Here is an 81,561-nt window from a genome sequence, read left to right as displayed (position 1 = left end):
TCTTGTTAAACATTTGCAGTTGCCAGACCGCAATGTGTTTTAACAAATCAAAAGGGGTTTTAATAACTGGCCCAAAGCTGAAAGCTTTCCGGAACCCCCAGCCTAGCTGGGGGTTTTCTGTGCACAAAAAAACCGGGGCTATGCCCCGGTTTGTCATTTAGCTGGCAACCGCCATACCGACGGTCATATGCAGCCCGTAGAACACGCCACGACCAATCAACTCGCCGACTAACAGCAGAATAAACGCGACGGAAAGCAGCGGAACTGCAGGCTGGTAGCCTTTCACTTGCGGTACAATCCAGCAGCACAGCGCTAATGCCAGAGCGACAATCCGCCACGCCATCAGCGAGCCGTAATCCGGAACCAGCGCAGACGCCTGTTGAATGGAACTGTGGATCGTCGCCAGTTCAGCCCCCTGCATTACAGACATGATGGCGCTCACGACCAGAGCAAGCACTGAAATAGCCGGCAACAGGCGCATCGCCCAACCGTCCACGCCAGCAATTCTCAGCAACAGATATCCCAGCAGCGGACCGCCCATAAACATCGTCAGGAAGAAGCCCAGCGGCGTCCAGATGCTGTACCAGGTCGGTACGGTATCGATGGTGTTATACACGCGCACCATCATCCAGACAAAAACCACGCCCAGTACCATGGTAACAACTAACCACAGATTGCGTAATACGGGCGACATTTTTTTCAGCGTTGCCAGCAGCCAGCCGATGCCGCCAACGGCAAAGAAGATTGAGCCGCTGGCAATTTCATTACTCAACGCAGAAGACCCTACACGATTGAGTGAGTTAAAGGCGCGCATCGGTGAGCCCAGGTGGAGCATGGAAGCAATAAAGCCAATGCCCATTAATACCCACAGCCCGAACATGCAGGCAATCACGCGCTGCTGCGATTCAGGGCGTAAGTCCCCTTTCATCAACGCCAGCGCCAGAACGATAAAGCCACCAACTACACACTGTCCGAAGACAGTGAAGATCATCAGCGGCCATTCATGCCATCCACTTCCCATCTTACACCTCCTTCGGATTGGCCAGATAACCTGTAGTATCCCCGGTCGGGCGGCTATTGGCGTTAGGTTTGATGACAATACTTGGTTTGGTAAAGTGCGCGCCCGGCAGTGGCGCTACCGCAGCCAAAGTACCGTGTTTTTTGCGCAGCTCTTCAATCGGACCAAAATCCAGCGCACGCAGTGGGCAGGACTCCACGCAGATGGGTTTCTTACCTTCAGCGACGCGCTCATGGCAGCCATCACATTTAGTCATATGCCCTTTTTCAACATTGTACTGCGGCGCGCCGTAAGGACAGGCCATGTGGCAATACCGGCAGCCAATGCAAACATCTTCGTCGACAACGACAAAACCATCTTCACGTTTGTGCATCGCGCCGCTCGGACAAACCTTGGTACAGGCTGGATCTTCACAGTGGTTACACGCAATGGAGAGGTAATAAGCAAAGACGTTCTGATGCCAGACGCCGTTGTCCGCCTGCCAGTCGCCGCCTGCGTATTCATAAATGCGGCGGAAGCTGACTTCCGGGGTTAAATTTTTGAAATCTTTGCAGGCCAGTTCGCAGGTTTTGCAACCGGTGCAACGGCTGGAATCAATAAAAAATCCATACTGGGTTGTCATCGGTTACTCCTTACGCCTTTTCAACCTGAACAAGGTTCGTGTGTGACGGATTCCCCTTTGCGAGAGGAGACGGACGCTGGGTCGTCAGGACGTTAATGCAACCGCCCTGATCCACGCGTTTTGCATCCGGGTCATACCAGGCCCCTTCGCCCAATGCCACCACGCCGGGCATCATACGTGGCGTCACTTTCGCCTCGATATGCACTTCACCACGATCGTTAAAGATACGTACCTTGTCGCCGTTGTTAATACCGCGTCGCTGCGCATCCATCGGGTTGATCCACATTTCCTGGCGGCAGGATGCTTTCAGGACATCGACGTTGCCATAAGTCGAGTGAACGCGAGACTTATAGTGGAAGCCGGTCAGCTGCAAAGGGAATTTCTCCACCAGCGGATCGTTTAAGCTTTCAAAGCCTGGGGTATAAATCGGTAGCGGATCAATTACATCACCTTCCGGCAGTTCCCAGGTTGCCGCGATCTCGGCAAGCTGCTGCGAATAAATTTCGATCTTACCTGACGGCGTGGTTAGCGGATTGGCTTTAGGATCCTCACGGAATGCCTTGTACGCCACATGATGTCCTTGCGGATCGCGCTGTTTAAAGATCCCTTGCTGGCGGAATTCTTCAAATGTAGGCAGTTCAGGAATCGCTTTGCGCGACTGCTCATACAGATGGCGCATCCACTCTTCCTGAGTACGACCTTCTGTAAACTGCTGCTCAACGCCAAGGCGCTTCGCCAGCTCGCTGGTCATCTGGTAGATAGTCTTGCATTCGAAGCGTGGTTTGATCGCCTGATCGGTGAAAATCACATAGGACATGTTCCCGCATGAGGCATCCAGCGCAAAATCCATCTGTTCGGAGGCAGTGCAGTCCGGCAGCAAAATGTCTGCGTATTTCGCCGAGGAAGTCATATGACAGTCGATGACGACGATCATCTCGCACTTCTTCTCGTCCTGGAGGATTTCATGCGTGCGGTTAATATCAGAGTGTTGGTTAATCAGACAGTTACCGGCATAGTTCCAGATCATCTTAATAGGAACATCGAGCTTGTCTTTGCCGCGTACGCCGTCACGCAGGGCCGTCATCTCCGGGCCTCGCTCAATCGCGTCCGTCCACATGAACATCGAGATGCTGGTTTCAACAGGGTTTTCCAGCGTTGGCATACGCTCAAACGGCAAACTGTATGAGCCCTCACGCGCCCCGCTGTTGCCGCCGTTGATCCCAACGTTACCGGTCAGGATAGCGAGCATAGAAATGGCGCGGGTCGCTATTTCACCGTTAGCATGACGCTGCGGCCCCCACCCCTGGCTGATGTATGCCGGTTTAGCGCTACCTATTTCACGCGCCAGTTTGACGATACGTTCAGCGGGAATACCGGTAATCTGCGCCGCCCACTCCGGGGTCTTGGCAATGCCATCCTTACCCTGCCCAAGAATATACGCCTTATAGTGACCGTTCTTCGGTGCGTCGGCCGGTAAGGTTTTCTCGTCGTAACCCACGCAGTATTTGTCGAGGAACGGTTGGTCAACCATGTTTTCGGTGATCAGGACATACGCCAGACCATTGACCAGCGCCGCATCAGTACCAGGACGGATCGGGATCCATTCATCTTCACGCCCCGCACCGGTATCCGTATAACGGGGATCGATAATGATCATGCGGGCATTGGATTTCTGTCGCGCCTGTTCAAGGTAATAGGTTACCCCACCCCCGCTCATACGGGTTTCACCAGGGTTATTACCGAACAGAACCACCAGCTTGCTGTTTTCAATATCGGACGGGCTGTTACCGTCAGCCCAGCCGCCGTAGGTATAGTTCAACCCAGCAGCGATTTGCGCTGAAGAGTAGTCACCGTAGTGATTAAGATAGCCGCCGCAGCAGTTCATCAACCGTGCCACCAGCGTTTTACCCGGCGGCCACGAGCGCGTCATAGTGCCACCCAGCGTACCGGTACCGTAGTTCAGGTAGATAGACTCATTGCCGTAGTCTTTGATAAGACGCTGCATATTGCTGGCAATGATGTCGTAGGCTTCATCCCAACTGATGCGCTCAAATTTTCCTTCGCCACGCTTACCAACGCGTTTCATCGGGTATTTCAGACGATCGGGATTATAGACTCGGCGACGCATGGATCGACCACGCAGACAGGCGCGTACCTGGTGCAGACCGTCATAGTTGTCATCGCCGGTGTTGTCGGTTTCGACATACTTTATTTCACCGTCGACCACATGCATACGCAGCGGGCAGCGGCTGCCGCAGTTCACCGTACACGCGCTCCAGATCACTTTCTCATTAATCGGCGTCGGATTAAGGGCTTCTGCAGCATTTGCAATACGGGTAAATGGCAGGGTAAACGCGCTACTGGCCACCGCCAGTCCGCCTATCGCCGTCGTTTTCACCAAACCGCGGCGAGTAACCTCAGTTGCCAGCACGGCATCGGGAATCTTAGTTTTCATAGTGGCTCACTCTGCTGCTCACAATAAACAAAATACAAAATACAAATATTCGATGTATAGTTTTTTATATAACGTTAATATCGATATACGGGCTGGTAGAAACTGAATTTGCTAAAAGACAGAGAAAAATACTGACTTTCATTCGAAGTCAGTATTACCCCTATAGGAGTAGTCGTTATTGTCCGACGTCAAACGGGCATAAAAAAAGCGCCCTGAGGCGCTTTTTTAGCAGAGAAAGGTAGCTTAGCCGATGAATTCCAGGCCATTCATGTACGGACGTAATACTTCCGGAACCTGAATGCGGCCATCAGCCTGCTGATAGTTTTCCATTACCGCAACCAGCGTACGCCCAACCGCCAGACCGGAACCGTTCAGAGTATGCACTAAACGGGTCTTTTTGTCGGATTTGCTGCGGCAACGCGCCTGCATACGACGAGCCTGGAAATCCCACACGTTGGAGCAAGAGGAGATTTCGCGATAGGTATTCTGCGCCGGGATCCACACTTCCAGATCGTAAGTTTTGCATGCGCCGAAGCCCATGTCGCCAGTGCACAGGATGATTTTGCGATACGGCAGACCCAGCAGTTGCAGGACCTTCTCGGCATGACCGGTCATCTCTTCCAGCGCGTCCATCGAATCTTCCGGGCGAACAATCTGCACCATCTCAACTTTATCGAACTGGTGCATACGGATCAGACCACGCGTGTCACGACCGTAAGAACCTGCTTCAGAACGGAAGCACGGCGTATGCGCAGTCATTTTGATCGGCAGCGCATCTTCATCGATGATTTCGTCGCGCACCAGGTTGGTCAGCGGAACTTCTGCCGTTGGGATCAGCGCATAGTTGCTGCTATCAGCTTCTTCATCCAGCGGACGGGTATGGAACAGATCGCCAGCGAATTTCGGCAGTTGGCCTGTACCGTACAGCGTGTCGTGGTTAACCAGATACGGGACGTAGTTTTCGCTATAGCCATGCTGTTCAGTATGCAGATCCAGCATGAACTGAGACAGCGCACGGTGCATACGCGCAATCTGCCCTTTCATGACCACGAAACGAGAGCCGGTCAGCTTAACCGCAGCGGCGAAATCAAGACCCGTGTGCATTTCACCCAGGGTAACGTGATCGCGCACTTCGAAATCAAACTCACGCGGAGTACCCCAGCGGCTGACTTCGACGTTGTCATTTTCATCTTTACCCACCGGAACATCGTCCGCTGGCAGGTTAGGAATAGTCAGCGCAATGTCGCGGATCTCGGCCTGTAAGGTATCAAGTTCAGCTTTCGCGGCATCCAGCTCTTCGCCCAGTTTGTTCACTTCCAGACGTAAAGACTCGATATCTTCCCCGCGCGCTTTTGCCTGGCCGATGGATTTCGATCGCGAGTTACGCTCTGCCTGCAGGTTTTCAGTTTGTACCTGCAGAACTTTACGACGCTCTTCAAGAGCGCGCAGCTTATCTACATCCAGCTTAAAGCCCCGGCTTGCCAGTTTTTCTGCGACTGCGTCTGGCTCATTACGCAGCAGATTGGGATCGAGCATGCTTATCCTGTGCTTATCGAATTAAAATAGGAGAAAGTGACCACAGCCTGCGGTCACAGGGATACAGAGACAACATTACCGCAACGATAACACTAACGGTAGCGTTTTATAGGGCTATTTTGATCCTGTCCGGCGAGCCAGGCGAGCTTTTCGCCAATCTTGCCTTCAAGACCTCTGTTTGTGGGGCGATAATAGCGCGTTTGTGCCATTTCCTGCGGGAAGTACTCTTCTCCGGCGGCATAGGCATTAGGCTCATCATGGGCATAACGATACTCCTGACCGTAGCCCATCTCTTTCATCAGCTTAGTCGGCGCATTGCGCAGGTGAACCGGCACGTCGTAATCCGGACGTTCGCGGGCATCAGACAGCGCGGCTTTGAAGGCGGTGTAAACCGCATTACTCTTCGGCGCACAGGCCAGATAAACAATCGCCTGAGCAATCGCGCGTTCGCCTTCCGCGGGTCCCACGCGGGTAAAACAGTCCCATGCGGAAATCGCAACCTGCATGGCGCGGGGATCGGCATTGCCGACATCTTCTGAGGCAATCGCCAGACAGCGACGGGCAACGTACAGCGGATCGCCACCAGCGGTAATAATTCGCGCATACCAATAAAGCGCCGCATCTGGGGCGCTTCCACGTACCGACTTGTGTAATGCGGAGATGAGATCGTAAAAACGATCGCCTTTATTATCGAAACGCGCACTACGTTCACCGGCAATTTCGGTGAGCAATTCTGGTTTCAATACGCGCTTGCCGGAATCATCAACTTCGGCCATATCGGCCATCATTTCCAGCGTATTCAGCGCCCGCCGCGCGTCACCATTAACCAGTTCGGCAATAGCCCGACGCGTTTCTGGCGGCAGAACAATATCCTGGCCGCCATAACCACGCGCTTTGTCTGACATCGCCTGGTCCAGCACCTGTTCAATGTCGTCGGAAGTTAACGATTTCAGTAGATAAACGCGTGCACGCGACAACAGCGCCGAGTTGAGCTCAAACGAGGGGTTTTCAGTGGTGGCGCCAATAAACGTAATGGTACCGTCTTCAATATGCGGTAAAAACGCATCCTGTTGGCTTTTATTAAAACGGTGAACTTCGTCCACGAACAGGATCGTGCGTCGACCCGCGTTACGGTTCTGACGCGCACGCTCAATCGCTTCACGAATTTCTTTAACGCCAGACGTAACTGCCGAAATTCGTTCGACATCGGCGTTGGCGTAACGGGCAATAACTTCGGCAAGCGTCGTTTTCCCGGTCCCCGGCGGTCCCCATAAAATCATGGAGTGCAGATGCCCGGCCTCGATAGCGCGCGGCAAGGGTTTGCCAGCAGCCAGCAGGTGCTGCTGGCCGATATACTGCGCTAAATTTTCTGGCCGCATACGCGCGGCCAGCGGCTGAAAAGTATTATCAGAAAAGTCGAGCGACAGATTGCTCACTCACACGCCTCTACTTACGTTGATCGTCAACCGTTACACCTTGCGGCGGGGTAAAGGTGAATTTAGAGGGTTCAATCGCACCATTCTGCTGAGATTTCAGCTGATAGCTGCTGCGCTGATCGTCTTGTTCAACGGCGCTGAACTGGTGGATCGTCCCGTCACGCCCAACATTGATAGTAAACTGCTTAAGGTTACCGCTGCTGGTTTTTGGCGTCAGCACGAAATCATCGCCATTTTGCTTAATATTGTACTGCTGCCAGTCGCTGGCCTGGTTACGCGCAATCAGCATGAACGGCGTGTTGCCCGTGGCGTCTTTCAGCCATGTCGCAGTCGCCTGCTCAACAAACGGGTTAAAGAACCACAGCGTTTTACCATCGGAAACCAGGATGCTCTCGTCAGGCTGCGTCATATGCCAGTTAAACAGATTGGGACGTTTAACCCATAAGTCACCCTGACCTTCCTGCACCGCCGCACCGCTACCGTCCGTGACCTTCTGAGTAAAGCTGGCATGGAAGCTACTGACTTTATCCAGGCGGCTTTTCAGGTCGCTGGCAGCATCTGCCCAGACGCTGCTCACCACAAAGCTCGACAATAATGCACAGGTGATTGCGATTCTTTTCATTGTTATTCCTCAAAATACGTCACTCCCAACGGGGAGATCCCTCTGCTATCCATTTCAGGCCAAAAATCAGCATGAGGAAAGTAGAAAATACTGAATTACTTAACTTTGCAATCATTCGAAGGGCGGTGGAGCCAGCACTTCACGATTACCATTATGCCCTTGCTCGCTGACAATTCCCTGCGCTTCCATCTGTTCGATGATGCGCGCCGCTCGGTTGTAACCGATACGGAACTGACGCTGGACGCCGGAGATTGAGGCTTTGCGTTTCTGGGTAACAAAGTTTACCGCCTGATCGAACAGCGGATCCAACTCTTCGCCACCATCAAAGCCGCCACCGCCGCCTTCGCTTTCGCTGTCAGACGTAATGCCGTCAACGTATTGTGGACGACCGCGCGCTTTCCAGTCCTGAACCACAGCGTGAACTTCTTCATCACGTACAAAGGCGCCGTGTACACGCACTGGGATCGTTGAGTTTGGTGCGGAATACAGCATGTCACCCATACCCAACAGCGATTCCGCGCCGCCCTGGTCAAGGATGGTACGCGAGTCAATTTTACTGGACACAGTAAAGGCGATACGCGTTGGGATGTTCGCTTTAATCAGACCAGTGATAACGTCAACCGACGGTCGCTGGGTCGCCAGCACCAGGTGGATCCCCGCCGCACGCGCTTTTTGCGCCAGACGAGCAATCAGTTCTTCCACCTTTTTACCCACGGTCATCATCAGGTCGGCGAATTCATCCACCAGCACAACGATATACGGCAGTTTTTCCAGCACCGGATGCTGAACATCCATACTGTCGCCCGGCTTCCAGTACGGGTCCGGAATCGGACGCCCCATACGGGCGGCTTCAGCAATTTTTTCGTTATAACCAGCAAGGTTACGCACGCCAAGCGCCGACATCAGCTTGTAGCGACGTTCCATTTCATTGACGCTCCAGCGCAGGGCGTTGGCGGCATCTTTCATGTCGGTCACAACTTCAGTCAGCAAATGCGGAATGCCTTCATAAACCGACAGTTCCAGCATTTTCGGGTCAATCATGATAAAGCGAACGTCTTCCGGCTGCGCCTTGTACAACATGCTGAGGATCATGGCGTTCACCCCAACCGACTTACCGGAACCGGTTGTCCCTGCCACCAGCAGGTGCGGCATTTTCGCCAGATCGGCAACCACGGGTTCGCCCGCAATATCTTTACCCAGTACCACGGTCAGCGGAGATGAGTTATCACGGAATTTGGCGTTATCCAACACTTCGCGCAGATAAACGGTTTGACGTTTTTTGTTGGGTAACTCCAGCCCGACATACGGTTTGCCCGGAATTACCTCGACCACGCGTACCGCTGCGGTCGACAATGAACGCGCCAGATCTCGCGACAGGTTGGAAATACGCGCCGCTTTAACTCCAGGCGCAAGATTAAGCTCAAAGCGGGTAATAACCGGACCAGGTGAGTAGTTCACCACATCGGCTTTAATGCGGAAGTCCGCCAGACGAGCCTCCACCAGACGAGCCATTTGCTCCAGAGCGAAAGTATCTATCGGCTCAACCTCACTCGGCGGCGGCGTGAGCAGATCCAACGATGGCAGCGGCGTACTTGGACGATGCGCCGGACGACTGTCGCCATTACGCATCAGGAGCGGATGGATCAGGCTATCCTGCGGCGGCGCTGTAACAGGCTGCGCCGGCTGCTGATAATGCTGCTGTGGTGCGACTGGCTGCGCTGGCTGCTGGTAATGCTGCTGCGGTGCGACAGGCTGCTGGTACTGCGGTGCAGGCTCCGGCATTACGCCTGGAGTAAATAGCGGCTCATGTGGACCATCATCCACCAGCGTTTTCATTGGCGAGAATTCAAAGTCATCAAGCGAGAACGGATTCGCCCCGGCAGGCTGTTCACCGGAATAGCGCTGCTGCTGGGAAGAGGCAAACTGGCGAGCCAGTTCCGCTTCTGCGGCTGAATCATCATCAGTCTGACTGGCATCATCCTGATACTCGTCGCCATAGCGGTGCTGCTGCGATTGGGCGAACTGACGCGCCAGCTCATCTTGCTGCATTGCGTCAATTTCTTCGTCACTGTACGCATCTGTATCAAGATGCTCTTCGCGCGCCTTCTCTTCAGCCATACGTTGTGACGGCAGTTTTATGCCATACGACGCCAGCTCCCGACGAGTAGGTACGCGCACACGATTCGGACGCGGTAACTGCGGACCAATCCCCTCTTTCACCTGTGGACGCGGTGCACCGCTACCCGCAAGACTAAAGACAGGTGCTGCGGCAGCCGCACTCGCCCCTAAAGCGGCGTTTTTCATCCCGGCGGCCAGCGGCGCAACGGCAGCAACTGACTCAACGGGCGGTATGGATGCTGCCGTCGGCATAGACGGCTTAACACGTTCAGGCTCCTGAGCAGGCTCTGGAATCGGCTGATACCAGGCGGCCAGTTGCTCGCGCTCACGTGCACGTTTCTCTTCAACTTCTTCAAAATAGTAGAGTGGCGGACGAGTCGGTTTAACCTCTTCAACTACCGGCTCAGGTTCCACTACAGGCGGTTGTTCAACCGCAGGCTGCTGGAACGCGGCGTTTTGTTGAAAGGTTGATTCCGGCTGATAAACAGGCTGCTGCACGGGATCCGGCTGATATGCAGGTTCCGGCTGCCAGTTGTGCTCCGCGGTAAATCCCTGCGGCTGCGGACTCTCCTCCACAACCGGCTGCTGCCATGGTTCATACTGCTGCTGCACCGGTGGCTGCGCGTAGTGGGCTGGCTGAGGATAACCCTCAGGCGCTGGCGCAATCACCGCATCACCGGTTTGCGGACCAGGCACGGCTTGCCAGGCTACGGCTGGGGCCGGTTGTTCCATAACGGTATTGGTCACTGGTGATGTTTGCAGCAGCGGATCAACCGGTGCGCTCCAGGCCTGAGCTGCCGTTGTCGCTGCAGCTGCGGCGGCAACTGGCTCTGTCACCGAATGACCATTCAGCAGTGGGTCAAGTTCGTCATATTCAGGCAGCGTCGCACGATTACCGGAGAACAGCACATCGTTAGGATCGGCAACAACGCCACGAGCGCTGTATTCAATTTCGTCTTCATCATCCATGCGTTTGCCGGAAAATAGCGCGGCATCAGTATGACGGCCAAGCGGGTTGGTAAATTTCTCCGCCAGACGCTTACGGCGTGCTAACGCACCGCGCAGAATACGCGCCCGACGCGATTCATGAGGTTTGCCATCAGCGGTGTCGAAAGACTCATCTTCATCTTCATATTCTTCGTCATCGACCCAGGTATCGTCGCGACGGGTACGGTTGCTGGCAAACGTCAGGATATTGAGTAACCAGCCGCCCAGTTTTTCCGCAATGCTCACCCATGACCAGCCGGTAAATAGCGTTAATCCCGCAGCCCAAATGCACAATAGCGTCAGCGTACCGCCGCTACTGTGCAGTAATGGTTGCAACGTGGTGCTGAGCAGGCTGCCGATCACGCCGCCAGAGGCGAAATACCAGATGTCATCGGCATTGATTGCGGCAAGCCCGCAGGAGGTAAGGATCAGCGCCAAAACGCCAATAATACGCAGCGAAACGGCAAAATAATCGACGTATTCGTCGCTGGCCTGGTGTCGCCATGCAAACCAGCAGCCGCCGACAATGATGACGGGAATGGTGTAGGCCATGACGCCAAAAATAAAGAACAGTGTGTCTGCCAGCCATGCTCCGGGTATTCCCCCCAGATTATGGATAGGTTCGTGCCACGCGGTTTGCGACCAACTGGGATCCGAAGGGTTAAAGCTGAGTAAGGCAGCCATCAACCAGACGGCAAAAAGGGCAATAAGGATCAGTAGCGCTTCCAGGAGTCGGCGCCCGCTGCTTAACTTCGTCAATGTGACGTCTTTGTCTTCAGTGTATTCCTGGCTCAAAAACGGCTCTCCAGGTTTCAGGCTTTTCCTGCCCGATGCTAAAACGGACAACAGCACCGGGTTGCCCCGGCACTGTTGCTGTATGGATTAACAGGAGTGTAATCAAACTGCGTCGATTTTGCACCTGTTCCGTGTTAGCGCGTCTTAATTACCAGACGATTGCTCTGTTTGACTTCTTCCATTACGACATAAGTACGTGTGTCATTCACGCCAGGCAGACGCAGCAGGGTTTCCCCCAACAGCTTACGGTACGCCGACATATCCGGTACGCGTGTTTTCAACAAATAGTCGAAATCACCGGAAACCAAATGACACTCTTGAATTTCTTCAAGTTTTTGTACTGCAGAGTTAAATTGCTCAAACACATCCGGGGCGCCACGATTCAGAGTAATCTCAACAAAAACCAGAAGTGATGCATCCAGATAATGCGGGTTTAACAGCGCTGTATAGCCCTGAATAAAACCCTGTCTTTCCAACCGACGCACACGCTCAAGGCAGGGCGTTGGTGAAAGTCCCACACGTTTAGAAAGCTCGACGTTAGAAATACGCCCATCCTTTTGCAGCTCATTAAGAATGTTACGATCGATACGGTCGAGATCTTTGCCAGGGCGCTTCTTACTATCTACCATTATTATTGTCTCTCTGTATTCCTTCCCTACTCCTGCCTGACTCTACCAACATCACTGTTCAGAGTCGCTACCCATCAAAATAAACCGCAACCCAGAGGGATTTTCGGTTTGTAATGCCTGGGCTTATGGTGAGAAGACCGTTGCCTGTCGGCGGCTATCGACATCACGAATGGCATCTGTCCACACCATGCGTAGATTTCGCTAACACGGTAAACATGGTAACTACATGCATGATTATGCAGCACATACATGACACATTTTTTTTCTTCCTTGACTGTTTTCGCAAAACAGCAGGTGATTGTCAAAGCAAAACATCAATTTTTAGTACAACATGCCAGTTATTCATTCGCAGCGATGGAAAATCGTCATTTTATCACCTTATAACTGACCGATTTTTAGTAGAAATCGTTATAGTATTACGACTTATTCCCCCGCTCATCGGTTTCTGCTATTACACAAATTGTTAACAAAATCGCCATACTCTTTTTTTACGCCTGTAAATTCCCTACAATCCTGCTCATTGCCTGCCAACAACTATGGGGATCTCATGGGCGTAACCAAACACAGTAAACTTCTTATTCTGGGCTCAGGCCCTGCGGGATATACCGCTGCGGTCTACGCTGCACGCGCTAACCTGCAACCGGTACTGATTACCGGTATGGAAAAAGGTGGTCAACTGACCACAACTACAGAAGTGGAAAACTGGCCTGGCGATCCGCACGATCTCACTGGCCCGCTGCTGATGGAGCGTATGCACGAACATGCGACCAAATTTGATACAGAAATCATTTTTGATCACATCAGCAAAGTTGATCTGCAAAAACGCCCTTTCCGTCTGACCGGCGATAGCGGAGAGTACACCTGTGACGCACTGATCATCGCTACCGGCGCTTCAGCACGTTACCTGGGCCTGCCTTCAGAAGAAGCATTCAAAGGCCGCGGCGTTTCCGCCTGCGCAACCTGCGACGGTTTCTTCTACCGTAATCAAAAAGTTGCGGTGATTGGCGGTGGCAACACTGCGGTTGAAGAAGCACTGTATCTGGCGAATATCGCATCTGAAGTGCATTTGATTCACCGTCGCGACAGCTTCCGCGCTGAGAAAATCCTCATCAAGCGTTTAATGGATAAAGTTGAAAACGGCAACATCGTGCTGCACACCCACCGCACGCTGGAAGAAGTAACCGGTGATCAAATGGGCGTAACCGGGCTGCGCCTGCGCGATACGCAAAACACTGACAATGTGGAGTCACTTGACGTTGCCGGATTGTTTGTCGCTATCGGTCACAGCCCGAATACTGCCATTTTCGACGGTCAGCTTGAACTGGAAAACGGCTACATCAAAGTTCAGTCCGGTATTCACGGTAATGCCACACAAACCAGCATTCCGGGGGTCTTCGCAGCCGGTGACGTGATGGATCATATTTATCGCCAGGCGATCACCTCTGCGGGCACAGGCTGTATGGCCGCGCTTGATGCAGAACGTTATCTCGACGGTCTGGCGGACGCTTGCAAATAAGTTTTACAAATCAGTAACAAAAGTAAAAAAGGCGACTATAAGTCGCCTTTATTTTTGCCTCGTTGTAACATTGCCCTGCCCAAAAATTCCAATAACTCACCTGCTAAGCGTGCAATGAATAAAACCCGTCAAAAAGAGCTGACCCGCTGGTTAAAACAGCAAAGTGTAATTTCCCAACGATGGCTGAACATTTCACGCCTGTTGGGGTTCGTGAGTGGTCTGTTAATCGTCGCTCAGGCCTGGCTCATGGCCCGCATTCTGGACCATATGATCATGGCCAATATTCCCCGAGAGGCGCTGCTGCTTCCGTTCATCGTGCTGGTATTGATTTTCATCCTGCGGGCATGGGTCGTCTGGTTACGCGAACGGGTCGGGTTTCACGCAGGGCAACATATTCGCTTTGAAATTCGCCGCCAGGTGCTTGACCGTCTGCAACAGGCAGGTCCGGCCTGGATACAGGGCAAACCGGCCGGGAGCTGGGCCACGCTGATCCTGGAGCAGATTGACGATATGCATGATTACTATGCACGTTATCTGCCGCAAATGGCGCTGGCCGTATGCGTCCCATTATTGATTGTGGCGGCGGTATTCCCGTCAAACTGGGTAGCCGCCCTTATTCTGCTCGGAACAGCCCCGCTGATCCCGTTATTTATGGCAATGGTCGGAATGGGCGCTGCCGATGCTAACCGCCGCAATTTTCAGGCTCTTGCCCGCCTCAGCGGTCATTTCCTCGATCGTCTGCGGGGCATGGAAACGCTAAGAATATTTGGTCGCGGTGAAGCCGAAACGGAAAGCATACGCGCTGCGTCGCAAGATTTCCGCCAGCGCACCATGGAAGTCCTGCGCCTGGCGTTCCTGTCATCCGGTGTTCTTGAGTTCTTTACCTCTCTGTCTATTGCGCTGGTGGCGGTTTACTTCGGTTTTTCCTACCTCGGAGAGCTCGATTTCGGCCACTACGGGACGGGCGTCACGCTGGCGGCAGGCTTCCTCGCGCTCATTCTGGCACCGGAGTTTTTCCAGCCGCTGCGCGATCTGGGCACGTTTTATCACGCCAAAGCGCAAGCCGTTGGTGCAGCTGATAGTCTGAAAACCTTCATGGAAACCCCGCTGGCTCATCCAGAGCGTGGCGACATTGAGCTGGCGACGAAAGACGCCGTTTCAATTGAGGCACACGATCTGATTATCACTTCGCCGGAAGGTAAAGTGCTGGCCGGCCCGCTCAACTTTACCCTGGCAGCCGGTCAACGCGCAGTGCTGGTTGGACGCAGCGGTTCCGGTAAAAGTTCGCTGCTTAATGTCCTGTCCGGTTTCCTCTCTTATCGGGGATCGCTGCGGATTAACGGCTTTGAACTTCGCGACCTGTCACCTGATTCCTGGCGTAAACAACTGTCATGGGTCGGGCAAAATCCGCAGCTTCCTGCCGCCACGTTACGCGAAAACGTTCTGCTGGCTCGCCCCGATGCCAGCGAAGAACAGCTACAAGCCGCACTCGACAGCGCATGGGTCAGCGAGTTTTTACCGCTGCTGCCGCAGGGCGTGGATACGCCAGTAGGCGATCAGGCGGCCCGACTTTCCGTCGGGCAAGCGCAGCGCGTTGCCGTTGCTCGTGCCTTACTCAATCCTTGTCAGTTACTGCTGCTGGACGAACCCGCCGCCAGCCTTGATGCGCACAGCGAACAACGCGTGATGCAGGCGTTGAACGCGGCATCTCGCCGCCAGACCACGCTGATGGTGACGCACCAGTTGGAAGATCTTGCCGACTGGAACGCTATCTGGGTGATGCAGGATGGACAGATCGTTGAACAAGGTACCTGGACCGAACTTAGCTCAGCCAACGGGGCTTTTGCGACATTACTGGCTCATCGTCAGGAGGACATCTAAATGCGCGCTTTGCTACCTTATCTGACGCTGTATAAACGTCACAAATGGATGTTAACGCTGGGGATCGTTCTGGCGATCGTCACGCTGCTGGCAAGTATTGGTTTGCTGACGCTTTCAGGGTGGTTCCTGTCGGCTTCTGCAGTGGTTGGCGTTACCGGAATTTACAGCTTTAACTATATGCTCCCTGCCGCAGGCGTACGCGGCGCAGCGATCACCCGCACCGCGGGGCGTTATTTCGAACGACTGGTCAGCCATGACGCAACGTTCCGTGTGCTGCAGCATTTGCGTATTTATACCTTCAGCAAACTACTGCCGCTCTCTCCTGCGGGCCTGTCCCGTTATGGACAGGGTGAATTACTTAACCGCGTGGTGGCTGATGTCGACACGCTCGATCATCTGTACTTGCGCGTGATCTCCCCGCTGGTGGGGGCTTTTGTCGTCATCATGGTGGTCACGCTGGGGCTAAGCGTTCTCGATTTCACGCTGGCTATCACCCTCGGCGGTATTATGCTGCTGACCTTATTTATTCTGCCCCCACTCTTTTATCAGGCAGGCAAAAGCACCGGACAAAGTCTGACGCATCTGCGTGGGCAATATCGTCAGCAGTTAACCTCCTGGCTACAGGGCCAGGCTGAATTGACCATTTTTGGCGCCAGTGAACGCTACCGCGCTCAAATGGAAGCCACCGAGCTGCAATGGCACGAAGCCCAGAGACGCCAGTCTGAATTAACAGCGTTGTCGCAGGCGGTCATGCTGTTAGTCGGCGCGCTGGCAGTGATTATGATGCTATGGATGGCCTCAGGCGGCGTGGGCGGTAACACCCAGCCAGGCGCACTGATCGCGCTGTTTGTCTTCTGTGCACTAGCCGCGTTCGAAGCGTTAGCGCCTGTCACCGGCGCATTTCAGCATCTCGGCCAGGTTATTGCCTCTGCGCTGCGCATCACCGAACTGACCGAACAGCAGCCAGAAGTGACCTTCCCGGATGCGGGTTCCTCGGTTTCAGAGCAGGTAACCCTTACGCTACGCGATGTATCATTCAGCTATCCAGGACAGGCGCAAAAGGCACTCGATACACTTTCCCTGCAAGCCAACCCCGGTGAACACATTGCGATTCTCGGTCGCACCGGCTGTGGTAAGTCAACGTTATTGCAATTGCTAACCCGCGCATGGGATCCGCAGAGTGGCGAGATCCTGATTAACGAACAGCCGATTGCGACCCTTAGTGAAGCCACGCTGCGCCAGAGTATCAGCGTCGTGCCACAGCGCGTGCATCTGTTCAGCGCTACGCTTCGCGATAACCTGTTACTGGCGGCACCGCACACCGGCGATGACGCATTAGCCGCGATGTTGCGCCGCGTCGGTCTGGACAAACTGCTTGAGGATGATGGACTCAACGCATGGCTGGGCGAAGGCGGTCGTCAGCTTTCTGGCGGCGAGCTCCGTCGTCTGGCTATCGCCCGCGCCTTATTGCACGATGCTCCGCTGATGCTGCTGGATGAACCCACCGAAGGGTTGGATGCCACAACGGAAAGTCAAATGCTTGAATTAATTAGCGATGTCATGCGCAACAAAACCGTATTAATGGTTACACATCGTCTGCGTGGGCTGTCACGTTTTGATCAAATAATAGTAATGGACAACGGACAAATTATTGAGCAAGGTAATCACGCAGATCTGTTAGCCAGGCAGGGGCGTTATTACCAGTTTAAGCAACGTCTGTAAGCTATTATTGAACGATCAAACTCGCGTAGTGGAGTTTCGCTGTCATGCGCCTGGTGCAACTGTCCCGCCATTCCATAGCCTTCCCGTCACCGGAAGGCGCTTTACGCGAGCCTAACGGTTTGTTGGCGCTTGGCGGCGATCTCAGCCCTGCCCGCCTGCTGATGGCCTATCAGCGCGGTATTTTCCCATGGTTTTCACCTGGCGACCCTATCCTTTGGTGGTCGCCCGATCCGCGCGCCATTCTTTGGCCCGAGAAATTTCACCTCAGCCGCAGCATGAAACGCTTTCATAAAATTTCGCCTTATCGCGTGACGCTCAATTACGCGTTTGGTCAGGTGATTGAAGGCTGCGCGAATGACCGGGAAGAAGGCACCTGGATAACGCATGATGTAGTGGATGCTTACCATCGGCTGCACGAACTGGGGCATGCCCACTCAATTGAGGTGTGGCGACAAAATGAATTAGTGGGCGGTATGTATGGCGTGGCGCAAGGTACGCTGTTTTGTGGCGAATCGATGTTCAGCCGTCAGGAAAATGCGTCGAAAACCGCACTGCTTGTTTTTTGCGCTGAATTTATCCGTCAGGGCGGAAAATTAATCGACTGCCAGGTATTAAATAGCCACACAGCCTCGCTGGGCGCCGTCGAAACACCGCGTCGGGAGTACCTTGAGCACCTGAGCAGACTGCGCCAGCAGCGGCTACCGAGCCATTTCTGGATTCCCAGGACGTTATTTTCACCTCAGGAGTGAATGTTTTCGGCACATTTTTTGTCGGGGTGTTATAATTGTCGCGCAGAGTTGGTTTAGCCCATTACCCCGCCGCCGTTAAGGAACAGTTCGCGTCAGGCAACGCCTATCGTTTATCTCCTCGTTCCCTTACACGTTGCGCTTTAAGTGCGGCTTTGCCGTGTGTGGATAGAGTAATGCGCCAAACCCGATTTGCTGTGTTTTAAACGCACAAATCTTTACTTATTAAAAGAACTTCGGCATTATCTTGCCGGTTCAAATTACGGTAGTGATACCCCAGAGGATTAGATGGCCAAAGAAGACAATATTGAAATGCAGGGTACCGTTCTCGATACGTTACCTAATACCATGTTCCGCGTAGAGTTAGAAAACGGTCACGTGGTTACTGCACACATCTCCGGTAAAATGCGTAAAAACTATATCCGCATCCTGACGGGCGACAAAGTGACTGTTGAGCTGACCCCGTACGACCTGAGCAAAGGCCGCATTGTCTTCCGTAGTCGCTGATTGTTTTTAACGCCCGAATGGCGTCCAGATAATAAAAGGTCGGTTTAACCGGCCTTTTTTGTGGGCTAAAGCCTGGTATTTAATCCTCAATCATCCGCGCATATTCTTCCGTTAAGAAATCCACTAATGCGCGCACTGACGGTAATAATCCCCTGCGTGATGGAAAGACTGCGTGGATAATTTCTCGCTTAGGTTCCCAACCGTCGAGCAACGCCACCAACTCACCCGCAGCTAATTGATCTTTTACCATCAACTGTGGAAGTTGAACAACACCTACGCCGGCGACTGCGGCTTCGCGTAACGCCAGCATATCGGTGGTGATCATACGCGGCGTGAAATGCACCTCCGCCCGGGCGCCCTGCGGGCCGAATAACTCCCAACGATGCACATGTTTACCAGAGGCCAGACTCAAACCTGGCCAACGGGTCAGCTCTGCCGGAGAGTGTAGCGCCCCCATCTGCTCAATTAACTGCGGGCTGGCATACAAGCGATGTCCTCTGTCCGCCAGGACGCGCATCACCAGGTCGCTATCCTCAAATGGCCGAGGTCTGACGCGAATCGCCACATCCAGACCTTCTCCAACGACGTCAACACGACGGTTAGTGGCCTCCAGTTGTACTGATACGTCAGGATAACGTGCCATAAAACGGGCAAGCATTGGCCCGATATGCACATGCAGCAATGTGACAGGACAAGTCAGCTTCACAACGCCACGCGGTTCAACCTGTAACGCGGCAATGGCATCCTGCGCCGCCTGCGCCTCTACCAGCATCGCCTTACAGTGTTCGTAAAAGGTTTGCCCGACTTCAGTCACGTTAAATTGCCGGGTGGTTCGCTGAATCAGTCGTACCCCTAGTCTCTCTTCGAGTTGCGCTATTCGTCGGCTCAGTTTTGATTTAGGTTCATCAAGCGCCCGACCCGCCGCCGCGAATCCCCCTTCCTCTACAACATGCACAAACCATGCAAAATCATTGAGATCCGGCCTTGTCATTTCATTGTCCTATTTTTGAGACAGTGAGAGCTATTTTAGCTACTACCCAGCTCGCTGTCATGAATATAAGCTTATTCACATCAAAACAACGCCACTGAGGAGACACATATGAAACAAGTAACAGGCGTCTACACCGCACCTCGCCCACACTGGGTTGGCGATGGATTTCCGGTTCGCTCGATGTTCTCTTACCAGTCTCATGCTGAGCAATTAAGCCCGTTCCTGCTGCTTGATTACGCGGGTCCGCATACGTTCACGCCGGGTAACGAAAAACGCGGCGTAGGTGAACACCCTCACCGCGGTTTTGAGACGGTGACTATCGTTTACAGCGGCGAAGTTGAACACCGTGATTCAACCGGTCGCGGCGGCATTATCGGCCCTGGCGATGTGCAGTGGATGACCGCTGGTGCAGGAATATTACACGAAGAGTTCCACTCCCCGGAATTTACCCGTCAGGGCGGTGAACTGGAAATGGTGCAACTGTGGGTCAATCTGCCGGCAAAAGACAAAATGGCCGTACCGGGTTATCAGGGCATCAGCAGCGATGTTATTCCCACCGTCGCCTTGCCCGATGATGCAGGCAGCGTTCGCGTGATTGCGGGCAGCTATCAGGATACGAAAGGCCCGGCACACACCTTTTCACCGCTGAACGTCTGGGATATGCGCCTGCAACGTAATCATCCGCTGACGTTGTCCCAGTCTGAAGGGTGGAGCACCGCTCTGGTGGTATTAAAAGGGAATATCACCGTAAACGGCACCACGCCTGCCAGCGAAGCACAACTGGTAGTGCTAAGCCAGCAGGGAAAAACGCTACACATTGAAGCCACCAGCGACGCCAGCGTGCTGCTGCTGTCTGGCGAACCGTTGAATGAGCCGATTGTAGGTTACGGTCCGTTTGTGATGAATACGAAACAAGAAATCGCTGAAGCCGTCCGCGATTTTAACTCCGGCCGCTTTGGCCAAATCTGAATCGAAGGAGAAGAATATGTCCAGTCCTGCAAACTTTAATGGTTCACGTCCGGTCATCGATGTGAATGATTCCGTCATGCTGCTTATCGATCATCAGAGTGGGCTGTTCCAGACCGTCGGCGATATGCCAATGCCGGAACTGCGTGCGCGTGCCGCCGCGCTGGCTAAAATCGCAACCCTGGCGAAGATGCCGGTAATTACCACGGCATCGGTACCGCAGGGGCCTAACGGCCCGTTGATCCCAGAGATCCATGCCAATGCGCCACATGCTCAATACGTAGCACGTAAAGGCGAAATCAACGCCTGGGATAACGAAGACTTCGTGAAAGCGGTCAAAGCAACGGGTCGTAAGACGCTGATTATCGCCGGTACGATCACCAGCGTGTGCATGGCTTTCCCGGCCATCAGCGCGGTTGCAGAGGGCTACAAGGTCTTCGCAGTGATCGACGCTTCCGGTACTTACAGCAAAATGGCGCAGGAAATCACCCTGGCACGTGTTGTTCAGGCTGGCGTGATACCGATGGATACCGCCGCCGTCGCTTCTGAAATTCAGGGGACATGGAACCGTGAAGACGCCGCTGAATGGGCGGAAGTGTATACCAAAATCTTCCCGGCTTATCAGTTGCTGATCGAGAGCTATAGCAAGGCCCAGGAAGTCATGACCAACGGCGAAAAACTGGACTCGCAGCGCTAATCATATTCTCCGCGCCTGTCCGGGCGGAGGAATATGTACATTGCGTAACCAAACGAGAGTTAACACGTAAATTCTGCTTGACCGTTTTAGCGCAACTCCCTATAGTAGCGCCCCGTTGCCCCCCAAGCGGTCAGGCAGCAATACAATATGGTGAGGTGTCCGAGTGGCTGAAGGAGCACGCCTGGAAAGTGTGTATACGGCAACGTATCGGGGGTTCGAATCCCCCCCTCACCGCCATATTTGAGAAAGAGCTCGTACGCAAGTACGGGCTTTTTTTTTTCGCATGTTGCATTTGCCTGATAAGCGTAGCGCCATCAGGCATGTCGGTTATTGTCGGCTGAGCAGAGTTAACACTTCGTAATGCGCGGTATGTGGGAACATATCGAAAAGTTGGACGCGTTCAATGCGATACCCAGGCAACTCGCGGATATCCTTTGCCATGGTTTGTGCATTACAGCTGGAGTAAACGATAAAACGCGGCGCCATGCGGGAAAGAAAATCGCACAGAGGCTTCCCAATCCCCCGACGAGGCGGATTCACCAGCACCAGGTCCGGCACTTCTCCCTGCGCGGTAGCAAACTGGGTTGAATCCAGCGCCTGAAAATGCAGATTCTGCAACCCAAGCTCCTGCGCCGACTGTTTCGCACAGGTAATGGCCTCTAGCGCAATTTCAATACCCGTCAGTTTCATCTGCGGCGTGGCGCAGTGCAAACCAAAACCCCCGACGCCGCAAAACAGATCCCACATGTGATTAACCGGAAGCTGACGCACCCAGTCGCGCGCCGTGGCATATAAATGCCCAGCCACCACGGGGTTGGTCTGGAAGAAGCTCTGTGGGCGTATCCACAATGGCACATCGTTAAAGCGTTCAGCCAGCGCCTGTTGTTCCGTCAGGTAGATTTCGCTCTCCCCTTCCATAATCGCCATATGCACAGGTTGAATATTGGCGGTGATCACTTTTAACTGCGGAAGCTGGGCCTGTAACCATGGCAGCGCCGTACGCAGTTGTGCCAGTTTCGCATCGGAGCGCAGAACAAAACGCAGCATCATACCGCCATCAAACCGGCTTTCCGTTAACAGCAGATATTTCAGCTCCCCGCGTTTGCGCGCCACGTTATAGGGCGTCAACCCCGCACGGGCGATAAACGGTTTTAGTGCGGCAAACACCGGCGCAAAAGACTCAGGATAGAGCGGACACTCGCACAAATCCTCCGGCGTACCGTCACGATGCAACATCCCCAGCAGCGGTTTTTCCACGCTGCCGCTGACCACCATTTTGGCTTTATTACGAAAAGCGCTCTCCGGGCCGCTGACCGGCGCGCACCATTCTCCGACCGGATAAGCGGCCAGCAGATTCTGCAGATCGGCTGTTTTGGCGAAGAGTTGATCGGCGACAGGCTGCGTTATCCACTGACAAGAGCGGCAGCGTTCGGCGTCATAAAGTGCGCACTGCATACAAAAACCTAAAAATTAACAGGGGGCGAAGATTATACACGTTATTGCAAGCGGAAGAACCGCCTGCTGGACGCAGGAACAAACAGCAGTAGCAACACCAGCATATCCGGTAATTTTTGCATTACCAGCGTATGCAGGATTTCACGTCTGGACTCTCCCGCAATACTGAACAGTTCCGGATATCCATAGCCCAATGAGGCCGCCCACAGATAGACGCTGGCGATAATCTGGGTCAGTAGATAGACCCAGCGTGCCCAGTTCCGACCTTTAACCAGCGAAAATGCGCAGTAAATTTCGATAAACAGCAGCACCAGGCTACCCAGAAATACCAGCGTCAAATTCCAGGTCTGGACGCTGCGATGAATAAACTCGCTGGTTCCGCGAAACCCGAGCGTATTAAAAATCATCAACAGATCGAGACAGCGGATCATGATAATAGCCAGCGCCGCCACCTGCACTAAAGTAGGGACGTTTAAACGGGCATGTGATGTGGATGATTTCTTAAAAAATCCCAACGCGTCGTCTTCCATGAAAACGGCGCAGCCACCGCAGCTGCGCCGTATAGACAGGTTGGCAGATTTTAGTTTTTTCAGCCGCGTCTTGCACGTTGGATATCGCGAATCCGTTGTTTTTCTGTTCGCGCCATCAGATACCACGCGATAAATCCGATAATTCCTACCACGCCAAGTATCAACGTCGCCAGCGCGTTGATCTCCGGATTGACCCCCATACGTACGCTGGAGAACACCAGCATGGGTAACGTTGTGGCGCCAGGACCAGAGACAAAACTGGCAATGACCAGGTCATCGAGCGACAGCGTAAAGGCCAGTAACCACCCTGAGATCACCGCCGGCATAATCATCGGCAGCGTGATGACGAAAAAGACCTTCAGCGGCGTGGCGCCAAGATCCATCGCCGCTTCCTCAATGGAGTGATCCAGTTCGCGTAAACGCGAGGAAATCACTACCGCCACGTACGCTGTACAGAATGTGACGTGCGCCAGCCAGATGGTCAACATACCGCGATCCGCTGGCCAGCCGATGGCGTGCGCCAAAGCCACAAACAGCAGCAGCAGCGACAAACCGGTAATGACATCCGGCATCACCAGCGGTGCGGTGATCATAAAGGCGAAACCATTTGATCCACGAAAACGACCAAAGCGCACCATCACCACGGCGGCGATGGTACCGAGAATTGCCGCCATCGTCGCAGCGCAGGCGGCAATCGTTAAGCTCATGCTGACGGCGCTTATCATCGCGCTATCGTGGAAAAGCTCACCATACCAACGCGTTGACCACCCCGCCCAGACCGTCACCAGCTTTGAGCTGTTAAACGAGTAGATAACCAACATCAGCATCGGCGCGTACAGGAAGGTAAAACCCAGTACCAGGATAAAAATACGCCACGGTGAGCGAACGACCGGTAAGTTATTCATCCGTGTTCCCCCACGCTTTTTTGCTGATATTTATGGAACCACATGATCGGCACAATCAGTAACAGCAGCATAATAATGGCGACGGCAGAAGCCACCGGCCAGTCACGGTTATTGAAAAACTCCTGCCAAAGCACACGCCCAATCATGATGCTGTCCGGGCCGCCCAGCAGTTCCGGGATCACAAACTCCCCAACCGCCGGGATAAACACCAGCATTGACCCGGCAATAATCCCGCCCTTGGTCAACGGCACGATCACGCTAAAGAAGGTTTTCAACGGTCGGGCGCCTAAATCCAGTGCAGCTTCCACCAGCGAGTAATCAATACGCGTCAGCGCGGTATAAATCGGCAGCACCATAAAGGGCAAATAGGCGTAAACAATACCGATATAGACCGCCAGATTGGTGTGCAGAATCGTCAACGGTTGGTCGATAACGCCCAGCCACATCAGAACGTTGTTCAGGACACCGTTATTTTTCAGGATCCCCATCCAGGCGTATACGCGAATCAAAAATGACGTCCAGGACGGCAGGATCACCAGCAGCAACAGAATATTGCGTGTCGAGGGTTTGCTGTGCGCGACCGCCCATGCCAGCGGATATCCCAATAGCAGGCAACAGACAGTCGAAATCCCCGCTACCTGCAAAGATTGCAGATACGCATCAAAATAGAGCGGATCGTCCGTCAGTTGCAGGAAATTGCCTAAATTGAGGGTGATGGATAACTGATCGTCAGCCCATGAAATGAGGTCGGTATACGGCGGAATAGCCCGCGCCATTTCAGCCAAACTGATTTTGAAGACGATCAGAAACGGCAGCAGAAACAGGAGCATCAGCCACACATACGGCAGCGCGATGACCAGCTTGCGCCCGTGCTTCATTTGCAGCCGCGACATAAACAACGTGAAACGCCCCACGTTATCCACGCGCGCCGGAGGTTCAAGTGTACTCATCTTCGCTCCTTAAACCGTCAACACCACACAGCTGTCCGCATCCCAACATAAACGGACTTCGTCACCCCAGGTGGGTAATCCCTTGCGATAACGATGTTCATTTTGTAGCTGAGCGCTCAGCATCTGGCCGCTTTTCAAACGTACGTGGTACACCGACAAATCCCCCAGATAGGCAATATGCACCACTTCGCCTACCGCGAAGTTATATCCCTCTGGCGGAGGGGCTTCGCAGAGCATGATTTTTTCCGGGCGCAGCGCAACATACACCGGGACGTTATCGACAACGGAAGCGTCTGCGTCCACTTTCAGCGGATGTACCAGTCCTGGAGACTCAATAACCAGACCATCTTCCTGACGTTCTTTCAGCAGCCCCTCAAAGACGTTAACCGAACCGATAAATTCTGCACTGTAACGCGTAGTCGGATGCTCGTAGATCTCTTCAGGCTCGCCGATCTGGACAAATTTTCCACGGTTCATGATCGCAATGCGGCCCGCCATCGTCATGGCTTCTTCCTGATCGTGCGTCACCATAACGCAGGTCACGCCGACACGTTCAAGGATATCCACCACTTCCAGTTGCATGCGGTCACGGAGCTTTTTATCCAGCGCCCCCATCGGCTCATCCAGCAGCAGCAGCTTCGGGCGTTTCGCCAGGCTACGCGCCAACGCCACGCGCTGACGCTGACCGCCAGAAAGCTGATGCGGCTTACGTTTGGCGAACTCCTGCATATGCACGAGTCCCAGCATCTCACTCACCCGGCTGGCGATTTCAGTCTTCGGCAGCTTGTCCTGCTTGAGGCCAAAGGCAATATTCTGCTCTACCGTCATGTGCGGAAACAGTGCATAGGACTGAAACATCATATTAATCGGACGCAGATAAGGCGGGACATGCGCTAAATCGACGCCATCAAGCATAATTTGCCCGGTTGTTGGCTGTTCAAATCCCGCCAGCATCCGCAACAGGGTCGATTTACCGCAGCCGGACGCACCGAGCAGAGCAAATATTTCGCCTTTGTAGATAGTAAGATTGACGTCATCAACGGCGTGCTGACCGTCAAAGGACTTGGTCAGGTTGCGAATTTCAAGCAGCGGGGTCAGCGCCTTGCGGATTTTCGCTTGTGGGCGTGGGGTTGCATCATTCAATTAGGCGCTCTCCGGCATAAAACAAAGAAACGGTGCAAATAACGCACCACAGTGGTGCGTATTGCCGGGTTATATGTGTCCGGGATCAACACTGCCCGGCAGGCGTAAATCCTGCCGGGTCACGTCCCGTACATCGGGTTATTTCCCGCTTTTTACCTTCGTCCAGGCGCGAGTACGTACACGGTCGATCTTCGGATCCTGTACTTTCAGCGTGAACAGCTTGGCGCGGACATCGGCAGGCGGGTAAATGCCCGGGTTGTCGCGAACGTCCTGGCTGACCAGTGCTGTCGCTTCTTTGTTGGCATTGGCATAGAACACGTGGTCAGAAATATGCGCAATTACATCAGGGCGCAGCAGGTAGTTGAGGAACTGATAGGCTTCGTCTTTGTTTTTCGCATCGGCTGGCATCGCGAACACATCAAAGAAGGCCATCGCACCTTCCTTAGGAATTGAGAAGGAAATATTGACGCCATTTTTCGCTTCTTTCGCCCGGTTTGCCGCCTGCCATACATCCCCGGCCCAGCCAATCGCCACGCAGGTATCACCGTTTGCCAGGTCGTTAATGTACTGCGAGGAGTGGAAGTAGCGAATATTCGGGCGCAGTTTCAACAGCAGATCGGTTGCCGGTCCGGTGTAATCATCCGCTTTGGTACTGTTTGGATCTTTACCCAAATAATTCAGCACGGTGGCAAACACTTCTTCGGGCGCGTCGAGGAAAGAGACGCCGCAGCTTTTGAGTTTTTCCAGATTTTCTGGCTTGAGGATCAGATCCCAGCTATTAACCGGCGCATCCGGCCCCAGTACCGCTTTCACTTTATCCACGTTATAGCCAATACCGGTTGTTGCCCACATATACGGCATCGCAAACTTGTTGTCCGGATCGTGTTTACCCACCAGCTTCAGCAATTCAGGATCGAGTTTTTTCCAGCCAGGCAATTTGCTCTTATCCAGCGGTTGGAAGACGCCCGCGGTCAGTTGACGCTCAAGGAAACTGGCGGATGGAACGACAAGGTCAAAGCCGGTACTGCCAGCCATGAGCTTACCTTCCAGCACTTCATTGGAATCAAATACGTCATAAATAACTTTAATTCCGGTCTCTTTTTCAAAATTAGCCACCGTATCTGGGGCAATATAATCAGACCAGTTATAAATATGCAGCGTTTTTTGTTCAGCAGCGAGCGTGCCAGCAGAGATGGCCATCAGAGCACCCGCAACCAGGCCTGGTAACCATCGTTTATTTAAGGCGGTCATAATCTCTTTCCTTCTGAAAGTTCGTTAACAAACGAACAAAAATGTCACACTCTAATGATATGCAAGAAACGTGCATATTCTTTCAAGCGGCACCCATGAAAAGAGAGGCCTCTCCTCACGCCGCTATTGCGCGCTGTTATCCGCCCATGCATTCAATATGCATTGTGGCCACAGGTCAGGCCACAAGGGGCTGTTTGAATGATGACGTTGATAAGCTTCGCAAGAATAACTTTAGCCAGGATTTGTGGATATAGCCCAGATTAAAAAACGTCTTTTATCAATTTTTTATGCATGAATTGTCTATGACATACAGCGGAAGTCGCTGAATGAAGGTGAATAATTCTTTAATGAACGGTTAAATGCAGAATAAAAACAGGCAATACGCAACCGCTTTGGCAGCGGCTGCGCAATATATGTCCAGATTCAGGAAGAATTAATGGAGGAAATGAACTTCGGCGTTGCTGTTTTGCGCATCTTCTTCAGCGTTAAATAACAGCTGATGCGCACCGGCCTCGAGGATCACCATCGATATTTGCTCTTCACTCTGGCGAACAAAATATTCGAACTGCTCAAACGTCACGCCCGGGATAACGGATAAAGACTGGCAGACCACCAGCTTTGGCAGATTATCATCCTGCATATCCAGAAAGGCTTTCACCGTCAGTGAACTGGCGTTAATCGCAGACAGATCAGCGGCCAGCGGCAGTAGTGCAGAAGGTCTGACTTCTGCCATCGCGGAAAACAGAATGACGTTATCGACCAAATCAACTTTTGCATCAAAGATGCCGTCAAAATTCTGCATGTGCGGCAAATGCAGCGCCTGACAGGTATCGCATTCAAAAAAACTCATGCCCAGGTCGTCGAGCCATTGACGCAACGTATCCAGAGTGGGAACGACCAGTGATGTCATAATAATGTGCGACCTCTATTGATGAAAAAAATACCGGCACAGCTTACGCAAAAAGAGCGTGTCATACTACGATCGCAATCGATATTGTGCTTAGCCGCCGATTTTAAGGCAAAATTCAGGCGTAGCGTGACGCTCAATCCACTGGATCATCTTGCCGGCAATGTCTATTCCGGTAGTTTTCTCCACCCCTTCCAGGCCAGGAGAAGCGTTGACCTCCATGACCAGCGGCCCACGTTCAGCACGCAGAATATCAACGCCAGCAACGTCCAGACCCATTGTCTGAGCGGCTTTGAGCGCAATTTCCCTTTCCCGCGGCGTGATATTCGCAATAGTGGCAACCCCACCGCGATGGAGATTAGAACGAAAATCACCTTCTTTGGCCCGGCGCTCAATGGCGGCCACCACCTCGTCACCGACCACGAAACAGCGAATATCTCGCCCTTTCGCTTCTTTGATATATTCCTGAACCAGTATATGGGCATTCAACCCACGAAAGGCATCCACCACGCTTTCTGCGGCCTGCCGCGTTTCCGCCAGTACCACGCCGATCCCCTGCGTACCTTCAACCAGTTTTACCACCAGCGGCGCGCCGCCAACCATGTCAATCATGTCGCTGGTATCGTCCGGAGAGTGAGCAATCCCGGTGATGGGTAAATCGATTCCCTGACGCGCCAGCAACTGCAGCGAACGCAGCTTATCGCGCGCACGCGTAATCGCTACCGACTCATTCAGCGGATAGCTACCCAGCATCTCAAACTGGCGCAACGCCGCAGTACCGTAAAAGGTAATCGCTGAACCAATCCTTGGGATCACTGCATCGAAATGAGGAAGCTGGCGGCCCTTGTAATGAATAGAGGACGCCGCCGGGCTGATGTTCATATAGCAAGAAAGGGGATCGATAATTTCAACCAGGTGACCACGCTGCATCGCCGCTTCACGCAGGCGCTTACAAGAATAGAGCGTTCCGTCCCGGGACAAAATGGCAATTTTCACCCTGCACCTCTCTGAATGACCTGGTAAAAGCTGGCGTATCATACACTGCGTTAAAATCTTTAGCGCGTAGCCCATCCCTGTTTATGCAAATATTCCAGGATAAAGGGACGACTTTCTTTAATGATGGTACGGCGAATATGGTCGCTCCAGGTGTCACGGCGCGTATTGCTCCCGCGGGTCAGATAGTACTGCGCGAGCTGCTCATCATATTGCGACAAAACGTCTTTGTTGAGTGGCTGATACTGATTTTCGTGCACCACAAGCGACGCTGGCAGTCGCGGCTTGATATCCGGGTTATCAGCAGGCCAGCCGAGGCATAGCCCAAACAACGGCAGAACATGTTGCGGAAGCTTCAGCAGTTCAGTGACCGGCTCAATATTATTTCGCAGACCGCCAATAAACACGCCGCCAAGCCCCAAAGACTCTGCCGCCGTCAGCGCATTTTGCGCCATCATCGCGGTATCAACAACGCCCAGTAGCAGCTGTTCCGCCAGCCCGAGTTGCGCGTCAGGGCAAATCTGCAAATGGCGATTAAAGTCAGCGCAAAACACCCAGAACTCGGCAGCCTGCGCCACATGTTTTTGTCCGCCGGATAAAGTAGCCAGTGATTCACGCAGGGCGTTATCCGTTATGCGAACGATGGTTGTGCATTGTAAAAAACTGGAGCTTGAGGTCCCCTGAGCGGCGGCAATAATCGCCTCCCGCTGCGCATCCGAAATGGCATCATCGGTGAAATGGCGAATGGAACGGTGGCTACGAAGTAAATCAATGGTTGGCGTCATCTCTTTTTTCTCTGTCTGAACGTGAAGAATCACCGGGGGTTCGTGACATCAGCTGCGGCGCAACCAGTTGAGCAATACGCCACGTTAATACCACCGCGGCGGGAAGCATCAGCAGCACACCCAGAAATATCATCACCACGCAGGCTAACGGACTGCCAAGCGGTGCGGGTAAAGTGAGGTAATCGTTAAGCGATAGCAGCGCCAGCGATAACAAAACCATCCCGATTATTTCCAGCATCAATACGCTTTTGGGTAATGCACCAATTGCGCGCATAAGCGGCCTCCCGGCGAAATGGCTTTCATTATAAAACGTTCCGGCTTGTCGTGTTTAACAGTTATAGCTTGAGGATATCAAAGCAACAGGCTGAACCTGCTTTTCATCTGTCACAAATCGCGGCATCATAACAAGTATTGCCATCCGGCCTGATAAGTTCGAGGAGAGAGAGATGTTTGCCGTTATTTTTGGTCGTCCAGGGTGCCCGTATTGCGTGCGCGCAAAAGAATTAGCAGAAAAATTAAGCAATGAGCATGACGATTTTAACTTCCGCTACATTGATATCCATGCCGAAGGTATTACGAAAGCCGATCTGGAAAAGACGGTAGGTAAGCCAGTTGAAACCGTTCCGCAGATTTTTGTTGATCAAAAACACATCGGCGGCTGCACGGATTTTGAAGCGTGGGCAAAAGAGAACATGAATCTGTTCGCCTGATCGCCGTTTCTACGCCCTCCGCTGGAGGGCGTCTTCAGTTCTTTTTCCGTCGATGATGCTGATTGAACAAGTTGCTGATAAACAAAAAACACAATGCGCCAAGCGCGCACCAAAACACCGCACTAAACAACCACGCCAGCTCTTGCCACAATGAACGCGTCGGCATAAAAACGAACCGCATCAGTAACAGACAGCACGGCGCCGCCAACATGGCACCAAGAAGGGGTTTGAGCACCTCCCGACGATGGGAGAAAAAGCTTGCTGCAGCACCAGGCAGGATAAAAAACAACAATCCGACCTCAGGATGCCCTGCCGCTCTGAATGCCCCTTTCACGTTCAGCGTTAATGAAAGACACACCACAATAAAGAGCACAAAGCAGCAGACCGCACCCGCCCAACTTTGCTTATGTTTCAATTGTTCCTCCTGACACATTCTCTATCGAACACTCTTTTCGCCCGCAGGCGTCCAGTCAGATAAAGTAACCAGGCATTCCATGCCAAAAACACACTCACACGATTCTTATAGCCGTTGATACGTAATGAGATTAAACTAACCGCATATATTGTTATGCTGCATTATTTGGGGCTGTGTACGAAGCTGTCGCCCCTTAATTTCTGGCAAAAACATTAGCGTAAATTGCCATTTCTTTCAATAGCTTACTAGTAAACAAGAAGTTAGTCTCCGTGAATATAAACGTCGCAGATTTGTTAAATGGGAATTACATCCTGTTATTATTTGTGGTCCTGGCACTGGGCCTGTGTCTGGGTAAATTACGTCTGGGTTCAGTCCAACTCGGTAATTCCATTGGCGTTTTAGTGGTGTCCCTATTATTAGGTCAACAGCACTTTAGTATTAACACCGATGCATTAAATCTCGGCTTTATGCTGTTTATTTTTTGTGTCGGCGTCGAAGCCGGTCCCAACTTTTTTTCGATTTTTTTTCGCGATGGGAAAAATTATCTAATGCTTGCTCTGGTGATGGTCGGCAGCGCCATGCTGATCGCCCTGGGGCTGGGTAAGCTATTTGGCTGGGACATCGGCCTGACGGCAGGTATGCTGGCCGGCTCGATGACCTCAACGCCGGTGCTGGTCGGCGCGGGTGACACCTTGCGCCATTCCGGAATGTCGGGGACATCGCTTTCAACCGCCCTCGATAACCTGAGTCTCGGTTATGCGCTCACCTATTTGATTGGTTTGGTCAGTCTGATTGTTGGCGCGCGCTACCTGCCGAAACTTCAGCATCAGGATCTGCAAACCAGCGCCCAACAAATCGCACGTGAACGAGGTCTGGACACTGATGCCAACCGTAAGGTTTATCTGCCGGTAATTCGTGCCTATCGCGTTGGCCCGGAACTGGTGGCATGGGCCGATGGCAAAAATCTGCGCGAGCTGGGTATCTATCGCCAGACCGGTTGTTACATTGAACGCATCCGTCGCAACGGCATCCTGGCCAACCCGGATGGCGACGCGGTACTGCAAATGGGCGATGAGATAGCCCTGGTGGGTTATCCTGATGCACATGCCCGCCTCGATCCCAGCTTCCGTAATGGTAAAGAGGTGTTCGATCGCGATCTGCTCGATATGCGCATCGTCACTGAAGAGATTGTGGTGAAAAACCACAATGCCGTTGGCCGCCGCCTGGCCCAGTTGAAACTGACCGATCACGGCTGTTTTCTCAACCGCGTGATCCGTAGCCAGATTGAAATGCCTATCGATGATAACGTCGTGCTTAATAAAGGCGACGTGCTGCAGGTCAGTGGGGATGCTCGCCGCGTCAAAACCATTGCCGATCGTATCGGCTTCATTTCCATTCACAGTCAGGTGACCGATCTGCTGGCCTTCTGCGCCTTCTTTATCATCGGTCTGATGATCGGGATGATCACCTTCCAGTTCAGTAATTTCAGCTTCGGCATCGGGAACGCGGCTGGACTGCTATTCGCCGGGATAATGTTGGGCTTCCTGCGTGCCAACCATCCAACGTTTGGCTATATCCCACAGGGGGCGCTGAACATGGTCAAAGAGTTTGGCCTGATGGTATTTATGGCAGGCGTCGGTTTAAGCGCGGGCAGCGGCATTGGCAATGGCCTTGGCGCCGTGGGTGGTCAAATGCTGATTGCCGGCCTGGTTGTCAGCCTGGTGCCGGTTGTCATCTGTTTCTTATTCGGTGCTTACGTATTGCGCATGAACCGCGCCCTGCTTTTTGGCGCCATGATGGGCGCGCGTACCTGCGCTCCGGCAATGGAAATCATCAGCGATACGGCACGCAGCAACATCCCCGCATTAGGCTATGCCGGGACCTACGCAATTGCCAACGTACTGCTGACATTAGCGGGGACACTCATCGTCATTGTCTGGCCTGGGCTTGGTTAGCGCTGAAATTTACTCTTAAACGAAAATTTTTTGCAGGTAAGCAGAACTTTTCTTCAAGACGTCAGTCATAACTATTGCCACTGCTTTTCTTTGATGTCCCCAATTTGTGGAGCCCATCAACCCCGCCGTTTTGGTTCAAGGTTGATGGGTTTTTTGTTGCCTGAATTTTGCGTTCGCTGACTCCCTCCCCCGAAACTCTCTCACATTTGCAGCATGCCGGTTATGACGCATACTTTTAGTCAGAGCTAAAGGTAATAGGTGGTTGCTATGTTACTCGCAGGCAAAGTCGCGGTAATTTTCGGTGGCAGCGGCGCTATAGGCAGTGCAGTTGCGCATGCTATGGCGCGTGAAGGCGCTCATGTGTATCTGGGCGCGCGCAGTCAGGAAAAGCTGGATTGGGCGGCCAGTAGCATTCGAACCGCGGGCGGTGCCGTCGAAACCTTTGTCACCGATGTCCTCGACGAATACGGTACCTCAAAACAAGTTACTCACCTTGCGCAGCAAACCGGTGGAATAGATGTGGTGGTTAACGCAACCGGCTTTATGCATGAACAGGGCAAACGCATCGAGGCATTATCCCTTTCTGAGTTTATGAGCGGTATCACCCCTTTCCTCTCGGCGCAGTTCAATATCGCAAAAGCCGTAACACCACACATGGGCGGCAATCGTGCTGGCGTCATTCTCACCGTTGTTGCGCCCGCGGCCCCGATGGCGATGCCTGGACATCTGGGACACATCGTTGGCTGTGCGGGAACAGAGGCCTTTATTAAAGCGCTTGCCAGCGAACTGGGGCCGGCGAATATTCGGGTCGTCGGCGTGCGCTCGCATGCGATTGTGGATGCCGTTCAGGCCGGTTCCTATACCGGGGAAATTTTTACTGCTAAAGCGCAGTCAATGGGTATTACCGTCGCACAATGGTTAGCTGGTGCGGCGCAAAGTACCATGCTTGGGCGCCTACCTACGCTTGCACAAATCGCTGAGGTAATGACCTTTCTGGCTTCAGACCATGCCGGAGCAATCACCGCAACGGTGGTGAATATAACCGGCGGCGCTACGCACAGCTGACCGTCGCGGGCAACCCCGCAATACGCTCCACCATCAGCAAGATATCTTCTCGCCGCAGTGGTTTTTTGTCCGTGACAAAATGCAGCGTCATCCCTTCAATAAACGCATCCAGCGCCCGCGCCGTAACCGGAGCAAACCACTGCTCCAGCGTTTGTTGGCTGCGTAACATCCAGTTTTGCATCACCGTTTTTAGTGCCGGTTTACGGCTGGCGAAGGCATACAGCTGATACATGAGTTCCATGTTATCGGGTGTCGTGACCTGGGAGCTGTAAATCATATCGGTAATCGCATGGCAAGCCTGCGACGCATCCGCAACGTCGGCAAAAAAAGCCTGATACTGCAGCATCATCCTGTCAGTAAAACGCTCAAACGCCTCCATTAAAAGCTCATCAATTCCCGAAAAGTAATAGGTCATAGAACCCAAGGGCACCTGAGCAATTGTCGCAATCTTCCGATGTGTAACCGCATGAATACCATGGGCTATTACCGCATCCAGAGTCGCCTGAACTATTTTTTCCCGCCGCTGCGGATCGTTCGCACGTCGCACTGCATTACCTCTTCTTGCATTTGTGTACAAATGTACACAACCTTGCTAAGGTTGTCTTCTTTCCTCTTTTCTTCGGCTCGAATTCATGACTGGCATCTCATCACGCAAAGCCTTAAGACGTCGCACCTGGGCACTGTTCACGTTCTTCTTTTTACCAGGATTATTAATGGCCTCCTGGGCAACGCGTACCCCTGCCATCAGAGATATCCTCTCCATCTCAACCGCCGAAATGGGCGCGGTGCTGTTTGGACTCTCAATTGGTTCGATGAGTGGCATTCTTTGTTCGGCCTGGCTGGTGAAACGATTTGGCACGCGTAAAGTGATCCGCACCACCATGTCTTGCGCAGTCCTCGGAATGGCAATCCTCAGCGTGGCGCTCTGGCTGCATTCCGCATGGCTTTTCGCATTTGGTCTGGGCGTGTTCGGCGCTAGCTTTGGCGCAGCAGAAGTTGCCATCAACGTCGAAGGTGCGGCTGTTGAGCGCGAAATGAATAAAACCGTACTGCCGATGATGCACGGTTTTTACAGCCTGGGAACGCTGGCGGGTGCCGGAGTCGGGATGATGCTTACCGCCTTCAGCGTACCGGCGACCGCGCATATCTTGCTGGCGGCGATGGTGGCTATCACCCCTATCTTCATCGCCATCAAAGCCATTCCTGACGGCACGGGTAAAAATGCCGCTGACGGGTCTCACTCCGGCGAAAAAGGACTGCCTTTTTATCGCGATATTCAGTTATTGCTGATTGGCGTCGTGGTGCTCGCAATGGCATTTGCTGAAGGTTCCGCCAACGACTGGCTTCCGCTGCTGATGGTGGACGGACATGGATTTAGCCCGACATCAGGCTCGCTGATTTATGCCGGATTTACGCTGGGTATGACCGTTGGACGATTTACTGGCGGCTGGTTCATCGACCGCTACAGCCGCGTCGCGGTAGTACGCGCCAGTGCGCTAATGGGTGCTCTTGGGATTAGCCTGATTATTTTTGTCGACAGCACTTGGGTGGCGGGTGTTTCCGTTATTCTGTGGGGACTCGGCGCATCACTGGGCTTCCCACTGACCATTTCGGCTGCCAGCGACACCGGCCCCGATGCGCCAACCCGCGTCAGCGTTGTCGCCACTACCGGCTATCTGGCATTCCTGGTTGGACCACCGCTGCTGGGCTACCTGGGTGAACACTACGGCCTGCGTAGCGCTATGCTGGTGGTGCTGGCGCTGGTGCTTGTCGCCGCCATCGTCGCGAAAGCGGTGGCAAAACCGGATCTCAAAAACACCACTGTGATGGAGAACAGCTAATGCGTATCAAACTGATTGCAGTCGACATGGACGGCACATTTTTAAGCGACCAAAAAACCTATAATCGTGAGCGCTTTATGGCGCAATACCGCCAGATGAAAGAACAAGGGATCCGCTTTGTGGTCGCCAGCGGCAACCAATATTACCAGCTCATCTCCTTTTTCCCTGAACTGGCCAGTGAAATCTCATTTGTCGCCGAAAACGGCGGATGGGTGGTCAGTGAAGGGGAAGATGTCTTTAACGGTGAGCTGGCAAAAGACGATTTCCAGGCCATCGTGGAACATCTGCTGACCCGTACGGACATCGACATTATCGCCTGCGGTAAAAATAGCGCCTATACCCTGAAGCGGTACAGCGATGAGCATAAGACTGTCTCCGCCATGTATTATCATCGTCTTGAATTTGTGGATAATTTTGACAACCTCAACGACATTTTCTTCAAGTTCGGGCTAAATATTTCAGACGATCGTATCCCCCAGGTGCAGGCTGACCTCCATGAGGCGATTGGCGACATTATGGTGCCGGTACATACCGGCTACGGCAGCATCGATTTAATTATACCCGGAGTGCATAAGGCAAACGGTCTGCGTCTGCTGCAACAACGCTGGAATATTACCGACGATGAGGTTGTTGTGTTTGGCGATGGCGGCAATGATATTGAGATGCTGCGTCAGGCAGGATTTAGTTTTGCAATGGCGAACGCCCATGAGCCGGTTATCCAGGCGGCAAAATATCGCGCAGGGTCGAACAACGAAGAGGGCGTGCTGGATATTATCGACCGCGTGTTAAAGAATGAAGCACCGTTTACGCAATAACGCCTCAGCACAGACGGCAACAAAATGATGGCATGATCTATTCATAATCCGCCTCAAATTAACCCGCTGGATTATTACCTCCAGTGAATATTCAGACGAGCGGATTATGAAGAAAAGTGTACTGATAGCGACATTGTTGCTGGGTTTTGCGGGGACAACATTTGCGCAAAGCGTTACCGTTGATGTACCAAGCGGTTATAAGGTGGTGGTAGTGCCCTCTTCCGTCAGCGTTCCGCAGGCGGTCAGCGTCACCACCGCGCCACAAACGGTGTATGTTGCTCCGGCGCCTGCCCCGGCCCCAGTCTATCGCGCACATCCTTATGCGCGACATGTTGCAAGCGTCGGTGAAGGAATGATCATCGAACACCAGATTGACGATCACCACTAAGTTTTTGCCTGGCCCGGGCAACCGGGCTTTAACCTTCCCGTGAATCCCCTACCCGTTTATCTTTCAGGAAGATAACCATCAGAATCACCCACAGTACGCCGCTTGCCAGATTGAACAGGCTGAACAAGCCGTTTCCTCCGAGCAGATAAGCGTGTTTACTCAGCTCAATACCGACGGTAAAAATCAGCATCTGCAACATACCCATGGCGGCAGAAACCGTGCCCTTACTCATTTCACTGGCAAACAGCGTCAGACGTACCAGTCCCGCATTCGCCACGCCAATACCAAACGCATAGATGCTTAAACCCGCTGTCATCCATAGATACGCATGGGATGACACCACCGTGGCCGCAGCGGCAATCACCAGCCCGACGGCGATTGGCCAGCCGCCCATGATAATCAGCGAACGTACGGTTTTTCGCGAGGTCAGGCGCGCCAGTACCAGGTTACCGGCAATCAACGCGCCAAAAATCGGCACCTGCAACAGGCCATATTCGTAGCTGCTGAGATGTTCACCGCTGATGATAATAATCGGGGACTGCGCAATCCACGCCAGTAACGGCAGGCTGACAAAACCCAATGCCAGCGCGCCTGCAACAAAGCGCACGTTCCTCAGCACCAGCTTATAATCTTTGCCCAGCTCTTTAATCGACAGCTTTTCACCAAGCCGGGTTGCCGTCTCCGGCATCGCGCGTTGCAGACCAAAAAAAGAGATGGCGGCCAGGGCGGCAAACAGGATAAACATCCCTTCCCACGGCAGAACATGTACCCAGGCTGCACCGACCAACGGCCCCAGCAGGGGCGCAATCAACGCTACGTTTGCCATCAGCGCGGTAATTTTTATGCACACCGCTTCTTCAAAGGATTCCTGAATTGCGGCGTAACCCACCGCGCCAATAAAGCACAGGCTTATCCCTTGTAAAAAACGCAGGAAGGTAAATTGCTCAATATTCTGCGCAAGCAGGGTTGCAAGGCAGGTCACAATGAACCAGAGCACGCCGGTTAACATCACCGGGCGACGTCCAATTCGATCCGACAGCGGTCCTAATAACCACTGCAAAAACATGCCGCCAGCCAGATAGGCGGTCATGGATGTGGGCACCCAATCTAATCCGGCATTATATTGCTCCACCACCGCCAACATTCCGGGCTGGATCATATCGTTGCCGATATAAGTAGAGAATTCGTAAAGCACCAGACAGAGAGGGAAAAGTAATGCCTGACGCCCCAAACGGGCGCCTGAAGATAAACGGTTCTGCATGCAGTCTCTTAACTATAGAAAAATCGCGCAAAGTGTAATAAATGCGCCGTACTGGTGATAGTGAATTATGTGATTTGAAAGCAAATTGCGCACATTTTTACACTCATTTGCTCAGGAACATTTTGCGTTAAGGTTAATTTAAGTTGAGACCGCTATCATGTTCAATAAGTCTCATTAATTGTCTGAAAAATAGTCATTTAACAGACAAATAAGACAAGACCGCTTTTTATCCCGTGAAAGCAATTTTATGCTCTCCCCTCTTGGGCCTTTTTAACGATTACACTGAGTCTGGACGTTATGCTGGAAAATCTGAACAACTCACTTTTTTATCTCATCAATGCCACGCCGGACTCTGCGCAATGGATGATATCGCTTGCCATTTTTATTGCCAAAGACCTGATTAACATCGTACCGCTGTTAGCCGTTGTGCTTTGGCTTTGGGGGCCGCGAGCCCAGGTTACTCTCCAGCGCCAGTTAGTTATAAAAATGGCGATTGCGCTGATCGTCGGTCTGACGATTTCATGGCTGATGGGGCATCTGTTCCCTCACGATCGTCCGTTTGTTAACCACATCGGTTACAACTTCCTGCATCATGCGGCGGATGACTCTTTCCCGAGCGATCACGGTACGGTTATCTTTACCTTTGCACTGGCTTTCTTGTTCTGGCATCGCCTGTGGACGGGCGCTCTGCTGATGGTCGTTGCTGTGGCGATTGCCTGGTCGCGGGTCTACCTTGGCGTACACTGGCCGCTGGATATGCTGGGAGGATTACTCGCCGGGCTGATTGGCTGCCTGAGCGCCCAGATGATCTGGCAGCGGTTTGGCACGCCCCTGTACCTCGGCTTGCAAAATGGCTATCGCGCCTGCTTCGCTCTGCCCATCCGTAAAGGCTGGGTGCGTGACTAACCCACGGTAAAAAGAGTAGTATTAAGCGCGATACTGAGCACTTATTCTACTCTCCAGGGGAACTATGGAAACTCGACGCGACGAGCGTATTGGTCAATTACTGCAGGCGCTGAAACGCAGCGATAAATTACACCTCAAAGAAGCCGCGACGCTGCTGGGCGTATCTGAGATGACCATTCGTCGCGACCTGAATAATCACGATGCTCCCGTCGTCTTGCTCGGGGGCTATATTGTTCTGGAACCCCGCAGCGCCAATCACTATTTAATCAGCGATCAAAAATCCCGACTGGTTGATGAAAAGCGCCGTGCCGCCCAGATGGCGGCAAGCCTCGTGCAGGCACATCAGACTATCTTTTTCGACTGTGGTACCACCACGCCGTGGATCATTGAGGCTATCGACAATGAATTGCCTTTCACCGCAATCTGCTACTCGCTGAATACGTTTCTGGTGCTGCAGGAAAAACCGCAGTGCCGCGTCATTCTGTGTGGTGGCGAATTCCATGCCAGCAACGCAATTTTCAAACCGCTTGATTTCCAGGAAACGCTGAACAACCTGTGCCCGGATATCGCTTTTTATTCCGCAGCTGGCGTTCATATTGAGAAAGGCGCGACCTGTTTTAACCTGGAAGAGCTACCGGTGAAACACTGGGCGATGTCGATGGCGCAGCATCACGTGCTGGTGGTCGATCACAGCAAATTTGGTAAGGTGCGTCCTGCGCGGATGGGTGAAGTAAAACGCTTTAATACCATCGTCAGCGATAGCCGTCCTGACGAGGCGTTTGTTGAGCACGCGAAAGCGCAACGTATCAAACTGATGTATTAAGCGATACTGCCGGATGGCGATAGCGTCATCCGGCAAACGCTAAGCTTAAGAGAACCAGCCGCCAAACCACTGGTGGAATTTCATCATCACAAAGTCCCACATGCGACTAAAGAATCCCCCCTCTTCCACGGCCTCCATCACCATCAGTGGACGCTGCTCGATGGATTTCCCGTTCAACTGGAAGTCGATAGTCCCCACAACCTGGCCTTTCTTCAGCGGCGCGGTTAACTGTGGTTCGGTCAGGGTAAAGCTGGCCTTCAGGTTTTTGAGCTGACCACGCGGGATAGTCACCGAGCCCGCTTCTCCGGCGCCCAAATTAACCTCACTCTTATCGCCAAACCAGACGCGCTGCGTCACGAAAGTGGCATCCGGTTTAATCGGCGTAACGGTTTCAAAGAAGCGGAAGCCCCAGGTCAGCAACTTTTCTGACTCATTAAAACGAATGCGGTCGGTTTTCGCCCCCAACACCACGGAGATCAGGCGCATATCCCCCTGGGTCGCAGAAGCGACCAGGTTGTATCCCGCCCCGGCCGTAGTACCGGTTTTCATACCGTCCACGTTCAGGTTGGTGCTCCACAACAAACGGTTGCGGTTCGGCTGGCGGATTTTATTAAAGGTAAATTCTTTCTCTTTGTGGATAGCGTACTCTTCCGGTACATCGTGGATTAGCGCTTTCCCGAGCAGGGCCATATCACGTGCGGTACTGAACTGTCCTGCCGCATCCAGGCCATGCACGGTCTGGAAAGTGGTATTGGTCAGCCCCAGTTTTTTCGCGTAGCCGTTCATCAGACCAATGAAGGATTCCTGGCTGCCAGCAACGTAATCAGCCAGTGCGATACAGGCATCGTTACCAGACTGGATGATAACGCCTTTGTTCAGATCGGACACTGCAACCTGATCGCCAGGTTTGAGGAACATAACCGACGAACCGCGCAGGGCCGGATTACCGGTCGCCCAGGCGTCTTTGCCCACGGTGACCATGTCGTTGAGGTTAATTTTCCCGGCCTTCAGAGCCTGACCGACCACATAGCTGGTCATGATCTTGGTCAGACTGGCAGGATCCAGTTTCTCATCAGCATTACCTTCCGCCAGAACCTTACCGCTGGCGTAATCCATTAGGATCCACGCGCGCGCGTCGACACTCGGTGGGGCCGTTGGTTGCTCCGCCGCCTGTACGCTCGGCGCCAAAAGGATTAAGAGTGCAGAACCTGCAGCAAAGCTGCGAAGTGAAGAGAAGTATTGCGTCATAAATGCCACCCGAGTATCCATTCCAAAAAACCACGTCATACCACACCGTGTTTACACAAAACCAGCCAGGCAACCCTGGCCAACCCATGCAGAAAAGGTCTGATGGATGACGTGTAAAATAAGTGCGGTGAGTAATAACGCACTAACGAGCTTAAAGAAACCGTAAGTTGGTAAAGTTTTTAAAGTTTATGCAATAACACCGCGCTGCGCTGCTCCTGGCTCGATTTTTTTAGACTTTGTTGCGTAAATATTAGGTTTACCCCACCATGTGGGCTAGTCAGATGGCATCTGCAGCCATAAAGCTGCTCAATTAATTTGCGGGGTTACTATGATTACACTGTGGGGTCGCAATAACTCGACCAACGTAAAAAAAGTATTGTGGACGCTCGAGGAACTGGAACTGCCGTATAACCAAATTCTGGCGGGCGGACAGCATGGCGGTAACCGCGATGCCGACTATCTGGCACTCAACCCGAACGGACTGGTCCCGCTGCTACGCGATGATGAAACGGACGTTGTTCTGTGGGAATCCAATACCATTGTCCGCTATCTGGCAGCTCAGTACGGACAAAAGCGTTTGTGGATTGACGCCCCGGCCGCGCGCGCCGTCGGTGAAAAATGGATGGACTGGGCAAACCAGACGCTAAGTCCTGCGCATCGGGTTATCTTGTTTGGCCTGGTCAGAACCCCTGCCGAGAAACGCGACATGGCGGCAATCGAGGCGGGTAGTCAGGTGTGCGATAACCTGTTTGCCATTCTGGATAACGCGCTGGCGGACCAGCCATGGTTCTCCGGGGCTGAATTTGGCACTGCCGATATCGCCGTTGCGCCGTTCATCTATAACCTGTTCAACGTTGGTCTGAGCTGGACCCCGCGCCCACATCTGGAACACTGGTATCAACAACTGACCGAACGTCCGGCGTTTCAAAAAGTCGTAATGATCCCGGTCAGCTAACTAAATCAGGGACTCACTTTCAGTAATTCCCCGTCGGACTCGTCGGTTAGTACATATAAGTACCCGTCTGGTCCGACGCGCACATCACGGATCCGCTGTCCCCTTTCCTGCAACAGACGACCCTCTTCGGTGACGGCATTCCCTTTGACGCTCAGCACGATCACTTCTTTATCTTTCAACGCGCCAATGAATAACTTCTGCCGCCACTGTGGGAAGGTATCGCTATTATAAAAAGCCATTCCGCTGACCGCCGGTGACTTTTCCCAGTAAAAGATGGGTTGCTCTGTTCCAGCAACAATTGGGCCTTTTGCTTCGGGAATTTTAAGACCACTGTAGTTAACGCCCCAGGTCGCAAGCGGCCAGCCGTAGTTTTTCCCTTTCTCCGGGATATTGATTTCATCGCCCCCGCGTGGACCATGCTCATTGAGCCACAGCGTATCGCTCCAGGGATTCATCGCCATCCCCTGCGGGTTGCGGATACCATATGACCAAATCTCTGCCCGCGCTCCTGCCCTCTTCACAAACGGATTATCCGGCGGAATTTTTCCCTCATCGGTCAGTCGTACGACCTTGCCCTGCAGCTTATCCAGATCCTGTGCGGTAGAACGTTGATTGTTTTCACCAAGGCCAATAAGCAGATAACCGTTGCCATCAAAAACCATACGTCCGCCAAAATGGTTTCCGCTGGAGAGCTTCGGCTGTTGGCGAAAAATGGTCTGGAACCCTTGCAGATGTTTGAGATCGTCGCTCAGTCGTCCGTAACCAACCGCTGTCCCGGCGTTACCTTCACCGTCAGCTTCAGCAAAGCTAAGCCACACCCGGCGGGATTGTTTAAAATCCGGTGCTAATGCCACATCAAGCAATCCCCCCTGACCATTCGCCCAGACTTTGGGTACGCCGGTCAGCGGGTCGGAAAGCCCCTTCCCTGACTGCCAAAGTCGAAGCTGGCCGCCTTTAAGCGTAATGAGCATACCGCGATTGTCGGGTAAAAACGCCAGCGACCACGGATGATCGAGTTTCGTTTGCAGCACTTCCACCTCTACCGCGACGGCATAAGAGGAAAATAGCGCGAGTGGGACAGCACAGAGAAAGAGTCGACGCATAACACCTCCTTAATGGCTCTGCATAAAGCGTAGCCAGCAAGGGGAATTATCCCGCCACATTTACATAATCTTAACGAAAAGGGGGAGCGCCCTCCCCCTGATTCAGACGTGTTCCAGCGTTGGATAAGATTGCAAACACTGGATACTTAGCGTCAGCGTTGTCAGGCAGTTTTCCAGTTTCTCTGCGTTAACGGCGATAAAAGTTGGACAATCGTGATGTCCACTCATAAGACAAACAGCGGCGGCGGCTAACGCCCCTTCAGCACGATGAAGGGCATTCCACTCTTCCTGATCAAGATGCATACCGTGAGGCTGTGATTGCTCGTGCAATTCGCGATTCAGTGCAAAAAAATTATCACGCAGACGATCGCTCTCGCTGACTGACATGTAGCCTTTCGCTTTTCTCAACAGCAGATAAGCGGCAAGTTCGACACGGGCGTTTATCAATTTGTTGAGAAGATCGGTTCTCAGTCTGTCAACAACCATACTTTGTTCCTCCTCTTTCCAACTATGGTGCAACTTAATAGTATGGTCATTTTTTGAACAAAGTCGTGTCCAGGATCAATCCATCACCGAAAATTAACACAATTTACAAATAATCTTTAATTCCACGCCGGGCGTGGCGACTGATGGTATGAGATTGCGATACAATTTTTATTCAGAACTCTGTAGAATCCGTGCCCTGAATATTCCAATAACTGAACAATTTTTACGCTATGAGCAATGTAACCCACCAGCCGAAAATCGGCTTTGTCTCCCTCGGCTGCCCGAAAAACCTCGTCGATTCTGAACGCATCCTGACCGAACTTCGTACCGAAGGCTATGATGTTGTGCCAAGCTACGACGACGCGGATATGGTTATCGTTAACACCTGTGGCTTTATCGACAGCGCGGTTCAGGAGTCGCTGGAAGCAATCGGCGAAGCGCTGAACGAAAACGGCAAGGTGATCGTCACCGGCTGTCTGGGCGCGAAAGTCGATCAGATCCGTGAAGTCCACCCGAAGGTGCTGGAAATCACCGGGCCGCATAGCTACGAACAGGTTCTGGAGCACGTTCACCACTATGTGCCCAAACCAAAGCACAACCCGTTCCTGAGCCTGGTTCCTGAACAGGGCGTCAAGCTCACTCCGCGTCATTATGCCTATCTGAAAATTTCTGAAGGCTGCAACCACCGCTGCACGTTCTGCATTATTCCGTCAATGCGTGGCGATCTGGTGAGCCGTCCGATTGGCGATGTCCTCAGCGAAGCCAAACGTCTGGTGGATGCGGGCGTGAAAGAGATACTGGTTATTTCTCAGGATACTTCCGCGTACGGCGTGGATGTGAAGCATCGCACCGGTTTCCATAACGGCGAGCCGGTCAAAACCAGCATGGTTGATCTGTGCGAGCAGTTATCAAAACTGGGGATCTGGACTCGTCTGCATTACGTCTATCCCTATCCGCACGTTGATGACGTGATCCCACTGATGGCGGAAGGGAAAATCCTGCCGTATCTGGACATCCCGCTGCAGCATGCCAGCCCGCGTATTCTTAAGCTGATGAAACGCCCAGGCTCCGTGGACAGACAACTGGCACGCATCAAGCAGTGGCGTGAAATCTGCCCTGAACTGACGCTGCGCTCAACCTTCATTGTCGGTTTCCCAGGTGAAACGGAAGAAGACTTCCAGATGCTGCTCGACTTCCTGAAGGAAGCGCGTCTGGACCGCGTGGGCTGCTTTAAATACAGCCCGGTAGAAGGCGCTGGCGCCAATGACCTGCCGGACCAAATCCCGGAAGAGGTGAAAGAGGAACGCTGGAACCGCTTTATGCAATTGCAACAGCAAATCTCCGCTGAACGTTTGCAGGAAAAAGTGGGCCGCGAAATTCTGGTTATCGTTGATGAAGTTGACGAAGAAGGCGCGATTGGACGCAGCATGGCTGACGCCCCGGAAATCGACGGCGCGGTATACCTGAATGGCGAAACCAAGGTGAAACCTGGCGATATCATCCGCGTGAAGGTCGAAAACGCTGATGAATACGATCTGTGGGGCACCCGCGTTTAAATAAGCGCAACCCAACTGTAGGCCGGATAAGCGTTACCTCTTATCCGGCCCTGTGATTTATCCTTTAATTTTCGGGTCCAGCGCGTCGCGCAGACCATCTCCGAGTAAGTTAAACGCCAGCACCGTCAGGAATATTGCCACCGCCGGGAAAATCGCCACGTGCGGCGCGATCACCATATCAGCGCGGGCTTCATTGAGCATTGCCCCCCACTCCGGGGTCGGCGGCTGCGCACCCAATCCCAGAAATGACAGGCTCGCGGCAGAGATAATCGACGTGCCAATTCGCATGGTAAAAAAGACCACGATCGATGAAACCGTACCCGGCAAGATATGGTTGAAGATGATGGTCGCATCGCTGGCGCCAATACTGCGCGCGGATTCAATAAAGGTCTGCTGCTTTAGCACCAGCGTATTTGCGCGCACCAGCCGCGCGAAGGCCGGAATGGAGAAAATGGCCACGGCAATAATCACGTTTGCAATGCCGCTGCCCAGCACAGCGACCACGGCTATCGCCAGCAAAATACCCGGAAAGGCGAACAGCACATCGCAGATACGCATAATCAGTCGATCCCACCAGCCTTCGTAGTATCCCGCCAGCAGACCCAGCACGGTGCCAATCGCTGCGCCAATAAATACGGCAAAGACCCCCGCCGCCAGCGAGATTTGCGCCCCCACCAGCACGCGGCTAAAAATATCCCGCCCCAGCGAGTCAACGCCGAACCAGTGCAGCATCGATGGTCCGTCATTCAGACGGTCATAATCGAAGTAATTCTCGGCATCAAATGGCGTTAACCAGCGAGCAAAAATCGCCACCATTATTAGCAGCACGACAAATAACCCCGCTAACATCGCCATGCGCTGGCGATGGAAACGACGCCAGAATTCATGCCACGGCGTGCGTATCTGCTCAGGCTTAACAAGGGGCATCGCATTTAAAATCGCCTGTCGGCGCCAGTTAAAAAATCGCATCCTTACTTGTACCTGATAGCCGGATTAATGGCGGCATAGAGCACATCCACCACTAAGTTAATAAGAATAAACTCCAGAGAAAACAACAGCACCTCGGCCTGAATCACCGGGTAGTCGCGCATTTCGACTGAGTCCACCAACAGCCGCCCAAGCCCTGGCCAGTTAAACACCTTCTCAACCACAATCGAGCCGCCAAGCAAAAAGCCAAACTGTAGCCCCATCATGGTGACCACCGGGATCATCGCATTGCGCAAACCATGTTTTAACACCACCCAGGTTTCACTCACCCCTTTGGCCCGCGCGGTACGCATATAGTCTTCACTGAGCACATCGACAAACGAAGCGCGGGTAAACCGGGCTAACACCGCAGCCACCGCCGCACCCAGGGTAATAGACGGGAGGATATAGTGCCGCCAGGTATCAGCGCCAACGGTGGGCAACCAGCCAAGCTCAACGGAGAATATCTGCATGAGCAGCATGCCGAGCGCAAACGCCGGGAAAGAGATCCCGGTGACGGCGAGCGTCATACTCAATCTGTCCGGCCAACGATTGCGCCATACAGCAGCAATAATCCCTGCCGTCATGCCGAATAACACCGCCCACGCCATGCTGGCAATGGTCAGCCATAGCGATGGCATAAAACGACTGGCTATCTCTTCGGAGACCGGGCGACGAGAAACCATTGAGGTTCCAAAATCGCCTTGCAACACGTTAGTAATGTAATGCCAGAACTGAATATGCAGCGGCTGGTCCAGACCCAACTGCTGACGCACCAGTTCGATCACCTCAGCATCAGCCTCCGGTCCGGCAATCAGCCGGGCCGGATCGCCGGGTAGCAGGTGAACAAATAAAAATACCAGCACCGCTACAATCAACAGAGTTGGAATCAACCCCAGCAGGCGCTTGAAAACATAGTTAAGCATCACACTCCCTTCGCCGGCCCCTGCGTGGCGGGGCCGGATGAATAGCTTATTTTAAATCCGCATCATCAAAGCTAAATCCGGTATCCGGCATGATCCAGAACCCGGTCAATCTGGTGTTGTGTGCCGAAATCAGTTGTTCCACTACCAGTGGGATCCACGGCGACTCTTTCCAGATAATATCCTGCGCATCCTTGTACAGCTTCGCTTTCTGGGCCGGATCGTTGGTTTGCAACGCTGCCGCTAAATCACTGTCCACCTGCTTATTGCTGTAGAACGCCGTATTAAACAGCGTTGGCGGCCAGTTTTGAGATGCAAACAGCGGTGACAGCGCCCAGTCTGCTTCACCCGTAGAGGCAGACCAGCCGGTGTAGAACATGCGTACCCCGCTCTCTTTCTGCGCTTTACCTTCGACTTGCGCCGCGCGCTGACCGGCATCCATCGCCGTCACCTGAGCCTTAACGCCCACCTGCGCCAGTTGCTGCTGGGTAAATTGCAGCACTTTCTGCGCGGTACTATGGTTATGAGAAGACCATAGCGTGGTGGTAAAACCGTTCGGATAACCCGCTTCTTTCAGCAGTTCGCGCGCTTTTGCCGGGTCGTATGGCCATGGCGTATAGCTTTGCGCATAGGCGATCGACGGAGGGAGAACGCCGGTTGCTGGCGTCGCGTAACCGGCAAACGCCACTTTCACCAGCGCCTGACGGTTGATGGCATAATTCAGCGCTTCACGCACCTTCGGGTTATCGAACGGTTTTTGCGTGACGTTCATGCTGATGTAACGCTGCATAATAGACGGACTGGCCACCAGTTCCAGGTTTTTATTCTTCGCCAGTAGCGCCGCCTGTTCGTAAGGGATCGGGAAGGCAAACTGCGCTTCCCCGGTCTGCAGCATTGCCGCACGCGTGTTGTTGTCGGTCACCGGACGCCAGGTAATCGTATCCAGCTTTGGCAGCCCTTGCTGCCAGTAACCCGCGAACTTCTTAACCTTTACAAAATCCGTCTGATTCCAGGTCTCAAGCTGATACGGCCCGGTCCCCACGGGATGGAAACCGATCTCCTTGCCGTATTTCTCCAGCGCGGCGGGAGAGATCATCGCCGTAGCCGGGTGCGCCAGAATATTGATAAATGCAGAGAACGGCTGCTTCAGCGTTATCTTCACCGTCGACGGATCGACGACCTCGGTTTTATCGATATTCTTATACAGGTTGTAGCGTTTCAGATGGTTTTCCGGGGTGCTGGCCCGGTCGAGGTTAGCTTTAACCGCATCGGCGTTGAAGTCGGTGCCGTCCTGAAACTTCACACCCTGTCGCAGCTTAAGGGTATAAGTCAGGCCATCATCAGAAACCGTATAACTCTCCGCCAGCACATTTTTCAGCTTCATCTCTTTATCAAGGCCAAACAGCCCCTGGTAAAACGACTTCGCTACCGCCTGCGACAACGTGTCGTTTGCGTCGTAGGGATCGAGGGTGGTGAAATTGGATCCTACCGCCACTACTACATCTTTGGCAGCCCAGCCAGGTGTGGCGGCCAGCGCAGAGGCCACTCCCACAGCAACCAGCCATTTTCGAGCAACAATTTTTGTCATGTTATTCTCCTTAAACCCTGCCTGCCTGTTATAAACGCGAAAGCGCATTTTCTGGTTGCCCACGCGCAACATAATGCCCCGGGCCAACTTGCTGGAGTGAAACGGGGGAAATCTCTTCACCGCGTTTGCGGATATTACTGGGGATATCATCCGACAACAGCACGCGCTGGGGCCGGTGATGTGAGGGATCGGCGACCGGGACTGCCGCCATCAGTTTGCGGGTGTACGGATGCTGCGGATTTTCAAACACCGCGCGTCGGGTGCCGATCTCGACGATTTGCCCAAGGTACATCACCGCCACCCGATGACTGATCCGCTCCACCACCGCCATATCGTGGGAAATAAACAGGTACGCAATCCCCATTTCTCGTTGGAGGTCGAGCAACAGGTTGATAATTTGCCCGCGAATTGAGACATCCAGCGCCGAGACTGACTCATCGGCAATAATCACCTTGGGATTGAGCGCCAGCGCCCGGGCAATACAGATACGCTGACGCTGACCACCGGAAAACTCATGCGGATAGCGCCAGGCATGCTCAGGGAGCAATCCTACGCGTTCCAGCAGCCATGCAACCCGTTTTGCCGCCGCATCGCCTTGCAGTAGCCCATGCACCCGCAGCGGTTCTAAAATGGAATATCCCACGGTCTGACGCGGATCGAGCGAAGCATAGGGGTCCTGGAAGATAAATTGAATATCCCGACGCAGCGGCTGTAGCTTACTGGCGGCCAGGGTATCGATACGCTGTCCGTTGAAAACAATCTCCCCGCGTTGAGACTCGACCAGACGTAGCAGCGCCCGACCGGTGGTGGATTTCCCGCAGCCTGACTCCCCCACCAGCGAGAGCGTCTCTCCAGGCCACAGGTCAAAGCTGACGTTTTCCACCGCATGCACCTCGCGGGTCACCCGATTAAGAATGCCGCTGCGCAGCGGAAAACGCGTCACCAGATTACGTACCTGCAAAATAGGCTCGCCTTCAACCACGGTATCCTGTTCAGTCTGTGGTTCTACATGGCTGGGATCGTGTAACGAAATGAGTGGAAACCGGCGCGGGTACGCTTGTCCGGTCATCGCCCCAAGCTGCGGCACGGCTGCCAGCAGCGCTTTGGTGTAAGGATGCTGGGGAGCGCGAAAAATCTGCTCAACGCTGCCGGTTTCTACCGCCTCGCCCTGATACATCACCAGCACGCGATCGGCAATATCCGCCACGACGCCCATATCGTGGGTAATAAAGATCACTCCCATCGACATATCCTGCTGCAACACTTTTATCAGTTGCAGGATCTGTGCCTGAATAGTGACATCCAGCGCGGTGGTCGGCTCATCGGCAATTAAAACCGCAGGGCGACACGATAGCGCCATGGCGATCATTACCCGCTGGCGCATGCCGCCAGAAAGCTGGTGCGGATAGCGCGATAAAATAGCCTTCGCCTCGGGGATACGCACCTGGTCGAGCATCCGTTTCGCTTCCACCATCGCCTCTTCGTGGCTGGCCCCCTGATGCAAACGGATTGACTCAGCAATCTGCTCACCCACGGTAAATACCGGATTAAGCGATGTCATGGGCTCCTGGAAGATCATGGCGATATCCGCGCCACGCACGTGACGCATCCGCGACGCGCTCTGTTCACCCAGCTCAATAACCTGTCGGTTACGGCGTCGAAGGAGCATTTCATCGCAGCTCACCTCGCCGCCTGACTGTTCAATCAAACGCATCAGCGACAAGGCTGTTACCGACTTTCCTGAACCGGATTCGCCCACTATCGCCAGCGTTTCACCACGCTTCAGGCGAAATGACAGATTACGCACCGCACTGATGCGCTGCTGCTCCTGCTCAAAGGCAATGTTCAGGTTGCTGACTGCCAGCACGTCGCTGGCGTCAAGCTCATCACTGTGTGGCAACGGTATCTCCTTTTTCCCGATAAATACCGGTGGTTGGCGTATCGCCTGCATATCCCCAGGCACGGTACATGCCTTCGCTGTTAAAGGGCAAGGCGACGTTGCCCTCGTGATCGACGGCAATTAAACCGCCGCTACCGCCGAGCGCCGGTAATTTTTCCATTACTACGCGTTCGCACGCCTCCGATAAACTCAGGCCGCCATAGTCCATCAACGCCGCAATGTCATAGGCCGCCAGCGCACGAATAAAGACTTCACCGGTTCCGGTGCAGGAAACGGCCACACTTGCGTTATTGGCATAGCAGCCAGCGCCGACCAGCGGACTGTCACCTACCCGCCCCGGTAATTTGTTGGTCATCCCGCCGGTCGATGTTGCCGCCGCCAGATTGCCAAACATATCCAGCGCGACCGCACCCACAGTACCCATTTTGTTGTTTTCATCCAGCGGGGTCGCGCTATGATCCAGCACCGTTTCACCCGCCGATTGCGCTGCCAGCAGTTGAGCGTAGCGTTCTGGCGTCGAGAAAATATCCGCCGAAACGCGCTCCATACCCTGCGCAATGGCAAAGTTTTCAGCCCCTTCACCTATCATCATGACGTGGGGGCTGTGCTCCATCACCAGGCGAGCCGCGAGAATTGGATTGCGCAGATGGCTAACCCCGGCGACGGCTCCCGCGTTTAGCGTATTACCGTCCATCACACAGGCGTCCAGTTCATGGGTTTCATCACGGGTATACACCGCGCCAATTCCGGCATTAAACAACGGACACTCTTCCAACAAACGCACGGCTTCGGTGACCACATCCAGTGCGCTACGACCGTCTTCAAGCATCCGTTGGCCGGTTTCAACGATATCCGACAGCGCTTGTATATAACGCAATTCTTGCTCCTGGCTCAGTAACGCGCGGGTGATAGCCCCTGCGCCGCCGTGAATTGCAATGACTGCTTTACCCATTTTATTCGTCCATTAGGTGGCGGGTACCGGGGGGTTATAAATATCAGAATTTCGGTGACTTATTGATTCGATTTTTGAATATAGAAAGATGCAGACGTCATGTAAAGGTAAAGGCCCGCACCTCACACCCCGTCTCATCAGGTCATTCAGATGTGTTTAACGGAAAGGAGATCTCTCGACATTGGTGCTAAATTATTCAAGCCGATCGGTAATCTGTTTTTTTGCATAAAACACAAAGCGTTCTACAGACGGCATACACGCTGCCCAGTTATGTTTGGTTAACCCCAGATATTCCGCACGCGCCGCTTGCAGCAAATCAGCATGCTCAGCGGGTAATTGCGGCAGAAGCCAGGATGCGGCCTCATCTTTAGCGACAATATTACCCGTAACCACGCTATACCAGATACGTGCCAGAGCAAGAATGATATTACGCTCGTCCCCCTCTAAATCAGCCGGTTTCTGCCACATCTCAAGGATATGCCGAAATGTTTGCAATACATCGCTAAACGGAATGACGTTAAATAACGTCTCAGCCGGTTCACCGAACAGCGGTACGCTGGCGCGCCGGGCCTGGGTCAGCAGAATAGAAAGATCAGCATCCACCATTGCCGGTTCAAACACGCCAGCACGAATATCATCACGCAACCATTCGCCAAACTGCATTTCTCTCGCCGGTGGGAATCGCCACGGCACGATCTGCGAGTGCAGAACCACGGTCACTTCCAGCGCACGATATGGCCCGGAGGTGCCGGGAGGCGCTGAAATGGTCAGCAAATCCTGCATCAGTTTTTTTCTTTGTCGGGCATTTATGGGTTCACGCAGGGTGACCAATAAATCAATGTCGCTTTGGGGTTTTAAGCCGCCTTCAACCGCAGAGCCATACAAATGAAGGGCAATGAGTTTCCCCGCGAAAATCTGGCGGATGCACGCACTGGCGGCCTCCACCTGTCGTCGAATTGCGTCTGGAATAATATTGGCCATTTAGCCCCCAGGGAAAAAAGAGCGGAAATATTGAGTCTATACTGCATTCTTCCTGCAGCGCTATCCCTGGCACAAAACCTTTACCAGATCTGATTCTAAGCCTGAGGTAGCATACTGCCCGCGTCCATTTTCTGACATAATGAGCAGATTCGATTTTGCCCCGCAGGAGTCTTCTCATGGAATTTACCGCCGGACTGATGCCGCTTGAAACGGCTCTCTCTCAGATGCTTTCGCGTATTACCCCGCTCACCGCCGTCGAAACGCTGCCGCTGGTTCAATGCTTTGGCCGCATTCTGGCCACCGACGTTGTCTCCCCCATTGATGTACCGGGATTCGATAACTCAGCAATGGATGGCTATGCGGTACGATTAGCCGATTTACAATCTGATCAGCCGCTTGCGGTGGCGGGTAAAGCCTTTGCCGGTCAGCCTTTCCATGGCGAGTGGCCTGCGGGAACCTGCATCCGTATTATGACCGGCGCCCCGGTGCCTGCTGGTTGTGAAGCGGTGGTGATGCAGGAGCAAACGGAACAAACTGAGGACGGGGTGCGTTTTACCGCCGAAGTCCGCCGCGGGCAAAATATTCGTCTGCGCGGTGAAGATATTGCAAACGGCGCGGTGGTGTTTCCCGCCGGGACTCGCCTGACAACCGCCGAGCTTCCCGTTCTGGCTTCGCTCGGTGTTGCCGATGCTCCCGTTGTACGCAAAGTCCGCGTGGCGCTGTTCTCCACCGGTGATGAACTGCAGTTACCAGGTCAGCCGCTGGGAGACGGGCAGATTTATGACACTAACCGTCTGACCGTTCACCTGATGCTGCAACAGTTGGGCTGCGAAGTGATCAACCTGGGGATTATTCGCGACGATCCCAACGCGCTACGTGCCGCGTTTGTTGAAGCCGACAGCCAGGCCGATGTCGTCATCAGCTCCGGCGGCGTTTCAGTAGGCGAAGCGGATTACACTAAAACTATTCTGGAAGAGCTGGGAGAAATTGCCTTCTGGAAGCTGGCTATCAAACCGGGCAAACCGTTCGCGTTTGGCAAACTGAGCAACAGCTGGTTTTGCGGTCTGCCGGGTAATCCAGTGTCTGCGGCCCTCACCTTTTATCAACTGGTACAACCGCTCCTGGCGAAACTCAGCGGCAACACCGCCTGTGGACTGCCGCCTCGCCAGCGCGTGCGCACCGCCTCACGCCTGAAGAAAACACCTGGCCGTCTGGATTTTCAGCGCGGCGTATTGCAGCGTACCGCTGAAGGCGAACTGGAAGTCACCACGACCGGGCACCAGGGCTCGCATATTTTTAGCTCTTTTAGCCAGGGTAACTGTTTTATCGTGCTGGAGCGCGATCGCGGTAACGTCGAAGCCGGCGAATGGGTTGAGGTCGAGCCGTTTAACGCACTGTTTGGAGGCCTGTAATGGCAGAACTCAGCGACCAGGAGATGATGCGCTATAACCGGCAAATCATTCTGCGCGGCTTCGATTTCGAAGGTCAGGAAGCGCTCAAGGAGGCGCGGGTACTGGTCGTTGGTGTGGGGGGACTGGGATGCGCAGCAACTCAGTACCTTGCAGGCGCTGGCGTCGGGCATTTAACCTTGCTCGACTTTGACACGGTCTCCGTGTCGAACCTCCAGCGCCAGACGCTGCACAGCGATGCGACCGTTGGACAGCCAAAAGTGCTATCCGCCCGCGACGCACTGGCGCGGATTAACCCTTATATCGCCATTACGCCGGTGAATGCGCTGCTGGACGAGAGCGAGATTCACACGCTTATTACCGAACACGATTTGGTGCTGGACTGTACGGATAATGTCAGCATCCGCAATCAGTTGAATGCCGGATGCTTCGCCGCCAGGATTCCGCTGGTTTCCGGTGCGGCAATTCGCATGGAAGGACAAATTACCGTATTTACCTACCAGGAAGGAGAGCCCTGCTACCGTTGCCTGAGCCGTCTGTTCGGTGAAAACGTCCTGACCTGCGTAGAGGCCGGAGTGATGGCCCCGCTGATCGGCGTGATCGGCTCGTTACAGGCGATGGAAGCCATTAAGCTGCTGGCTAACTACGGTAAACCGGCTTCAGGAAAAATCGTCATGTACGACGCCATGACCTGCCAGTTTCGCGAAATGAAGCTGATGCGCAATCCCACCTGTGAGGTCTGCGGGAGTTAGCAGAGAAATCGTCGGCACCACACTATTGCCAGAGAGCGATGCTAACGCCTCCAATCAGGCCTACAACAGCGCATTGTGTAGGCCGGATAAGGTGTCAGCCGCCATCCGGCAAAACAGACTTACAGAGAAGTGCGTCCAAATGCGCTCTGCCAGTCGTGCTCGAACTTCGCTACGGCAGCATCAACGGCCGGAGAGCTAATCATCTGCTGAGCGACATCCAGCGGCAGCGTGATGGACTCGCAACCTGCCAGCAGGCAATCCAGCGCCTGACGCGGCGTTTTAAAACTGGCGGCCAGTACTTTGGCGTGCGGGGCATGCATTTTCAGTAAGGTCTGCAGATCGGTCACCGTCTGAATGCCGTCCCCCCCCTGCGCATCCACACGGTTAACGTATGGCGCAACGTATTCGGCCCCCGCAAGCGCAGCTAATAGCCCTTGAGCAGCGCCGTATACCGCGGTACCCAACGTCGGGATCCCTTCTTCTTTCAGCAATTTAATGGCCGTCAGACCTTCTGCCGTGACCGGCACTTTGACCACGATATCCGCAATGATTGCCCGCAGCTTACGCGCATCGCTGACCATGCCTTCGGCGGTGGTCGCCATTACCTGAGCAAACAGGCGTCCTTGCCCTCCCATCGCTTCCTGCAGTTGCGGCAGTAACACGTCCAGCGTCTGCTTACCTGCCGCCACAATGCTTGGGTTAGTGGTCACCCCTGCCAGCGGAAAAACCCGCGCCAGAGCTTTTACCGCGTCAACGTCAGACGTATCTAAATAGAGTTCCATAACCTTTCCTCAAACGAATAATTAGCATGAATAAAAGGTAGCACGGCGAAACCTCACGGTTAGTTGACGTACGTCAATATAACTTTCATTCGAAAGTAATTTAATCTTTATACGAAAGATGAGAGGCCGCTTATGATTTTCAATATCCAGCGCTATTCCACACATGATGGTCCCGGTATCCGTACTGTAGTGTTCCTTAAGGGATGCTCTCTGGGCTGTCGGTGGTGCCAGAATCCGGAAAGCCGCGCCCGCACGCAGGATCTGCTCTATGACGCGCGTTTGTGCCTCGACGGTTGCGATCTCTGTGCTCAGGCCGCACCGAAGGTGATTGAACGCGCGCTGAGTGGATTGCTGATTCATCGCGAAAAACTGACCGATGATGCGCTCACGGCGCTGACCCACTGCTGTCCAACCCAGGCGCTGACCGTCTGCGGAGAGGAAAAAAGCGTGGACGACATCATGGCGACCGTAGTGCGTGATAAACCGTTTTACGATCGCAGCGGCGGGGGTCTCACCCTGTCTGGCGGTGAACCCTTTATGCTGCCAGAACTGGCGGCAGCGCTGCTCAAAGCCAGCCACGATGCAGGTATTCATACAGCGGTTGAAACCTGTCTGCATGTCCCGTGGAAGTATATTGAACCGTCATTACCTGACGTCGACCTGTTCCTGGCCGATTTAAAACATGTCGCCGACGCGCCGTTTAAACAGTGGACCGATGGCAGCGCCTCTCGCGTACTGGAAAATCTGAAAAAACTGGCCGCCGCCGGTAAAAAAATGGTTATCCGCGTCCCCCTGATTCAGGGGTTCAACGCTGACGAAGCCGCTATTCAGGCCATTACCGATTTTGCTGCCGACGAGCTTCACGTCGATGAGATCCATTTTTTGCCCTACCACACGCTGGGCATCAACAAATACCACTTACTCAGTCAACCCTACAACGCACCGGATAAACCGCTTGATGCGCCTGCGCTGCTCGAATTTGCCCAGCAGTACGCCAGCCTGAAAGGTTTAACCGCGACCCTACGAGGATAATCGCCATGACCACTCTGAAACTGGACACACTCAGCGACCGTATCAAAGCGCATAAAACGGCCCTGATCCACATCGTGAAGCCGCCGGTTTGTACCGAGCGCGCCCAGCACTATACCGAGATGTACCAACAGCATCTGGATAAACCTATTCCGGTTCGCCGCGCGCTGGCGCTGGCCCATCATCTGGCGGAACGCACCATCTGGATCAAGCATGACGAACTGATCATTGGTAACCAGGCAAGCGAAGTGCGTGCCGCGCCAATCTTCCCGGAATACACCGTGTCGTGGATTGAAAAAGAGATCGATGACCTTGCCGACAGGCCGGGCGCGGGCTTTGCGGTAAGCGAAGAGAACAAACGCGTGTTGCACGAGGTGTGTCCATGGTGGCGTGGTCAGACCGTGCAGGATCGCTGCTACGGGATGTTTACTGACGAGCAGAAAGGGCTGCTGGAAACCGGCATTATCAAAGCTGAAGGTAACATGACCTCCGGTGACGCACACCTGGCGGTAAACTTCCCGCTGCTGCTGGAAAAAGGTCTCGACGGCCTGCGCCACAAAGTTGATGAACGTCGTTCCCGCATCAATCTGACATGTCTGGAAGACCTTCATGGCGATCAGTTTCTGAAAGCGATTGATATCGTGCTGGAGGCCGTCAGTCTGCACATTGAGCGCTTTGCCGCGCTGGCACGTAAAATGGCGGCCACGGAAACTCGCGCCAGTCGTCGTGATGAACTGCTGACCATGGCGGACAACTGCGATGTTATCGCCCATGAGCCGCCAAAAACGTTCTGGCAAGCGCTACAGTTGTGCTATTTCATCCAGTTGATCCTGCAAATTGAATCAAATGGTCACTCAGTGTCGTTTGGTCGCATGGATCAGTACCTCTATCCGTTCTACCGTCGTGACGTAGAACTGAACCAGAGCCTCGATCGTGAGCACGCCATTGAGCTGCTGCACAGCTGCTGGCTGAAACTGTTGGAAGTGAACAAAATCCGCTCCGGCTCCCATTCGAAAGCCTCGGCGGGTAGCCCGCTGTATCAGAACGTGACCATTGGTGGCCAAAACCTGGTTAACGGTCAGGCAATGGATGCCGTCAATCCGCTCTCCTACGCTATTCTGGAATCCTGCGGTCGCTTGCGTTCTACTCAGCCAAACCTGAGCGTGCGTTATCATGCAGGGATGAGTAATGATTTCCTGGATGCCTGTGTACAGGTGATCCGCTGCGGCTTCGGGATGCCTGCCTTTAATAACGACGAAATCGTCATACCTGAATTCATTAAGCTTGGCATTGAACCGCAGGACGCCTATGACTATGCGGCCATTGGTTGCATCGAAACCGCCGTTGGCGGCAAATGGGGCTACCGCTGTACCGGTATGAGCTTTATTAACTTTGCCCGCGTGATGCTGGCAGCGCTGGAAGGTGGTCGCGATGCCACCAGCGGTAAAGTATTTCTGCCACAGGAAAAAGCGCTCTCAGCTGGTAACTTCAACAATTTCGACGAAGTGATGGATGCCTGGGATGCGCAGATTCGCTACTACACGCGTAAATCTATCGAAATTGAGTATGTTGTCGACACCATGCTGGAAGAGAACGTACACGATATTCTGTGCTCTGCGCTGGTAGATGACTGTATTGAACGCGCGAAAAGCATTAAGCAAGGCGGCGCGAAATACGACTGGGTATCGGGTTTGCAGGTGGGTATTGCCAACCTCGGCAATAGCCTGGCTGCGGTGAAGAAACTGGTCTTTGAACAAGGCGCTATCGGTCAGCAGAAACTGGCCGCCGCGCTGGCCGCCGATTTTGACGGTCTGAGCCACGAACAATTACGCCAGCGGCTGATCAACGGCGCACCGAAATACGGCAACGATGACGATAGCGTTGATACGCTGCTGGCCCGCGCTTATCAGACCTATATCAATGAGTTGAAACAGTATCATAATCCGCGTTACGGACGTGGCCCGGTTGGCGGCAATTACTACGCGGGTACCTCGTCTATCTCCGCAAACGTACCGTTTGGCGCGGCAACGATGGCCACACCGGATGGTCGTAAGGCGCATACTCCACTGGCAGAAGGCGCAAGCCCGGCTTCCGGAACGGACCATCTCGGCCCAACAGCGGTAATTGGCTCGGTGGGTAAACTGCCGACCGGTTCAATCCTCGGCGGCGTGTTGTTAAACCAGAAGCTGAACCCGGCCACGCTGGAGAATGAATCCGATAAGCAAAAGCTGATGATCCTGCTGCGTACCTTCTTTGAAGAGCACAAAGGCTGGCATATTCAGTACAACATTGTCTCCCGTGAAACGCTGCTGGAAGCCAAAAAGCACCCGGATCAGTATCGTGACCTGGTGGTCCGTGTAGCAGGTTATTCGGCCTTCTTCACCGCGCTGTCTCCAGATGCGCAGGACGATATCATCGCACGTACTGAACATATGCTGTAATCCCCCTTACCCGGCGGCATTTCGCTTGCCGGGTATTCTTCTTTCGAATGAAATAAATTTGTGCTTTAGCTCACATTGTTATTAAAATGTTTCTGGTCGCAGTTATGAGCCAGGAGCAAGTATGACCATCAAAGTTATCGTCACCGATATGGACGGAACTTTTCTCGACGACGCCAAAAAATACGATCATGCACGTTTTATGGCGCAGTATCAGGAACTAAAAAAACGGGATATTGAATTTGTCGTGGCCAGCGGCAATCAGTATTACCAACTGATCTCCTTTTTCCCGGAACTCAAAGATGAGATCTCTTTTGTTGCCGAGAACGGGGCGTTAGTCTTTGAACATGGCAAACAGCTGTTTCACGGTGAGCTGACCCGCCACGAATCCCGCATTGTCATTGGCGAACTGCTCAAAGATACGCATCTCAACTTTGTGGCTTGTGGCCTGCAAAGCGCCTACGTTAGCGAAAATGCCCCCGAGTCCTTTGTCGCATTGATGTCAAAACACTACCATCGCCTGAAACCCGTGAAGGATTATCAGGACATCGATGATGTGCTGTTCAAGTTCTCGCTGAATTTACCGGATCAACAAATCCCATTAGTGATCGATCACCTTCATTCTGCCCTTGACGGTATAATGAAGCCCGTCACCAGCGGCTTTGGGTTTATCGACCTGATCATTCCAGGTTTGCATAAAGCCAACGGAATCAGCCGTCTGCTAAAGCGCTGGAACCTGTCCCCGCAAAACGTGGTCGCCATTGGCGATAGCGGCAATGACGCAGAAATGCTGAAAATGGCGCGCTACTCTTTCGCCATGGCCAACGCGGCAGAGAGTATCAAATCGATTGCCCGCTATCAGACCGACGACAATAACCATCAGGGCGCGCTGAACGTGATTCAGGCGGTGCTGGATAACACTTCCCCTTTTAATTGCTAATCCTGCCCAACCGGGGTATCCCCTTGCCCCGGTTTCCACGCTTTAACATGTTTCTCACACCATCAAATTTTAAACTTGCGTTAACTAAATTTTAACTTATATTATCACCTGTAAGTTAAACAAGTTTCGAATGAAAGTTAATGCGAGGTGGATATGGCTTTTACTTTTACCAGCGACACGTTGCCCACCGATCACAAAGCGGCAATCCGGCAGATGAAAAAGCAATTGCGTGAACAGCTTGGAGATGTTCAGTTGATTTTCAATCAGTTGAGCGAGGCCATTGCCAATCGCGTGGCGGAAATCAACGACCTCAAAGCGCAAGGCTCTCCGGTATGGCCTGTGTTGTCCTATGCGGATATCAAGGCGGGTCGCGTGAGTACTGAGCAGCGTGAAGAAATTAAGCGTCGCGGATGCGCGGTCATTAAAGGCCATTTCTCTCGCGAACAAGCCCTCGATTGGGATAGGTCAATGCTGGACTATCTGGACCGCAACCATTTTGACGACGTTTACCAAGGACCGGGTGATAATTTCTTTGGTACCCTGAGCGCATCGCGGCCTGAAATCTACCCCATCTACTGGTCCCAGGCGCAGATGCAGGCCCGTCAGAGTGAAGAAATGGCAAATGCGCAGTCATTTCTCAACCGTCTTTGGACATTTGCAGGCGAAGGTAAGCAATGGTTTAACCCGGATGTCAGCGTTATCTACCCCGACCGCATACGCCGTCGTCCACCGGGAACAACGTCCAAAGGGCTGGGCGCGCATACGGATTCCGGCGCGCTGGAACGCTGGCTTCTGCCGGCATATCAGCAGGTCTTTGCTAATGTTTTCAATGGTAAGCTGGAAGATTACGACCCGTGGCAGGCCGCGCATCGCACTGAAGTAGAAGAGTACACGGTGGATAACACCACCAAATGTTCAGTATTCCGTACCTTCCAGGGCTGGACTGCACTCTCCGATATGCTGCCAGGTCAGGGGTTGTTGCACGTGGTCCCTATCCCTGAAGCGATGGCCTGGGTACTGTTACGTCCATTGCTTGACGATGTGCCGGAAGATGAACTTTGCGGCGTTGCGCCCGGCAGAGTTCTGCCGATTTCTGCGCAATGGCATCCGCTGCTGATTGAAGCGTTAACCAGCATTCCGCAACTGGACGCCGGAGACTCCGTCTGGTGGCATTGCGATGTGATCCACTCCGTCGCGCCGGTAGAAAATCAGCAGGGTTGGGGCAACGTGATGTACATCCCTGCCGCACCGATGTGCGAAAAGAATCTGGCCTACGCCCATAAAGTGAAGGCCGCGCTGGAAAAAGGCGTATCGCCAGGTGATTTCCCACGCGAGGATTATGAAACTGACTGGGAAGGACGCTTCACGCTGGATGATTTGAATATCCACGGCAAGCGTGCGCTGGGGATTATTTAATCTATAACTTACACAAGTTTCCCTAAGTATTTCGCGTTACAGGAAGGCGGCCAGCCTGTAAATCCCCGCAAGCTTACACAAGTAAGTGACCGGGGTGTACAGGTGCAGCCAACACACCTGTAACACGAAAGACGACGGGAAAATTATTCGACGCCCTTGCTACGCAGGTAATCTTCGTAGTTACCGGTGAAGTCGATTACGCGTTCCGGCGTAATTTCAATCACGCGGGTTGCCAACGAACTGACGAACTCACGGTCGTGAGAAACGAAGATCAGCGTGCCCTGGTACATTTCCAGCGCCATGTTCAGCGATTCGATAGATTCCATATCCAGGTGGTTGGTCGGTTCATCCATTACCAGGATATTCGGCTTCTGCATCATCAGCTTACCGAACAGCATGCGTCCTTTTTCACCACCGGACAGCACTTTAGCAGGTTTCTTGATATCGTCCTGGCTGAACAGCAAGCGACCAAGGAAGCTACGTACTACCTGCTCATCGTCGCCTTCCTGTTTCCACTGACTCATCCACTCGAAGACCGTCAGATCGTTTTCGAATTCGTACTCGTGATCCTGCGCGTAGTAACCAACCTGGGCGTTTTCAGACCATTTCACAGTACCGTTATCCGGCTGTAATTCGCCGACCAGCGTTTTCAGCATGGTTGATTTACCCACGCCGTTGGCACCCAGAATGGCAATTTTCTCACCGACTTCCAGCAGCAGGTTAAAGTTTTTAAACAACGGACCTTCATCAAAACCTTTCGTCAGCGCTTCCACTTCAAGCGCGTTACGGAACAGTTTCTTATCCTGTTCGAAGCGGATGAACGGGTTCTGACGGCTGGACGCCTTCACTTCGTCAAGCTTGATCTTATCAATCTGACGCGCACGAGAAGTCGCCTGACGAGATTTAGATGCGTTGGCGCTAAAGCGGCTGACGAAGGATTGCAGATCGGCAATCTGCGCTTTCTTCTTGGCGTTATCGGCCAGCAGACGTTCACGCGCCTGAGTTGCCGCCGTCATATATTCGTCGTAGTTACCCGGATAAACACGCAGTTCGCCGTAGTCCAGATCCGCCATGTGCGTACAGACCATGTTCAGGAAGTGACGGTCGTGCGAAATGATGATCATGGTGCTGTCACGCTCGTTCAGCGTCTGCTCCAGCCAGCGGATGGTGTCGATATCCAGGTTGTTCGTTGGTTCGTCAAGCAGCAGAATATCCGGGTTAGAGAACAGCGCCTGTGCCAGAAGCACACGCAGCTTCCAGCCGGGGGCGACTTCGCTCATCGGGCCGTAATGCTGTTCTACCGGAATACCTACGCCCAGCAGCAGTTCACCCGCGCGCGCTTCCGCAGAGTAGCCGTCCATTTCGCCATACTGAACTTCAAGGTCAGCAACTTTATAGCCGTCTTCTTCGCTCATTTCGGCCAGGGCGTAAATGCGATCGCGCTCCTGCTTTACTTCCCACAGTTCACCGTGACCCATGATCACGGTGTCAAGCACGGTGAACTCTTCAAAGGCGAACTGATCCTGACGCAGCTTACCAATGCGCTCGTTCGGATCGAGGGAAACGTTGCCCAGCGTCGGTTCGAGGTCGCCGCCGAGAATTTTCATAAAAGTGGATTTACCGCTACCGTTCGCGCCAATCAGGCCGTAACGGTTGCCGCCGCCAAATTTGACGGAAATATTTTCAAACAGCGGCTTACTGCCGAACTGCATGGTGACGTTGCTGGAAACTAACACTGGCGTATCCTGAAAGAGAAAGAAATATGTGACTAACCGCTTATTATGCCATAAGTCTGCAATAAGATCGCGCCTTGATGCTGAAGGGATAAAGTGAAAGCAAAAGGAAAAAAATGTGATTTAGTACACATCCGAATTCCTTGTTGCTCAGATTGCACATATAATGCGTGCCCAACACTACATAAATCTCAACCCACTAGCCTGCCTGGCACTGAATCTCGCATACATGAACATGAATATGAAATTAACAACGCTTTTCGCGGCGGCACTCGCAATAGTTGGTTTTTGTAACACCGCTTCTGCCGTCACGTACCCGCTGCCTACCGATGGCAGCCGTTTGATCGGCCAAAACCAGGTCATCACTATTCCTGAAGGCAACACCCAACCGCTGGAGTATTTTGCGGCGGAGTATCAGATGGGTCTGTCTAATATGCTGGAAGCCAACCCGGGCGTGGATACCTTCCTGCCGAAGGGCGGCACCGTACTGAACATACCTCAGCAATTGATCCTGCCGGATACCGTGCATGAAGGTATTGTTATTAACAGCGCTGAAATGCGTCTGTACTACTACCCGAAAGGCACCAACACCGTTATTGTTCTGCCGATCGGTATTGGCCAGTTGGGCAAAGACACGCCAATCAACTGGACCACCAAAGTAGAACGTAAAAAAGCGGGCCCAACCTGGACGCCAACGGCAAAAATGCATGCGGAATACCGCGCTGCGGGCGAACCGCTGCCAGCTGTTGTTCCGGCAGGTCCGGATAACCCGATGGGCCTGTACGCGCTGTATATCGGTCGCCTGTACGCCATCCACGGCACCAATGCTAACTTCGGCGTCGGCTTACGCGTCAGCCACGGTTGCGTGCGTCTGCGTAACGACGACATCAAATTCCTGTTTGAAAATGTGCCGGTCGGCACCCGCGTACAGTTTATCGATGAGCCGGTAAAAGCCACGACTGAACCAGACGGCAGCCGTTACATCGAGGTACACAATCCACTGTCTACCACTGAAGCACAGTTCGAAGGCGGGGAAATCGTACCGATTACGCTGAACAAGAGCATTACCAGCATCACCGGTCAGTCTGACGTCGATCAGGCCGTCGTTGAGCAGGCGGTACAGAACCGTTCAGGTATGCCGGTTCGTCTGAACTAAGCATCAAAACTGTCATTTCGCCTTATCGGGCCTACTTAACCTGTAGGCCCGATAAGCGCCAGCCCTATCGGGCACAATCCTCACATCACCTGCAATAAACCATACCCTACCAGCGCCGCCCATATCAGCATCGGCACCGAATACCAATGAAAACGCCACCAGATCCGTCGATCGTTTGCCATCCGTAAAGCAATAAGATTCGCCAGCGATCCCGGCAACAACCCAAAACCGCCCACATTGACCGCCCAGGCCAGCAGCAGCGTTGGTGGGACGTAGTTCAGCAGCAAAATCGTGCTGGGAACATTACTGATAAACTGCGACAGGCCAATGGCCGTCAACCAAAGCCCCGGCGCTGAAAGCGTGCCAATCTGGTGGGTAATCTCCTGCAAGGCCGGGAGTTGCGTCAGCAAGTGCACATCAATGAACATCGCCATAAACACCAACAGCAGCGTCCAATCCACGCTGAGGATCACGCGGCGAGCCAGCACCATGAATCCTGCCGCAACGATCGCCAGGCCCCACAGCTCTTGTTTTAACTCCAGTGCCGCCAGGAAAATGATATACAGCCCCAGACAGCTCCACACCAGGCGTGGTTGCCAGTCAGGCGCGCGCGTACCGGTATGATAATGCAAATCTTTATACGGGAAACTGAACCAGCACAGCGCCACCAATGTCAGCATCATGGCCCCCGCAAGCGGCGCCATCTGCCAGGTAAACGCGGTAAACGATAAGCCGGAGCGTCCCCACATCAGAATGTTTTGCGGATTACCTATTGGCGTGAGCAACGAACCGGCGTTTACCGCCAGCGCCTCAAAGATAATCAGGCGATTTACAGGAATGGCGCACAATTTTTTCAGGGTGATCGTCAGCGGAACAACAATAAACAGCGCAACATCGTTGGTCAGAAACGTCGACAGCAGCGCCGCCGCCAGCACCATAAATATCGCCAATTGACGTTCAGTGTTGAAGCGCCGGATCATCTTGCGCCCTAACACATCGAAGTAACCGCTTAGCTCCACGCCTTTGGTCAGTAACATCAGGCCGCTAAGTGTAATGATCGTGTGCCAGTCTATCGCCCCCGGCCACGACCGTGGCGTAAACGGCACGAACAGGCTCAGTACAACCCCGACGATGATTAACAGCTGAAAAAAGCGATCGCGCTGTAAGGCGCGTAGTAAAGGAAAACTCATTCAGAGCCTGTGCCTTGCTGTTGCGTAAACCGGCTAAAAGCCTCCAGCGTTTCCTTACTGACGTGATGCTCCATTCCCTCCGCGTCGCGACGGGCAATTTCCGGGCTGATACCTAACATCAGCAGGAAATTCTCCACAATCTGGTGACGCTCCCGACTCTCCTGAGCCAGTCGTTCACCTTCTGCGGTTAAAAACACGCCCCGCCAGGGGATCATTTCAATCAACCCAACTGAAGCAAGACGCTTAAGCATTTTAGCAACCGTCGGCTGGGAAACCCCAAGCCGTGCGGCCATATCTACCTGGCGCGCTTCACCCACCTCAATAATGAGATCGGAAATCAGCTCTACGTAGTCATCAATCAGCTCACGGCGATGTGCCTCCCGGACCTGACGAAATCCTTCAACGTGTTCTTCGACATTCACCAATTGCGTCACTTTTTTTGTTGTTGGCATACCTGCGCGACGACTCATTCTGCTTCCTCGTTACTGTGACGCGTTAACGGCATCTGATTAGAGAACGCTCATTGTAAACCAGAGTTGCGTGGGCACAAAAAATTAACGTTTTAGCAATAGCTATATAATATAGCCTGTGCTATATCTGTATATAATAAAGACATCCCTCAAGGACTGATGGGATCGTGAAGTCAGGAGGTTTATATGAATGAATTTAAGAGGTGTATACGCGTGTTTAGCCACTCTCCCTTTAAAGTACGGTTAATGCTGATCTCTATGCTGTGCGACATGATTAACAGCAAACCAGAGCAGGATAAACCTGCAGATAAATAATGCGGCGTCGCGGTACGCCGCTTCATTTTCCTGCCGTAACTCGGATACGGTGATCGTTTTCGTGCCAATAACCCTTCTTTTTGTCAGTTTTGCCACGCCCCTCGCAAAACAATTTCTTAGTAGTAGTTGACCTTCTCTTGCACACACTCTATCTTTTCGCAGCCCTGCATATATTGCGGCTCGCGGATGCGGACCCTATCCCCCTTCTCGCTCTCTCAGGCAGGCAATGACCCTTAGCGCCAGGGTAAGCACATGGCGTTTTTGTAACAGTGGCATATGAATTTAACCCTCAAAGATTCAATCATTGCTCGTAGCCGGGCGATTAGTCCGTGGACTGGCCTCTATTTCTTACAGTCTCTGCTGATCAACCTTGCGCTGGGCTATCCGCTTAGCCTGCTCTATAGCGTTGCTTTCACCTGTATATTGATGCTGCTGTGGCGCAGCGCGCCGCGTGCGCAGAAAGTGCTGATTGGCATTTGCTCGCTGGTAGCGGCAATGTACTTCCCGTTTGGCCAGGCTTACGGTTCGCCGAACTTCAATACCTTGCTGGCGCTGCACTCAACCAATATGGAAGAGTCTACTGAAATCCTGACCATCTTCCCCTGGTACAGTTATCTGGTTGGGGTGTTTATTTTCGCCCTCGGTGTTATCGCCGTACGCCGTAAAAAAGAGGTGCAGCAGCGTAGCTGGAATAAGTTCGACAGCATTTGTTTGCTGTTCAGCGTTGTCGCGTTTTTTGTTACACCGGTGCAAAACCTGGCCTGGGGCGGCGTGTTCAAGCTGAAAGACACCGGCTATCCGGTTTTCCGCTTTGCCAAGGACGTTATCGTTAATAACAACGAAGTGCTCGACGAACAAGAGCGTATGGCGAAGCTGGCGAGCGTGAAAGACAGCTGGACGGTAACCGCCGTGAAGCCGAAGTATCATACCTACGTGGTGGTCATCGGCGAAAGCGCCCGCCGCGATGCGTTAGGTGCTTTTGGCGGTCACTGGGATAACACCCCGTTTGCCAGTTCCGTTAACGGCTACATCTTCGCGGATTACATCGCGGCAAGCGGTTCGACACAAAAATCACTCGGCCTGACGCTAAATCGGGTGGTCGACAATAAACCCCAGTTCCAGGATAACTTTGTCACTCTGGCCAACCGCGCGGGATTCCAGACGTGGTGGTTCTCCAATCAGGGACAGATTGGTGAATACGATACGGCCATCGCCAGCATTGCGAAGCGAGCTGATGAAGTTCAGTTCCTCAAAAGCGGTGATTTCGAAGCGGATAAAAATACCCGTGACGAAGCGTTGTTGAAGATGACCGCCCAGGTGCTGGCAACCGAGCGCACTCAGCCACAGCTTATCGTGCTGCATTTAATGGGCTCGCATCCGCAGGCCTGCGACCGTACGCAGGGTAAATACGAGACTTTCGTCCAGTCGAAAGAGACATCTTGCTATCTGTACACCATGACGCAGACGGATGACCTGCTGCGCCAGCTTTACGATCAGTTACGTAACAGCGGTAACAGCTTCTCGATGGTCTATTTCTCCGATCATGGCCTCGCGTTTAAAGAGCGGGGGAAAGAGGTGCAGTACCTGGCGCATGACGATCAGTTCCAGCAGAATTTCCAGGTACCATTTATGGTGCTGTCGAGCGATGATAAAGCGCACCGGGTGATTAAAGCCCGTCGCTCCGCCAATGATTTCCTCAGCTTTTTCTCGCAGTGGACGGGGATAAGCGCGAAGGAAATCACCAACAGCTATCGCTTTATTTCAGAGAAAAAGGCTGGCCCGGTGTATATCACCAACTTCAAATTGCAGAAGGTGGACTACAACCATCTGGGTACCGACATCTTTGAGACCAAATCTCGTTAATCTCTGAGTTGCGCACAAAAAAAATCCGCCCCGAGAGGCGGATTTTTTGTATCACCGAAGTGATTAGAAGCGGTAACCCACGCCAGCGATCCAGGTGCCAACGTCAACGCTACGAATACGGCTCTGCTCGTAGGAGAAGTCCAGAGCAACGTTTTCGATCGGGTTGAACTGCAGACCAGCACCGTAAGAGAAACCGTAGTCACTGGTGGTGTGGTTATCAGCCGGGGATGCTGCGTTCTGGAATTTACCGTAGCCAACACCCACTACACCGTAGATGCTTGCCCAGTCGTTCAGACGGTAAGCCGGACCAGCAGTGATGCCGTAGTACTGGGTTTTGTTGTAGTCGCCAGACGCATCGGTACGATCTTTTTCAGTGTAAGTGAAGGAACCGATAACACCCAGCGGGTTGCTGTCCTGCTCGTAGCGATACTTCAGGTTAAAACCGTTCATTTTGTTCGCTGCGCCCTGAGCATCGCTCTGAGCGTAACCACCGGTAACGGTAGAAGTCGCAGCTACAGCAGTACCTGCGGAGAAAGCCAGAACAGCGGCCAGTGCTGAAAGACATGCAATTTTTTTCATAACCACCTCAAATGTGCTTCAAGTAAATCCTAAGTTTTAAATATACCAAAAATTGATGGGAAACTCTTTGCGATTCGCGATGTCTAACGGGGTCTTTCATGTAACAGAACGTTTCAGAAACCCGCTATCTCTTTCAATTAACATCACTTTTCTAACCTAAAATGCCATTATTGCGCGCACAATATGGCACATTCATCCAGAATATTCCTAATCACACAGATTATTAATCCATCACTTTCATGCCATTGTACGGAACTGAGCAATTTTTTTTTCAACGAATACTCAACCAGCGGTGCGTATTTCCATTACACTCGCTGTTTTACTTTTCTATACATCACGTCATCCGTGTCGTAGCAAATTTGCAACGTCACGCAGATGAAGGCGTGTAATTATCATTTGACAGGAGAAAGGATGCCGGGGTCGTCACGTAAAGCGCCAGTCTGGTTGCCTATTTTGGTTTTGCTTATTGCTATGTCCTCCATTCAAAGCGGAGCATCTCTGGCAAAATCGCTATTCCCACTCGTCGGTGCGCCGGGCGTTACCGCATTGCGCCTTGCGCTGGGCACCCTCATCCTTATTGCCTTCTTTAAACCCTGGCGTTTGCGATTCGCCAAAGAACAACGCCTGCCGCTGCTGTTTTATGGTCTGTCTCTGGGCGGGATGAACTATCTCTTCTATCTGTCAATCCAGACCGTCCCGCTGGGAATTGCCGTAGCGCTGGAGTTCACCGGCCCGCTCGCGGTAGCACTGTTTTCATCCCGACGTCCGGTGGATTTCATTTGGGTTGCACTGGCTGTACTCGGGCTTTGGTTCCTGCTGCCGTTAGGTCAGGACGTTTCTCACGTGGATTTAACCGGTGCTGCGTTGGCGCTGGGCGCTGGCGCCTGCTGGGCAATCTATATTCTTACCGGGCAGCGTGCCGGCGCGGAACATGGTCCGGCGACCGTTGCGGTAGGGTCATTAATTGCGGCGCTGATTTTTGTACCCATCGGCGCGCTCCAGGCTGGGGATGCCTTGTGGCACTGGTCCATTCTGCCGTTAGGCCTGGCCATTGCGGTCCTCTCCACTGCGCTTCCCTACTCGCTGGAGATGATTGCGTTGACGCGGCTGCCAACACGCACTTTTGGTACTCTGATGAGTATGGAACCTGCACTGGCTGCGGTTTCAGGAATGATCTTCCTCGGTGAAACGCTGACGCTTGTCCAGACGCTCGCTCTGGGCGCCATTATTGTCGCATCAATGGGTTCGACGCTCACTATTCGCAAAGAGCCACAAATTAAGCAAGTTGATGTGAATTAACTACTTAATATTCTGCATGGTTTGCATAATCATGCAGAATATTCAATTGTAAATCTGCGTGATAATTATTCTAATAAATATAATTTTCTCATCTGCATATTTCTTGAAATTTTTACATTAACATAAAAATAACACACCTCCATTAATAACTATCATATCTATATGATTTTATTAGTTATTTCATATGCACCCCTCTCTTCACTATTAAAGTGATAGGTAACACCAGAAAAATAAATCCAAAATTCACGCTATACTTATTCCCGTTGAAGAGCTGGGACATAATTATCAAGAGGATATGAAAATATGAGTACCGCAAAACTGGTAAAAACAAAAGCATCTGCCCTCCTTTATACCCGCAACGATGTAACAGATAGCGAAAAGAAAGCGACCGTAGAGCTGCTGAATCAGCAAGTGATCCAGTTCATCGACCTGTCTTTGATCACCAAACAGGCTCACTGGAACATGCGCGGCGCGAACTTCATTGCTGTGCATGAAATGCTCGATGGCTTCCGTACTGCCCTGACCGACCACCTCGATACCATGGCTGAGCGCGCCGTACAGTTAGGCGGTGTGGCATTGGGTACCACCCAGGTTATTAACAGCAAAACGCCTCTGAAAAGCTATCCGCTGGATATCCATAGCGTACAGGACCACTTAAAAGAGCTGGCCGATCGTTATGCCGTCGTCGCTAACAGCGTCCGTAAAGCCATTAGCGAAGCAAAAGACGAAGATACAGCAGATATCTTCACCGCCGCTTCACGCGACCTCGACAAATTCCTGTGGTTTATCGAAGCCAACATTGAATAACAGCAGACATAAGAATTACCTATATAACCCTCGCCCTGGCGGGGGTTTTGCACATCTATGGTGCATGACATTGATCGTTCGTCACTCCAAAGTAAATTATTTGTAATAATCACTTCACACAATCGTTAACGAAAGATTGTTTTATCAACAATTTTTACGCTAAATAGTCATACCGTTTGCACTGTGTCAGGTACGCACCAAATGAGTGCCCCAAAACAGTGCAGATTGCCCACTTTGCCCTACTTATTGTGCAGAGAAACGAGACACCCTCTTGTTAAAACAATGAGTTGCAAAACTGGCACGATTTTTTCATTAAGCCATATGTTCTCGCAGGGGATCGCCCCGTGGATATAAAAGGAAATCCTATGAAGTCTGTATTAAAAGTCTCACTGGCTGCACTTACCCTGGCTTTTGCGGTGTCCTCCCATGCCGCAGATAAGAAACTGGTTGTCGCAACCGACACCGCATTTGTACCGTTCGAATTCAAACAGGGTGACAAATACGTTGGTTTTGATGTGGATCTGTGGGCTGCCGTGGCCAAAGAACTGAAGCTGGATTATGAACTGAAACCAATGGATTTCAGCGGCATCATCCCGGCTCTGCAAACCAAGAATATCGACCTGGCGCTGGCGGGTATCACCATCACTGATGAGCGTAAAAAAGCGATCGACTTCTCTGACGGCTACTACAAAAGCGGTCTGTTAGTGATGGTCAAAGCGAATAATAACGACGTGAAAAGCGTGAAAGATCTGGATGGTAAAGTCGTCGCTGTGAAGAGCGGCACGGGTTCCGTTGATTATGCGAAAGCTAACATCAAAACCAAAGATCTGCGTCAGTTCCCGAATATCGATAACGCATATATGGAACTGGGCACCAACCGCGCAGACGCCGTGCTGCACGACACGCCAAACATTCTTTACTTCATCAAAACCGCTGGCAACGGTCAGTTCAAAGCTGTAGGCGAATCCCTGGAAGCCCAGCAGTACGGTATCGCCTTCCCGAAAGGCAGCGATGAACTGCGTGAGAAAGTGAACGGCGCGCTGAAAACGCTGAAAGAGAACGGCACATACAACGAAATCTACAAAAAATGGTTCGGTACCGAACCTAAATAACAAGAACGTTCTGTAACGCCCGGTAGCGCCAGCGCCGCCGGGCCTGCAATTTTGAGTCATCGCGTAATGGCTCATTACTTTTCTCACCACGGTAACAGGAACGAAATATGCAGTTTGACTGGAGTGCCATCTGGCCCGCCATCCCGCTTTTGATTGAAGGCGCCAAAATGACCCTGTGGATCTCGGTCCTCGGTCTGGCAGGCGGTCTGATAATCGGGCTTGCAGCAGGGTTTGCGCGTACTTTCGGCGGTTGGATAGCCAACCACGTAGCGCTGGTGTTTATCGAAGTCATTCGCGGTACGCCAATCGTTGTGCAGGTGATGTTTATTTACTTTGCCCTGCCAATGGCATTTAACGATTTACGCATTGATCCCTTTAGCGCCGCCGTTGTCACCATCATGATCAACTCCGGCGCCTATATTGCGGAAATCACCCGCGGCGCGGTGCTCTCAATCCATAAAGGATTCAGCGAAGCCGGACTGGCGCTTGGGCTTTCACGTACAGAGACTATCCGCCACGTTATTTTACCTCTCGCGCTGCGTCGTATGCTGCCACCGCTGGGCAACCAGTGGATCATCAGCATTAAAGATACCTCGCTGTTTATTGTCATTGGCGTCGCTGAACTGACCCGTCAGGGCCAGGAAATCATTGCCGGTAACTTCCGCGCACTGGAAATCTGGAGCGCCGTTGCGGTGTTCTATCTGATCATTACGCTGGTGCTGAGCTTCATTCTGCGTCGTCTGGAAAGAAGGATGAAAATCCTGTGATTGAATTTAAAAACGTTTCTAAGCACTTTGGCCCAACCCAGGTGCTGCACAATATTGACCTGAACATTCAGCAGGGCGAAGTGGTGGTAATTATCGGGCCATCCGGGTCCGGCAAATCAACCCTGCTGCGCTGCATTAACAAACTGGAAGAGATAACCTCTGGCGATCTGATCGTCGACGGTCTGAAAGTAAACGATCCAAAGGTAGACGAGCGGTTAATCCGCCAGGAAGCCGGGATGGTGTTTCAGCAGTTCTACCTGTTCCCGCATCTGACGGCGCTGGAAAACGTCATGTTCGGACCGCAGCGCGTACGCGGGGCGAATAAAGAACAGGCCGAGAAACTGGCTAAAGAGCTGCTGGCGAAAGTAGGTCTGGCCGAGCGTGCGCATCACTACCCTTCTGAGCTGTCTGGCGGTCAACAGCAGCGTGTGGCGATCGCCCGTGCGCTGGCGGTGAAGCCGAAAATGATGCTGTTTGATGAGCCAACCTCAGCGCTGGACCCTGAACTGCGCCACGAAGTTCTGAAAGTTATGCAGGATCTGGCGGAGGAAGGGATGACCATGGTGATTGTGACCCACGAAATCGGCTTTGCCGAAAAAGTAGCTTCACGCCTGATTTTCATCGATAAGGGACGTATTGCCGAAGACGGTAATCCGCAGGCCCTGATTGAAAATCCGCCCAGCCAACGTTTACAGGAATTCTTGCAGCACGTTTCCTGATAGCTCTCCCTCCCTTCGCCTGAAGGGAGGTTTTTCACCAGAATCCTCTCATTTCATTTCTCCCCCGCCCTGACATCTATACTTATCCTTTTGAATTTATTTTCTCATGGGAGGAGTCATGCGCTGGATCCTGTTCATCTTTGTTTGTCTGGTGAGTCTCCCGACTCAGGCGGTGATGATACCTGGCGTCACTACGCCAACGTCAACCAACGCGCAAACCGCGCCGGCGAAAGAGCCGGATGTTGAACAGAAGAAAGCGGCCTACGGCGCACTGGCTGATGTGCTGGAAAATGACGCCTCGCGCCAGGAACTGATCGGTCAGTTACGCAAAGTGGCGACAGCGCCCCCTGCCGAACCGGTGCCAACCATTGTTCCGCCCACGTTAACGGAAGAAAAAACGGTGCTGGAAAACGTCACGGATGTCACCCGCCACTACGGTGAGGCGCTCTCCAGCCGCTTTGCTCAGCTTTACCGCAATATTACCGATGCACCACACAAGACCTTCAACCCGCAAACGTTCACCAATGCCCTGACCCATTTTTTAATGCTGGCGGCGTCAGTGTTCGGTTTTTTCTGGCTGCTTCGCCTGTGCGCGCTGCCGCTGTATCGCAAAATGGGGCAATGGGCACGACGGAAAAACCGCAAACGCAGCAACTGGCTCCAGCTTCCGGCAATGATCGTCGGCGCATTCATTATCGATTTGCTTCTGCTGGCGCTGACTTTGTTTGTCGGGCAGATACTGAGCGACAGAATGAACGCCGGTAGCCGCACTATCGCCTTTCAGCAAAGCCTGTTTCTTAATGCCTTTGCGCTAATTGAGTTCTTCAAAGCCATTCTACGCCTGATATTTTGCCCAACGGTGGCCGAACTGCGCCCGTTTAACATTCAGGATGCCGGTGCGCGCTACTGGAATCGCCGTTTAAGTTCATTGAGCAGCCTGATTGGATACGGACTTATCGTTGCCGTTCCCATTATCTCGAATCAGGTCAACGTGCAGGTCGGCGCGATGGCAAACGTCATCATCATGCTGTGTATCACGCTATGGGCGCTGTACCTGATTTTCAGAAACAAGAAAGAGATAACGCAGCATTTGCTGAATCTGGCGGAAAGATCGTTAGCGTTTTTCAGCCTGTTTATCCGCGCCTTTGCGCTGGTATGGCATTGGCTGGCCAGCGCCTACTTCATTGTGCTGTTTTTCTTCTCGCTGTTTGATCCGGGCAACAGCCTGAAATTCATGATGGGCGCTACGCTGCGCAGCCTGGTGATCATTGGAATCGCCGCTTTTGTTTCCGGCATGTTTTCCCGCTGGATAGCCAAAACTATTACCCTTTCTCCACACACCCAGCGCAGCTATCCGGAATTACAAAAACGGTTGAATGGCTGGCTGTCGACGGCGTTAAGCGTGGCCAGGATCCTGACGGTGTGCGTCGCGGTAATGCTGCTACTGAATGCCTGGGGATTGTTCGACTTCTGGAACTGGCTGCATTACGGCGCAGGAGAAAAAACGGTGGATATCCTGATCCGTATCGCACTGATTTTATTCTTCTCCGCCATCGGCTGGACGATCCTTGCCAGCCTGATTGAAAATCGTCTGGCTTCCGATATTCACGGCCGCCCGCTCCCCAGCGCCCGTACCCGCACCCTGCTGACGCTGTTTCGCAACGCGCTGGCGGTGATCATCAGCACGATCACCATCATGATTGTGCTATCCGAAATTGGCGTCAATATCGCGCCCTTACTGGCCGGGGCCGGGGCGCTGGGGCTGGCTATCTCTTTCGGCTCGCAAACGCTGGTAAAAGATATTATTACCGGGATCTTTATTCAGTTCGAAAATGGCATGAACACCGGCGACCTGGTGACCATCGGTCCACTCACCGGTACGGTTGAACGGATGTCCATCCGCTCTGTGGGCGTCCGTCAGGACACCGGGGCGTACCATATCATTCCCTGGTCATCGATAACGACCTTCGCCAACTTTGTGCGCGGGATTGGATCGGTCGTCGCCAATTACGACGTAGACCGCCATGAGGATGCAGATAAAGCGAATCAGGCGTTGAAAGACGCTGTGGCTGCGGTGATGGAACAGGACGATATTCGCGGGCTGATTATTGGCGAACCGTCGTTTGCCGGGATTGTGGGCTTAACCAATACGGCCTTCACGCTACGGGTCTCATTTACCACATTACCGCTGAAACAGTGGACGGTACGTTTCGCGCTCGACAGCCAGGTGAAGAAATACTTCGATCTGGCCAACGTACGCGCGCCGGTACAGACGTATCAGGTTTTGCCTGCGCCGGTGAATGGCCCTGCGTCGGCAGCAAGCGAACCGCTGCCGCCAACCGAGCCAACGCTTTAGCGTTTACGCGCCATAAAACGGCGACGCTGATCGTTATCCATAAAGGTCCAGGCAATAAAGCGACTCTGCTTTTGCCCCTGGGCCATCTCTTTCTTAACCACTTTCACCGCGCCCGCATCCGTTAACGCGTGGTACAGCGGTGGCAAATTCTCACCGCGCGAAACCAGCGTGGTGAACCACATCACCTGACGGCCAAAGGCCTGGCTTTCGGCGATCATTTTTTTGATGAACGCCACTTCACCGCCTTCACACCACAGCTCCTGCTGCTGCCCGCCAAAGTTCAGCGCATCATCTTTATCCTGCCCCAGATTACGACGTTTGCGCTCGCTTCCGGCGCGGGCTGAAGCCGCAGAATCATGGAATGGCGGGTTACACAATGTGGCTTCATATTGCTCATTCTTGTGAATGACACCGTTGAAGATTGCCGTAGCATCTTTCTGGCGACGCAGACGAATAGCACGAGTTAACCCCGGATTGGCATTTACGATCGCCTGAGCGCTGTTAAACGCTTCGCTACTGGTCTCACTACCGGTGAATCGCCAGCCATATTCATGCACGCCGATCAACGGATAAATACAGTTTGCCCCAACTCCCACGTCCAGCACGCTCGCATTTGCCGGAATGGTTCCGCTGGTTTCACCTAACAGGTCGGCCAGATGGTGAATGTAGTCAGCGCGACCAGGAACCGGCGGGCACAGAAAACCGTCTGGAATATCCCAGTTTTTCACCGCATAAAAATGCGCCAGCAGTGCTTTATTGAGCGCCTTCACTGCCTGCGGATTCGCAAAATCAACACTCTGCTCGCCGCCAGGCGTGAGGGTGAGAAATTGCGTCAACTCGGGTGTAACCTGGCATAAAGTCGCAAGATCATAACGGCCATTGTGGCGGTTGCGTGGGTGTAATCCCGGTTTCTGGGGGGGCATAGCATTCTCCTTTTAACAGCGGCGTAAGATACCCGCATAACGCCACGCGGTAAACACACAGCAAGGAAATTTGCTTTTTTTATACCTATTTGATGGCTTGCGGATTGTTCAAAAAACAGACAGCTCATCACCAGTTTTTTGCGGTAAATGTCATCCGCTGACGGCCTAAACTTATCAGGCACGACCTGTTGTTTCTCAGAGGATATCACCATGAAGAAATGCCTCACATTCCTTGCCGCTACCGTACTGACCGGCATGACATTTGCGTCCTTTGCTGCACAGCCCTACACCAGCCCTCAAACCGGCCAGCTACAAGCTTCCGGCACTGTTTTCGCTACCGGAGCTTCTAACCTGAGCGATCTCGAAGACAAGCTGGCAGAGAAAGCGAAAGAGCAAGGCGCAAAAGGCTTTGTCGTCAATTCTGCGGGCGGTAAAAACCAGATGTACGGCAGCGCAACTATCTATAAGTAGTCCCTCACCTTAGCCCAACTGCATTCACCCCGAATGCAGTTTGCTACCTACTGTTCACGTCGTTCACCGCTCAAATTGTAATCATCGTGTAGCAATTTTGAGTTCAATGTAAATAAATGTATTTATTTTTGAATTAATGAATGCTAAAACGTCGCACTGATTAGCAATGCTTATCAAAATCATTATCAATTACACGTTCACTCCCGCGAGGCCTGCAGGGTATAACATCCACAGAGATGTCCCTTCGCGCGAGTGAAACCGTCTACTCAAAAAATAATAAGTCACTCACTAACATGGATAAAAATCGCAATTTGCCTGCCAGTAGTTTTCATTCACTGACTTTTTTTGCTGGTCTGTGTATTGGCCTGTCTCCGGTAGCTCAGGCTGTCGCCGCGGGCGATCAAGATAAAAAACAAGAAGATACGCTGGTTGTTGAAGCGGCCAAACCTTCTCTATACGCCCCAACGCAGTCTGCCGACCCTAAGTTCTCCCGCCCGGTAGCGGATACAACCCGCACCATGACAGTGATTTCTGAGCAGGTGATTAAGGATCAAGGTGCAACCAATCTGACCGATGCGCTGAAAAACGTACCGGGTGTTGGCGCGTTTTTCGCCGGTGAGAACGGTAACTCCACTACCGGTGACGCGGTGTACATGCGTGGTGCGGATACCTCGAACAGTATTTATATCGACGGTATCCGAGATATTGGCAGCGTTACGCGCGACACTTTCAATACCGAACAGGTTGAAGTGATCAAAGGCCCCTCCGGCACCGACTATGGCCGTAGCGCGCCAACGGGCTCCATCAATATGATCAGCAAACAGCCGCGCACTGACTCAGGGATCGATGCCTCGGCCAGCGTCGGTAGCGCCTGGTTCCGCCGTGGTACGCTGGACATTAACCAGGTCATCGGCGAGACCACCGCTGCACGGTTAAACCTGATGGGTGAAAAAACGCATGATGCCGGTCGCGATAACGTTAAGAATGAACGTTATGGTGTGGCCCCCTCCCTCGCCTTTGGCTTAGGCACTGAGAACCGACTGTATCTGAACTATCTGCATGTCACCCAGCACAACACCCCGGATGGTGGTGTCCCCACCATCGGTCTGCCGGGATATTCCGCGCCTTCCGCGGGGACTGCTGCACTGAATCAGTCAGGAAAAGTGGATACGCATAACTTCTACGGTACCAACTCGGATTACGACGATTCAACGACCGATACCGCAACGATGCGTTTTGAACATGACCTGAACGACAGCACCACTATTCGCAACACCACCCGCTGGTCACGCATTAAGCAGGATTATCTGATGACGGCGGTGATGGGCGGCGCGACTAACATCACTCAACCCTCCAGCAGCGTCGACACCTGGACCTGGTCACGCCTGGCAAATACCAAAGATGTCAGCAATAAGATCCTGACCAACCAGACCAACCTGACCTCAAAATTTTACACGGGAGCCATCGGTCACGACATCAGCACCGGCGTGGAGCTAACGCGTGAAACGCAAACCAACTATGGTGTAAACCCGATCACCCCGCCGCCGGTAAATATCTATCACCCCAACAGCAATGTGAATATCGACGGATTGTCTCGTAACGGCGCTAATGCTAACGGGCAAACCGATACCTTCGGTGTATACGCCTTTGATACGCTACAGATTACCCGTGAGTTTGAACTAAACGGTGGTATTCGCCTCGACAATTACCGCACGGAATATGACAGCGCCACCGCTTGCGGCGCTTCTGGTCGCGGCGCGGTCGCGTGTCCGACAGGCGTGGCGAAAGGTTCTCCGGTCACCACCGTGGATACTGCCAAATCAGGCAATCTGGTGAACTGGAAAGCGGGCGCGCTGTATCACCTGACCGATAACGGTAACGTTTACATTAACTACGCCGTTTCTCAGCAACCGCCGGGCGGCAGCAACTTTGCCCTCGCTCAGGGCGGAAGCGGTAACAGTGCGAACCGTACCGATTTCAAACCGCAGAAAGCGAAAACCAGCGAGATCGGCACCAAATGGGAGGTGCTGGATAAGCGCCTGCTGTTAACTGCCGCGATTTTCCGTACGGATATTGAGAACGAAGTTGAGCAGAACGACGACGGCACATATTCCCAGTACGGGGAGAAGCGCGTTGAAGGTTACGAACTCTCGGTAGCAGGGAACATCACTCCCGCATGGCAGGTTATTGGGGGTTACACCCAGCAGCGCGCGGCGATCCACAGCGGCAAAAACGTTGCTCAGGATGGTTCTTCATCTCTGCCGTATACGCCAGAACATGCGTTCACGCTGTGGAACCAGTACCAGGCTACCGATAATATTTCCGTTGGCGCGGGCGCTCGCTACGTGGGCAGTATGCATCGCGGTTCCGACGGGGCCGTGGGTACGCCATCCTACACCGAAGGTTACTGGGTCGCCGACGCGAAACTGGGTTATCGCGTGAATCGCAATCTCGATTTCCAGTTGAACGTCTATAACCTGTTCGACACCGATTATGTATCCTCCATTAACAAGAGCGGATACCGTTACCATCCGGGTGAGCCAAGAACCTTCCTGATCACGGCAAATATGCATTTCTGATCTTTTACGTGGGGCGTAAGCCCCACTTTCAGGAGAAACACTGATGATGTATCACATTCCCGGCATTCTGTCGGCGCAGGATGTCGCCTGGTTTCGCGAACAACTGGACGCTGCCGACTGGGTTGATGGCCGCGCAACCACCGGCGCTCAGGGCGCGCAGGTTAAAAACAACCAGCAGGTGAATACGCAAAGTGAGCGTTACGGCGTTTTACAACAGGCGGTACAAAACGCGGTGAACAACAGCGCGTTATTCTTCGCCGCTGCATTACCGAAAACGCTCTCCACACCGCTGTTCAATCGCTACCAGGACAACGAGACCTACGGTTTTCACGTTGACGGCGCGGTGCGTAGTCATCCGGAAAACGGCTGGATGCGCACAGATCTTTCCGCCACCTTATTCCTGAGTAATCCTGACGATTATGAGGGAGGAGAGCTGCTGGTCAATGACACCTACGGCCAGCATGCGGTAAAACTTCCGGCAGGCGATCTGGTACTTTACCCTTCCAGCAGCCTGCACTGCGTTACGCCGGTGACCCGTGGGGTTCGGGTGGCATCCTTTATGTGGATCCAGTCGATGATCCGGGACGATAAAAATCGCGCCATGCTTTTTGAACTGGATAAAAACATCCAGTCCCTGAAGACACGTCATGGGGAGAGTAGCGAGATCCTGTCGCTTCTCAATCTCTACCATAACCTGCTGCGCGAATGGTCTGAAATCTGATACCGCTGACGCGTGGTCGTTTTTCAGCCATCACATTCGCTATACTTATTCTGTAGACATCAGCAGGAGGTAGGTATGGCATCCGGATGGGCAAATGACGACGCTGTTAACGAACAGATCAACAATACTATTGAAGATGCTGTTGCCCGCGCCCGCGGTGAGTTACCGACGGGGGAAAGTCTGTATGAATGCGAAGAATGTGGCAATCCAATCCCTCAGGCCAGACGGGAGGCCGTGCCCGGCGTACGCTTGTGCATCACATGCCAGCAGGATAAAGATTCACATAGCGCAGCATTTTCAGGATATAATCGCAGAGGTTCGAAAGACAGCCAGCTACGTTGACTTATCTTTACCGAAAGTTTCAGCGCATACGATTTCCTTTACGAGCACGCTTTTTTGCACTCTGTGTAGCAAAATGTGCCGTTGTCGGTTTCTCTGTAAAGCGCAATGACAAGAACTGTAAATCCCTCTTTCGAATTTATTAATATTCAATAAGTTATTTGTCATTCAATTTTTTTGATTGATGTCGTCAATTCTATTCGATTTTATCTCGCATAAAAAAACGTGATACTTCTCACATCGACGAAACAACGTCTTCTTAAAGAACACTGACTAACAGAACAAACCTGCGAGAAATTAATCATGAAAAATATCAAATTTGCTGTTGCCGCCATCGCTCTGTCTACCCTGTCATTTGGCGTTTTTGCTGCCGAGCCAGTTTCCTCTACTCAGGCG

The 81,561-nt window shown here is 52.9% G+C and carries 74 protein-coding genes and 1 tRNA gene (1 of these 75 running past the window's edge); 38 read left to right on the top strand and 37 right to left on the bottom strand.

Translation table 11 applies throughout. From position 1 onward, the window contains the following. Window positions 1–157: 157 nt before the first annotated feature. From BZK42_RS09785 to lrp, 8 genes are all read right to left on the bottom strand, one after another. Window positions 158–1,021, bottom strand: coding sequence for a dimethyl sulfoxide reductase anchor subunit family protein (locus BZK42_RS09785; RefSeq protein ID WP_016152432.1), 864 nt, complete (start codon window positions 1,019–1,021; stop codon window positions 158–160). Between the two features lies 1 nt (window position 1,022). Continuing rightward, the gene (locus tag BZK42_RS09780; protein ID WP_080859058.1) at window positions 1,023–1,640 is read right to left on the bottom strand and encodes a DMSO/selenate family reductase complex B subunit; all 618 of its coding nucleotides are present in this window, start codon (window positions 1,638–1,640) and stop codon (window positions 1,023–1,025) included. 10 nt (window positions 1,641–1,650) lie between these two features. Further along, window positions 1,651–4,095 (bottom strand): dimethylsulfoxide reductase subunit A, encoded by a 2,445-nt coding sequence (gene dmsA, locus BZK42_RS09775; RefSeq protein WP_080859057.1) that lies wholly within the window; start codon window positions 4,093–4,095, stop codon window positions 1,651–1,653. A gap of 243 nt (window positions 4,096–4,338) precedes the next feature. Beyond that, the gene (serS, locus tag BZK42_RS09770) at window positions 4,339–5,631 is read right to left on the bottom strand and encodes a serine--tRNA ligase (protein WP_003831902.1); all 1,293 of its coding nucleotides are present in this window, start codon (window positions 5,629–5,631) and stop codon (window positions 4,339–4,341) included. A 92-nt stretch (window positions 5,632–5,723) separates the two neighbouring features. Further along, the gene (rarA, locus tag BZK42_RS09765; protein WP_016152429.1) at window positions 5,724–7,067 is read right to left on the bottom strand and encodes a replication-associated recombination protein RarA; all 1,344 of its coding nucleotides are present in this window, start codon (window positions 7,065–7,067) and stop codon (window positions 5,724–5,726) included. Between the two features lie 10 nt (window positions 7,068–7,077). After that, window positions 7,078–7,689 (bottom strand): outer membrane lipoprotein periplasmic chaperone LolA, encoded by a 612-nt coding sequence (gene lolA / locus BZK42_RS09760; protein ID WP_003831898.1) that lies wholly within the window; start codon window positions 7,687–7,689, stop codon window positions 7,078–7,080. 111 nt (window positions 7,690–7,800) lie between these two features. Continuing rightward, window positions 7,801–11,589, bottom strand: coding sequence for a DNA translocase FtsK (locus BZK42_RS09755; protein WP_080859056.1), 3,789 nt, complete (start codon window positions 11,587–11,589; stop codon window positions 7,801–7,803). Between the two features lie 134 nt (window positions 11,590–11,723). After that, window positions 11,724–12,218 carry a leucine-responsive transcriptional regulator Lrp gene (lrp, locus tag BZK42_RS09750; protein WP_002439523.1) on the bottom strand — a complete coding sequence of 165 codons (495 nt, stop codon included), beginning with the start codon at window positions 12,216–12,218 and terminating at the stop codon, window positions 11,724–11,726. A 547-nt stretch (window positions 12,219–12,765) separates the two neighbouring features. On the opposite strand from lrp, the gene trxB reads away from it, so the two are divergent. The 5 genes from trxB (at window position 12,766) to infA (ending at window position 18,590) form a co-directional block, all read left to right on the top strand. Beyond that, the gene (trxB, locus tag BZK42_RS09740; protein WP_053388974.1) at window positions 12,766–13,734 is read left to right on the top strand and encodes a thioredoxin-disulfide reductase; all 969 of its coding nucleotides are present in this window, start codon (window positions 12,766–12,768) and stop codon (window positions 13,732–13,734) included. 114 nt (window positions 13,735–13,848) lie between these two features. After that, window positions 13,849–15,615, top strand: coding sequence for a heme ABC transporter permease/ATP-binding protein CydD (gene cydD / locus BZK42_RS09735; protein ID WP_080859055.1), 1,767 nt, complete (start codon window positions 13,849–13,851; stop codon window positions 15,613–15,615). Further along, on the top strand, window positions 15,616–17,337 hold the full coding sequence (cydC, locus tag BZK42_RS09730) for a heme ABC transporter ATP-binding protein/permease CydC (RefSeq protein WP_080859054.1): 1,722 nt from the start codon (window positions 15,616–15,618) through the stop codon (window positions 17,335–17,337). It begins immediately after the preceding gene. A gap of 44 nt (window positions 17,338–17,381) precedes the next feature. After that, window positions 17,382–18,086, top strand: coding sequence for a leucyl/phenylalanyl-tRNA--protein transferase (aat, locus tag BZK42_RS09725; RefSeq protein WP_080859053.1), 705 nt, complete (start codon window positions 17,382–17,384; stop codon window positions 18,084–18,086). Window positions 18,087–18,371: 285 nt separating this feature from the next. Next, entirely contained in the window at window positions 18,372–18,590 is a 219-nt protein-coding gene (gene infA / locus BZK42_RS09715) for a translation initiation factor IF-1 (protein WP_002211347.1), read from the top strand. A 79-nt stretch (window positions 18,591–18,669) separates the two neighbouring features. Here infA and BZK42_RS09710 read toward each other — a convergent pair whose 3' ends face one another. Continuing rightward, on the bottom strand, window positions 18,670–19,581 hold the full coding sequence (locus tag BZK42_RS09710) for a LysR family transcriptional regulator (RefSeq protein WP_016152423.1): 912 nt from the start codon (window positions 19,579–19,581) through the stop codon (window positions 18,670–18,672). Window positions 19,582–19,689: 108 nt separating this feature from the next. Here BZK42_RS09710 and BZK42_RS09705 point away from each other — a divergent pair, with 108 nt between their 5' ends. The 3 genes from BZK42_RS09705 (at window position 19,690) to BZK42_RS09695 (ending at window position 21,481) form a co-directional block, all read left to right on the top strand. Further along, complete coding sequence (locus BZK42_RS09705) at window positions 19,690–20,550, top strand: pirin family protein (protein WP_016156102.1); 861 nt, start codon at window positions 19,690–19,692, stop codon at window positions 20,548–20,550. 16 nt (window positions 20,551–20,566) lie between these two features. Beyond that, window positions 20,567–21,244 (top strand): isochorismatase family protein, encoded by a 678-nt coding sequence (locus BZK42_RS09700; protein ID WP_080859052.1) that lies wholly within the window; start codon window positions 20,567–20,569, stop codon window positions 21,242–21,244. Window positions 21,245–21,393: 149 nt separating this feature from the next. Next, a tRNA-Ser gene (locus tag BZK42_RS09695) sits at window positions 21,394–21,481 on the top strand. Window positions 21,482–21,571: 90 nt separating this feature from the next. On the opposite strand, the gene rlmC is transcribed toward BZK42_RS09695, so the two are convergent. From rlmC to BZK42_RS09645, 10 genes are all read right to left on the bottom strand, one after another. Further along, complete coding sequence (gene rlmC, locus BZK42_RS09690; RefSeq protein ID WP_080859051.1) at window positions 21,572–22,699, bottom strand: 23S rRNA (uracil(747)-C(5))-methyltransferase RlmC; 1,128 nt, start codon at window positions 22,697–22,699, stop codon at window positions 21,572–21,574. A gap of 41 nt (window positions 22,700–22,740) precedes the next feature. Next, window positions 22,741–23,229, bottom strand: coding sequence for a YbjO family protein (locus BZK42_RS09685; protein ID WP_016152418.1), 489 nt, complete (start codon window positions 23,227–23,229; stop codon window positions 22,741–22,743). A gap of 59 nt (window positions 23,230–23,288) precedes the next feature. After that, entirely contained in the window at window positions 23,289–24,134 is an 846-nt protein-coding gene (gene potI / locus BZK42_RS09680) for a putrescine ABC transporter permease PotI (protein ID WP_080859050.1), read from the bottom strand. After that, window positions 24,131–25,084, bottom strand: a complete 954-nt coding sequence (potH, locus tag BZK42_RS09675; protein ID WP_016152416.1) for a putrescine ABC transporter permease PotH — start codon at window positions 25,082–25,084, stop codon at window positions 24,131–24,133. Before potH ends, potI begins: the two co-directional genes overlap by 4 nt. Before the next feature lie 9 nt (window positions 25,085–25,093). Beyond that, the gene (gene potG / locus BZK42_RS09670) at window positions 25,094–26,227 is read right to left on the bottom strand and encodes a putrescine ABC transporter ATP-binding subunit PotG (RefSeq protein WP_049040678.1); all 1,134 of its coding nucleotides are present in this window, start codon (window positions 26,225–26,227) and stop codon (window positions 25,094–25,096) included. Between the two features lie 138 nt (window positions 26,228–26,365). Beyond that, the gene (potF, locus tag BZK42_RS09665; protein ID WP_080859049.1) at window positions 26,366–27,478 is read right to left on the bottom strand and encodes a spermidine/putrescine ABC transporter substrate-binding protein PotF; all 1,113 of its coding nucleotides are present in this window, start codon (window positions 27,476–27,478) and stop codon (window positions 26,366–26,368) included. A gap of 433 nt (window positions 27,479–27,911) precedes the next feature. Then, a complete protein-coding gene (locus BZK42_RS09660) occupies window positions 27,912–28,388 on the bottom strand; it encodes a type III secretion system chaperone family protein (protein ID WP_016152413.1) in 477 nt (158 codons plus the stop codon). A gap of 90 nt (window positions 28,389–28,478) precedes the next feature. Beyond that, on the bottom strand, window positions 28,479–29,381 hold the full coding sequence (gene rimK, locus BZK42_RS09655; protein ID WP_016152412.1) for a 30S ribosomal protein S6--L-glutamate ligase: 903 nt from the start codon (window positions 29,379–29,381) through the stop codon (window positions 28,479–28,481). A 59-nt stretch (window positions 29,382–29,440) separates the two neighbouring features. Beyond that, complete coding sequence (nfsA, locus tag BZK42_RS09650; RefSeq protein WP_016156098.1) at window positions 29,441–30,163, bottom strand: nitroreductase NfsA; 723 nt, start codon at window positions 30,161–30,163, stop codon at window positions 29,441–29,443. After that, a complete protein-coding gene (locus BZK42_RS09645) occupies window positions 30,147–30,437 on the bottom strand; it encodes a YbjC family protein (protein WP_019076379.1) in 291 nt (96 codons plus the stop codon). Before BZK42_RS09645 ends, nfsA begins: the two co-directional genes overlap by 17 nt. A gap of 172 nt (window positions 30,438–30,609) precedes the next feature. Between BZK42_RS09645 and BZK42_RS09640 the strand changes: the two genes are divergently transcribed. Continuing rightward, window positions 30,610–30,873 carry a GrxA family glutaredoxin gene (locus tag BZK42_RS09640; protein WP_016152408.1) on the top strand — a complete coding sequence of 88 codons (264 nt, stop codon included), beginning with the start codon at window positions 30,610–30,612 and terminating at the stop codon, window positions 30,871–30,873. 34 nt (window positions 30,874–30,907) lie between these two features. Here the strand turns inward: BZK42_RS09640 and BZK42_RS09635 are convergent, their stop codons facing one another. Continuing rightward, entirely contained in the window at window positions 30,908–31,288 is a 381-nt protein-coding gene (locus BZK42_RS09635; RefSeq protein ID WP_016152407.1) for an inner membrane protein YbjM, read from the bottom strand. 269 nt (window positions 31,289–31,557) lie between these two features. Between BZK42_RS09635 and BZK42_RS09630 the strand changes: the two genes are divergently transcribed. Then, window positions 31,558–33,243, top strand: a complete 1,686-nt coding sequence (locus BZK42_RS09630; RefSeq protein ID WP_016152406.1) for an aspartate:alanine antiporter — start codon at window positions 31,558–31,560, stop codon at window positions 33,241–33,243. A gap of 267 nt (window positions 33,244–33,510) precedes the next feature. After that, window positions 33,511–34,308: an SDR family NAD(P)-dependent oxidoreductase gene (locus tag BZK42_RS09625; protein ID WP_080859048.1), complete on the top strand. Its 798-nt coding sequence runs from the start codon at window positions 33,511–33,513 to the stop codon at window positions 34,306–34,308. Here BZK42_RS09625 and BZK42_RS09620 read toward each other — a convergent pair. Continuing rightward, complete coding sequence (locus tag BZK42_RS09620) at window positions 34,295–34,855, bottom strand: TetR/AcrR family transcriptional regulator (RefSeq protein ID WP_049040682.1); 561 nt, start codon at window positions 34,853–34,855, stop codon at window positions 34,295–34,297. The two genes, BZK42_RS09625 and BZK42_RS09620, sit on opposite strands and share 14 nt — an antisense overlap. 85 nt (window positions 34,856–34,940) lie before the next feature. Here BZK42_RS09620 and BZK42_RS09615 point away from each other — a divergent pair, with 85 nt between their 5' ends. From BZK42_RS09615 to BZK42_RS09605, 3 genes are all read left to right on the top strand, one after another. Next, window positions 34,941–36,149, top strand: a complete 1,209-nt coding sequence (locus BZK42_RS09615; protein ID WP_029139467.1) for an MFS transporter — start codon at window positions 34,941–34,943, stop codon at window positions 36,147–36,149. Beyond that, window positions 36,149–36,964: a Cof-type HAD-IIB family hydrolase gene (locus tag BZK42_RS09610; RefSeq protein ID WP_016156094.1), complete on the top strand. Its 816-nt coding sequence runs from the start codon at window positions 36,149–36,151 to the stop codon at window positions 36,962–36,964. Before BZK42_RS09615 ends, BZK42_RS09610 begins: the two co-directional genes overlap by 1 nt. Before the next feature lie 106 nt (window positions 36,965–37,070). Next, window positions 37,071–37,352 (top strand): hypothetical protein, encoded by a 282-nt coding sequence (locus BZK42_RS09605; protein WP_019076373.1) that lies wholly within the window; start codon window positions 37,071–37,073, stop codon window positions 37,350–37,352. A 28-nt stretch (window positions 37,353–37,380) separates the two neighbouring features. On the opposite strand, the gene BZK42_RS09600 is transcribed toward BZK42_RS09605, so the two are convergent. Then, a complete protein-coding gene (locus BZK42_RS09600) occupies window positions 37,381–38,613 on the bottom strand; it encodes an MFS transporter (RefSeq protein ID WP_047501216.1) in 1,233 nt (410 codons plus the stop codon). Between the two features lie 297 nt (window positions 38,614–38,910). On the opposite strand from BZK42_RS09600, the gene ybjG reads away from it, so the two are divergent. Further along, the gene (ybjG, locus tag BZK42_RS09595) at window positions 38,911–39,519 is read left to right on the top strand and encodes an undecaprenyl-diphosphate phosphatase (protein WP_016156091.1); all 609 of its coding nucleotides are present in this window, start codon (window positions 38,911–38,913) and stop codon (window positions 39,517–39,519) included. A gap of 64 nt (window positions 39,520–39,583) precedes the next feature. Further along, the gene (gene deoR, locus BZK42_RS09590) at window positions 39,584–40,342 is read left to right on the top strand and encodes a DNA-binding transcriptional repressor DeoR (protein ID WP_016156090.1); all 759 of its coding nucleotides are present in this window, start codon (window positions 39,584–39,586) and stop codon (window positions 40,340–40,342) included. A 45-nt stretch (window positions 40,343–40,387) separates the two neighbouring features. On the opposite strand, the gene dacC is transcribed toward deoR, so the two are convergent. Beyond that, window positions 40,388–41,590 (bottom strand): serine-type D-Ala-D-Ala carboxypeptidase, encoded by a 1,203-nt coding sequence (gene dacC, locus BZK42_RS09585; protein ID WP_016156089.1) that lies wholly within the window; start codon window positions 41,588–41,590, stop codon window positions 40,388–40,390. Between the two features lie 328 nt (window positions 41,591–41,918). On the opposite strand from dacC, the gene BZK42_RS09580 reads away from it, so the two are divergent. Continuing rightward, on the top strand, window positions 41,919–42,545 hold the full coding sequence (locus tag BZK42_RS09580; protein WP_016152396.1) for a glutathione S-transferase family protein: 627 nt from the start codon (window positions 41,919–41,921) through the stop codon (window positions 42,543–42,545). Window positions 42,546–42,550: 5 nt separating this feature from the next. On the opposite strand, the gene BZK42_RS09575 is transcribed toward BZK42_RS09580, so the two are convergent. Both BZK42_RS09575 and bssR read right to left on the bottom strand, forming a co-directional pair. Then, window positions 42,551–43,648 carry a PQQ-dependent sugar dehydrogenase gene (locus BZK42_RS09575; RefSeq protein WP_080859047.1) on the bottom strand — a complete coding sequence of 366 codons (1,098 nt, stop codon included), beginning with the start codon at window positions 43,646–43,648 and terminating at the stop codon, window positions 42,551–42,553. 102 nt (window positions 43,649–43,750) lie between these two features. Further along, window positions 43,751–44,134: a biofilm formation regulator BssR gene (bssR, locus tag BZK42_RS09570; protein WP_080859046.1), complete on the bottom strand. Its 384-nt coding sequence runs from the start codon at window positions 44,132–44,134 to the stop codon at window positions 43,751–43,753. A 230-nt stretch (window positions 44,135–44,364) separates the two neighbouring features. Between bssR and rimO the strand changes: the two genes are divergently transcribed. Then, window positions 44,365–45,690 (top strand): 30S ribosomal protein S12 methylthiotransferase RimO, encoded by a 1,326-nt coding sequence (rimO, locus tag BZK42_RS09565; protein ID WP_016152393.1) that lies wholly within the window; start codon window positions 44,365–44,367, stop codon window positions 45,688–45,690. Window positions 45,691–45,747: 57 nt separating this feature from the next. On the opposite strand, the gene gsiD is transcribed toward rimO, so the two are convergent. The 6 genes from gsiD to BZK42_RS09535 form a co-directional block, all read right to left on the bottom strand. After that, on the bottom strand, window positions 45,748–46,659 hold the full coding sequence (gsiD, locus tag BZK42_RS09560; RefSeq protein ID WP_075847005.1) for a glutathione ABC transporter permease GsiD: 912 nt from the start codon (window positions 46,657–46,659) through the stop codon (window positions 45,748–45,750). A 2-nt stretch (window positions 46,660–46,661) separates the two neighbouring features. Next, complete coding sequence (gene gsiC / locus BZK42_RS09555) at window positions 46,662–47,582, bottom strand: glutathione ABC transporter permease GsiC (RefSeq protein ID WP_016152391.1); 921 nt, start codon at window positions 47,580–47,582, stop codon at window positions 46,662–46,664. 46 nt (window positions 47,583–47,628) lie between these two features. After that, a complete protein-coding gene (gene gsiB, locus BZK42_RS09550) occupies window positions 47,629–49,167 on the bottom strand; it encodes a glutathione ABC transporter substrate-binding protein GsiB (RefSeq protein ID WP_080859045.1) in 1,539 nt (512 codons plus the stop codon). 28 nt (window positions 49,168–49,195) lie between these two features. Beyond that, a complete protein-coding gene (gene gsiA, locus BZK42_RS09545) occupies window positions 49,196–51,067 on the bottom strand; it encodes a glutathione ABC transporter ATP-binding protein GsiA (RefSeq protein ID WP_080859044.1) in 1,872 nt (623 codons plus the stop codon). Beyond that, a complete protein-coding gene (gene iaaA / locus BZK42_RS09540) occupies window positions 51,054–52,019 on the bottom strand; it encodes a beta-aspartyl-peptidase (protein WP_016156081.1) in 966 nt (321 codons plus the stop codon). The genes gsiA and iaaA overlap by 14 nt, the downstream gene beginning before the upstream one ends. A 192-nt stretch (window positions 52,020–52,211) precedes the next feature. Further along, a complete protein-coding gene (locus BZK42_RS09535; RefSeq protein ID WP_019076363.1) occupies window positions 52,212–53,000 on the bottom strand; it encodes an aminoglycoside adenylyltransferase family protein in 789 nt (262 codons plus the stop codon). A 176-nt stretch (window positions 53,001–53,176) separates the two neighbouring features. Here BZK42_RS09535 and moeA point away from each other — a divergent pair, with 176 nt between their 5' ends. Beyond that, window positions 53,177–54,412, top strand: coding sequence for a molybdopterin molybdotransferase MoeA (gene moeA / locus BZK42_RS09530; RefSeq protein ID WP_080859043.1), 1,236 nt, complete (start codon window positions 53,177–53,179; stop codon window positions 54,410–54,412). Beyond that, window positions 54,412–55,161 carry a molybdopterin-synthase adenylyltransferase MoeB gene (gene moeB / locus BZK42_RS09525; RefSeq protein ID WP_075846998.1) on the top strand — a complete coding sequence of 250 codons (750 nt, stop codon included), beginning with the start codon at window positions 54,412–54,414 and terminating at the stop codon, window positions 55,159–55,161. The genes moeA and moeB overlap by 1 nt, the downstream gene beginning before the upstream one ends. Window positions 55,162–55,280: 119 nt before the next feature. Here moeB and fsa read toward each other — a convergent pair whose 3' ends face one another. Next, window positions 55,281–55,943, bottom strand: a complete 663-nt coding sequence (gene fsa, locus BZK42_RS09520) for a fructose-6-phosphate aldolase (RefSeq protein ID WP_019076360.1) — start codon at window positions 55,941–55,943, stop codon at window positions 55,281–55,283. A gap of 132 nt (window positions 55,944–56,075) precedes the next feature. Between fsa and BZK42_RS09515 the strand changes: the two genes are divergently transcribed. The 4 genes from BZK42_RS09515 to BZK42_RS09500 all read left to right on the top strand — a co-directional run bounded on the left by BZK42_RS09515 (window position 56,076) and on the right by BZK42_RS09500 (window position 61,766). Next, window positions 56,076–56,975 carry a glycyl-radical enzyme activating protein gene (locus BZK42_RS09515; RefSeq protein ID WP_080859042.1) on the top strand — a complete coding sequence of 300 codons (900 nt, stop codon included), beginning with the start codon at window positions 56,076–56,078 and terminating at the stop codon, window positions 56,973–56,975. A gap of 5 nt (window positions 56,976–56,980) precedes the next feature. Continuing rightward, window positions 56,981–59,413: a glycyl radical protein gene (locus BZK42_RS09510; RefSeq protein ID WP_080859041.1), complete on the top strand. Its 2,433-nt coding sequence runs from the start codon at window positions 56,981–56,983 to the stop codon at window positions 59,411–59,413. A gap of 121 nt (window positions 59,414–59,534) precedes the next feature. Next, on the top strand, window positions 59,535–60,350 hold the full coding sequence (locus BZK42_RS09505) for a Cof-type HAD-IIB family hydrolase (protein ID WP_016156075.1): 816 nt from the start codon (window positions 59,535–59,537) through the stop codon (window positions 60,348–60,350). Window positions 60,351–60,503: 153 nt separating this feature from the next. After that, window positions 60,504–61,766, top strand: a complete 1,263-nt coding sequence (locus BZK42_RS09500) for a DUF1479 domain-containing protein (protein WP_080859040.1) — start codon at window positions 60,504–60,506, stop codon at window positions 61,764–61,766. Between the two features lie 143 nt (window positions 61,767–61,909). On the opposite strand, the gene BZK42_RS09495 is transcribed toward BZK42_RS09500, so the two are convergent. Continuing rightward, the gene (locus tag BZK42_RS09495; RefSeq protein WP_016156073.1) at window positions 61,910–63,502 is read right to left on the bottom strand and encodes an ABC-F family ATPase; all 1,593 of its coding nucleotides are present in this window, start codon (window positions 63,500–63,502) and stop codon (window positions 61,910–61,912) included. 232 nt (window positions 63,503–63,734) lie between these two features. Between BZK42_RS09495 and ldtB the strand changes: the two genes are divergently transcribed. Then, window positions 63,735–64,655 carry a L,D-transpeptidase gene (ldtB, locus tag BZK42_RS09490; RefSeq protein WP_003035268.1) on the top strand — a complete coding sequence of 307 codons (921 nt, stop codon included), beginning with the start codon at window positions 63,735–63,737 and terminating at the stop codon, window positions 64,653–64,655. 80 nt (window positions 64,656–64,735) lie between these two features. Here the strand turns inward: ldtB and BZK42_RS09485 are convergent, their stop codons facing one another. Both BZK42_RS09485 and mntR read right to left on the bottom strand, forming a co-directional pair. Then, the gene (locus BZK42_RS09485; protein WP_047359430.1) at window positions 64,736–65,845 is read right to left on the bottom strand and encodes an anion transporter; all 1,110 of its coding nucleotides are present in this window, start codon (window positions 65,843–65,845) and stop codon (window positions 64,736–64,738) included. Then, window positions 65,842–66,315, bottom strand: a complete 474-nt coding sequence (gene mntR, locus BZK42_RS09480) for a manganese-binding transcriptional regulator MntR (RefSeq protein WP_003831586.1) — start codon at window positions 66,313–66,315, stop codon at window positions 65,842–65,844. The genes BZK42_RS09485 and mntR overlap by 4 nt, the downstream gene beginning before the upstream one ends. Window positions 66,316–66,501: 186 nt before the next feature. On the opposite strand from mntR, the gene mntS reads away from it, so the two are divergent. Together mntS and BZK42_RS09470 are read left to right on the top strand one after the other, a co-directional pair. Continuing rightward, window positions 66,502–66,630, top strand: coding sequence for a manganase accumulation protein MntS (gene mntS / locus BZK42_RS09475; RefSeq protein WP_016152374.1), 129 nt, complete (start codon window positions 66,502–66,504; stop codon window positions 66,628–66,630). Between the two features lie 276 nt (window positions 66,631–66,906). Beyond that, window positions 66,907–68,493, top strand: coding sequence for a phosphoethanolamine transferase (locus BZK42_RS09470; RefSeq protein ID WP_016156070.1), 1,587 nt, complete (start codon window positions 66,907–66,909; stop codon window positions 68,491–68,493). A gap of 63 nt (window positions 68,494–68,556) precedes the next feature. On the opposite strand, the gene ompX is transcribed toward BZK42_RS09470, so the two are convergent. Next, window positions 68,557–69,072 (bottom strand): outer membrane protein OmpX, encoded by a 516-nt coding sequence (ompX, locus tag BZK42_RS09465; protein ID WP_016152372.1) that lies wholly within the window; start codon window positions 69,070–69,072, stop codon window positions 68,557–68,559. Window positions 69,073–69,483: 411 nt separating this feature from the next. Between ompX and rhtA the strand changes: the two genes are divergently transcribed. The 6 genes from rhtA to ybiO all read left to right on the top strand — a co-directional run bounded on the left by rhtA (window position 69,484) and on the right by ybiO (window position 76,132). Beyond that, window positions 69,484–70,371, top strand: a complete 888-nt coding sequence (gene rhtA, locus BZK42_RS09460; RefSeq protein ID WP_016156069.1) for a threonine/homoserine exporter RhtA — start codon at window positions 69,484–69,486, stop codon at window positions 70,369–70,371. A gap of 303 nt (window positions 70,372–70,674) precedes the next feature. Then, window positions 70,675–71,178, top strand: coding sequence for a DNA starvation/stationary phase protection protein Dps (gene dps, locus BZK42_RS09455; protein ID WP_006685362.1), 504 nt, complete (start codon window positions 70,675–70,677; stop codon window positions 71,176–71,178). A 365-nt stretch (window positions 71,179–71,543) separates the two neighbouring features. Then, complete coding sequence (glnH, locus tag BZK42_RS09450; protein ID WP_016152370.1) at window positions 71,544–72,290, top strand: glutamine ABC transporter substrate-binding protein GlnH; 747 nt, start codon at window positions 71,544–71,546, stop codon at window positions 72,288–72,290. Between the two features lie 107 nt (window positions 72,291–72,397). Further along, window positions 72,398–73,057, top strand: coding sequence for a glutamine ABC transporter permease GlnP (gene glnP / locus BZK42_RS09445; protein ID WP_003035248.1), 660 nt, complete (start codon window positions 72,398–72,400; stop codon window positions 73,055–73,057). After that, on the top strand, window positions 73,054–73,776 hold the full coding sequence (gene glnQ, locus BZK42_RS09440; RefSeq protein WP_003035246.1) for a glutamine ABC transporter ATP-binding protein GlnQ: 723 nt from the start codon (window positions 73,054–73,056) through the stop codon (window positions 73,774–73,776). The genes glnP and glnQ overlap by 4 nt, the downstream gene beginning before the upstream one ends. A 118-nt stretch (window positions 73,777–73,894) precedes the next feature. After that, a complete protein-coding gene (ybiO, locus tag BZK42_RS09435; protein ID WP_080859039.1) occupies window positions 73,895–76,132 on the top strand; it encodes a mechanosensitive channel protein in 2,238 nt (745 codons plus the stop codon). Here the strand turns inward: ybiO and rlmF are convergent. Beyond that, window positions 76,129–77,055 (bottom strand): 23S rRNA (adenine(1618)-N(6))-methyltransferase RlmF, encoded by a 927-nt coding sequence (gene rlmF / locus BZK42_RS09430; RefSeq protein WP_080859038.1) that lies wholly within the window; start codon window positions 77,053–77,055, stop codon window positions 76,129–76,131. The genes ybiO and rlmF overlap by 4 nt on opposite strands. Window positions 77,056–77,265: 210 nt before the next feature. On the opposite strand from rlmF, the gene mcbA reads away from it, so the two are divergent. The 5 genes from mcbA to ybiJ form a co-directional block, all read left to right on the top strand. Then, window positions 77,266–77,526 (top strand): DUF1471 family periplasmic protein McbA, encoded by a 261-nt coding sequence (gene mcbA / locus BZK42_RS09425; RefSeq protein ID WP_016152367.1) that lies wholly within the window; start codon window positions 77,266–77,268, stop codon window positions 77,524–77,526. A gap of 293 nt (window positions 77,527–77,819) precedes the next feature. Next, window positions 77,820–80,105 (top strand): catecholate siderophore receptor Fiu, encoded by a 2,286-nt coding sequence (locus tag BZK42_RS09420; protein ID WP_080859066.1) that lies wholly within the window; start codon window positions 77,820–77,822, stop codon window positions 80,103–80,105. Window positions 80,106–80,148: 43 nt separating this feature from the next. Next, a complete protein-coding gene (gene ybiX / locus BZK42_RS09415; RefSeq protein ID WP_016152365.1) occupies window positions 80,149–80,826 on the top strand; it encodes a PKHD-type hydroxylase YbiX in 678 nt (225 codons plus the stop codon). 75 nt (window positions 80,827–80,901) lie between these two features. Next, window positions 80,902–81,168 carry a DksA/TraR family C4-type zinc finger protein gene (locus BZK42_RS09410; RefSeq protein WP_003035233.1) on the top strand — a complete coding sequence of 89 codons (267 nt, stop codon included), beginning with the start codon at window positions 80,902–80,904 and terminating at the stop codon, window positions 81,166–81,168. A gap of 300 nt (window positions 81,169–81,468) precedes the next feature. Continuing rightward, a protein-coding gene (ybiJ, locus tag BZK42_RS09405) for a DUF1471 family protein YbiJ (RefSeq protein ID WP_016152363.1) crosses the window boundary here: on the top strand, window positions 81,469–81,561 show its 5' portion. It continues 168 nt past the right edge of the window; the window shows 93 of its 261 coding nt (coding positions 1–93); the start codon lies at window positions 81,469–81,471; its stop codon lies off the right edge, out of view.

This window comes from Citrobacter braakii, assembly GCF_002075345.1.
Taxonomy (GTDB): domain Bacteria; phylum Pseudomonadota; class Gammaproteobacteria; order Enterobacterales; family Enterobacteriaceae; genus Citrobacter; species Citrobacter braakii.
Note: the sequence above shows the minus strand (reverse complement) of the source record. Positions and strands in the feature narration are given on the sequence as shown.

Bases quoted from the DNA above. Each gene is read 5' to 3' on its own strand.
- BZK42_RS09785 (WP_016152432.1), bottom strand. From the start codon at position 1,021: ATGGGAAGTGGATGGCATGAATGGCCGCTGATGATCTTCACTGTCTTC.
- BZK42_RS09780 (WP_080859058.1), bottom strand. From the start codon at position 1,640: ATGACAACCCAGTATGGATTTTTTATTGATTCCAGCCGTTGCACCGGT.
- dmsA (WP_080859057.1), bottom strand. From the start codon at position 4,095: ATGAAAACTAAGATTCCCGATGCCGTGCTGGCAACTGAGGTTACTCGC.
- serS (WP_003831902.1), bottom strand. From the start codon at position 5,631: ATGCTCGATCCCAATCTGCTGCGTAATGAGCCAGACGCAGTCGCAGAA.
- lolA (WP_003831898.1), bottom strand. From the start codon at position 7,689: ATGAAAAGAATCGCAATCACCTGTGCATTATTGTCGAGCTTTGTGGTG.
- lrp (WP_002439523.1), bottom strand. From the start codon at position 12,218: ATGGTAGATAGTAAGAAGCGCCCTGGCAAAGATCTCGACCGTATCGAT.
- trxB (WP_053388974.1), top strand. From the start codon at position 12,766: ATGGGCGTAACCAAACACAGTAAACTTCTTATTCTGGGCTCAGGCCCT.
- cydD (WP_080859055.1), top strand. From the start codon at position 13,849: ATGAATAAAACCCGTCAAAAAGAGCTGACCCGCTGGTTAAAACAGCAA.
- cydC (WP_080859054.1), top strand. From the start codon at position 15,616: ATGCGCGCTTTGCTACCTTATCTGACGCTGTATAAACGTCACAAATGG.
- aat (WP_080859053.1), top strand. From the start codon at position 17,382: ATGCGCCTGGTGCAACTGTCCCGCCATTCCATAGCCTTCCCGTCACCG.
- infA (WP_002211347.1), top strand. From the start codon at position 18,372: ATGGCCAAAGAAGACAATATTGAAATGCAGGGTACCGTTCTCGATACG.
- BZK42_RS09710 (WP_016152423.1), bottom strand. From the start codon at position 19,581: ATGACAAGGCCGGATCTCAATGATTTTGCATGGTTTGTGCATGTTGTA.
- BZK42_RS09705 (WP_016156102.1), top strand. From the start codon at position 19,690: ATGAAACAAGTAACAGGCGTCTACACCGCACCTCGCCCACACTGGGTT.
- BZK42_RS09700 (WP_080859052.1), top strand. From the start codon at position 20,567: ATGTCCAGTCCTGCAAACTTTAATGGTTCACGTCCGGTCATCGATGTG.
- rlmC (WP_080859051.1), bottom strand. From the start codon at position 22,699: ATGCAGTGCGCACTTTATGACGCCGAACGCTGCCGCTCTTGTCAGTGG.
- BZK42_RS09685 (WP_016152418.1), bottom strand. From the start codon at position 23,229: ATGGAAGACGACGCGTTGGGATTTTTTAAGAAATCATCCACATCACAT.
- potI (WP_080859050.1), bottom strand. From the start codon at position 24,134: ATGAATAACTTACCGGTCGTTCGCTCACCGTGGCGTATTTTTATCCTG.
- potH (WP_016152416.1), bottom strand. From the start codon at position 25,084: ATGAGTACACTTGAACCTCCGGCGCGCGTGGATAACGTGGGGCGTTTC.
- potF (WP_080859049.1), bottom strand. From the start codon at position 27,478: ATGACCGCCTTAAATAAACGATGGTTACCAGGCCTGGTTGCGGGTGCT.
- BZK42_RS09660 (WP_016152413.1), bottom strand. From the start codon at position 28,388: ATGACATCACTGGTCGTTCCCACTCTGGATACGTTGCGTCAATGGCTC.
- nfsA (WP_016156098.1), bottom strand. From the start codon at position 30,163: ATGACGCCAACCATTGATTTACTTCGTAGCCACCGTTCCATTCGCCAT.
- BZK42_RS09645 (WP_019076379.1), bottom strand. From the start codon at position 30,437: ATGCGCGCAATTGGTGCATTACCCAAAAGCGTATTGATGCTGGAAATA.
- BZK42_RS09640 (WP_016152408.1), top strand. From the start codon at position 30,610: ATGTTTGCCGTTATTTTTGGTCGTCCAGGGTGCCCGTATTGCGTGCGC.
- BZK42_RS09625 (WP_080859048.1), top strand. From the start codon at position 33,511: ATGTTACTCGCAGGCAAAGTCGCGGTAATTTTCGGTGGCAGCGGCGCT.
- BZK42_RS09615 (WP_029139467.1), top strand. From the start codon at position 34,941: ATGACTGGCATCTCATCACGCAAAGCCTTAAGACGTCGCACCTGGGCA.
- BZK42_RS09610 (WP_016156094.1), top strand. From the start codon at position 36,149: ATGCGTATCAAACTGATTGCAGTCGACATGGACGGCACATTTTTAAGC.
- BZK42_RS09605 (WP_019076373.1), top strand. From the start codon at position 37,071: ATGAAGAAAAGTGTACTGATAGCGACATTGTTGCTGGGTTTTGCGGGG.
- BZK42_RS09600 (WP_047501216.1), bottom strand. From the start codon at position 38,613: ATGCAGAACCGTTTATCTTCAGGCGCCCGTTTGGGGCGTCAGGCATTA.
- ybjG (WP_016156091.1), top strand. From the start codon at position 38,911: ATGCTGGAAAATCTGAACAACTCACTTTTTTATCTCATCAATGCCACG.
- deoR (WP_016156090.1), top strand. From the start codon at position 39,584: ATGGAAACTCGACGCGACGAGCGTATTGGTCAATTACTGCAGGCGCTG.
- dacC (WP_016156089.1), bottom strand. From the start codon at position 41,590: ATGACGCAATACTTCTCTTCACTTCGCAGCTTTGCTGCAGGTTCTGCA.
- BZK42_RS09580 (WP_016152396.1), top strand. From the start codon at position 41,919: ATGATTACACTGTGGGGTCGCAATAACTCGACCAACGTAAAAAAAGTA.
- BZK42_RS09575 (WP_080859047.1), bottom strand. From the start codon at position 43,648: ATGCGTCGACTCTTTCTCTGTGCTGTCCCACTCGCGCTATTTTCCTCT.
- bssR (WP_080859046.1), bottom strand. From the start codon at position 44,134: ATGGTTGTTGACAGACTGAGAACCGATCTTCTCAACAAATTGATAAAC.
- rimO (WP_016152393.1), top strand. From the start codon at position 44,365: ATGAGCAATGTAACCCACCAGCCGAAAATCGGCTTTGTCTCCCTCGGC.
- gsiD (WP_075847005.1), bottom strand. From the start codon at position 46,659: ATGCGATTTTTTAACTGGCGCCGACAGGCGATTTTAAATGCGATGCCC.
- gsiC (WP_016152391.1), bottom strand. From the start codon at position 47,582: ATGCTTAACTATGTTTTCAAGCGCCTGCTGGGGTTGATTCCAACTCTG.
- gsiB (WP_080859045.1), bottom strand. From the start codon at position 49,167: ATGACAAAAATTGTTGCTCGAAAATGGCTGGTTGCTGTGGGAGTGGCC.
- iaaA (WP_016156081.1), bottom strand. From the start codon at position 52,019: ATGGGTAAAGCAGTCATTGCAATTCACGGCGGCGCAGGGGCTATCACC.
- BZK42_RS09535 (WP_019076363.1), bottom strand. From the start codon at position 53,000: ATGGCCAATATTATTCCAGACGCAATTCGACGACAGGTGGAGGCCGCC.
- moeA (WP_080859043.1), top strand. From the start codon at position 53,177: ATGGAATTTACCGCCGGACTGATGCCGCTTGAAACGGCTCTCTCTCAG.
- moeB (WP_075846998.1), top strand. From the start codon at position 54,412: ATGGCAGAACTCAGCGACCAGGAGATGATGCGCTATAACCGGCAAATC.
- fsa (WP_019076360.1), bottom strand. From the start codon at position 55,943: ATGGAACTCTATTTAGATACGTCTGACGTTGACGCGGTAAAAGCTCTG.
- BZK42_RS09515 (WP_080859042.1), top strand. From the start codon at position 56,076: ATGATTTTCAATATCCAGCGCTATTCCACACATGATGGTCCCGGTATC.
- BZK42_RS09510 (WP_080859041.1), top strand. From the start codon at position 56,981: ATGACCACTCTGAAACTGGACACACTCAGCGACCGTATCAAAGCGCAT.
- BZK42_RS09505 (WP_016156075.1), top strand. From the start codon at position 59,535: ATGACCATCAAAGTTATCGTCACCGATATGGACGGAACTTTTCTCGAC.
- BZK42_RS09500 (WP_080859040.1), top strand. From the start codon at position 60,504: ATGGCTTTTACTTTTACCAGCGACACGTTGCCCACCGATCACAAAGCG.
- ldtB (WP_003035268.1), top strand. From the start codon at position 63,735: ATGAATATGAAATTAACAACGCTTTTCGCGGCGGCACTCGCAATAGTT.
- BZK42_RS09485 (WP_047359430.1), bottom strand. From the start codon at position 65,845: ATGAGTTTTCCTTTACTACGCGCCTTACAGCGCGATCGCTTTTTTCAG.
- mntR (WP_003831586.1), bottom strand. From the start codon at position 66,315: ATGAGTCGTCGCGCAGGTATGCCAACAACAAAAAAAGTGACGCAATTG.
- mntS (WP_016152374.1), top strand. From the start codon at position 66,502: ATGAATGAATTTAAGAGGTGTATACGCGTGTTTAGCCACTCTCCCTTT.
- BZK42_RS09470 (WP_016156070.1), top strand. From the start codon at position 66,907: ATGAATTTAACCCTCAAAGATTCAATCATTGCTCGTAGCCGGGCGATT.
- ompX (WP_016152372.1), bottom strand. From the start codon at position 69,072: ATGAAAAAAATTGCATGTCTTTCAGCACTGGCCGCTGTTCTGGCTTTC.
- rhtA (WP_016156069.1), top strand. From the start codon at position 69,484: ATGCCGGGGTCGTCACGTAAAGCGCCAGTCTGGTTGCCTATTTTGGTT.
- dps (WP_006685362.1), top strand. From the start codon at position 70,675: ATGAGTACCGCAAAACTGGTAAAAACAAAAGCATCTGCCCTCCTTTAT.
- glnH (WP_016152370.1), top strand. From the start codon at position 71,544: ATGAAGTCTGTATTAAAAGTCTCACTGGCTGCACTTACCCTGGCTTTT.
- glnP (WP_003035248.1), top strand. From the start codon at position 72,398: ATGCAGTTTGACTGGAGTGCCATCTGGCCCGCCATCCCGCTTTTGATT.
- ybiO (WP_080859039.1), top strand. From the start codon at position 73,895: ATGCGCTGGATCCTGTTCATCTTTGTTTGTCTGGTGAGTCTCCCGACT.
- rlmF (WP_080859038.1), bottom strand. From the start codon at position 77,055: ATGCCCCCCCAGAAACCGGGATTACACCCACGCAACCGCCACAATGGC.
- mcbA (WP_016152367.1), top strand. From the start codon at position 77,266: ATGAAGAAATGCCTCACATTCCTTGCCGCTACCGTACTGACCGGCATG.
- BZK42_RS09420 (WP_080859066.1), top strand. From the start codon at position 77,820: ATGGATAAAAATCGCAATTTGCCTGCCAGTAGTTTTCATTCACTGACT.
- ybiX (WP_016152365.1), top strand. From the start codon at position 80,149: ATGATGTATCACATTCCCGGCATTCTGTCGGCGCAGGATGTCGCCTGG.
- BZK42_RS09410 (WP_003035233.1), top strand. From the start codon at position 80,902: ATGGCATCCGGATGGGCAAATGACGACGCTGTTAACGAACAGATCAAC.